The organism is Streptomyces sp. NPDC005576, from assembly GCF_042871745.1.
Lineage (GTDB): Bacteria > Actinomycetota > Actinomycetes > Streptomycetales > Streptomycetaceae > Streptomyces.
Map to the genome: position 1 here is coordinate 1 of NZ_JBIAJC010000005.1, position 112291 is coordinate 112291.

Sequence of the window (112291 nt, forward strand, 5' to 3'; positions counted from 1 at the left end):
CCCGTCTCACCGGGGCCCTCCGGGCGCTTCCCTTCGTTCTTGCGTTTCCGACTCTATCAGACACTTTCATGTCCGATTCCCGGTCGAAGCGGGTCAAGCGGTTTTCGCTTTCCAGTTCTTCGCTTTCGCGTTTCCCTTTCCGGCGGTACCAACCTTACCAGATTCTTTTTCGTTCCGTTTCCGGTCCGACATTGAATTCGGCGACCTGTTGGTGGTCTTTGCCTTTCGGCTGACTCGACTTTATCAGAGCGATTGGGGACGAATGAACGACCCGAACTCTGAATGAGGAGAATCAAGTGGCTCCGCGGGAATGAACATTCCCTGCAAGAGCGAGATATACATTAGTCGCTGAACCCTGACCTGTCCAGTCCGAGCCAACCCGTAAAATCTACCTCCCCACAAGCGCTGTGTCAACAGGTTTTGTGGGCGAAGAGGAGACTAGCAGCTCGACGAGGCCCGGCGCACATCCGCGGGGGCGTGGCGGTCACGCCGCGGTCGGCAGGGTGGCGCCACGTTGGGCGACCGCCACGTCGCCGGTGTCGCCGGCTCTGACCGCGCGACCGCCCAGAACCCTCACGTACAGCAGGAAGGCCAGCTCGGCGGCGACGCCGATGGTGATCCGGGCCCAGGTGGGGAGCCCGGAAGGCGTCACGAAACCCTCGATGAGTCCCGACACGAAGAGGACGAGGGCGAGGCCGAGGGCCATGCCGAGAGCGGCCCGCCCCTCCTCCGCGAGCGCGTCGCGACGGGAGCGGGAGCCGGGGTCGATGAGGGTCCAGCCGAGCTTGAGACCGGTTCCGGCAGCCACGAAGACCGCGGTGAGTTCAAGGAGGCCGTGCGGCAGGATCAGGCCGAGAAAGGTGTCCAGTCGGCCGGCGGACCACATCAGGCCCATGCCGACCCCGACGTTGAGCACGTTGGTGAAGAGGATCCAGATCACCGGCAGGCAGAAGAACGCGCCGAGGACCAGGCACATGGCGGCCGCCTGAGCGTTGTTCGTCCACACCTGGGCCGCGAAGGAGGCGGCGGGGTGGCTGGAGTAGTAGGTCTCGTACCCCCCGCCGGGCTTGGTGAGTTCGCGCAGGTCGTCGGGGGCACCGATGGTCGCCTGGATCTCCGGGTGCGTACCGATCCACCAGCCGATGACCGCGGCGAGCAGGGTGGAGAGCACCGCCGTGGGCACCCACCAGTGGCGGGAGCGGTAGACCGCGGCGGGGAATCCGGCGGTGAGGAAGCGCGTCACGTCCTGCCACGACGCCTTGCGGGTGCCGGTCACGGTGGACCGGGCTCGGGCCACGAGCTGGGTCAGCCGCCCCTCGATGCGCGGGTCCGGCGCCTGGGAGTGGATCAGGGAGAGGTGGGTGGCCGCCCTCTGGTAGAGCTCGACGAGCTCGTCCGCCTCGGAACCGGTGAGTCTGCGCCCCATCTTCAGGAGCATTTCCAGGCGATCCCACTCCGCGCGGTGCGCGGTGGCGAAGACATCGAGGTCCATGGTGGGTGACTGCTCCAGGCGAGGGGGCGTACGAGGTCCCGACAACGGCGGCGCGCCGACGATCAGCTTGGCAGACTGTCGCACAACGGGGCAGGAGTGGGCGACGAAAGGCAGCGGCGATGAGCGAACTCGTGACCGGGGACGCGGTGGTTCTGGAGCTCAGACCCGCACGGCTGCCGAGCAGGGCGCTGGCGCAGGCCATCGACACCGTGCTGCTCCTGACCGTCTTCCTGGTGCTCAGCCTCGTACTCGGTATCGCCGGCGTCACGCTCGACGAAGCGGCCCTCGCGGCCGTCTCCGTGGCGTCGTTCCTCCTGGTCCTGGTCGGCGGGCCCATCGCGGTGGAGACCCTGAGCCACGGGCGTTCCCTGGGGAAACTCGCCTGCGGTCTGCGGGTGGTGCGCGAGGACGGGGGGCCCATCGGGTTCCGGCACGCGCTGGTGCGCGGGGCGATGGGTGTCGTCGAGATCCTGTCGACCTTCGGTGGGGTGGCAGCGGTCGCTTCCCTGGTCTCCGCCAGGGGCCGACGGCTCGGTGACGTGTTCGCCGGGACGATCGTCGTACGGGAACGGGTGCCGAACGACCGTTCCCGGGCTCCGCAGCCGCCTCCGCCATGGCTCGGGAGCCGTTTCGCCCAGCTGGACCTGTCGGCGGTACCGGACGACTTCTGGCTCACCGCGCGGCAGTACCTGTCCCGCCTGCACCAGTTCGATCCCCTCGTGGGGTACGAGATGGGCCGGCGGCTCGCCGACGAGCTGGCGGCCAGGACGGCGTCGTCGCCTCCGCCGGGAGTCCCCCACGCCGCCTACATCGCCGCGGTGCTGCACGAGCGCCGGGTGCGCGAGGCGCGGCGCTTCGAGGCACGACGGACGCTGTCGGCCGGTCACGCGATGGGCCCGGCACCGCAAGCCGTACGGCGGGGGGCGGTGTGGGGAGTACCTGCACCGGCGGGCGGCGGGGCGGCGGTGTGGGGGGCGCCCACGCGCGCTCCGGGCGCGGGCCGGGCAACCGGGCCCGTGTCGCCCGTGCCACCCGTGTCGCCCGTGCCGTCCGCACTCGCGGGCCCGGGCGTCCCGGGCGGCGGGGAGACGTCGGCGGAGTCCGCGGGGCACACCGTCCCGACCGGGTTCGCGCCGCCGGCCTGAGCCGGCGTCCGGGCTACTCGGCCGGGTGCTCCTCCCGCGGCACGGGCTTGGGCGAGGGCGGTGATTCCAGCTCTTCCAGCTCGATGCCGGGGGCGGCGAGTACCACGTCGCCCGCGAGGTGCACCGTGTGGCGCTCCCCCGTGTTCAGGTCGCTGACCTGGTAGGTGTCCACCAGCAGGGGGCCGTTGTCAGTGGGGTGCGCTTCACTCTCCCTCAGTGCCCAGGACTGGTCGACGGTCAGGGGAGCGAGGACCGGATCCGTGAAGGTGACCAGACGGATGCGGGTCTCGGGGGATTCCGGGGTGAGGCGCAGGAGTCGCGTGACGGCGACGAGAAACGCGGGAGAGGTGCCGGAGAAGGCGTGGGCGCGGACGTTGCCCTCGGTCGCGTCGGTTCCGGTGGGGTCGGTCCGGACCCAGGTGACGCCTTCGAGGGCGGCGGCGCGGATCTGCCAGCCACCCGCGTGCAGTTCGAGGCGGATGGGCCGGCCGAGTCCGTCGAGCGCGAGGTCGGTGGAGCCGATGTCGTCGCCGGAGGGAGCGGTCCTCCGGGCGACGTAGCGCCAGCCGGAGGGCCCGGGGGCGCAGTGGAAGTGCTCTTCACCGAGGGGGGTGCGATCGTGCGGATCGTGGAGCGAATAACGGCCGCGGGGCATGGGGTCCTTCGGGCTGCGCGGGCGGGGTACGGGGCAGGCCCCCGGCACGGGGGTGCGGGGGCCTGCGCTCGTACGTGCTGAGACTGTTCCGGCCGCCGACGGCCGGGCTCCCCGGCTGCGGGGGGCGGGGCGTCGGCGGGGTGGATCAGTAGCGGTAGTGGTCGGACTTGTACGGGCCGTCGACCTCGACGCCGATGTAGGCGGCCTGCTCCGGGCGGAGCGTGGTGAGCTTGACGCCCAGCGCGGCCAGGTGGAGGCGGGCGACCTTCTCGTCGAGGTGCTTCGGGAGCACGTAGACGTCGGTCGGGTACTCCTCCGGCTTCGTGAACAGCTCGATCTGGGCCAGGGTCTGGTCCGCGAAGGAGTTGGACATGACGAAGGAGGGGTGACCGGTCGCGTTGCCGAGGTTCAGCAGGCGGCCCTCGGAGAGGACGATCAGGACCTTGCCGTCCGGGAAGGTCCAGGTGTGGACCTGCGGCTTGACCTCGTCCTTGATGATGCCGTCGATCTTGGCGAGGCCGGCCATGTCGATCTCGTTGTCGAAGTGGCCGATGTTGCCGACGATCGCCTGGTGCTTCATCCGGGACATGTCGGACGCCATGATGATGTCCTTGTTGCCCGTCGTGGTGACGAAGATGTCGGCCTGCTCGACGACATCGTCCAGGGTCGCGACCTGGTAGCCGTCCATGGCCGCCTGCAGCGCGCAGATCGGGTCGATCTCGGTGATGATCACGCGCGCGCCCTGGCCGCGCAGCGACTCGGCGCAGCCCTTGCCCACGTCGCCGTAGCCGCAGACGACTGCGGTCTTGCCGCCGATGAGGACGTCGGTGGCGCGGTTGATGCCGTCGATCAGCGAGTGGCGGCAGCCGTACTTGTTGTCGAACTTCGACTTGGTGACGGCGTCGTTGACGTTGATCGCCGGGAACAGGAGGGTGCCGTCGCGGTGCATCTCGTACAGGCGGTGGACGCCCGTGGTCGTCTCCTCGGTGACACCGCGGATCTCGGACGCGAGCTGGGTCCACTTCTGCGGGGACTCGCCGAGGGTGCGGTTGAGGAGCGTGAGGATGTGGGCGTACTCCTCGCTGTCCGCGGTGGACGGGTCCGGGGCCGCGCCGGCCTTCTCGAACTCGACGCCCTTGTGGACCAGGAGGGTGGCGTCACCGCCGTCGTCGAGGATCATGTTCGGGCCGCCGGTCGGGGTGTTCGGCCAGGTCAGGGCCTGCTCCGTGCACCACCAGTACTCCTCCAGCGTCTCGCCCTTCCAGGCGAAGACGGGGACGCCGGCCGGGGCCTCGGGGGTCCCGGTCGGGCCGACGGCGATGGCGGCGGCCGCGTGGTCCTGGGTGGAGAAGATGTTGCAGGAGGCCCAGCGGACGTCGGCGCCGAGGGCGACGAGGGTCTCGATGAGCACGGCGGTCTGCACGGTCATGTGCAGCGAGCCGGTGATGCGTGCGCCGGCCAGCGGCTGCGTGGCGGCGTACTCCTTGCGGATCGACATCAGGCCGGGCATCTCGTGCTCGGCGAGGGTGATCTCCTTGCGGCCGAATACCGCGAGGGAAAGGTCGGCGACCTTGAAGTCCTGGTTCTGGCTGACCGTCGTCATGGCGGGTCTGCTCCTCGTGAGGATCGAGGGTGGGCGGGCTGGCTGTGCGGCGCCGGGCACAGGAATGCCCGGGACTCGCAGCGCAGTCCGTCGGAGGCCCTCTCTCCCTCGGCCGGTCCGCTTCCGCGGGCCGATCGACCGCCATCAGCAGCGACGTCTGGTACGCGTACGAATCTACACCGAGCAGCGGTGAGCGCACCGGCCCCCGGGGAGGGGCGGTGCGCTCACGGGACGTACGGAAAGGGGGTCAGCGCCCCGGACCGGGGGTGTCCCCGTCCGCGGGGCCGGTCGGGCCTTCCGGGCCGCCGAGGCCGCCGGAGGGCTGCGCTGCGTCCTCGGTGTGCTCGGCCTCCTCGGCGTCCTCGGCCAGCGCGGACCGGCCGGGGTTGGTGCCGGTGGACGCGGCGTCCGCGCTGTAGATGTCGGGCTCCAGGTAGATCACGCGGGCGATCGGCACGGCGGCGCGGATGCGGGTCTCGGCGGCGTTGATCGCGTTGGCGACCTCGGTCGCGGTGTCGTCGTGCTGGACGGCGATCTTGGCGGCGACCAGTAGTTCCTCGGGACCGAGGTGGAGCGTGCGCATGTGGATGATGCCGGTGACCGTGTCACCGTCGACGACGGCGGCCTTGATCTTCTCGACCTGCTCGGGGCCCGCCGACTCGCCGAGGAGCAAGGACTTCGTCTCGGCGGCGAGCACCAGCGCGATGACGATGAGCAGGATGCCGATGCAGAGGGTGCCGATGCCGTCCCAGACGCCGTCGTCGGTCGCGAGCGAGATGCCGACGCCACCGAGGGCGAGGACCAGACCGATGAGGGCTCCGAAGTCCTCCAGGAGGACGACGGGAAGTTCGGGGGCCTTGGCGCGACGGACGAAGTCCGTCCAGCTCATCGTGCCGCGGGTCTGGTTGGACTCGGCGATCGCCGTCCGGAAGGAGAATCCCTCGGCGATGATCGCGAAGATCAGCACGCCCACCGGCCAGTACCAGGCCTCGATGGGGTGCGGGTGTTTGATCTTCTCGTAGCCCTCGTAGACCGCGAACATGCCACCGACCGAGAACAGGACGATGGAGACGAGGAAGGCGTAGATGTACCTCTCACGCCCGTAGCCGAAGGGGTGCTCGGGGGTGGCCTTGCGTTGCGCCTTCTTCCCTCCGAGCAGCAGGAGTCCCTGGTTGCCCGAGTCGGCCAGCGAGTGGACGCTCTCCGCGAGCATCGACGAGGAGCCACTGAAGAGGAACGCCACGAATTTTGCCACCGCGATGGCGAGGTTGGCGGAGAGTGCCGCCACGATCGCCTTGGTTCCGCCTGACGCGCTCATGGGTGCCTGGTGTCCCTTCCTCGGTGCTGCAAACGCGGATCGGTGCCGCGAACGCGGATCGGTGTGGCGCACGCGGATCGGTGTGGCGCACGCGGATCGCCGCGGTACGGCCGCACATTCTCGCAGGCCCCAGGACGGACGGTACGTCAGGCCACCACGGTGGCCCGGAAGAGCGTGCCGTTGCCCGACGCGTCGACCGTTTCGCCCGCCGGTACGAAGACCGAGCCGCCCGGAACGAGTTCCAGGTCGCCGGTCCTCAGCGCGCCCGCGGTGCAGAGCAGGATCTGCGGGGTGGCGGCCGTCAGGTCGACGGGGGCCGCGCCGGGCGAGAGGTCGAAGCGGGAGAGCCGGAACTCGTCGACCGGGGTCTCGTACGGTTCCTCGCCGGAGGGGGCCGCCTCGGGGCGCAGTACGCCCGGCTCGGTGGCTTCAAAGCGCACGACGCGCAGGAGTTCGGGTACGTCGATGTGCTTGGGGGTGAGACCGCAGCGCAGGACGTTGTCCGAGTTGGCCATGATCTCGACGCCGAGGCCGTCGAGGTAGGCGTGCGGGACGCCCGCGCCGAGGTAGAGCGCTTCGCCGGGCTGGAGCCGCACGTGGTTGAGCAGCATCGCGGCGATGACCCCGGCGTCGCCCGGGTAGTGGCGGGCGATCGCGGCGTACGGGGCGTGCGGGCCGCCCAGGCGTTCGGCGGCGGCAGCTGCCTCCCCGACGGTCGCGGCCATCTCCTCCGGGTCGGCGGTGAGGATCGCGGTGAGTACCTCGCGGAGGGCGGCCTCCTCGGGGTGGGCGCGCAGCAGGTCGGCGTACGGCTTGAGGGAGTCGACGCCGAGCGCCTCCAGCAGGGCGGCGGCCTCGTCGGGCCTCCGGAAGCCGCAGAGCCCTTCGAACGGGGTGAGGGCGCAGATCAGTTCGGGCTTGTGGTTGGCGTCCCGGTACGTGCGGTGGGGGGCGTCGAGCGGAATGCCGCGGGCCTCCTCGTCGGCGAAGCCGAGCCGGGCCTGCGCGAGGTCGGGGTGGACCTGGAGGGAGAGCGGGGCTCCGGCGGCGAGGAGCTTGAGGAGGAAGGGGAGGCGGGGGCCGAACTTCTCGAGGGTCGCGGCGCCGAGTTCGCGGGCCGGGTCGGCGGCGATGACCTGGTCGAGCGGGAGTTCGGTGCCGTCCCGGGTGAGCAGGGAGGGCGCTCCGGGGTGGGCTCCCATCCACATCTCGGCCTGCGGCTCCCCCGTGGGCGGGGTGCCGAGCAGCTCGGGGATGGCCGTGGTGGAGCCCCAGGCGTAGGGGCGCACGGTGTTGGAGAGCCGGTCCATGGGTGGTCCTCGGGCTTTCGTGAAGTGGCAAGGGGGAAGGGAGGGGCGGGCGGGACAGGAGGGACGAGCGTGGCCGGCGGACCGGGCCGGGTGTGGCCGGTACGGAACGGGCCGCGGCTGTACGAGGGGGCGGCTGAACCCGTCCGGTCCGCCCGGTCTCGCCGGTCGGGGCGGGGCGGGCGGTGCCGGCCGGAGCGGGACGGCGCTCGTGCCGGTGCGTCCGGCGGAATCTATGCCGCCTGACCCCGCCGGGCCGCCTGCGCCGCCCGGCGGGGTCAGGCGGGGTTGTCGGCGGCCGGCGGTTCGGATGCCAGCGAGAGGTAGACGGCGGCGAAGTCGGTGACGGCGAGGAGTTCGGCGAGCGCTTCGAGGTCACTGCCCTCGTCGGGCTCGAGTTCGCTGATGGCCGTGTCGTGGCCGAGGGCGAGTTCGCGGGCGGCCGGGGCCGCGGTCAGCCCACCGGTGGGCCGGTCCCGGAGGAGGACGACCCGGGCGCGCAGCGTTTCCCCCTCGTCGACCCGGTCGCGGAAGAAGTCCTCGGGGTCGGCTCCGGCCGCGAAGTCCCCGGCGAGCAGGGCGCCGTGCGAGGGCAGCGCCTCGGGGAGCGGCGCGGTGAGCGCGGGGCGGCCGGCGAGCTCGGCGAGGACGGCGGCGAACCGGCGGCCGACCGGGCCCGCCGCTTCGCCCTCGGTCCAGACCAGCGGCAGCGTGTCGGCGAGCTCGGCGGCGAGGGTCTTGGCCGGGTTGCCGTACGTGGCGATGGCGGGCCCGCAGCGTTCGGCGGTGCGGTCCAGCCGGTCCGCGACCTTGCGCAGGTCCTCCTCGGACGCCGTGAGCAGGCCGACCCGGTCGAGCAGGGCGAGGAGCGGGGTGAGCAGCGCCCAGAGGGTGCCGGGGCCCGCCGCCGAGGTCTCGGCGTCGTACTCGCCGTGGGGGGCCGCGGCCATGGGCACGAGGAGCCCGTGGGCTCCCTCGACGGCTTCGCGCAGCGGTGAGCGGGTGGGCGCGACGGCGACGACGGAGCAGCCGCGCCGGTAGGCCTGTTCGGCCAGGAGCGAGAGACCTGGTTCGGCACCGTCGGCGGTGGCGATGAGGAGCAGGTCGACCGGGCCGGCCCAGCCGGGCAGAGTCCAGCGCAGTGCTCCGCCGGCCGGGGCGACGCCGGTGGGGCGGATACGGGTGACCGGTGCGGCGGCTCCCGCGAGGGCGCCGATGATGTCGGCGACGCCCGCGGCGGCGGTGCCGGGCCCGGCGACGAGGACGGCGCGCGGCCTGCCCTCGGGGGTCAGCGCTCCGATGCCGGCCTCGGCCGTGTGCAGGGCCGCGGTACGGACGCGGGCGCCGGCCTCGGCGGCCCCGCGCAGGAGCCCTCGGCGGTCGGCCCTGGCCAGGGCGTCCGGGGCGTCGAGCAACGTCTCGTCGAGCATGGCGGTGGGCCTCCGGTCACCGTGCGGATCAGTGTGCGGCTGCCGGGCGCGGACGCGGACGGTCGCCGCCGGGGGGTCCGGAGGCGTCGGCGGCACGCGCCTGGCGTTCCGTCATGCGGGGCGGCGGGCCTCGTCCACGAGGAGCACCGGGATGCCGTCGCGGACCGGGTAGGCGAGACCGCAGTCGGCGCCGGTGCAGACCAGCTCGGGGCTGTCGTCCGCCGTCCGGTCGTCGAGCGGGGAGTGGCACGCCGGACAGGCGAGGATCTCCAGAAGGCCGGCTTCGAGCGCCATGGGGCGGGTCCCTTCGAACATGCGGTTGAGCTTCGCGCGGTTGGGGCGAGGCAAGCCTACCGCCGGGGTGCGGGGGACGCGGTCCGGCAGGACCGGGCCCCCCGCTGCGCGACGGCCGGGCGGGAAGGCACCGGGGCCGCGCGACGACCGGGTGGACTCACCGGCGCCGGTCGCAGCATCACCCGGCGGCGGGACGCGGATGTGGCCGGTTCCCGAACGGGCGGCGGCCGGCGGATGAACGGACCGGGCCAGTGGCGGGCGGGCCCGCTGGTGGGCGGGCCCGGCCCGTCGTACAGCCCTCAGGCCCGGATGAGGGCCAGGGCCTCGTCCCGTACCGCCGTCATCGTGGCCTCGTCGCGGGCTTCGGCGTTCAGGCGGAGCAGCGGTTCGGTGTTGGAGGCGCGGACATTGAACCACCAGTCGGTGGAGGCGACCGTGAGGCCGTCCAGTTCGTCGAGGGTCACGTCCTCGCGGTCGCCGTACGCGGCCCGGATGGCGGCGAGGCGGTCCGACTGGTCGGCGACGGTGGAGTTGATCTCGCCGGAGCCGGCGTACCGGTCGTACGAGGTGAGCAGCGCGGAGAGGGTGCCCGGCTGTCCGCCGAGGGCGGCGAGGACGTGGAGGGCGGCGAGCATCCCCGTATCGGCGTTCCAGAAGTCCCGGAAGTAGTAGTGCGCCGAGTGTTCGCCACCGAAGATCGCGCCGTGCTCGGCCATCTCGGCCTTGATGAAGGAGTGGCCCACGCGGGTGCGGACGGGGGTGCCGCCGTTCTCGCGGATGACCTCGGGGACGGACCACGAGGTGATCAGGTTGTGGATGACGGTGCCCTTGCCGCCGTTGCGGGCGAGTTCCCGTTCGGCGACGAGCGCGGTCACGGCGGACGGCGAGACGCCCTTGCCCCGTTCGTCCACGACGAAGCAGCGGTCGGCGTCGCCGTCGAAGGCGAGGCCGAGGTCGGCGCCCTCGGCGAGGACGCGGGCCCGGAGGCCCACGATGTTGGCCGGGTCGAGGGGATTGGCCTCGTGGTTGGGGAAGGTGCCGTCGAGTTCGAAGTACATCGGTACGACGTCGAGCGGGAGGCCCTCGAAGACCGTGGGCACGGTGTGGCCGCCCATGCCGTTGCCCGCGTCCACGACGACCTTGAGCGGCCTGATCGCGGTCAGGTCCACGAGTCCGAGGAGGTGGGCGGCGTACTCGGTGAGGGTGTCGCGTCCGGTGAGCGTGCCCCGGTCGGCGGCGGGAGCCGGCGCTCCCTGCTCGGACCACCGCTCCACGAGCGTGCGGATGTCGGCGAGGCCGGTGTCCTGGCCGACCGGGGCGGCTCCGGCCCGGCAGAGCTTGATGCCGTTGTACTGCGCCGGGTTGTGCGAGGCGGTGAACATCGCGCCGGGCACGTCGAGGGTTCCGGAGGCGTAGTACAGCTGGTCGGTGGAGCAGAGGCCGATCAGGGTGACGTCGGCGCCGCGGGCCCGCGCGCCACGGGCGAAGGCGTCGGCGAGACCGGGTGAGGACGGGCGCATGTCGTGACCGATGACGATCGCGTCCGCGTCGGTGACCTGGACGAACGCCGCGCCGAAGAGCTCGGCGAGCGACTCGTCCCACTGGTCGGGTACGACGCCGCGCACGTCGTACGCCTTCACGAGCTGCGACAGATCAGCAACCACGGCCGGTCCTCCTGGGGTCTGGGCTGAGCGCCCAAACTACCCGGCCCGCGGTACGCCGTTACGGGCCGCCCGCCGGTGGTACGGGGTGGCGGGCGGGCGCCGTCAGGAGTCGGGGGAACGCAGGACCCGCAGGTGGCCACGGCGCGCGACCTCGACGGGGTCGGCGGTACGCGGCCCCCGGCCTGGTCCGTCCGGGCCCCGGTCGTGCGGGCGGGCGGCCTCGCGGACGGCGTTGGCCAGTGCTTCGAGATCGTCGGCGCTGTGGCGGGTGGGGGCGGAGGAGTCGGTGAGCCGGACCACCTCCCAGCCCCGGGGCGCGGTGAGCCGCTCACTGTGTTCGGCGCAGAGGTCGTAACAGTGGGGCTCGGCGTAGGTGGCGAGCGGGCCGAGGACCGCAGTCGAGTCGGCATAGACGTACGTCAGTGTCGCGACGGCGGGACGGCCGCACGCGGTGCGCGAACAGCGACGTACAGGGCTCACGAGGTTGGACGGTACCGCACTCTTGAGCGGGCCGCGACGACCCTCCCCCGGCTCGGGCCACCGTGTCGTCCGTCGTTCCCGGTGGTGGCGGCTCTCCGTGGGGCCGCACCGGTCCTCCGTCCGCCGTAGAGCGGCTGGTCACAGAGGTTCCGCTTGTGCGTTCCGTGGGCATCCCGTGGTGAGGGGAAGGGCAGGGGGTGAGGATTCAGTGACCCCGAGTGGGGCTGAAAAGCGGCTCAACTTGGCCGGAAATTTAGGGTTGAAACGCGCCCCGGGGAAGGTGCGGACACGGCGCCGCACCAGGTGACCGGGCGTCGGTCCCGTCGCGCCCGGAGGGTTACGCTGCGTCGGTGATGGACAGTCCCGTACCTTCGCCCTCGCCCGACCCCCGGCCCCGGCGCCGCGACCGCCACGGCCGCGGCATGCGCGGGCCGGTGGCACCGCCGCAGGTGCCCCTGTCGGTGAGCCGCCCGGAGATGTTCAGCGATCTCGTGCAGGACTCGGTGGAGCGCCTGGAGCGGCGCTGGCCGCAGCTCGCCGAGGTGGACTTCATGGTGCTGGACGTGCCGTCGAAGGCCGAGGACACCGTGCCCCTGGGACGCGCGGTCTCGGCCGTCAAGGGGCAGCCCGCGCAGATCGTCGTCTACCGGCGCCCCGTCGAGATCCGGTCGAAGAGCCGGGACGAGCGGGCGCTGCTGGTGCACGAGGTCGTGGTGGAACAGGTCGCGGAGCTGCTGGGGCTCTCCCCGGAGTCGGTCGACCCCCGGTACGGGCAGGACTGACGGCCGTCCCGCAGTTCCTGGCGGGTGCGCCGGATTCCTGGCGGGCGCGCCGGCCGGCAGCCGCTCGGACCTGTGGGCCGCTCAGGTCCGCCGGGTCCGGTGGCCGGGCCCGTGAGGCGCCCGGCCACCGGTGCGGCCCTTGCCGTCAGTCGTCCAGCACCGTCAGGTCCTGGACCGCGGCCGGGACTTCGACCGTGCCGCGGTCGTCCGGCAGTGTCTGCACGGTGAACATCTGCACGCCGTCCTCCGGGAGGGCGAGCGTGCGGGCCGCGTAGACCGGGCCGCCGGACTCCGTCTCGACCGTCAGCGCGTACGAGCCCTTGAGCCCGGACGGTACGGGCGGGGTGAACGCCAGGGTCGTACCGCCCTTGACCGTGTACGACTTGACGGCCTGTTCGCCGCCCTCGCTGCCGGCCGAGGCGGTGACCTTCACCTGTGCGGTGGCGCCGGGCGCGACGAGCGACAGGGTCGAGCCCTTGGACCGGTTGTCGGCCACGCTCGCCCGCGCCCCGACCGGCCGGGTGGCCGGGATGTACGCGATCTCCCGGCCGGAGCCGGTCCCCCGCACCACGCGCAGCGCGGCCACGATCGGAGTGGACCGGTCGCCCTCGACGGGGGTCAGCCGGAGCGAGCCCGGCTCCTTGCGGGTGACGTTCTTCAGGTCGACGCTCGCGGTCATCCCCGACTTGATGTGCAGGGTGTCGTTGCCCGCCGGCGCGAAGGTCGCCGTCTTCCCCACCAATTGCACCTTGACGTCCGCGTCGTCTTCACCGGGCGCGAACGCGATCAGCTGGACCGAGGTGGCGTCGGCGGGGATGCCGGGCAGCACCACGGTCGGCGAGGGGTCGGCGGAGGCGGTCAGCCAGTCGCTCCCGCCGTCCTCCTCGGCACCCCGGATCACGGCTCCGACCCGGCCGCTGCGGGTGGTGACGTGGGCGGTGACGCCGTCGACGGCCTCGTCGGTCAGCGTGGAGAGCAGCATGGCCACGCCGGCATGCCCCGGAACGGCGATCCCGTCGCCGGCGTCCGCCTTGAGGTCGCCGTCCGGGCCGAAGAGCTGGATGTCGGCGACGGCCGCGCTGTCGTCCGGGTTGGTCAGGTGGATGTAGTCCTGCGACGCGGCGGCGGTGCTGACGCCGGGGAACCAGAACTCCGTGTCGGGCGCGGTGCAGCTGACGCCGAGCAGCCCGCGGGTGGAACCCGCGCCGACCGAGGTGGTCTGCTGCGCGCTCCAGCCCGGGGCGAGCGTGCCGGTGGCGGTGCCGACGAGCGCGGGCTCGTCCGCCCCGTCCGCCTCGGCCGTGACGGGCTTTCCGGCCTCCTTCAGCGCGAGGACCGGCTTCCCGGCCTTCTTCTTCGCCGCCGCCGCGGCCTTGGCGTCCTTGGGCTTGCCGTCGGTGGAGCCGTCGTCCGCGACGGGAAGGGTCGTCTTCAACTCGGCGGCCGACTCCCCGCTCGCCCCCTTCCCGGCCGGGGTGAACGAGGTGTACGTGGTCTCGGCCAGCTCGGAGTCGCTGGGCGCCGGGCAGAGCAGGCTGGACCGCTCGACGGGCAGCCGTGAGGCGGACGCGGACTTCGCCGGCGCGGTGTCGCCGGGCGCGTTCAGCGCGGCGAATCCGGTGACGGCGGCGAGGGCGACGGCGCCCGCGATGAGGGACAGGGGTGTGGACTTCACTCGGACTCGCCTCGCGATGCGTTACGGGTCTGCCACGGCGCCTGGTCCGGGGCGTTCGGGTCGACCTGCTCGTCGGTGTCGTGGACGCCGTACGGCTGCCCCGCGTACGGGTCGTACGGGGCCCGGGTCTCGTAACCCGGGTACTGCTCTTCCTGTTGCTGCTCTTGCCGCTGCTGCTGCCCGTAGCCGTACGGGTCGTAGACCTCGCCGTTCTGCGGGTAGGGGTCGGCCTGCTGGTACTGGTCGGCCGCCGGGTACTGGTCCGTGGTGTACGGGTCGGACCGGTACTGATCGGCGGGGTACTGCTGCTCCGCCGGGTACTGCTGCTCGGCCGGGTACTGATCGGCCTGGTACGGGGCGTACCCGGACTGCTGGTACTGCTGCCCGTCCCACTCGGCGTACTGCTGCTGGGGAACCGCCGCGTAGGTACCGTCCCCCTCCTCGGCCTGAGCGGCGTACGTGCCGTCGCCCCCGGCCTGAGCGGGGATGGTCACACCGTTCTCACCCTGGGCCGAGGGGTACGGCTCCGGCTCGGGCCGGCCCTCCTCGGGTGCGCCCGTGCCGAAGCCGGGGCCGGCCGGCGGGCCGTCGAGCGGGCCGTCCGCCGGCGGGCCGGATTCGGCTGCCGCGGCGGCCGCTTCCGCCTCGGCGGCGGCGCGGAGCCGGCGGGCCCGGCGTCCGTCGCCCTCGGCCGCGTCGGCCGCGACGGCGGCTTCGGCGTCCTCGGGGAGGTCGTCGTCGATCTCCCGGCGGCGGCCCGGGAGGGCCATGACCACGAGGACGACGGCGAGCCCGATCTGCACCCAGATCCACGCGGAGTGCGTGATCGGGGTGTCGTAGGTGAGGTCGAGCCGGCCGCCGGTCGCGGGGAGCTCGAAGCCCTGCGCCCAGCCGTCGACGGTCTTGCGGGTGAGCGGCTTCCCGTCCAGGGTGGCCAGCCAGCCGGGGTCGGCCGCGTCGGCGAGACGGAGCACCCGGCCGTCCTCGCCCGCCGGGATCTCGGTGTGGGACTCCTCGGCGGCCGAGGCCACCGCGATGCCCTCGCCGTCGCCGGAGGCCGGGACGATCATGACGCGGGCGACCTCCTGGTCGACCCGCCACAGGGCGCTGCCGTCCAGTTGGCTGAGGCGGCTGAGGCCGGGGGTCGCGTCGAGTACCCGGCCCATCTCGCGCGGGGCACCGTCGCGCACCAGGACGTACCGGACGGCGAAGCCGCTGAGCTGGTGGCCCTGGTCGGCGCCGGAGCCCGCGACCAGGTTGGCGACGATCTTGTCGAGGTGGCTGTCGCTGCCGGTCGCCGCGGTCAGTTCGGCGTCGCCGAGGCGGGCGCCCGAGCCGCGGACCAGGGTGTACGAGACCGAGCCGGTCGAGGTCCCGCCGAGCACCAGGGTGCGCGGCTGGTCCGCCGTACCGCTCTCCTCCGCGACGAACGCGGGGACCTGCACCGGGTCGCGGCGCTCCAGGGGTCCGGCGGCGCCCCCGGCCATCCAGGCGAGGGCGGCCAGCACCGGCGCGGCGGCGGCGGTCAGCGCGATCAGCGCGGCCACCGGCTGCCGCCAGCCGAAGCTGAGGGCGGCGACGCGGATGCGCGCCCCGTCGGCGCCCAGCAGGGCGGCGGCGATCAGCGCGGTGCCGTAGACGAGGGTCGCCGGACCGGCCCAGGTGGAGCCGTTGCTGATGCCCGCGAAGAGCAGGCCGACGAGCGCGGCCGCCCAGGAGGCGCGGATCGCGGTCTGCCGTTCGCCTCGGAGCAGCGCGGCGAGGGCCGCGAGGACGATGCCGAGGAGGAGGACGGAGCCGGTGCCCTTGGGGCCGCCGGGGCTGAGGGAGAGCAGGTCGACGGCGGACGCGGTGCCGTCGCCGAGGTCGAGGCCCGCCTCGCGGAGGAAGCCGGACGGTCGGCTCAACAGGCTCAGCGACCAGGGCGCGAGGACGAGCAGCGGGGTGCCGACGGTGGCGACGAACCGGAGGCCGTACGCGGCGAGGTCCCGGCGGCGCAGGGCGAGCACGCCCACGCCGAGGACGACGGCGAGCGGCCACACGATCGGGGTGAAGGCGGTGGTGAAGGTGAGCAGCAGGGTGAAGGCCCAGGTGGCCCGCCAACTGCCGCGGACCCGTCCGTCGCCGCGCAGGCCGTGGGCCGAGACGGCGGTACGGGCCATCAGCGGGAGCAGCACGGCGAGTACGGCGGTGCCCAGCCGGCCGGTGGCCAGCGCTCCGGTCACGGCCGGCAGGAAGGCGTACGCGATGCTCGCCCAGGCCCGCAGGAGGCGGGACTCGATGAGCGGCCGGGACGCGAAGTACGCGGTGAGTCCGGCGAGCGGCACCGAGCAGACGAGGAGCAGGGTCAGCGCGACCCCGGTGGAGCCGAAGAAGAGGGCCGAGACGGCGGCGAGGACGCCGAGGTAGGGCGGGGCCGCCTCGGTGGAGCCGGTGACGACGGGGTGCCAGCCGTCCGCGAACCGGCCCCAGAGGTCGGCGACGGAGTCGGGTGCGGGCAGCAGGGCACCGCCGGCCAGCGCGCCGCCGCCGAGCAGGCCCCGGCAGGCGAGCAGCGAGACGAGCAGCAGCAGGGCGAAGAGGACGGGGCCGGGTTTGCGGCCGATCCGCTTGAGCCGGGCGAACTGCTCGATCTCCAGGAAGTCGGCGTCGTCGCCGCCGGGTCCGGACTCGACGGCTCCGTGGCGCGAGCCGCCCGCGGCGTCGGCGTCGGAGCGGGAGCCGAAGTTGCCGGCGACCTGCTCGACGGTGGCGCGGACGGTGGCGCCGGGCGGCGGGAAGAGGGACCGGAGTTCCGCCGGGTGGACGGTGCCCTTCCCGCGGGCGCGGCGGGCGGCCATGATCCTGCCCGGCCGCAGCAGGGTGCCGACGAAGCCGGTGACCTCGTCGAGTGCCTGGCCGGGGACCTTGCCGACGAGGTAGGCGACGGTGCGCAGCAGGGTGCCGACGAGGAGCCGGAGCAGCACCCAGGGGAGCTTCTTGACCGGGCTGTTCGCGAGCATCGTGTAGACGGCACCGGCCTTGTCGACCCGGTGCGGGCCGACGACCGAACGTCCGGCGCAGTCGATGGGGCGGCGTTCGCGGGCGGATGCCTCGGCGTGCCGCAGCACGGCGTCGGGTGCGACGAGCACGCGGTGCCCGGCCATGTGGGCGCGCCAGCAGAGGTCCACGTCGTCGCGCATCAGGGGGAGTCTGCGGTCGAAGCCGCCGAGCTCCTCCCAGACGTCGCGCCGCACCAGCATGCCCGCGGACGAGACGGAGAGGACGGTACGGACCTGGTCGTGCTGGCCCTGGTCCTGTTCGCGCCGGTCGAGCGCGGTCCAGCGACGGCCGCTGTGGGCGATGGTGACGCCGACTTCGAGCAGCTGCCTGCGGTCGTACCAGCCGCGCAGCTTGGGGCCGACGATCGCGGCGTGCGGGTCGGTGTCGACGACGCGCAGCAGTTCGGCGAGGGCGTCGGGCTCGGGGGCGCAGTCGTCGTGGAGCAGCCAGAGCCACTGGACGGGTTCGCCGTAGGGGAGTTCCGGCAGGTCGTAGGCGTCGTCGCGCCAGGTCCTGGTGACGGGGTCCCAGCCGCTGGGGCGCTTGAGGTACGGCAGGTCGTCGGCGGTCAGGACGCCGGCGGTGCGTACCGCTTCCTCCACGGCGGAGCCGAAGCCGGTCCGGCGCGCGAGGTGCAGGACGCGGTCCCCGCCCAGCGCGTCGGTGACCAGCCGCGCGGAGTCGTCGGCGCTGCCGGTGTCGGCGGCGACGGCGTTCTGTACGGGGCGCTCCTGCCCGAGCAGCCCCGCGAGCGCGTCGGGCAGCCAGCGTGCGCCGTCGTGGGAGACGAGCACGGCGGTGACGACGTGCCGGGGGAACTCTGGGGCGGCGGACGCGCTCGGCGCCGCCGGGTGACTCTGCACGGACATCGAGGTACGGGCCCTCCGGCCGGTTCCGGGGGCGTTCCCCCGGTGAGGCTGCATCGGTGTACACGCGCGCCCCGGCGGGGCGTTGGCGCGTCTCGGACGGGGCCCCACACTAACGGTACGGATCGCGGGCGTTGGCGCCGAGCGGGTGAAGCCCGGCCGCACCGCGCGGGGCGGGAAGGCCGTGCGGCGGTGGCGGCGGAGGGCGTACGGCCCGGCGCGGATGTCCGTACTCCCCCGGCGGTAGGGGGGTTCAGGGGCCGCCGCGCGGGGTGCTGGCGGCGGTACCCGGCGCGGGTGCGGTCACACCGATGGCCCGTGGTCCGGGCCCTGGGGGAAGGGCCGGGGACGCGGGCCATCGGGCTGCTCCGGGCGTTCTGCGGGGGCCGCACGCGGGCGGGGCCGCACGCGAGGGAGACGCGAGGGAGACCGGGGAAGACGCGGCGGCCGCACGGGCGGTCGCCGTACCGGGCGGGCGCCGCACCCGGCCGTCGGCCGGGTGGCGCGCCGGTGCGGCGGAAGCGGCCGGGTGGAGGTGTCGTGAAGGTGCGGTTACGGGCGGCCGGGCTGCCGGAGTGACTTCGGGTCAGGTCCGCCGGTCGCGGGCCGTGCGGGCCCTGGGAGCGGTGCGTGCGGTGCCGGCCGTGGCGTCCGTACCGGTCAGATCGCGGCCTTCTTCAGGCGCCGCCGCTCCCGCTCGGAGAGTCCGCCCCAGATGCCGAACCGCTCGTCGTTCGACAGGGCGTACTCCAGGCATTCGGAACGGACTTCGCAGGCGAGGCAGACCTTCTTGGCCTCCCGGGTCGATCCGCCCTTCTCCGGGAAGAAGGACTCGGGATCGGTCTGGGCGCACAGTGCGCGCTCCTGCCAGCCGAGTTCCTCGTCCGCGTCCTCGACCAGCAGTTGCTGGAACAGCTCGGTCATGTGCGCCCCTCGTCTGTCTCTTGCGTCCCCGTGACGTGACCGTCACTCTCCGTGCGGCCGAACAACACGAGTGAAATTACAAGTGCGTAGCTCTGGGCCGGTCAAGCGAGCTTCTGCTGTTGGCCCTGGTATTCACTCTGCGGAACCAAACATACGCGGAAGGTTACCAAATCACCAAAAACCTGACATATGCCTAGGGCCCACCCGCTCCACCCTTCCCAACGAGTGAGACGAGCGGAGTTTGCGGGCCGGTTCGATTCGATCACCGAAGCGACCAAGATCACAGACGAGTCACGGACCGTCAGCGAGGTTTGAGTGCCCGGATGATGCGCCACCTGTCCTGCCTCATCGGTGCACAAACCTTTCTTCAGGGTCGGCGACCGGAAGGGATGAAACATTGCCGCCAAATGGGACGCCGAGTTGACAGCGCGGGGAACGAGCCGGTCTCCTTGGCACCATGCCAGCGACCGTCGCGATGTACGCCTCCCACCTCCGTGGGTTCCGCACCGCTGTCCAGGCCCGCTGTTGCTGTTCCAGCTGTCGCTGCTGTTGATGCCCCCGCGGCTCCGGCTCCGGCTCCGAACCGGCTCAGCGCTTCCGCTCTGATTCCGCGTCGTCCGGGCCGTCCGGTCCGTCCGGTTCACGCCTCCCTTCCGTACCCCTCGCGGGCTCGGTCGCGGCCGGACACCACGGGCCTCCAGCTCCCCGCTCCCGGGCACCCCGCGCAGGAAACCGCCGTACCGGCGCGTCCGCGCGTTCCTCCCGGTCACCACCGCCGAGCCCCACCCCCGCGCGCACCACCGATGCCGAGGACCACCGCATCCATGAACAACGACAGCGACCTGCAGATCGCCGGCGACCTGCTGGAGGTCCAGCACCTCCTCCTGCCGCCGAAGGAACACCCGACCACCGTGGCCGACTTCGCCGGCCTGGCCCGCTCCATCGCCGCCGACCGCGCCCAGTGGGCCCCGCTCGTCCAGTACGACGCCACCACGCGCTGGTACCACCGGCTGCGCACCGGCCCCGGTTACGAGGTCTGGCTGCTCAGCTGGGTCCCCGGCCAGGGCAGCGGACACCACGACCACGGCCGGTCGTCCGGTGTGCTGACCGTGCTGGAAGGCGAGTTGACCGAACACACCGAGCGCGGCACCCGGACCATCGCCGCGGACGGCCAGCACGTCTTCGCCCCCGGGTACGTCCACGAGGTGGTCAACGACTCCCTGACGCCCGCCGTCAGCCTGCACGTCTACTTCCCCGGTCTGACGGAGATGCCGATGCACACCGCGCGCTGCGCCCCGGCGACGACGCCGGACGTCGTACCGGCCTGAGGTCCGGGCCCGGGGTCCCGGCCCGCCGACGCCCCTCCCGGCCGCCGGTCACACCCGTCGCCCGCCACCACCCCACGGGCGAGCGGCCCGCGCCTGCCAGACTGGGGGCATGCGCATTGTGGTTCTGGCCGGCGGTATCGGTGGTGCTCGTTTCCTGCGTGGCCTCAAACAGGCCGCACCCGACGCGGAGATCACCGTCATCGGCAACACCGGCGACGACATCCATCTGTTCGGGCTGAAGATCTGCCCCGACCTCGACACCGTGATGTACACCCTCGGCGGTGGCATCAACGAGGAGCAGGGCTGGGGGCGGACCGACGAGAGCTTCCACCTCAAGGAGGAGCTCGCGGCCTACGGCGTGGGGCCGGACTGGTTCGGGCTGGGCGACCGCGACTTCGCGACCCATGTGGTCCGTACCCAGATGCTGGGCGCGGGCTTCCCGCTCAGCGCGGTCACCGAGGCCCTGTGCGCCCGTTGGCAGCCGGGGGTCCGGCTGCTGCCGATGTCCGACGACCGGGTCGAGACGCACGTGGCCGTGGAGATCGACGGCGAGAGCCGGGCCGTCCACTTCCAGGAGTACTGGGTGCGGCTGCGGGCGTCCGTTCCGGCGCGGGCGATCGTGCCGGTCGGCGCGGAGCAGTCCAAGCCCGCCCCCGGGGTGCTGGAGGCCGTCGCGGCGGCCGACGTCATCGTCTTCCCCCCGTCGAACCCGGTGGTGTCCATCGGCACCATCCTGGCGGTCCCCGGAATCCGGGAGGCCATCGCCGAGGCCGGAGTGCCGGTGGTCGGCCTCTCCCCCATCGTGGGCGACGCCCCCGTGCGCGGCATGGCCGACAAGGTGCTGGCCGCGGTGGGCGTGGAGTCGACCGCGGCCGCGGTGGCGGAGCACTACGGCTCCGGGCTGCTGGACGGCTGGCTGGTGGACACCGTGGACGCCGGTGCGGTGGACGCGGTGGAGGCGGCGGGTATCCGCTGCCGTGCGGTGCCGCTGATGATGACGGACGTGGACGCCACGGCCGAGATGGCCCGTCAGGCGCTGGCGCTGGCCGAGGACGTACGGCTGTGAGCGCGGCGGGACCGCGCGTCCCGGAGCCGGGGGACGCGGAAGCGGGTGCGGCGGAGGCCGTCGTGCCCTCGTACCGGGTGTGGGCGCTGCCCGGCCTGCCCGAGGTGCGGCCCGGGGACGACATCGCCAAGCTGATCTGCGCCGCCGAGCCGGGGCTGGCCGACGGTGACGTCCTGCTCGTCACCTCGAAGATCGTCTCCAAGGCCGAGGGCCGGATCATGGAGGCGACCGACCGCGAGGCGGCGATCGACGCGGAGACCGTGCGCCTGGTGGCCCGGCGCGGCTCCCTGCGCATCGTGGAGAACCGGCAGGGCCTGGTGATGGCCGCCGCCGGGGTGGACGCCTCGAACACCCCCGCCGGGACGGTGCTGCTGCTGCCCGAGGACCCGGACCGCTCGGCCCGGGAGATCCGGGACGCGCTGCGGGACACCCTGGGCGTGGAGGTCGGCGTCGTGGTCACGGACACCTTCGGGCGGCCGTGGCGGGCCGGGCTGACGGACGTGGCGATCGGCGCGGCCGGGGTGCGGGTCCTGGACGACCTGCGGGGCGGTACGGACGCGTACGGCAATCCGCTGAGCGCGACCGTGGTCGCCACCGCCGACGAACTGGCCGCCGCCGGTGACCTGGTGAAGGGCAAGGCCGCCGGGCTGCCGGTCGCGGTGGTGCGCGGGCTCGGGCACGTGGTCGGCGCGGACGACGCCTCGCGGGATCCTGCCGCACCGGCCGACACCGGGGCGCGGGCGCTGGTGCGGATCGCGGCCGACGACATGTTCCGGCTCGGTACGTCGGAGGCGGTACGCGAGGCGGTGACGCTGCGGCGCACCGTGCGGGAGTTCACCGACGAGCCGGTGGACCCGGGTGCGGTGCGGCGGGCGGTGGCCGCCGCGGTGACCGCTCCGGCGCCGCACCACACGACGCCCTGGCGGTTCGTGCTGCTGGAGTCCGCCGAGTCCCGGACCCGGCTGCTCGACGCGATGCGTGACGCCTGGATCGCCGACCTGCGGCGCGACGGGAAGAGCGAGGACTCGATCGCGAAGCGGGTGCGCCGGGGCGATGTGCTGCGCTCGGCGCCGTACCTGGCGGTGCCGTGCCTGGTGATGGACGGTTCGCACCATTACGGGGACGAGCGGCGGGACACCGCCGAGCGCGAGATGTTCGTGGTCGCGGCCGGGGCCGGGGTGCAGAACTTCCTGGTGGCGCTGGCGGGCGAGCAGCTCGGTTCGGCGTGGGTCTCCTCCACGATGTTCTGCCGGTCCGTGGTGCGCGAGGTGCTGGACCTGCCCGACTCCTGGGACCCGCTGGGCGCGGTGGCCGTCGGCCGCCCGGCGACGCCGCCGCGCGAACGGGCCGCCCGGGACGCGGAGGACTTCCTCACGGTGCGCTGAGGCGCGGCGGGGGCCCGCCGGGCGTTTTTCGCCGGTGCGGGCAGGCTGTCAGAGCGGTGCGATGTCGCCCGGGGTCATCCGGGGCGCGCGGCGCGGCGGGGTGCTGCCGGTCAGCAGGATCAGACGGGTCGCGCGGTGGCGCTGGCCCGCGTAGGGGGCGAGCAGCTCCAGCATCCGGGGGTCGTCGGCGTCCCGGTCGTCGGCGAGGGCGTGGCCGACGATGCCCGGCAGGTGGTAGTCGCCGGTGGTGACCGCGTCCGGGGCGCCGTTGGAGCGCTGGAGCGTCTCGGCGGAGGTCCAGGGACCGATGCCGGGGATCAGTTCCAGCCGGGCCTTCGCCTCGGGCAGCTCCATGCGGGCCGCCTCCTCCAGCCGGCGGGCCACCCGGACCGCGCGCATGACGGTGTCCGAGCGCTTGCCGTCGACACCGGCCCGGTGCCACTCCCAGGACGGGATCAGCGCCCAGGTGCGCGGATCGGGCATGACGTGGAGCCCGAGTCCGGCGGTGGGTCCGGGGGCCGGGGTGCCGTGCCGGCGGACCAGCAGCCGCCAGGCGCGGTAGGCCTCGGTGGTGGTGACCTTCTGCTCGAGGATCGACGGGATGAGGGACTCCATCACCAGTCCCGTCCGCAGCAGGCGGAGTCCGGGGCGGTGGTGCCGGGCGAGGGCGAGCAGCCGGTGGCGCGGTTCGAAGGCGTCCGGGTCGTCGGCGGCGCCGAGCAGTTCCGGGAGCTGGTCGAGGAGCCAGTCGGCACCGGGTCCCCAGGCGGTCGCCCCGACCCGGCCGCCGGGCACCGCACGGACGCGGAGCGTGCCGGGGCCCGCGGGGGTGCGGGTGGCCCGCCAGAAACTGCCGTCGTCGGTGGTGCGGAAGGTGGGATCGCCGGTCCCCCGCCGCAGCGGTCCGAGGACGAGCCGCAGGTCGAGCGGGCCCGGCGGGGCCCACTCCCGCATCCGCCCGAGCTCCGCCGACGCCGCCGGGGAACCGGCGACTACGCCCCCGCGCACGGCGGTCGGCGCCTGGGGGGGCAGGCCGGGGCGCGCGGTACGGGGGGCGAAGCGTCCTGCCACGGGTCGGCGTCCTCGGGTGGTTCGGCGGGTGGTCCGGCGGTGCGGGGGGCCCTTTCGAGGGTACGGCTCCGGGGGCGCCGGAGCCGTGCTCGGAGACGTACCTCACCGCTCCCGCCGGACGTGCCTCACTGGTCCGAGGAGAAGCGGACCGCCCCGTCCGGAAGGACGGCTTCGCACCAGACGCGGACGCCGTCGCGGAGCTCGTTGTCGGCGCCGACCCGGGCGCCGTCGCCGATGACCGCGCCGGTCAGCACCGTACGGCTGCCGATCCGCGCGCCGGCTCCGACGAGGGAGTCGGTGATGACCGCGCCCGGTTCGACCACCGCATCGGCGAGCACCGCCGAGCCGGTGATCCGGGCGCCCTCGCCGATCACCGCGCGCTCGCCGACGACCGTGCCGCCGCTGAGCTTGGCGTCCGGGGCGACCTGCGCGCCCGGCAGCACCAGGCGCTCGCCGCAGCGGCCGGGGACGGCCGGGGACGGCGCGCGGCCCAGGACGAGGTCGGCGGAGCCGCGCACGAACGCCTGCGGGGTGCCGAGGTCGAGCCAGTACGTGGAGTCGACCATGCCCTGGAGATGGGCGCCCGAGGCCAGCAGGCCGGGGAAGGTCTCGCGCTCCACGGAGACCGGCCGGTCGGCGGGGATGGTGTCGATGACCGAGCGGCGGAAGATGTACGCCCCCGCGTTGATCTGGTCGGTGACGATCTCCTCGGGCGTCTGCGGCTTCTCCAGGAAGGCGGTGACCCTGCCCGAGGCGTCGGTGGGGACGAGGCCGAACGCACGCGGGTCCTGGACCCGGGTGAGGTGCAGCGAGACGTCCGCGCCGGAGTCGGCGTGCGTGGTCACCAGGGCCCGGATGTCCAGGCCGGTGAGGATGTCGCCGTTGAAGATGAGCACCGGCTCGTCGGGGCCCGAGGTGAGCTTGTGGGCCACGTTGCGTATCGCGCCGCCGGTACCCAGCGGCTCGCGCTCGGTGACGTACTCGATGTGCAGGCCGAGGTCCGAGCCGTCACCGAAGTGCGGCTCGAAGACCTCGGCCAGGTAGGAGGTCGCCAGCACGATGTGCTCGACGCCGGCCGCCCGCGCGCGGGCCAGCTGATGGGTGAGGAAGGGGACACCCGCCGCCGGCACCATCGGCTTCGGTGTGCGGACCGTGAGCGGACGGAGCCGGGTTCCCTTCCCACCGACCAGGAGGATCGCTTCTCTTGCCTCTGTCACGGCGTCTGTTCTCTGCTTCCTGCCGGGGGCCGGGCCTGGTTCGGCTGGCCAGTGTATGCAGACCCGCCGGCCCGCCCCCGGTCAGCGCCCCTGGAGACGGGCGGAGGTGGTGCGGGTCGTGCCGAGCTTCTTGTAGAGACGTGCTCCGGGGCATTCGGTTGCGAATCCGTCGCGATGCCCGGAAATGACGTTCATCTTGACCGACGCCCCCTTCTTGAACTTGTTGCCCCCGCCGGAGACCAGGGTGGTGGTGCCCTTCGGGTTGGCGCCGAAGAGACCCAGCTTCCAGGCGGTGAGTTTGGCGATGGCGGTCACCGCCGCGGCGGGCGGGTTGGAGGTGGAGAAGGTGCCGAGGACCGCGATGCCCATGCTGTTGGTGTTGAAGCCGAGCGTGTGCGCGCCGAGGACCGCCCGGGTGACACCGCCCGCCCGGCCCTCGTAGATGTTCCCGCACTTGTCGACGGCGAAGTTGTAGCCGATGTCCCGCCAGCCGCTGCTCTTGACGTGGTAGCGGTAGATGCCGCGCAGGATGGAGGGCGCCTGGGAGCAGGTGTAGTTGTTCCCGGTGGCGCTGTGGTGGATGAACGCCGCCTTCACGGTCGTGGTGTACGCGAACTGACTCTCGCGCAGCTTCTCGTCCGCGCCCCAGCCCTTGCGGGTGATGATGCCGGGGCGGGGACCGATGTACGGCTTCGCCGCGGCGGCGGCCCCGGCCGCCCGGGGTGCGTCGGCGTCCGGCGCGGCGGGGAGGGCCAGCCCCTCCGCCCGCGCCTCGGCCAGCGTCTGCGCGAGGCTCAGCGCGGGCAGTACAGCGACGTCGGCGGTGTCTGTGGTGTCTGTGGTCTCGGTCGTACCGGTCGTACCGGTGCCGGCCGTGTCCGCCCTGTCGGCCGTCGTGGTGGCGGCGGGGGCGGGGTCCGCGCCGGGGTCGACGAGTTCGAGGCGCAGCCCCTTCGGGAGGGCCACCGGCTCGGCGGCGCGGCCGAACAGGTCGATGACCGAGGGCCGGACCCGTACCTCGACGGCGTCGGAGGCACCGACCCAGAGCGGGGCGGTCGCGCCGCGCACGGAGGCCGCGTCGCCCTCGGGGGTGCCGGGTTCCGCCGCGTGCTCGTCGTTGTGCGTCTCGACGGACTGCCAGCCGGACCAGCGGGCGGTCCCGGTGGCGCGGGTACGGACCTCGACCGTGCCGGGCAGTTCGGCCGCGGCGTCGTCCCAGACGACGCCGAGGAGGGAGAAGGGCTCGACCTCGCGGGGGGTGAGTCCCTGCGCCGCGGTGGCGGCGGTCTCCCCGGCGGCCCGGTTCTCCGTGAGCGGCACGAGCGGCAGGGACTGCGTCGAGCCGGGAGGGTCGGCGGTCGGGGCTGCCGAGGAGTGCGCCACGGGAAGCGCGGGCGTGGACGCGGCGAGCGAGAGGGTGAGTGCGGCCGCACAGGTGACGCCGATCGTTGCGGCGTGGAGAGTACGCATGTCATTGATCCTCAAATAGGCTGGTACGCCCGGCCACTCGACATAACCCGGGTGCCGCTGACGGCCCGTCTGCCGAACGGTGGCCCCGTGTGCCCGTTCACGGGCCGCCCGGGGCCGGTGCCGCGTACCCTTGCGCGGATGAACGCCAGCGACCGCACCCCCGCCGACCTGCTGCGATCCGCGCTCCTCACGGACCCGGCCCGCCCCCTGGTCACCTTCTACGACGACGCCACCGGCGAGCGCGTCGAACTTTCGGTCGCCACCTTCGCCAATTGGGTGGCCAAGACCGCCAATCTGCTCCAGGGCGACCTGGCCGCCGAACCGGGCGACCGGCTCGCCCTGCTCCTTCCCGCGCACTGGCAGACGGCCGTCTGGCTGCTCGCCTGTTCCTCGGTCGGCGTGGTCGTCGAGGTGGGCGGCGACCCGGCGGCGGCCGACCTCGTGGTGACCGGCCCGGAGACGCTGGAGCGCGCCCGTGCCTGCCGGGGCGAGCGCGTCGCCCTGGCGCTGCGCCCGCTGGGCGGCCGCTTCCCGGTCGCGCCCGAGGGCTTCGCGGACTACGCGGTCGAGGTGCCGGGCCAGGGCGACCGGTTCGTCCCCTTCCAGCCGGTGGACCCGGACGCCCCCGCGCTCGTCGTGGACGGGACGGAGCTGACGGGGGCGCAGCTCGTCGCCCGGGCGCGCGAGGAGGCCGCCGGCCTGGGGCTCGCTCCCGGTTCGCGGCTGCTGTCGGGTCGTTCGTACGACAGCTGGGAAGGGCTCGCCGCCGGGCTCTGGGCGCCGTTGGCGTCGGGCGGTTCGGTGGTGCTCTGCCGCCACCTCGGGCAGCTGGACGAGGACGGGCTGGCGAAGCGGGTGGAGAGCGAGCGGGTCACCCACCGCGCGGTCTGACCGGCCGGGGCCGGCGCCCGGCAGGCTCCGTCGGGCGCGGGCGAGGCGGCGGACCACCGCGGTATGAAAAGCGCTGCGAGGGTCACTCGTCCGGCCCCGCGCGGGCCCGGTCCCCCGGGGCTGGACGGCGGCGCGGGTACATCATCGGCGTACCGACCACCCGAGGATGGACGCAGCCGTGACCGACAGCGCTGGCACGCCGGCCGACCCCGACCCAGGCCCTACGCCAAGCCCCGGGGCAAGCCCCGAGCCGGGTCCCGACGCCGGGCCGGGTCGTGAGCCCGAGCCGGGTCCCGACCGCCCGGACGAGGACGGAGCCGGATCGCGGGACGGCGCAGGGGACGGGGCCGGCGGGCCGGACGGGGGCGGCGGGCCGGGGACCTGGGCGCGACGTTCCAGGGCCGGGCGCCCGGTCGGCCGCAAACGGCACTGGGCGCGCTGGACCGCGTTGGGCGCGGCGCTCGTCGTTCTGGTCGCGGCGGGCGCGGGGTGGTGGCTGTACCGGAAGCTGAACGGCAACATCCGGACGGACACCGCCGCGGAGGCCGAGCTGCGGGCGTACGAACGGGAACGCCCCACCGCACTCGTGACGGACGCCCAGAACATCCTGCTCATCGGCTCCGACAGCCGGGCCGGGGACAACCGGAAGTACGGCCGGGACGACGGCGGGCGGCAGCGCTCGGACACGGTGATCCTGCTCCATCTCGCGGCGGACCGGAAGAGCGCCACCGCCATGTCCGTGCCCCGGGACCTGATGGTGGAGATCCCCGGCTGCCACGGCTCCGGCGGCAAGGCGACCGGCGCGACGACAGCCCAGTTCAACTGGGCGTTCGAGATCGGCGGCACGGCCTGCACGGTCCGGACCGTGGAGCTGATGACGAAGATCCGCGTCGACCACCACATGGTGGTGGACTTCAGCGGGTTCAAGGACATGGTCGACGCGGTGGACGGCGTGCGGATCTGCGTCCGGGAGCCCATCGACGACCCCGCGGCGCATCTGAGGCTCGCCGCGGGGCAGCACACGCTCGACGGCGAGCAGGCGCTCGGATACGTCCGCGCGCGCAAGTCGCTCGGCGACGGCAGCGACACCGAGCGGATGGACAGGCAGCAACAGTTCCTCGCCGCTCTGGTGAACAAGGTGCAGAGCAATGGCGTCCTGCTCAATCCGGCCCGGCTCTACCCCGTGCTCGACGCGGCCACGAAGTCGTTGACGACCGACACCGGCCTGGACTCGCTGCGCGACCTCTACGGACTGGTCCGTGGAATGCGGAACGTGCCGACGGACAAGGTGCAGTTCCTGACCGTCCCGCGCCGGCCCTACCGCCAGAACGCAAATCGGGATGAATTGGTACAACCGGACGCCGATCAGCTTTTCGGGCAGCTGCGCGAAGATGCCCCGGTGACGGTCGTACCGGCCAAGAATTCGGGCAGCGGAGCCGCCCCCGGGGAAAGGGCCGACGCGACCACAGGCACGGCCGGGGCGACGCCGAATCCCACTTACTCGGGCACGAATGCTGCGGATGACCTGTGTAAGGGGTAAAGCAATTCCCAAACAGAATGGAACAATCGGCGCGGAATGAGTGGAATGCCCGGTTGTAGGGGGCGTGGAATGTGTCACGCCCGTCGCTGGAGCCCGGAAAGGACGGATAGTGTGACGCGATCCAGTGCTTCCGGCCTTCCGGCCGCGCACTTCTGGAACGCAGATCTGGAGCGCCTTTTCGGGGGAGGCGCCTCGCGTGGCACCGACGGAGGACCGAGGCGACCGTGGATGCGCAAAGCCGTGGACGGGCGGACGACATCGACCCCGCGGACCAGTGGGTACTGAACCCGCAGACCGGTCATTACGAACTGCGACTGAACAACTCCGAAGAGCATTCCCCGCGCGGGGACGACCGCCCTCGCATTCCGCGCAGCCGGAGCGAATCGGCGGCCGGAGAACCCCGTCAGGGGGGTCGCCGCCGGGCCCCCTCCGTGGAACCGGGCGAGGACGGACCGCCGCCCCGTCACGAGAGGGCGCCGGGTGGACGTGGCCGCCGGGCCGGCGACAGCAGACGGCCCGCGGAGGCGGAGGGCCCGGCGGGCCGCCGCAAACGCAAGGCGAAGAAGAGCGGCAAGAAGAAGGCGCTGCTCTGGACGTCCGGCGTGACGGCGTTCCTCGTCCTCGCGGGGGCGGGCGGCGCGTACGCCCTCTACCAGCACTTCAACGGGAACATAGGCACCGTCGACGTGGGCAGCGCCGGCAACAAGAACGTCACCAGCTCCGGCCCCATGAACATCCTGATCATCGGCACCGACAAGCGGACCGGCAAGGGCAACGAGGGCTACGGCGATGCCGGAAGCGCCGGCCACGCCGACACCAACATCCTCTTCCACGTCTCCGCGGACCGGACCAACGCGACCGCGCTCAGCATCCCGCGCGACCTGGTCATGGACATCCCCGACTGCGAGACGAAGCAGGACGACGGCACCACCAAGGTCATCCCCGGGACGCCGAACGACCGCTTCAACATCAGCCTCGGCCAGGAGGGCCGCGACCCCGGCTGCACCATGCGGACGGTGAAGGAGCTCACCGGTCTGCCGGTCGACCACTTCATGATGGTGGACTTCAACGCGGTCAAGGAGCTCTCCACGGCGGTCGGCGGCGTCACCGTCTGCATGGCCAAGAACATCGACGACCCCAAGTCGCACCTCAAGCTGCCGAAGGGTGAGTCGAAGGTGGAGGGTGAGCAGGCCCTGGCCCTGCTGCGCACCCGGCACAGCTTCGGCAACGAGAGCGACCTGGACCGCATCAAGGTCCAGCAGCAGTTCCTCGGCTCGATGATCCGCCAGATGAAGTCGGACGACACCCTGACGAGCCCGACGAAGCTCTTCAAGCTCGCCAACGCGGCCACCAAGGCACTGACGGTCGACTCGGGCATCGGATCGGTGGCGAAGCTGACGACCCTCGCCAAGGAGCTCTCCAAGGTGGACACGAAGAACATCACCTTCGTGACCGTCCCCGTCATAGACAACCCGGCCGAACCGAAGCCGGTCACCGTCGTCGTGCACCCGACCAAGGCCGAGCAGCTCTTCGCGATGATGCGGGACGACGTCTCCCTCACCGAGGTGGCGGCGGAGAAGAAGGCCGCCGCCGCCAAGAAGAAGAGTGCGGAACAGTCCGTGCTGGAGGGAACGAAAGCGGCCGCCGCCGACGTCAGGGTTGATGTGTACAACGGTGGTCGGATACCCGGTGCGGCCGGGGCGACCGTCAGCTGGCTCCAGCTCGAAAAGGGTGTGCTGAAGTCCACGAACAAGGCCAACGCACCGGAGAAGACCGACAAGACGACGCTCGCGTACGCGCCCAACCAGGCGGACCAGGCCCGCGCGCTCGCCGACATCATGGGGCTGCCCGCATCGGCCCTGAAGCAGGGCACGACGGATGCCGAGGGGCTGGAAGCGATGACGCTGACGCTCGGCGCCGATTTCAAGGGAGCCGGGGTGCCCGTCACCGCACCCACCACGGCACCCACCGACATTCAGAGGGCCAGCGCCGACAAGGCGGTGTGCAGCGAGTGAAACCCGTTCGCCACGCCACCGCGAGAGTCTGAGCAGCAGGGGGGTCCCGTTGGGACGGAAGAGCACGCCCGGGGAGGGGACGCGACCGCGCGTCCGACAGGCTGATCAACTCGGCTGGGACGACAGTCTCTACGCCGACCGGAAGACAGCCGACCGAGAGACAGCAAACGGAGAGACCGCAGACGGGAAGACAGCCGACGGAGAGACAGGCGGCGGGGAGCCGGCGCACCGGGAGCCGGCGCACGGTACGGGGAACGGCGGGAAGCCGGAGTCCGGCGGGAGCGGGGGCGACGTCCCGGGTCCGCGGAGGTCCGGCGAGGGCCGCGGCGACGACCGTCCGTCCCCGCGGACGCCGAGGAAGAAGCGGCGCGTCCTGCGGTGGACCGCCTCGGTGCTCTCCCTGCTCATACTCGGCACCGGCGCGGCCGGTTACGTCTACTACCAGCACCTGAACCACAACATCAAGAAGGAGGATCTGACCCTCGGCGACAAGAAGATGGTCGAGCACAAGGCCAATGCCGCCGGTCAGACCCCCTTGAACATCCTGCTCATCGGCTCCGACGCGCGTAACACCGCCGAGAACCAGAAGCTGGGCGGCGCGAAGGAGACCTTCAACTCCGCGCCGCTCGCGGACGTACAGATGCTGCTCCACGTCTCGGCGGACCGGAGCAACCTCTCGGTGGTCAGCATGCCGCGCGACACCATGCTGAAGATGCCCAAGTGCACGGACCCGGACACGGGCAAGGTCTACCCCGCCTCCACCGGCGTGGTCATGACCAACACCAGCCTGGGGCGCGGCGGTCCGGGGTGCACGGTGGCCGCCTGGTACGAGCTGACCGGCATCACCATCGACCACTTCATGATGATCGACTTCTCCGGCGTGGTGTCGATGGCCGACGCCGTCGGTGGAGTGCCCGTCTGTGTCGACGCCAACATCTACTCGCACAACAGCAACGGTTCGGGCTCCGGCCTCAAGCTGGAGGAGGGCACCACTCCGATCATGGGGAAGCAGGCCCTCCAGTGGCTGCGTACGCGCTACGGCTTCGAGGACAACACCGACCTCGGCCGCGCGGAGGCTCAGCACCAGTACCTGAACTCGATGGTCCGTGAGCTCCGCAAGGGCACGAAACTCACGGACCCCGGGAAGCTGATGGACCTCGCCGAGGCGGCGACCAACGCGCTCACGGTCGACGACGGGATCGACACGGTGAAGAAGCTGTACGACCTCGCCGCCGACCTCAAGCGGGTCCCGACCGACCGCATCACCATGACGACCATGCCGAACGTCTACGGCACGGGGAATCTCGAAGGCCGGGTCTTCCCGAAGCCGGGCGACGCCGAGCAGGTCTTCCGGATGGTGCGTGACGACATCCCGCTCGACGGCAAGGGATCCAAGCGCACCGACGCGTCGGCGTCGCCCACGGCGTCCGCCACGGCGTCGGCCACCCCGTCGGACCCCTCCGCACCGGTCGACGAGATCGCGGTGACCGTACGCAACGGCACCGCGACCGACCATGCGGGGCCGACCTCCGGCCGTGCCGGGGAGGTGCGGGACCTGCTGGTGGACGCGGGCTTCGTCCGGGCGACCAAGGACTCCTCCGACATCAGCCCGGCGGCGCGCACGAGCGTCCTCTACCCGACCGCTGAGCTGGCGGGGGACGCCCAGGCGGTCGCCAAGGCGCTCGGCATCCCGGCGTCGCTGGTGAAGAAGTCCACCGAGGTCTCGGGGATCTCGCTGGCGGTGGGGGCCGACTGGCGCGAGAACGGCAGTTACCCCGCGGCCGGGGAGAACGACGAGATCCCGGAGTCGGCGCACGCCCTCAACGGCGAGGAGTCCGCCTGCATGCACGTGAACCCGGACTACACCTGGTAGGCGAGGAGCGCACGTACGAGGGAGGGGCTCCACCGTTGCGGTGGAGCCCCTCCCTCGTACGTGGTGCCGGCGACTGGGGTACCCGGTGTCCCGGGTGGCCGGCCGGTGTCTCAGACGGTCTGCCCGCTCAGCGACGGGCGGCGGCCGGCGATGACGCGCTTGGCCAGTGAGCGCGGGCTGGTGAGGAATCCGTACCCCCACGACATGTGCATCGTGGCGAGGGCGACCGGGATCTGTGCGCGGGCCTTCAGCGACAGCCCCTTGCCCGCGGGCAGCGAACCGACGGTGATGGCGACCGCGTAGGCGGCGGGGACGAGGAAGGCCCAGGGGGTGACCGCCGCGCCGACGACGATGCCCGCCGCGATGGCGCAGACGGCGGTCGGCGGGGCGAGGTAGCGCAGGTTGATCGAGCCGGCGTGGTAGCGGGCGACCACGTGCCGCCAGCGGCCATAGTCCTTGTACTGCTTGGCGAGCGCCCGCACGGACGGGCGGGGGCGGTACTGGACCTTCAGTTCCGGGGAGAACCAGATCAGGCCGCCGGCCTCGCGGATGCGGAAGTTCAGCTCCCAGTCCTGGGCCCGGATGAACTCGACGTTGTACCCCTCGGCCTTCTCCAGCGCCTCGCGGCGGAACACGCCGAGGTAGACGGTCTCGGCGGGGCCGGCCTGGCCGCCGGTGTGGAACGCGGCGTTGCCGACGCCGATCCGCGAGGTCATCGCCGCGGCGACGGCGTCCTCCCAGGCGTTCTCGCCCTCGGCGTGCATGATGCCGCCGACGTTCTGCGCGCCGGTCTCCTCCAGGAGGCGGACGGCGGTGGCGATGTAGTCCGGGGAGAGCATGCCGTGCCCGTCGACCCGCACCACGATCGGATGGCGGGACGCCGCGATGGCGGCGTTGAGGGCGGCGGGCGTACGGCCCGTGGGGTTCGGGACGGTGTGGACGCGGGAATCCTCACGCACCAGTTCGGCGGCGATCTCGTCGGTGCGGTCCTTGGACGGGCCGAGCGCGATCACCACCTCCATCTCACCGGCGTACTCCTGTTCCAGGATGTGCCGGACCGAGTTCCTCAGGTGCCGCTCCTCGTCGAGCACCGGCATGATCACTGAGACGGCGGGGTACTGCGCGGCAGACATGTGGTCCTCGGGGTGTCCTCGGGGGCGCCGGGCTCCGGGTCGTACCACGGGAGACGGCGGTTGATCGACAGGTGGTGCGGGCCGCCACGTTACCGCTTACGGGGGACACCGGCGCGTCCCGCCGGGTCGCAGCCCGGAAAGGAGATCGTATGGACTTACCGTACGGACGGTCCCCCCACGCCTCGGAACGCCCGGAGGTCCTCCCTCGTGACCACGCCGCCCCGGCCGCCCCGTCCACCGCACCCCCGGCGCACCCCGCCGCGACGCGGTCCGGCGCAGTCCGCGAGGCCGCTGAGATCGCGCAGACAGGACGAGCGGCCCCGCTGGGGAATGCGGGTGGCGACCGGGCTGTCGGTCCTCGTGCTGGGCGCGGGCGGCATCGGCCACGCGGTCGTCACCCAGCTGGAGACCGGCATCGACCGCGTGGACCCCTTCCGGGACATGAAGAACCGGCCGTCCGGGAGCCGCGGCATGAACCTGCTGCTCGTCGGCACGGACGGCCGCGACCACATCACGGCGGCGGAGAAGAAGAGGTTCCGGCTCGGCGGCGCCCCCTGTCACTGCACCGACACCCTCATGCTGGTGCACCTGTCCGAGGACCGGCGGCGCGCGAGCGTGGTCAGCCTGCCGCGCGACAGTTACGCCGTGATCCCGGCGCACACGGACCGGACGACCGGGAAGCGGCACGCCTCCCACCCCGTGAAGCTGAACGCCGCCTATGCGGAGGGCGGCCCCACACTGACCGTGCGCACCGTGGAGCAGCTGACCGGGATCAAGATCGACCACTACCTGGAGGCGGACTTCACCAGCTTCATGAAGACGGTGGACGCGCTGGGCGGCGTGGACATCTGTACGGTACGGCCGCTGAAGGACACGTACACCGGGCTGGACCTGCCGGCCGGGACGCACCGGCTGGGCGGTGGCGGGGCCCTCCAGTACGTCCGCTCCCGGCACATCGACGGGGCGGCCGACCTGGGGCGGATGGAGCGGCAGCAGAAGTTCGTCGCGGCGGTGATCGAGCGGGCGACCAGCAAGGGGGTGCTGCTCAACCCGGTGAAGTTCCAGCAGGTCGTCTCGGCGATGCTGGGGTCGGTGCGGGCCGACGAGGGGTTCGGCACCGAGCAGATGCTGGAGCTGGGCTCGGCGATGCGCGGTTTCACGGCGGCCTCGTCGGAGTTCGCCTCCGTCCCGGTGGGCGACCCGAGTTTCCCGGTCAAGGGGATCGGATCGACCGTGAAGTGGGACACCGCGCGGGCGAACGCGCTCTTCCGGACCCTGCGCGAGGACAAGCCGCTCACCTCGTCCCGGCCGGCCGCCACCCCCGTGGAGTCGAAGGCGACGGTGGTGGACGTGGCTCCCCAGCAGATCCGGGTCCAGGTCTACAACGGCACCCCGCACGCCGGTCTGGGCACGAAGCTGGACGCGGCCCTGCGCGCCACGGGGTTCAACACCACCGCGGCACCCCTCGACGGCACGGTCCGCGATCTCGCGCGGACCCTGATCACCTACGACCCGCGCTGGGACCGTTCGGCGCGGTCGCTGGCCGCGGCGCTGCCCGGCAGCGAGCTGCGGGCGGTTCCCGGACAGGGCGCCACGCTGCGGGTGACGGCCGGCGCGGACTGGACGGCGGTGCTTCCGGTGCGGGCGGAGACCGTGCCCCGGGGCACGTTCCACGCCGTCACGGGCGACGAGGTCGTCTGCCCCTGAGTGCCCGGGTGAGGAGCCTGCCGGGTGGGGACGGGCCGGGTGGCCCTCGTCCGGGTCAGCCTTCGTCGATGCCCTCGGCGGCGCGCTTCTCGCGCAGCTCCTTGATCGCGCGGCGCCGGGCCAGCCGGTGCGTACGGCGGATCTGGGCCTCCTGGTGGCGCCGCTTGTCGCGCTCGGTGCCGGGGATCACCGGCGGTACGGGGCGGGGGCGGCCGTCCGCGTCGACGGCGGCGAAGACGAGGTAGGCGCTGCCGACCTGCTGGGCGGGGGTCGACTCGTTCCACCGCTCGGCCATCACGCGCACTCCGACCTCCATCGAGGAGCGGCCGGTCCAGTTCACCTGGGCGCGTACGTGCACGAGGTCGCCGACCCGGACCGGCTCCAGAAAGACCATCTCGTCCATCGATGCGGTCACGGCCGGTCCGCCCGAGTGCCGGCCGGCCACCGCCCCGGCCGCGTCGTCCACCAGCTTCATGATCACACCACCGTGCACCGTGCCCAGGAGGTTGGTGTCGCTGCCCGTCATGATGTGGCTGAGGGTGGTGCGGGACGCCTCGGTCGGCTTACCGGGCAGCTCGCCGAGGTCACCCAGGGGGCGATTGGCCTGTTCTGTCATGTGAACCACTGTATGCGGCCACTGCGTGACCGAATTTGCATCAGCTTCGCAACAGCCGTGAACCGTTTCTTCTCACACCCTGTAATACATGTGCCTCGGCGCGGCAGACTGGTGCCCATGAGTGACAGGCCCGGATGGACCGACGACAGCGACCGCTACGGCCGGGGCAGTGCTGCCCCCGAGCCCGAGGGTGCGCGCTCCATGCGCCGTGTCCAGCGGCGCCCCGCCCCGCCGAGGGCTCCCCAGGTACCGCCGCAGGCACCCGGCCAGGGACAGGGGCGTCAGGGATACGGCGCCCCCGAGGCCCCCGAGTACGCCCCGTACGGCGCGGGCGGCCAGGCGGCGTCCGAATACGACAGCGGTTACAACACCGGCCAGGTCTACGGGTCGCCCCAGGGACCGGGGCAGGGTCACGGCCAGGGACACGGGCCGGGCGGCGGACGCGGCGGCGACGGCGGTTACGTCCAGGGCCGGCCCGCGCCGGACTGGCGGCGCCGGATCAAGCTCGGCGCGCTGACCCTGGTCGTCGTCGTACTGGCGGTCTCCGTCTCCACGTACTTCTGGGCGGACTCCAAGCTCAAGCGCGACGTCGACCTCTCCAAGGTGATCGACCGCCCGGCCGAGGGCGACGGCACCAACTACCTGATCGTCGGGTCGGACAGCCGCGAGGGCATGTCGGCCGAGGACAAGAAGAAGCTGCACACCGGCTCCGCCGAGGGCAAGCGCACCGACTCGATGATGATCCTGCACAACGGGTCGAACGGGCCGACGCTGGTCTCGCTGCCCCGTGACTCGAACGTGGAGATCCCCTCGTTCGTGGGGTCCGAGTCGGGCAAGAAGTACGCGGGCACCGGCCGGACGGTGAAGCTGAACGCCGCCTACGCCGAGGACGGCCCGGAGCTGCTGGTGCGGACCGTCGAGTACAACACCGGTCTGCACATCGACCACTACGTCGAGATCGGCTTCGGCGGCTTCGCCGGCATCGTGGACGCGATCGGCGGCGTCGAGCTCGACATCCCGAAGGCATTCAAGGACAAGAACTCCGGCGCCGACTTCCAGGCGGGCAAGCAGACGCTCAACGGTGAGCAGTCCCTCGCCTTCGTGCGTACCCGGTACGCGTTCGCGGGCAGCGACCTGGACCGTACGAAGAACCAGCAGAAGTTCCTCGCGGCCCTCGCGAGCCAGACGGCGACCCCGTCCACACTGATCAACCCGTTCAAGCTGTACCCGGTGCTGGGAGCGGGACTGGACACCCTCGTGGTGGACAAGGACATGTCGCTCTGGTCGCTGGCCCGGATGTTCTTCGCGATGAAGGGCGTCACCGGCGGCGAGGGCACGTCGATGAACATCCCGCTCTCCGGGCAGAGCACCAGCGGGGGCAACCTCATCTGGGACAAGGCGAAGGTCAAGCAGCTCGTGGAGGAGCTGAAGAACGACGACAAGGTCACGGTCACGGGCAGCTGACGGCCCGCACCGCACCGCACCCGCGTGAGCCGGGACCCCCGTTCGGGGTTCCGGCTCACCCGCGTTCACCGTACGGCTCAGTCGAAGCCGAAGCCGCGGGGCAACGGCTCCTGGTGGAAGAGCCGGGCGGGGACGGCGGCGGCCAGGGCCCCGTACCCCGTCGGGTTCAGATGCAGGTGGTCGCCGTCGTCGTACGCGGGCAGGATCGCGCGCGGGTTCTCCGGGTCGCGGGCCGCCCGGTCGAAGTCCACGACGCCGTCGAACCGGCCGCTGGTGCGGATCCAGGCGTTGACCTTCTGGCGGGCCTGCTCGCGGAAGCCGTCCGGGTCGTCGTAGCCGGTGTTGCCGCCGAAGGGTGTCAGGGTCGCCCCGTAGACCCGGATGCCCTGGGTGTGCGCCCGGACGACGATCTGGTCGTAGGCGGCGACGAGGTCGTCCGCCGTCTGCTTCTGGGCGGCCTCCGTCGCCCCGGCCGTACCGATGTCGTTGACGCCCTCGAAGACGAGGGCCCACTCGACGCCGCTCTGCGCCAGGACGTCACGGTCCACCCGGGAGAGGGCGTTGGGACCGAGGCCGTCGTCGAGTACCCGGTTGCCGCCGGCCGCCTGGTTGAGGATCGCGGTACCGGCCGTGTCCGGGCGCGACCGGAGCCGGTCGAGCAACTGGTCGGGCCAGCGGTTGTTCGCATCGGTCGTGGAGCCCCGGCCGTCGGTCAGCGAGTCGCCCACCAGGACGGCCGCCGCGGTGGTGCCCGGGGACCAGACCTCGACGCCGCTGAGGAAGTACCAGTGGGCGGCCGAGGTGGCACCGGCCAGATCCTGGTCCCGCACGTGGTCGCCGGCGAGCAGGTACGAGGTGGTCCGCGAGCCGGGGTGCGAGGTGATGCTCTCCGACGCCTGCCCGTCCGCCAGGTACACGGTCACCGTGAGGTTCGTCCCGGCCGCCACGTCGAAGTCCAGCGGGTCCGAGACGATCTGTGAGCCCACGGGGACGGACGCCGAGGCCCTCCCCCCGAACGTCACCCCCCGCGAGGTCGCCGGCCGGATCGCACGGGCTCCGGCCCGGCCCTCGGCCGGCAGCGCCACCGACACCGAGGTGAGCGGCAGCGCTGCACCCCCGAACGCGTTGGAGAACCGCAGCCGCACCTGCTTCCCGCCGACCGACACGTGGACGGTCTGCCGCAGGGTGGTGTCGTCGAGGACCTTGCCGGCCCGGGTGAAGGGGGCGGGCGGCATGTTGGAGGGCTCGGTCAGCTGGGGCATGGACGTCCAGGTGTTCACCCAGTGCGTCCCCGCCTGCCGTGCGTGCGCGGTGGCGCTCCGCCCGTTCCCCGCACCCCCGGCCGCCGCCCCACCCGCATCCGCGGCTCCGGCGGCTCCCACGGCGGTGCCCGTCGCCAGGGTGGCCGCGAGCGCCACCGTCACGGCCAGACCGGTCTTCGAAAATTTTCGAGCCATGGACAGCTTCCCCTCGGACGGAGCGATCCCTGGGCGATCCCCCGGTGATCCCTAGCGCGCTTCGGCGGCGACGGTAGGCGGGGTGTTTCCGGGGTGTCAATGACTCGCACACGATCCGATACAACGCGCCAAGTCGGCGAAATTTTCGAGGAGTTGGCCAGTCGGGGGACCCGCCCAAACCTTGTAACCCGTCAGCGCACGCCCGGCTCACGGCAGGTTTCGCGCCGGCGGATGCGCTCACTCAATCCCCAGCATTCCTACCCGATCACTTGCCGGTCCCCCTGGTCAGACCGCTGCAGCGTCGGGCAGTCGTCCTGCAGGACCTCAGGGGCCCTCTTGACGCACTGCGGTACAGGGATGACGCTCGTGCAAGTTGGCGTAAGCCGCTCGAACCCGGAGGCAGTCATGGCACTACGGTTCATCGGGATAGATCCAGACACCGGGCAGCAGGGCTCCCCCACCGTGTGGGTGGACGAGGAGAAGGGGGAGCTGGTGCTCCAGGGCTGGAAGCCGGACGAGGAGTTAGAGGCGGAGTGCGCGGCGTTCGAGGCCCCCGGGCACGCTCCGGGCATCCCGCCGCACGAAGCCGTCATTCGGATTCCGGCCCGTATGGTGCCGATGCTCAGGGGGGCGTGCGATGTCGCAGATCGAGCCGGGCTTTGACGAGCTGTTGGCCGCAGCCAAGCACTCGGCGGTGCACCTGGAACTGCGCGACTGGTACGGCGTCGGGGATGAGGCTGAGGACTTCGAGGCATGGAAGAGCACGGGTCGGCGGGACACCGACCCGGCGTCCGCCTACTGGACACCGTGGGTCGATCTGATTCGGAGCACGGTTGCCCGGGGGGTGACCGTTCGCCGCGCCCGCGTGGTGTCGGAACCCGTCACGGATTACATCCGGTACGAGCACGCCGGCACCGTGGTCAACCTTCACGCCGGAGAGCAGGTCCGCTGGCTGCCGCGGCGGCAGGCTTCGGCCATCGCGCTTCCGGGAAACGACTGCTGGGTGTTCGACGGAGAGGTCGTGCTCTTCAACCACTTTTCCGGTGAAGGGAACTGGTGCGAGCCCGGCTGGGAGGTTCGCTCCGAACCCCCCGTGGCACGGCTGGCCTCGGCCGCGTTCGAAGCAGTCTGGAAGCGCGGCATCCCGCACGAAAAGTACACGGTCTGACCTGCGGAGAATGAAGAGCCCACTCATGTCTGCGTCCCCCTCGTCCAGCGCCCAGGCCGCCCGTGAAGCCATCGCCGCCCGCCTCGGGGGCCTACGCAAAGACGCGGAGCTGACCGGGCATGAGTTGGCTCTTCGGTGCGGTTGGAGCCCCGCGAAGTCGTCCCGCATCGAGCGGGCCAAGACCCCCGCTTCGGCCGCCGACATCCGCGCCTGGTGCGAAGCGTGTGGAGCAGAGGGGCAGACGGACGACCTGATCGCGGCGAACCGCCAAGCCGACCAGATGTACGTCCACTGGCAGAAGCTGCATCGGCACGGCATGCGCCGGGCGCAGGAAGAGGTTGTCCCTCTCTACGAGCAGACCCGCCACTTCCGCGTGTACTGCTCGAACGTGGTACCGGGCATCCTCCAGACCGAGGCATACGCGGCAGCTCTGCTATCGACCATTGCCGCCTTTCAGGGCACCCCTGACGACTCGCAGAGGGCGGCGGCGTCCCGAATCGAACGCTCACGCGTCCTCCATGAGGGCGACCACCGCTTCGCTCTGCTGTTGGAGGAGACGGTGCTCCGCTATCGCGTCGGAGACGCTCCCGCCATGGCTGGACAGCTCGGCTACCTGCTGGCCGTCATGGCGCTTCCGAACGTGAGTCTCGGGGTGATCCCTTTCACCGCCCAGCGGCTTGTCTGGCCCCTTGAAGCCTTCTATCTCTTCGACGCCCGCCAGGCGAGTGTGGAGCTGCTCACGGCCGCGGTGAACGTCACGGCACCCAGCGAGGTTGCCACGTACGCCAAGGCGTTCTCCGAGTTGGCCAAGCTCGCCGTCTATGGTGCCCCCGCCCGGGCTCTGATCTCTGACGCGATCACCTCTCTCGAGTAGTTGGCGTGCAAGCTGGTGCAAGGCCGTGGCCGACTCCATTCCTCGTTTCCTAGGGTCATTCCATCGACCTCGGAAACCGTTGAGAGAGGGAGTCTCCCTGTGACGACCATGCTGGAATCCCCCGTCGCCTTACGGCACGGGCGGGACCTCGTCAGTCCCGAACTGTTCGAGAAGGTGTCGGAGTTCTGCGCGGAGGAGTACGGACACGAGCTGTCCGCCGCACGCCGCATCGTGGACCAGGCCCTTGCCTTCCTCAAGGTGATGGGCGACACCCGAGCGTTCGACATGACCCCGTCCTACACCGTTGACCCCGGCTGGCACTCGTTCGTGCTCCACACTCAGGCGTACGCCACCTGGTGCGAGGAACAGTTCGGGTTCTTCCTCGGACACGAGCCCAAGGTCACCGCCCGCACCCGCCCGCTGATCGGTTCCGTGGTGGACCGCGTCAGGGCCGCCGGGTTCCACGTGGACGACCGCCTGTGGGGCGCGGCGAAGGACTGCAACCCGCCCGCGTGCTGTGGTGACGGCGACGGCTGCTGATCCCACTCTCGATCGACCGAAGCGGTCCGGGCGCGCTTGAGGCGTCCGGGCCGCCACAGCCAGGGGTTCAAGGATGAGCAGTGATGACGAGGGCCTGACCGGTCGAGGCCGGGTCACGGTGTTCGGGATGTTCAGCACGGTCGTCGGATGTGCCACGCACCACCTTGACGAACGACGTATCGGGGACGTGGCCGTGATCGGCCCTCTGACCCCCGGTGTCGAGTGGCCACGGCTGTGGCAGATGGCCCGTTCCTGTTGCAGGCCCGCGGCCAAGGACGCCGAACTCGCGCAGTGGATTCTGATCCAGGCGACTCGGGCGTTCGTCTGCGGCAGCGACCGTATCGCCCACTTCCCCGACCGGGGCTGGAAGCTGGAGCCCGGTGGGAAGCGCGCCGTCTTCGAAGCCACCTGTGCCAACCGGGATCAGCTGTGGACCGGAAATCTGACCGTGGAGAGGCTCAGCCCTGCCCAGGTGGCCGAGCGCCCTTCGCTCTACCGGGCATAGCTCACCGGACCTCTCCGACTCGCCCCGGTCCTGCGAGAGGCCCCCGGCGTGGCTTGGGTGCCGGGGGCCTCTGTCGACTGCGGGGAATCCTGTTACGGCAGGTTCCTCGCCATGACGATCCGCTGGACCTGATTCGTACCTTCATAAATCTGGGTGATCTTGGCATCGCGCATCATGCGCTCGACCGGGTAGTCACGGGTGTAGCCGTAGCCGCCGAGGAGCTGGACGGCGTCGGTGGTGACCTCCATGGCGACGTCGGAGGCGAAGCACTTGGCGGCGGCGCCGAAGAAGGTCAGGTCGCTGTCGAGGCGCTGGGACTTGGCGGCGGCGCTGTAGGTGAGCTGGCGGGCGGCTTCCAGCTTCATCGCCATGTCGGCGAGCATGAACTGGATGCCCTGGAAGTCCGCGATCGGCTTGCCGAACTGCTTGCGCTCCTGGACGTAGCCCTTGGCGTAGTCGAGGGCGCCCTGGGCGATGCCGAGCGCCTGGGCCGCGATGGTGATGCGGGTGTGGTCCAGGGTCTTCATCGCGGTGGCGAAGCCGGTGCCCTCCTCGCCGATCATGCGGTCGGCGGGAATGCGGACGTTGTCGAAGTAGATCTCGCGGGTCGGGGAGCCCTTGATGCCGAGCTTCTTCTCCGGGGCGCCGAAGGAGACACCCTCGTCGGACTTCTCGACGACGAACGCGGAGATGCCCTTGGAGCGCTTGGTCGGGTCGGTGACGGCCATGACCGTGTAGTACTCGGAGACGCCCGCGTTGGTGATCCAGCGCTTCACGCCGTTGAGGACCCAGAAGTCGCCGTCGCGGACGGCCTTGGTCTTCATGCCGGCCGCGTCGGAGCCCGCGTCCGGCTCGGAGAGCGCGTACGAGAACATCGCGTCGCCCTTGGCGAGCGGGCCCAGGTACTTCTTCTTCAGCGCCTCGGAGCCGGAGAGGATCACCGGGAGGGAACCGAGCTTGTTGACGGCCGGGATGAGGGAGGAGGACGCGCAGGCGCGCGCCACCTCCTCGATCACGATGACCGTGGCGAGCGCGTCGGCGCCGGCGCCGCCGTACTCCTCCGGTACGTGGACCGCGTGCAGGTCGGCGGCGACGAGGGCGTCCAGCGCCTCCTGCGGGAAGCGGCCCTCCTCGTCCACGGCCGCGGCGAAGGGCGCGATCTTCGCCTCGGCGAGCGACCGGATGGTGTCGCGGAGCATCTCGTGCTCCTCGGCCGGACGGTAAAGGTCGAAATCGGTCGAACCCGCCAAGACGCTCACTCCCCAAGGATGCTAACTACCGTTCAGTAACCCAATTTTAGTCCCGGCTGCGCGCAGCGGCCTACGTAAGGAGCGCGTGAGCTTGACGACAGCGCCCCGACGGCAGGGCGGGGCGGCGGTCGGGCGGCGGTCGCGGCGATGCCCATACCCGCTGCAAGCGGGGCAGAACGGTCGGAAACGGCGGCCGGACGGCCCCGACACGGCCACGACTATGCTCGGCGAGGCACGTCCGTCCGTTTCATCCAGGAGCACCCATGGCCCTCAGGATCACTGTGATCGGCACCGGCTACCTCGGCGCCACCCATGCCGCGGCCATGGCGGAGCTGGGGTTCGAAGTGCTCGGGCTCGACGTGGTGCCGGAGAAGATCGAACTGCTCCAGGCGGGCCGGGTGCCGATGTACGAGCCCGGTCTGGAGGAGATCCTGCAGAAGCACGTGGCCGGGATTCCGGGTTCCACGGGCCGGCTGCGCTTCACCACCTCCTGGGAGGAGGTCGGCGCCTTCGGCGACGTGCACTTCGTCTGCGTGAACACCCCGCAGAAGCACGGCGAGTACGCCTGCGACATGAGTTACGTGGACAGCGCCTTCGCCTCGCTCGCCCCGCACCTGACGCGCCCGGCGCTGGTGGTCGGCAAGTCGACCGTGCCGGTCGGTTCGGCGGCCCGGCTGGCGAAGCTGCTGGCGGAGCTGGCGCCGGTGGGCACGGACGTGGAGCTGGCCTGGAACCCGGAGTTCCTGCGCGAGGGCTTCGCCGTGAAGGACACCCTGCACCCGGACCGGATCGTCGTCGGGGTGGAGAGCGAGCTCTCCGAGAAGCTGCTGCGCGAGGTGTACGCCGTTCCGGTCGCGGAGGGCTCCCCCTTCGTGGTCACCGACTTCCCCACCGCCGAACTGGTGAAGACCTCGGCGAACTCCTTCCTCGCCACCAAGATCTCGTTCATCAACGCGATGGCCGAGGTCTGCGAGGCGGCCGACGGTGACGTGGTGAAGCTGGCGGAGGCGATCGGGTACGACGAGCGGATCGGCTCGAAGTTCCTGCGCGCCGGCATCGGCTTCGGTGGCGGGTGCCTGCCCAAGGACATCCGCGCCTTCATGGCGCGCGCCGGTGAGCTGGGCGCCGACCAGGCGCTGACGTTCCTGCGCGAGGTGGACTCGATCAACATGCGCCGCCGGGGCCACATGGTGGAGCTGGCCCGGGAGGCCGTGGGCGGCAGCTCGTTCCTCGGCACCCGGGTGGCGGTGCTGGGCGCGACCTTCAAGCCCGACTCGGACGACGTGCGCGACTCCCCCGCGCTGAACGTGGCCGGTCAGATCCACCTCCAGGGCGGGCAGGTCACCGTCTTCGACCCGAAGGGCATGAACAACGCCCGCCGCCTCTTCCCGACCCTCGGATACGCGGAGACCGCGCTGGACGCCGTGCGCGGCGCGGACGTGGTGCTGCACCTGACGGAGTGGCGGGAGTTCCGTGAGCTGGACCCGGCGGCGCTGGGCGAGGTCGCCGCGCGACGCATCGTGCTGGACGGCCGCAACGCGCTGGACAGCGCGGTGTGGCGCGCGGCCGGCTGGACGTACCGGGCGATGGGCCGCCCGACCGCCTGACCGCCGGCGCAGCTCCGTACGTACGCCGGGAGGCCGCCCCGGAAACAACCGGGTGCGGCCTCCCGGCGTACGTACGGGCCTGTGTCTCTGCGGGCCCGTACGGAACGGGTCAGGCCCGGGGCTTGGCGTCCAGCTGCTCGATGGTGGCGTGGGACGGGCTCCGGCGGAACTGGAGGTCGCGGGCGACTGCCTCGGCGTCGCGCAGCACGCGCACCGCGTTCCGCCAGGTGAGCTTGGCGAGGTCGGCCTCGGACCAGTTGCGGCGCAGCAGCTCCGCGATCAGGTTCGGGTAGCCGGAGACGTCTTCCAGGCCCCGGGGGAGGAACGGCGTGCCGTCGTAGTCGCCGCCGATGCCGATGTGGTCGACGCCGGCCACCTCGCGCATGTGGTCGAGGTGGTCCGCGATGGTGGCGACCGTGGCGTACGGGCGCGGGTTGGCCTCCTCGAAGTCCTCGTGGATGCGCATGGCCTGCGGGGAGGTGTCGAGGTGGTGCAGCCCGTGTTCGCGCATGTTCCGGTCGGCGGCCAGCGTCCACTCGACGGCGGCCGGCAGCACGAACTTGGGTACGAAGGTGACCATCGCGACCCCGCCGTTGTCGCGGAGCGAGAGGAGCACGTCGTCGGGGACGTTGCGCGGGTGGTCGCAGACGGCTCGGGCCGAGGAGTGCGAGAAGACCACGGGCGCCTCGCTGGTGGCGATGGCGTCGCGCATCGTGCCGGGTGACACGTGCGAGAGGTCGACGAGCATGCCGCAACGATTCATCTCGCGGACGACCTCGCGGCCGAACTCGGAGAGTCCGCCGAGGCGCTCGACGTCGGTCGCCGAGTCCGCCCAGTCGATGTTGTCGTTGTGCGTCAGCGTCATGTAGCGGACGCCGAGGGTGTGCAGGGCACGGAGGGTGGCCAGCGAGTTGTTGATGGAGTGGCCGCCCTCGGCCCCCATCAGGGAGGCGATACGGCCCTCGGTGCGGGCCGCCTCCATGTCGTCGGCGGTCAGCGCCCGGCGCAGGTGCGCGGGGTAGCGCGTCTGCATCTCACCGACGATGTCGATCTGTTCCAGGGTGGCACTGACGGCGGCGTCGCCGCTGAAGTCGGAGCGCACGAACACCGACCAGAACTGCGCGCCGACGCCTCCGGAGCGGAGGCGGGGCAGGTCGGTGTGGAGGTGGCCGGTCTGGTCCTGGGCGATGTCACGGGCGTTCAGGTCGTAGCCGGCCTGTTCGCGCAGGGCCCATGGAAGGTCGTTGTGACCGTCGACGACGGGGTGGACGGCGAGGAGGTCCCGGGCCCGCCGCAGGTGGTCCGCGTGAGCCGTGGTTTCCGTCTGGTTCATGGGCGGGGAGCCTACTTCCCGAAACCGAAGGAGTCGGCGCCCTCGACCTTGGCCCGCAGTCGCCGGCCCTTCTCGGTGGCCTGTTCGTTGAGCTCGCCGAGGAAGGCGGTCATCCGGTCGCGGAGTGCTTCGTCGCCGGTGGCGAGGATGCGGGCGGCGAGGAGTCCGGCGTTGCGTGCGCCGCCGACGGAGACGGTGGCGACAGGGACGCCGGCGGGCATCTGCACGATGGAGAGCAGGCTGTCCATGCCGTCCAGGTACTTCAGCGGTACGGGGACGCCGATGACGGGCAGCGGGGTGACGGAGGCCAGCATGCCGGGCAGGTGGGCGGCGCCGCCCGCGCCCGCGACGATCGCCTTCAGGCCGCGGCCGGCCGCCTGCTCGCCGTACGCGATCATCTCGCGGGGCATCCGGTGGGCGGAGACGACGTCCACCTCGTACGCGATGCCGAATTCGTCCAGGGCCTGGGCGGCGGCCTCCATCACGGGCCAGTCGGAGTCGGACCCCATGACGATGCCGACCACGGGTGCGGTGCGCGGGTCTGTCATTCGGTGATCGTCCCTCGGAGGTAGTCGGCCGCGTGCCGGGCGCGCTCCCGCACGTCCGTCAGATCGTCGCCGTAGGTGTTGACGTGTCCGACCTTGCGGCCGGGCTTCACGTCCTTGCCGTACATGTGGATCTTGAGCTGCGGGTCCCGGGCCATGCAGTGCAGGTACCCCTGGTACATGTCGGGGTAGTCGCCGCCCAGGACGTTGCACATGACCGTCCAGGGGGCGCGCGGGCGCGGGTCGCCGAGCGGCAGGTCGAGCACGGCGCGGACGTGGTTGGCGAACTGCGAGGTGATCGCGCCGTCCTGGGTCCAGTGCCCGGAGTTGTGCGGGCGCATGGCGAGTTCGTTGACGAGGATGCCGGGAGTCCCGTCGGCGCCGCGGACCTCGAAGAGCTCGACGGCGAGGTGGCCGACGACGCCGAGTTCGGCGCCGATCCGCAGCGCGAGCTGCTGGGCCTCGCCGGCGAGCTTCTCGTCGAGGTCGGGGGCCGGGGCGATGACGGTGTCGCAGACGCCGTCGACCTGGACGGATTCCACGACGGGGTAGGCGACGGCCTGGCCGTGCGGGGAGCGGACGATGTTCGCCGCGAGCTCCCGCACGAAGTCGACCTTCTCCTCGGCGAGGACCGGGACTCCGGCGCGGAAGGGCTCGGCGGCGTCCGCCTCGGAGCGCACCACCCAGACGCCCTTGCCGTCGTAGCCGCCGCGGACCGTCTTGAGGATCACCGGGTAGCCGTCGCCCTCGCCCGCGAAGGCGGTGACGTCGGCGGGGTCCGCGACGATGCGGTGGCGGGGGCAGGGAACGCCCAGCTCGGTGAGCCGGGCCCGCATCACGCCCTTGTCCTGGGCGTGCCGCAGAGCGTCGGGGCCGGGGCGGACGGCGATGCCGTCGGCCTCCAGGGCCCGCAGGTGCTCGACGGGCACGTGCTCGTGGTCGAAAGTGATCACGTCGCAGCCGCGCGCGAAGGCGCGGAGGGTGTCCAGGTCGCGATAGTCGCCGACGACGACCTCGTTCACCACCTGGGCGGCGGAGTCCTGCGGGGTGTCACTGAGCAGCTTGAATGTCAGGCCGAGGGGGATGCCCGCCTCGTGGGTCATGCGGGCGAGCTGACCGCCGCCGACCATGCCGACTACCGGGAACGTCACCACCCCAGGGTATCCGCCGTCCCGGTACCCCCCGACTCTGGCCCGGAAGGGCTCCCCGCCCCCCGCGGCGACCGGGGCTGTCCCGCAGGCCGTGACCTCGGCCCATGGGCGTCACACGGCCGGGCTGGTTAGCATGTGCGCGTTGACCAAACCGACCGGACGGGGCTGAACGATCATCATGAGCGAACGGGGCGCACTGCGAACCCGGCTTGATCGGCTGGCCCGCGAGGTCGCCAAGTTCGGCGTGGTCGGCGCGCTGGGACTGGTGGTCAACATCGCCGTCTCCAACCTGATCTGGCGCACCACGGACATTCCGACGGTGCGGGCCGGACTGATGGCCACCTGTGTGGCCATCCTCTTCAACTACGTCGGGTTCCGTCACTGGACCTACCGGGACCGCGACAAGAGCGGCCGGACCCGCGAGCTGACGCTGTTCCTGCTGTTCAGCGCGGTGGGAGCGGTGATCGAGACGGGCGTGCTGTACGCGGCGACGTACGGCTTCGGCTGGGACACCCCGGTGCAGAGCAATGTCGCCAAGGTCGTGGGCATCGGGATCGCCACGCTCTTCCGCTTCTGGTCGTACCGCAGCTGGGTCTTCAAGAGCCTCCCCGCGGAGGAGGCCGTGGTGGTCGCGGAGAGTCTTCCCGGCCGACGACAGCCGTCGGAGCCGGTGGCACCGGACACCGTACGGAACTGAGGGCCCTGGGGCACTGCCCGGTCCCGCCCGCCCTGCCCGGTCCCGCTCTCAGCGGACCGGGCGTTCCTGTTCCTGAGGAGGGCGGGCGACGCTGCCGAGGAAGAGGGCGAAGACGGGCGGCTGCTGCTGGAGCAGTTCGAGCCTGCCGCCGTCGGCCTCGGCGAGGTCGCGGGCGACCGCGAGACCGATGCCGGTGGAGTTCCGCCCGCTGATGGAGCGTTCGAAGATCCGGGCCCCCAGGTCGGCGGGGACGCCCGCGCCCTCGTCGGTGACCTCCACGACGACCTGATTGCCGGTGATGCGGGTGCGGAGGGCGACCGTGCCGCCGCCGTGCATCAGGGCGTTCTCGATCAGGGCGGCGAGCACCTGGGCGACGGCTCCGGGGGTGCCGACCGCGCGCAGGCCGTGCCGGCCGGAGCGCACGACGGCGCGGCCCTCGCCGCGGTAGGCGGGGCGCCACTCCTCGATCTGCTGCTTGATGACCTCGTCCAGGTCGAAGACGACGGCGGAGCCGGTGCGTGGGTCCCGGGCGTTGGTCAGCAGCCGCTGCACGACGTCGGTGAGGCGCTCGACCTGGGTGAGGGCGATGTTCGCCTCCTCCTTCACCGTGTCCGGGTCGTCGGTGACGGAGATTTCCTCGATGCGCATGGAGAGCGCGGTGAGCGGGGTGCGGAGCTGGTGGGAGGCGTCGGCGGCGAGCCGCCGCTCGGCCGTCAGCATCCGGGCGATCCGCTCGGCGGAGGCGTCGAGCACGTCGGCGACCCGGTCCAGCTCGGGCACCCCGTACCGCTTGTGGCGGGGGCGCGGGTCACCGGAGCCGAGGCGTTCGGCGGTCTCGGCGAGGTCGGTGAGCGGGGAGGTGAGCCGGTTGGCCTGGCGAACGGCGAGGAGGACCGCCGAGATGATCGCGAGGAGGGCCACCGCACCGATGATCAGCAGGGTGCGGCCTACCTCGCGGGTGACGGCGGACCGTGACTCCTCGACGGTGACCCGCTCACCCTCCTCGCCCTCCACGACGGAGGTGATGGCGTTGCCGCCGGGGCGCGTACCGACCTCGATCGGCGCGCGGCCGGGGAGCTCGACACGGGCGTACCGGTCGCCGACGACCTGCTCGTCGAGGACGGTGGCGGTGATCCGCTCCTCGCCCAGCAGTCGGCTCTCCACCACGCTGATCAGCCGCAGCGCCTCGGAGTCCACGCTCTCCTGGGCGCTGTTGCTGATGGTGCGGCTCTCCACGAGGACGAGGGAGATGCCGAAGACGGCGATCACCACGAGCACCACGGCGAGCGTGGAGTTGATCAGTCGGCGGCGCATGAGGTGCTTCTGCCCGTCAGCTCTGGTCGGGGTCGACGTGTTCCGGTGTCCGTCAGGTTCGGGTCCGCCGGCCGGGCCGGACGGTCGTCAGCTCTTCTCGAAGCGGAAGCCGACGCCGCGGACGGTCGCGATGTAGCGGGGGTTCGCGGCGTCGTCGCCGAGCTTCTTGCGGAGCCAGGAGATGTGCATGTCCAGGGTCTTCGTCGACGACCACCAAGTGGTGTCCCAGACCTCGCGCATCAGCTGGTCGCGGGTGACGACCCGGCCGGCGTCCCGGACCAGCACCCGGAGCAGGTCGAACTCCTTGGCGGTGAGCTGGAGCTCCTCGTCGCCCATCCAGGCGCGGTGCGACTCGACGTCGATCCGTACGCCGTGGGTGGCGGGCTGCGGGGCGGGCTCGGCGGCACCGCGCCGGAGCAGGGCGCGGACGCGGGCGAGGAGTTCGGCGAGCCGGAAGGGCTTGGTGACGTAGTCGTCGGCGCCGGCGTCCAACCCGACCACCGTGTCGACCTCGTCCGCGCGGGCGGTCAGCACCAGGATGGGCACGGCGTGGCCGTCGGCGCGCAGTCGGCGGGCGACCTCCAGGCCGTCCATGCCGGGCAGTCCCAGATCGAGGACGACGAGGTCCACGCCGCCCTGGAGTCCGGCGTCGAGCGCGGTCGGGCCGTCCTGACGGACCTCGACCTCGTAACCCTCCCGACGCAGGGCGCGGGCCAGCGGCTCCGAGATGGATGCGTCGTCCTCTGCGAGCAGTACACGGGTCATGGGGTGATGGTAGTCCGCGCGGGACGCCCCGAGTGAGGCCCTGCGAAACGCCTGCGGACCCAGGGTTCATCCACGTAAAGACCTTCGAATGATCGACTACGGTTCCACTTCTACCTGTGATCGATGTCTCATACTCTTCCATATGGTGCAAGGTCGTGTCGTATGGTGTTGCGACGCCTGTTGCACTAATGGGGACCTTTGGGCAGCGTTTCGCGCCAGAGGTCCCTTTCATGTGCGGGCTGGTTCCCGCCAGTCTTGTCACGAGTGAATGACCTGTGGGCCGGGCCCGGAGCGCGAGGACGCGCACCGGGCGTGGATCCCGATGCGGTCGGTCCCCCGTCTCCGTACCTCCTTCAGAGGCCGGAAGGCGGAGCGAGTCCCCTGTCAGGCGAGGGGCAGGGCCCTGAGCGCGCCGGTGCCGGCCACCCCCCACCGGGCGCGTCCCGCTGTCACGGCGACGGCGCGTCCCCCCATCAGCAAGGATCGACCATGGCGTCCAGCCTGACGAAGGAAACCGCCGGCCAGACCGGCGGGGCGACCTTCTTCGGCCACCCCCGCGGCCTGGCCACGCTCTTCATGACCGAGATGTGGGAGCGGTTTTCCTACTACGGCATGAGGGCCCTGCTCCCCCTCTACCTGATCGCTCCCAACGGGCTGCACATGAACCCGGCCACGGCGACGGCGATCTACTCGGTCTACCTGTCGCTCGTCTACCTGCTCGCCATGCCCGGCGGCTGGTTCGGCGACCGGGTCTGGGGTCCGCGCAAGACCGTGGCCATCGCCGGTGCGGTGATCATGGTCGGCCACCTCGTGCTGGCCCTGCCCTCCGAGGGGACGTTCTTCCTCGGCCTCGGTCTCGTGGCCGTCGGTTCGGGTCTGCTGAAGTCCAACATCTCGACGATGGTCGGCCACCTCTACGACGGCCCGGACGACCCGCGCCGCGACGGTGGCTTCACGATCTTCTACATGGGAATCAACGTGGGCGCCTTCGTCGCCCCGCTGGCCATCGGCACCGTCGGCGAGAACGTCAACTGGCACCTCGGCTTCGCCCTGGCCGCCCTCGGCATGGCGCTCGGCGTCGTCCAGTTCATGCTGGGCAGCCGCCACCTGGACGCGCGCAGCTTCGAGACCCCGAAGCCGCTCTCGGCCGTCGAGCGCGCCACCACGCTGCGCAAGTCGATGATCTGGCTGGCCGTCGCCGCCGTCTTCTACATCGTCACGGTCGTCACCGGCGTCTACACGCTGAACTGGCTGCTGGTCCCGATCACGGTGGCCGGTCTGGTCATCCCGGTGATGGTCCTGGTCCGCATCAAGCGCGACAAGGACCTGAGCGACACCGAGCAGTCGAAGATGTCCGGGTACATATGGTTCTTCGTCGCCGCCGCGCTCTTCTGGATGATCTACGACCAGGGCGGCTCGACGATGGCGATCTTCGCCGAGTCGTCGGCGAAGAACACCGTGTTCGGCTGGGAGTTCCCGGTCTCCTGGTACCAGTCGGTCAACCCGGTCCTGATCATGGCCCTGGCCCCGGTCTTCGCCGCCTTCTGGATGGCGCTGAACCGCCGCGGCAAGGAGCCGAGCACGATCGTGAAGTTCAGCTCCGGCCTGGTGCTGGTCGGTGCGTCGTTCTTCCTCTTCCTGGCGCCGCTGGTCATCGCCACCGACGGCCACAAGGCCGCCGCGATGTGGCTGGTCGCGATCTACTTCGTGCAGACCGTCGGTGAGCTGACGCTCTCCCCGGTCGGCCTCTCGGTCACCACGAAGATGGCTCCCGCCAAGTACGCCAGCCAGATGATGGGTGTCTGGTTCCTCGCGGTCACCGCGGGCGACTGCACCACCAGCCTGCTCTCCATCGCGGGCGTGGATCTCAACGGCACCGGGATCGTCACCCTCCAGGCCGCGCTCGCGGTGCTCGCGGGTGGTGCGATCTTCATGTACCGCGGCAAGGTGAAGGCCCTCATGGGCGACGTGCGCTGACGCGTCCCGCCTACTGCGGACCCCACCACCAACGACGACGGACGGTCGCCGCACCGAGTGATCGGTGCGGCGGCCCTCCGTCGTCGTTCTTGGTGTCGCGTCTGCCGCCGGAAACAGCTGTCCCCTGCCCGCGCTACTCGGGTGCGGCCAGCTCCGCCCAGACGGTCTTGCCGGGTACGTCGGGGACGCGCAGCACGCCCCAGTCCAGGCAGAGCCGCTGCACGATGAACATGCCGTGGCCGCCGGGCCGACCGGCCTGGTGCGGAGTGCGGGGGGCGGGCTGTCCGGCGCCGTTGTCCGCCACCTCGATCCGGAGCACCTTGGAGGTGGCTCCCAGCCGGAGCTCCTCGGGCCCGCCTGCGTGCAGGCAGGCGTTGGTGACCAGCTCGGAGACGACCAGCAGGACGTCCTCGGCGGCGGCGCGGCGCTCCGCGCCCTCGGCGGGCAGCCAGCCCCATTCGTTCAGGGCCTGGCGTGCGAAGTCACGGGCCATCGGAACGATGCCGGTGGCCTCCCGCAGGGAGAGGGTGCGCCACTGCCGGTCGGCCGGGACGTGTGCGGACGTGTCCGCTCCGTCCGGCTCGCGGCCGAGGCCGCCCGGCGGATGCTGCCGGGTGGTGCTCATCAGCGCTTCACCTCACCGATTCACCGTGTCGCCATCGAACAGATACAGGTCAGATTCTTGGATGCGGGCCTCCGCGGGTCCGCCGGAATTTCTCCTGCCCGGCGGAACCTCGACGACACCCGCTCCGGCCAGCGGATCGCGTGACCATGGTGACGCGAAGGACGGCCGGGGGCGCCGGGAGAGGGCCACCTCAGGTACCCAGCGCATCTTGGAGCGTGGCATGGACGGTGAAGACCGCCTCGGCGCCGGTGATCTCGAAGACCCTGGCGACCACGGGCCGCATGCCGGCCAGATGGACCTCCCCGCCGGCCTCCTCCGCCCTGAGCCGCGCGCCGAGCAGGACGTTCAGTCCTGTGGAGTCGCAGAACTCGAGCCCGGAGCAGTCGACGATCAGGCGCACCCGGCCCTGCTCGACGGCGCTCTCCAGAGGTTCACGCAGCAGATCGGCGGTGTGGTGATCAAGCTCACCCACCGGCGTCACGATCTCGCTGCCGCCCTCCGTCCGGGTCTCGACCTGAAGTCTTCCCCGGTTCGTACTGCCGACCGTCCCGCGGTCCATGCCGTCCCTCTTCACCGTTGGTCAGTGGGGCCTTGTGCGGCGTGCCAGCCGCCCACATTCCTGTGGTCGCGCAACTGCCGCGACCTGCGCGAAACATTACGCGTTCCGTCCGTCCCGCGGTAGCGGGAGATCTCAACAAACCGGACATAACGCCTAATTGAAGCTTGTCACTCGCGCCGCCGAGCAGGTAAGGGTAGAGGGACACCCGCTTCATCCACCCCTTACCGGCTTCGGAGGCGCCGCTTCACCGCAGCAGCACCGAACGGCTTCGGCAGTCCTGTGCCGAGGCACTGGAAGGAGAACCATGTCACCCCGGCTCGACGGTTCGCGTACCCACGACGCGGCGTCGGCATGTCCTCAGGGACCGACCAATTCCGACTTCCCTGCCAGCGGGGTCGTACCCGGCCCGCGCAGCAGCTCCGACGGCGACGCCGCCGGAGGCGCCACCTCCGCCGCCCCCACCGGCGAGATGGCCCCCACCGGCGAAGGGGACCCCATCGGCGACGGCCTCGAAGGTCTCGAAGGACTTCCCGAGATCCCCTCCCCCGCGACCGTCGGAGCGCTCGACGCCCGCGCGCTGTCGAAGACGCTCTTCGAGCGGCTCGACACCCTGGAGGAGGGCACACATGCCCACGCGTACGTACGCAACACCCTGGTCGAGCTGAACCTCGCCCTCGTCCGGTTCGCCGCCTCGCGGTTCCGTACCCGCAGCGAACCGATGGAGGACATCGTCCAGGTCGGCACCATCGGGCTGATCAAGGCGATCGACCGGTTCGAGCTGAGCCGGGGCGTCGAGTTCCCGACCTTCGCGATGCCCACGATCATCGGCGAGATCAAGCGTTTCTTCCGCGACACCAGCTGGGCCGTGCGCGTGCCGCGCCGCCTCCAGGAGCTGCGGATCGACCTGGCCAAGGCGGGCGACGAACTGTCGCAGCGGCTGGACCGGGCGCCGACCACGGGCGAACTCGCCGAGCACCTCGGACTGACCCGCGAAGAGGTCGCGGAGGGCCTGACCGCGAGCAACGCCTACAGCGCCGGTTCGCTGGACGCCCAGCACGACGACCACGAGAGCGAGGGGTCCCTGGCGGACCGCCTCGGTTACGTGGACCACGGGCTGGAGGGGATCGAGTACATCGAGTCCCTCAAGCCCCTGATCGCCTCGCTGCCGGCACGCGACCGGCTGATCCTCTCGCTGCGCTTCGTCACCAACCTCACCCAGTCGGAGATCGGCGAGGAGCTGGGCATCTCGCAGATGCACGTCTCCCGCCTGCTCTCGCGGACGCTGGACCGGCTCCGTGAGGGGCTGACCGTCCAGGAGTGACCTGACGGGGTGCGCGGGTGGCCGTCCGGAGTCTCCGGGCGGCCACCCGCGCGTCCGGTCGCGCTTCCCGGGGCCCGTGACGCGCGGGCCGGCTCGCGACGCGCGGGCCGCGCGCGTCCCGGCCGTACGTCGCCCGGCCGCCCGCTCACACCACCCGATCCCGGCCGTACGTCGCCCGGTCGCCCGCTCACACCACCCGGACACCGCGCCGCCAGACGCCGGCCGCCAGCGGGACGCCCGGCCGGTAGGCGAGGTGGACGTGGCTGGGCGCGTCCAGCATCAGGAGGTCGGCGCGGGCGCCCGGGGCGACCCGGCCGACGTCCGTACGGCGCAGGGCGGCGGCCCCGCCCGCGGTGGCGGACCGGACCGCCTCGTCGGGGGTCATGCCCATGTCCCGTACGGCGAGGGCGATGCAGAACGCCATCGAGGAGGTGAAGGACGAGCCCGGGTTGCAGTCGGTGGAGAGGGCGACGGTGACGCCCGCGTCGAGCAGCCGCCGGGCGTCGGGCCATGCGGCGCGGGTGGAGAACTCCGCCCCGGGCAGCAGGGTGGCGACGGTGTTGCCGGCGGCGAGGGCGTCGACGTCCGCGTCCGTGAGGTGGGTGCAGTGGTCGGCCGAGGCGGCGTCCAGTTCCACCGCCAGCCGCACGCCCGGTCCGTGCCCGAGCTGGTTGGCGTGCACCCGGGGCAGCAGGCCCTTCGCCTTCCCGGCGGTGAGGACCGCGCGGGCCTGGTCCCCGTCGAAGGCGCCCCGCTCGCAGAAGACGTCGATCCAGCGGGCGTACGGCGCGCAGGCGTCGAGCATCGGGCCGGTGACCAGCGCGACGTAACCGGCCGGGTCGTCCTCGTACTCCGGGGGCACCACGTGGGCGCCGAGGAAGGTGAGCTCGTCGGTGAGGCCGGCGGCCAGGCGCAGGGCGCGGACCTCGTCCGCGACGGTGAGGCCGTAGCCGGACTTGGTCTCGAAGGTGGTGGTGCCCTGGCGGAGCGCCTCGTCGAGATGGCGCACGAGCCCCGCGGCGAGCTGCTCGTCGGTGGCGGCGCGGGTGGCGGCGACGGTGGTGCGGACGCCCCCGGCCGAGTACGGGCGCCCGGACATCCGGGCGTTGAACTCCTCCGTGCGGTCGCCGGCGAAGAGCAGGTGGGAGTGGGAGTCCACGAACCCCGGGAGCACGGCCCGGCCGCCCGCGTCGACGGCGCGGTCGGCGGCGGGGGCGCGGGAGGCTTCGCCGGTCCACGCGATGCGGTCGCCGTCGATGACGACGGCCGCGTCCCGGATCAGGCCCAGCGGGCTGCCGTCCCCCTGGGAGGGGTCGTTGGTGACCAGGCCGGAGATGTGGGTGAGGACGGTGCTCGTCATCGGGGGTTGCTCCTGTCGCTCTGCGGGCGGCGGCCGTGGTGGTCGTGCTGGTGCGTGTGTCGCCCGTGCGCGGGGCGGCCGTACGGGCACGGCCCGCGGGTTTCAGTCGCGCAGGGCGGCGACGGCGTCGGCGAGCGCCCGGGGCACGTCATCGATCAGGGTGTGCCGGCCGTCGCGCACGAGGTGACGCCCCGCCACCACCGTGTGGCGCACGTCCGCGGCGGTCGCGGCGAAGACGGCGGTCTCGGCGGCCAGCCGGTCCACCGGTCCGGCGGTCCTGACGGAGTCCAGGGCGACGGTCGTCAGGTCGGCCGGGGCTCCGGCGACGATGCTGCCGCCCTCCGGCCTGCCGAGGGCCGCGTGCCCGGTCGCGGAGGCCGCGCGGAGCAGGGCGGCGGCCGTCCAGTGGCCCCGGATGTTCGTCCGCAGCCGTTCGTTCAGCTCCATCGCGCGCGCCTCCTCGAAGAGGTCGATCACGGCGTGGCTGTCGCTGCCGAGGGAGACCGGGGAGCCCGCGCGGTGCAGGGCGACGGCGGGGCCGATGCCGTCGGCGAGGTCCCTCTCGGTGGTGGGGCACATGCAGGTGCCGGTGCCGGAGGAGCCGATCAGCTCGATGTCCCCGTCGGTGAGGTGGGTGTGGTGGATGCCGGTGGTGCGGGGGCCGAGGACACCGTGGTCGGCCAGCAGCCCGGCCGGGGTCCGCCCGTGGGCGGCGAGGCATGCCTGGTTCTCCGCCGTCTGCTCGGAGAGGTGGACGTGGAGCGGGGCCGCGCGGTCGGCGGCCCACTGGGCGACCGTCTCCAGCTGGTCGGCCGGAACGGCCCGTACGGAGTGGATCGCGGCGCCGATCAGGGCGTGGTCGCCGCCCCGGAGCGCGGAGGCGCGTTCGGCCCAGGCGTCCGCGGTGGTGTCGGAGAAGCGGAGCTGGTGGCGGTCGGGTTCCTTGCCGAAGCCGGCCGCGAGGTAGGCGGTGTCGAGCAGGGTGATGCGGATGCCGGCCTCGTCGGCGGCGGCGATCAGCGCCTCGCCCATCGCGTTCGGGTTGGCATAGGGGGTGCCGCCGGGGCCGTGGTGCAGGTAGTGGAACTCGCCGACCGCGGTGATGCCGGCGAGGGCCATCTCGGCGTAGGTGGCGCGGGCGAGGGCGTGGTAGGTGTCCGGGGTGAGCTGGGCGGAGATCCGGTACATCCGCTCCCGCCAGGTCCAGAAGGTCCCGGAGCCGACCTGCGTGGTGGAGCGCAGGGCCCGGTGGAAGGCGTGCGAGTGGGTGTTCGCCAGCCCCGGCAGGGTGAGTCCGCGCAGTGCGGTCGCCCCGGGCGGCGGGGTCGCCACGCCGGTGCGGACGGCGGTGATCCGGCCGTCCGTGACGTCGAGGGCGACTCCGGGTTCGACGTGCGTGCCGAGCCAGGCGTGGGAGAGCCAGTACTCCGTCGTCACCTGCATGCGAGGCCCTCCAGTACGTCGGCGAGTGCGGCGACCCCGGCCGCCCGGTCCTGCTCGGTGGCGTGTTCGGCGGGCGAGTGGGAGACGCCGGTGGGGTTCCGTACGAACAGCATGGCGGTCGGTACGGAAGCGGACAAAATACCCGCGTCGTGTCCCGCCCCCGTGGCGAGGACGGGTACGGGCCTGCCCCGGTCCTCCGCGCGGGCGGCGCCGAGGATGCGGGCGAGTTCGTCGCGCAGGGCGTGCTGGAACTCGACCACGGGCGTGAACGACTCCCGTACGACGTCGAGCGCGACGCCCGCCCGTCCGGCGTACTCCCGGGCGGCCCGTTCGACGGCGGCGGTGACGGCGTCGAGGGTGCCGGCGTCGGCGGCGCGCGAGTCGAGCCAGCCCCGGACGAGGGACGGCACGGCGTTGACGCCGTTGGGCTCGACGGCGACCTTGCCGAAGGTGGCCAGGGCTCCGGCGAGGCCGGCCTCCCGGCGGGCGGCGAGGACCGTCTCGGCGTACGGCAGCATCGGGTCCCGGCGGTCGGCGAGGAGCGTGGTCCCCGCGTGGTTGGCCTCGCCCCTGAAGTCGTACCGCCAGCGGCCGTGCGGCCAGATGGCGGAGGCGATCCCGACGGGGTCGCCGGTACGGTCCAGGGACCGCCCCTGCTCGACGTGGAGCTCGACGAACGCGCCGATGCGGGCGAGGCGTTCGGGGTCCGGCCCGATCGCGTCGGGGTCGTACCCGGCGGCCTCCATCGCGCGGGGCAGGGTGGTGCCCCCGGCGTCGACGAGCCGGTGCGCCTCCTCGCGGGTGAGCCGGCCGGCCGTCAGCCGGGAGCCGACGCAGGCGAGCCCGAAGCGGGCGCCCTCCTCGTCCCCGAAGTTGACGATGCCCAGCGGCTTGGTGAACTCCGCCCCCCTGCGCCGGAGTTCGTCGAGCGCGGCGAAGGCGGAGACGATCCCGAGGGGGCCGTCGAAGGCGCCGCCGTCCGGTACGGAGTCCAGGTGCGAGCCGGTGACGACGGCGTCCCCCTCCCCGGGGTCGCCGAGCCAGGCCCACTGGTTGCCGTTGCGGTCGGTCTCGTGGACGAGCCCGCGCGCCTCGGCCTGCTCCCGGAACCACGCCCGGCAGTCGGCGTCCGCTCCGGTCCAGGCGTAGCGGCGGTAGCCGCCGGAGGCGGGGTGCCGGCCGAGGGGCGCGAGGTCGCGCCACATCTCCCGGAAGGACGCCTCACCGTCGCGGCCCTCGTCGTTCCGGCCGGTCATCGGCCGTCGCCGTCGGTGTCGGCCGTCTCCCCGTCGCCCTCCCGCATGGGAACGCGGACGCCCCGCTCCTCCGCGACCCGTTCGGCGCCCTCGTACCCGGCGTCGACATGGCGGATGACGCCCATGCCCGGGTCGTTGGTGAGGACCCGGCGGATCTTCTCGCCGGCCAGCGGGGTGCCGTCCGCGACGGTGACCTGTCCGGCGTGGAGGGAGCGGCCCATGCCGACGCCGCCGCCGTGGTGGATGGAGACCCAGGACGCCCCGGAGGCGACGTTGACCATGGCGTTGAGCAGCGGCCAGTCGGCGATGGCGTCCGAGCCGTCGAGCATGGCCTCGGTCTCCCGGTACGGGGAGGCCACCGACCCGCAGTCGAGGTGGTCGCGGCCGATGACGAGCGGGGCGGCGAGTTCCCCGCTCGCGACCATGTCGTTGAAGCGTTCCCCCGCCCGGTCGCGTTCGCCGTAGCCGAGCCAGCAGATCCGGGCGGGCAGGCCCTGGAAGTGGACGCGTTCACCGGCGAGTTCGATCCAGCGGCGGAGCGACTCGTTCTCCGGGAAGAGGTCGAGCATCGCCCGGTCGGTGCGGTGGATGTCGGCGGCCTCCCCGGAGAGCGCCGCCCAGCGGAACGGACCCTTGCCCTCGCAGAAGAGCGGCCGGATGTAGGCGGGGACGAAGCCGGGGAAGTCGAAGGCCCGGTCGTACCCGGCGAGACGGGCCTCGCCCCGGATCGAGTTGCCGTAGTCGAAGACCTCGGCCCCGGCGTCCATGAAGCCGACCATCGCCTCCACGTGCCGGGCCATCGACTCGCGGGCCCTGCGGGTGAAGTCGGCGGGCTCCTCGGAGGCGTACCCGGCCATCCGGTCGAAGTCGACGCCGACCGGCAGGTACGCCAGCGGGTCGTGGGCGCTCGTCTGGTCGGTGACGATGTCGATGGGTGCCCCGGCGGCGAGCAGCTCGGGCAGGATCTCGGCCGCGTTGCCGAGGAGCCCGATCGAGAGCGGCCTGCGGGCGTCGCGGGCCTCGGTGGCGAGTGCGAGGGCGTGCGCCACGCCGTCCGCCCGTACGTCGAGGTAGCGGTGCTCGATCCGGCGCTCGATGGCGCGCGGGTCGCAGTCCACGCAGATCGCGACGCCGTCGTTCATGGTGACGGCGAGCGGCTGGGCGCCGCCCATGCCACCGAGTCCGGCGGTGAGGGTGATGGTCCCGGCGAGCGTGCCGCCGAACCTCTTGGCGGCGACCGCGGCGAAGGTCTCGTAGGTGCCCTGCAGGATGCCCTGGGTGCCGATGTAGATCCAGGAGCCCGCGGTCATCTGGCCGTACATGGTGAGGCCGAGCGCCTCCAGGCGGCGGAACTCCTCCCAGTTCGCCCAGTCGCCCACCAGGTTGGAGTTGGCGAGCAGCACGCGCGGCGCCCACTCGTGGGTCTGCATCACTCCGACGGGACGGCCGGACTGGACGAGCATCGTCTCGTCCTGCTTGAGGGTGCGCAGGGTCCGGACCATGGCGTCGTAACTGCGCCAGTCGCGTGCCGCCTTGCCGGTGCCGCCGTAGACGACCAGCTTGTCGGGGTGCTCGGCGACCTCGGGGTCCAGGTTGTTCTGGAGCATGCGCAGGGCTGCCTCCTGCTGCCAGCCCAGGGTGCTCAGTTCGGTGCCGCGCGCGGCCCTGACGGGGCGGGGTCCTGACATGGTGCGCCTCCTTGCTCCCGGCGTGCGTTCCGGCCGGCCCAGTGGGTTCTCCCGAGGGGCCTGCCATGAATCGTCTATTCACATCCTGATGCGCTGAATAGTTCTAGTCAACGGTGGAGTGACGACACGGCGGCGGACGCGGCGACGGACAGGGCGACGGCTGCGGCGAGGAGCGGTTGCGGACGCGTGAGGGGGCACCGGAGCGACCGGAAAAGCTGACACGTGACACGTGAAGGGCGGCCGGACGAGCGATCGGACGGGCCCTGCACCGTTCCAGCCAATCGGCTGTTTTCGGACAGCAACATCTTTGAGTCCCTGCACTCTCTGAACACAAAGAGGCCGATACCACCGAGAACCGGAGCGGATCGATCAATCATCCGCACGGACTTCCGTCCGTAACCATCCCTTTGTCAGACTTCTCCCTTACGCCTTCTCCTCAATTCCCTTACACCGCCCTCCGCATGTACCACTGGAAAATGCCAAACGACCCGCACGGGCCCGGCCACCGTGCGTAGCCTCAGGCTCACAGCTCCGTACACCATTGCCTGGAGGGGAAGCCGCGGTGCCGGGAATCGACGAGTGCCTGCTCGAAGTCATGAGGCTGCCCGGAGCCCGGGGCGCCGCGGTCGTCGACTGGACGAGCGGCCTCGCCCTCGGCACCATCGGTGACTCGCCCAACGGCGACCACGAGGCCACCGCCGCGGAGACCGCCGAGGTGGCCCGGATGGCGGCCGAGCAACCCGCTTTCACCCTCAGCCCGTACACCGACGGACGGACGGACGGGAACGGCCGCACCGGACTCCCGGTGGAGGACGTCATCATCACGACGCACACCGGCTACCACGTGATCCGTTTCGTGGAGACGGTCTTCGACAGCAGCGTCTTCCTCCATCTGTGGCTGGACCGGACCGACGGCAACCTCGCCCTGGCCCGGATACGCCTGGGCGAGCTGGCCGAGCGGCTGGTCCTGGCATGAGCACCAGGACGACGCTCCCCGAGGTTGACCAGGCGGCCGTCCTCTCCCCGATGCTCCAGCGGCTCGCCGCCGAACGGGCCACCGGCGCCCTGATGCGCGACCGCGGCACCCTCTACCTCGCCGACGGGGAGGTGGTGCACGCGGAGAGCCCGTCCACCCCCGGCATCGACGTCCTGCTCACCACCGGCGGGGCCCTGCGCCACGAACGCTGGTGGGACGCGGTCGCCCAGGCAGGGGCCGGCCGACGGGTCGGCCGCTATCTGGTCGACAGCGGTCATGTTCCGGGCGGAGCGCTGGAGTTGTGCCACCTGGGCGCGCTCTTCGACGCTGCCTTCTTCGTCCTCGCCCCCACGCGTACGCCGACCAGGTTCCGGTACGGCGTGTCCCACTGGATCGGGCCCGTCCGGCCCGTGGCCGTGGGTGCCGTCGAGCGCGAGACGCTCCGGCGCCGGGAGCTGCTGGACCGGATCTGGCCGGACGCCCTGACCGACAGCTCCCCCCTCGTACGCGCCACGCACCCCGTGGACACCCCGGTGCCCTCGCGCCAGCGTCACGTCCTGGAGCTGGTCGACGGTGTGCGGACGGCCTCCGACATCGCCCAGGTCCTGGGGCGTTCGGCCTTCCACACCCTGGTCGACCTGCGCAGGCTCGCCGCCGCCGGACTCGTCGAGCCCGTCCGCGCACCGGTGCTGCCGGGGGCGGCCGTGCCCGGCCGGGTCGTGCTCCCCGATGTCACGTCCGATCCGGACGTCGCCCTGCTGCGCCGGCTGCGAGATGCGTTGGAGGCCCTGTGATACGCGCGCTCAGACAGCGTGCCGGGAGGAGACAACCGATGGTGCCCGAGGCTGAACTGCAGGACGTCCTCGACGAACTCCAGCGGCTGCGGGCCCGGGTGCCCCTCATCGGCGGTGCGCTGGCCGCCAGCACCGACGGTCTGGTGCTGGCCCACGACACCCCGGGCGTGGAGGCCGAAGGGGTCGCAGCCCTGACGGCCGCCGCGCTCGGCGTCGCGGTCAGGATGACCGAGGCGACCGGCCGCGCCGGCTTCCGCGAACTCCTGGTCCGGGGCGAGTCCGGTTACATCGCGACGTACGCCGCGGGCTCGTCCGCCGTACTGACACTGCTCGCCGAGGACCGCATCAACGTCGGCCGCCTCCACCTCGAAGGCCGCAGGGCGAGCGCCCGGGTCGGGGAACTCGTCGATTCAGTCCTGGACCGGGTCGAGCGGACCCCGCCCCCGCCACCTGCCCGGCCCCCGACGACCCGCGCGCTGCCACAGCGCCCCGTGTAGGGCCTGTACGGGGTTGTCGCGCGTTCCGGCAACGCCGCGAGCGTGCGTGCCCAGCCCCGCGACGCCGCGAGCCAACCCCGTACAGGCCCTGAGGACGGCGGGACCGGGCCGGGCCGCCCCCACACTCCACAGCCAGGAACAGAACCATCACACCGAAGAGGATCCGGTCGTCCCGACCGGTCAGGGAAAGGAAACGAGCACTCATGGCCAACACCGAAACCGCTCTCAAGGAAGCGATGACGTCCATCGAGGGAACCCTCGGTGTCGCTCTCGTCGACTACACCAGCGGCATGGCGCTGGGCACTCTCGGCGGCGGCAAGGACTTCAACCTCGAAGTCGCGGCCGCCGGCAACACCGATGTCGTCCGCGCCAAACTGCGCACCATGGAGCACCTGGGTCTCAAGGAGGAGATCGAGGACATCCTGATCACCCTGAGCGGCCAGTACCACCTGATCCGGCTGCTCAAGACCCGTGGCAACAACGGGCTCTTCCTCTACCTGGTCCTGGACTCCAACCGCGCCAACCTCGCGATGGCCCGCCACCAGCTGAAGCGGATCGAGGCCGACCTGGAGGTCTGACGCCCGCCGGCTCCGGCCCGGACGCACCGATGCCGCCGGTCCCCCTCACGTTCGCGCGTACGGGACCGGCGGCATCCGCGTGTTCCGTACGGGTCACACGGCGACCCGGCGCGCACCGCCCGCCCGCGCGTCGCCCGCCACCGGCCCGGTCGTCCGGTACGCCTTCACCTGCTTGCCGGCGGGCCTGCCGCGCTTCACCCACTCCGTCCGCACCCAGTAGAGGACGTCCTGGCGCTGTTCGAGACGCCCGATGCGGGATGCCCGCACCAGCAGCCCCGCGCCCGCCCCGGCCAGCACCATCCCGCCGGCCCCCGGCAGCAGGAAGCCGACACCCAGGGCGACCAGGAACGCGCCGAGCAGCCACCACCGGTGTGCCCGCCTCCAGTTCCGTACGGTCACGGCCCGGTCCTGGAGCACATCGGTGCGCCCCGCCCGGGCGGCGCCCTCGGCCAGCTCCGCGTACCGCCCGACCCGGACCGTCGCCACCAGGGCGAGCGTGACCACGAAGAGCGCCGCGCCCGCGAGCAACCCGATCCGGCGGCCCGTCCCGGCGGGGACGAGCGCCCCCACGAGGACCACCAGCAGCCCCGGCCACCACAGGGGTGCGGCCCCCGCCCGCACTATCACGGCCACCCTCGCCAACGACTGCGCTCCGCGCCCCATCTCCGTACCCCTCTCCGCGCCTGCACCGGCGTCCCGGCCGGTTCCTCTGGGCGCGGAGATTAGTGGGTCTGTCTGAGTCCCGTCCGAGAAACGTGAGAAACGGGACAGGCGAGCGGCCCGGGAGGATCGCACGGTGAGCGGGACCCGGGAGAACCCGCGGACGGGGCGGGACGCGGCCCGGCCCCTCACTCCACGAACAGCCCCCGCGCCGCCGCCCGCGCGTCGAAGGACTCCAGCCGGGCCTGCGCGTCCGGCAGGCCGTCGCACATGGCCTCCAGCAGGACCCGGCCGAGCAGCATCGGGGCGCAGGCGGTGTCGAAGGCGAGGCCGGTGCCGACGGGGGCCGGGATGAGCAGGTCGCTGAGTGCGGCGACCGGGGCGAAGGCCGAGTCGGCGACGGTCACCGTGGTGAGCCCCTGGTCGCGGGCGTGGCCGAGGGCGTCCAGCGTCTCCCTCGGGTGGCGGGGCAGCGCGAAACAGAGGAGCACCTCGGCGCCGGCCCGGCGGGCGGTGTCGATGCGGTCGTGCAGCATCGAGCCGCCCTCGTCGAGCACCCGGACGTCGGGGTGGACCTTCGCGGCGAAGTAGCCGAACCCCCGGGCCTGCGAGGACGCGGCGCGCAGGCCGAGCACCGGCAGCGGGCGCGACGCGGCCAGCAGCCGTCCGGCACGCTCCACCGGCTCCGGGTCGGTGAGCAGCTCGGAGAGGTGGCGCAGGTTCTCGATCTCGGCGAGGACGGCCTGCTGGTAGGCGTTGTACGCGTAACGGTCCTCGGCGCCGGCCTCCCGGTCGGCGTCGGCGGGTCCGGTCTCCCGCAGGTGCCTGCGGAGCGAGGGGTACCCGTCGAAGCCGAGCGCGACGGCGAACCGGGTGACGGAGGGCTGGCTGACCCCGGCCAGTTCGGCGAGTTCGACGCTGGAGAGGAAGGGGGCGTCGGCGGCCCGGCGTACCAGGGAGTGGGCGATCCGGCGCTGGGTCGGGGTGAGCCGCCGCCCTTCGAAGAGCCGCTGCAACCCTGCCGTGGGGGTGGGTCCGCTCCCGCCCATGCTCTGCCTCCGCACATCCGTCCCCGTCGCGGCGCGTGCCCGCCGCGATCCGCCGCCGTCCCGTCCATTCAGCCAGCAAGCGGAGTGCATGTCCATATACAGAGGAGCGGGGGACGGGGTGCGGGGAGGCGGCCCGCCCCCGGCGTACGTACGCCAGGAGCGCGCAGAGCTGGCGCAAACCCGCCACGGGCCGCGGTGTGAGCGGCGGCGCCGGACTGGCGGAGAGCCGGAAAGCGCCGGCGGCCGGCCGGTGGACCCGGCCGGCCGTCGGCGGAAGCATGCGCGGGGACCGCCGCACCCCCGGTTGCCCGGGGGGCGGGACGACGGCGGTCCCCGCGAGGGACGCGGTCCGGGTCAGGGCCGGGCGCTCGCGTCCGGGCGACTTTGGAGGTCCGGGAGCCGCTCCGTAGTCCATGTCGCCGTATCGGGTGCCGGCGGGTTTCCCTGCCGACACCCATCAATCTGCCCCACCCGTGTTAAGCGGGTGCTGCGTGGACGTGACGCGCTCGTACCAGTTCTGCGACGGACACCGCGCGGGGCGGTCCGTCAGGCGGTGACGCCGCTCTCCTTCGCCAGGAAGGAGAGGAGATCCTGCCTGCTCACGACACCCTTGGGCTTCCCCTCGACCAGCACGATCGCGGCGTCGCCCGCCCCGGAGCCGCTGAGCACGGCCATCAGGTCCTCGACCGGTTCACCCGAACCGACCTGCGGCAGCGGCGCCGACATGTGCTTCTCCAGCGGGTCGGTGAGCGAGGCGCGCTTGGTGAAGAGGGCGTCCAGCAGTTCCCGCTCGACGACGGAGCCGACGATCTCGGCGGCCATCACGTCGGGGTGTCCGGCGCCGGGCTTCACGATCGGCATCTGGGAGACGCCGTACTCGCGCAGTACCTCGATGGCCTGGCCGACCGTCTCGTCCGGGTGCATGTGGACGAGCGAGGGCATCGGACCCTCCTTGTGGGCGAGGACCGCGTCCACGCGGGCGGAGGGGCCGGTGTCCTCCAGGAAGCCGTAGTCGGCCATCCACTCGTCGTTGAAGATCTTGCTGAGGTAACCGCGTCCGCTGTCCGGCAGCAGGACGACCACCACGTCGTCCGGACCGAGCCGCCGGGCGACCTCCAGCGCGGCGACGACCGCCATGCCGCAGGAGCCGCCGACGAGCAGCCCCTCCTCCTTGGCGAGGCGGCGGGTCATCTGGAAGGAGTCCTTGTCCGAGACGGCGATGATCTCGTCCGTGACGGTCCGGTCGTAGGCGGACGGCCAGAAGTCCTCGCCGACCCCTTCCACGAGGTACGGGCGCCCGGAGCCGCCCGAGTAGACCGAGCCCTCCGGGTCCGCGCCGACGACGGTGACCGCGCCCTCGCTGATCTCCTTCAGGTAGCGGCCGGTCCCGGTGATGGTGCCACCGGTGCCGACGCCCGCGACGAAGTGGGTGATCCGCCCCTCCGTCTGCTCCCACAGCTCGGGACCGGTGGTCTCGTAGTGGGAGCGCGGGTTGTTCGGGTTGGAGTACTGGTCGGGCTTCCAGGCACCGGGGGTCTCACGGACCAGCCGGTCGGAGACGTTGTAGTACGAGTCCGGGTGCGAGGGATCGACGGCCGTCGGGCAGACGACGACCTCGGCGCCGTACGCGCGCATCACGTTGATCTTGTCCGTGGACACCTTGTCCGGACAGACGAAGACGCACTTGTATCCCTTCTGCTGCGCGACGATCGCGAGGCCGACGCCGGTGTTGCCGCTCGTCGGCTCGACGATGGTGCCGCCGGGCCGCAGCTCGCCGCTCCGCTCGGCCGCCTCGATCATGCGCAGCGCGATGCGGTCCTTCACCGAACCGCCGGGGTTGAAGTATTCGACCTTGGCCAGGACGGTCGCCTGGATGCCCGCCGAGACGCTCCGCAGTCTGACCAGCGGGGTGTTGCCGACAAGACTGATCATCGAATCGTGGAATTTCACCGTGTACTCCGGGATCTCCGAGATGGTCCGGCCCAGAGTATGCGTACGGGCGCCACATTGGGCGAAGCGATTGGGCGCAGCCCCCCGCGGGGCAGGTAGGTACGTGTACGGCTGAGTGGCGAGAGGGAGGTGGACCGCAGGGTGTCGACGGCAAGAGTGGCACGGCGGATCGCGGCTGGCGCCGCGTTCGGCGGCGGCAGCATCGGGCTCATCGGGGCGGCGACGGTCGGCCTCGTACTGGCGGAGGTGCAGCTCGCGAAGCGGCTGGTGGGCGGCGGTACCGCCCCGGTTCCACCGAGCGCGGACGGACGGTACGGCGTTGCCTTCGCCGGGCCCGCCGAGCCGCTCCGGCTGGCTCTGCTCGGTGACTCCACGGCGGCCGGGCAGGGGGTGCGGCGGGCCGGCGAGACGCCGGGGGCGCTGCTCGCCTCGGGGCTGGCGGCGGTCGCCGAGCGGCCGGTGGACATGCGCAACGTGGCCCTCCCGGGGGCCAGGTCGGACGATCTGGAGCGGCAGGTGGCCCTGTTGCTGGCCGATCCGTCGCGCCGTCCGGACGTCTGTGTGATCATGATCGGCGCGAACGACGTCACCCACCGGATGCCCGCCACGCAGTCGGTGCGCTGTCTGACGACCGCCGTGCGCAGGCTGCGGACGGCAGGTGCGGAGGTGGTGGTGGCGACCTGTCCGGACCTCGGCACGATCGAGCCGGTCTACCAGCCGTTGCGGTACCTGGCCCGCCGGGTCAGCCGGCAGCTGGCGGCGGCCCAGACGATCGGCGCGGTGGAGCAGGGCGGGCGCACGGTCTCGCTGGGCGATCTGCTCGGGCCGGAGTTCGAGGCCAACCCGCGTGAGCTCTTCGGCCCGGACAACTACCACCCCTCGGCCGAGGGGTACGCCACGGCGGCGATGGCGGTGCTGCCGACGCTCTGCGCGGTGCTGGGGCTCTGGCCGGAGACCGACCATCTGGACGGCTCGCGGCGCGAGGACATCCTGCCGGTGGCGAAGGCGGCCTCGCAGGCGGCCCGGGAGGCCGGTACGGAGGTCACGGGGGCGCGCGCGCCCTGGGCCCTGCTCAAGCACCGCAGGCGGCGGCGTCTGCCCGCCCACACCGAACCCCACCCGCACCCGCACCCGGCCGACCACGCCCCGGACCATGCCCCGAAGCACCCGCCGGAACCCGTGACAGAGCCCGTGACAGAACCCGTCACGGATCCCGCGACAGAACCCGCGACGGATCCCCCGGAGGGACACGCACCGGAGCAGGCGGCCGACCGCACCGACCACACCGCCGACCAGGCCGGCGACCGGCCGGAGCGAGCGCCGGACGGGCAGCCGCCCGGCGGGGCCGGCCCGGCTCCCGGCACCGGCACGGGCGCCCCTGGGGCGGGGGCCGACGCACGCGCCCGCGCGGCCCGGCGGCGACCCTAGGAAGTCCGGGAAGTACCCCGCGCGCGAGCTGAGCAAGCGCTTAGAAAAGAGGTCCGCATCACACGGCCAGGCCGGTGACCCGAGCCCGACGCGCGGGTAACTTCCAGACAGTGACGCGGAACGGTCCGGCGGGTCCGCCGCCCGGCGGTGGCCCCGGCCGGTCCGCCCGCCCGGCCGTCCGGTCGCGTCCCGCCCGGTCACAGCCGTACGCCGTACCGTCGTTGAGCCTTTCCCTCCCCATGGAGCCGCGTGATGCCCGAAGCCGTGATCGTCTCTGCCGCCCGTTCGCCCATCGGCCGCGCCTTCAAGGGGTCGCTCAAGGACCTGCGCGCCGACGACCTGACCGCCACCATCATCCAGACCGCCCTGGCGAAGGTCCCCCAGCTGGACCCGAGGGACATCGACGACCTGATGCTCGGCTGCGGCCTTCCCGGCGGCGAGCAGGGCAACAACCTGGGCCGCGTCGTCGCCGTGCAGATGGGGATGGACCACCTGCCGGGCTGTACGGTCACCCGCTACTGCTCCTCCTCGCTCCAGACCAGCCGCATGGCGCTGCACGCCATCAAGGCCGGCGAGGGCGACGTCTTCATCTCGGCCGGTGTCGAGATGGTCTCCCGCTTCGCCAAGGGGAACTCCGACAGCCTGCCGGACACCCGCAACCCGCTCTTCGCCGAGGCCGAGGCGCGTACCGCCGCCCGCGCCGAGGAGACCGGCTCCCACTGGCACGACCCGCGGGAGGACGGGCTGATCCCGGACGCCTACATCTCGATGGGGCAGACCGCCGAGAACCTCGCCCGGCTCAAGGGCATCAGCCGCGCGGAGATGGACGAGTTCGGCGTACGGTCCCAGAACCTCGCCGAGGAAGCCCTGAAGAACGGTTTCTGGGAGCGCGAGATCACCCCCGTCACCACTCCGGACGGCACCGTCGTCTCCAAGGACGACGGCCCGCGCGCGGGCGTCACGCTGGAGGGCGTCTCCGGGCTGAAGCCGGTGTTCCGACCCGACGGCCTGGTCACCGCGGGCAACTGCTGCCCGCTCAACGACGGCGCCGCCGCCCTCGTGATCATGTCCGACACCAAGGCGCGCGAACTGGGCCTGACCCCGCTCGCCCGGATCGTCTCCACCGGCGTGTCCGGCCTCTCCCCCGAGATCATGGGATACGGACCGGTCGAGGCCAGCAAGCAGGCGCTGAAGCGCGCCGGTCTCACCGTGGACGACATCGACCTCGCCGAGCTCAACGAGGCCTTCGCCGCCCAGGTCATCCCCTCCTACCGGGACCTCGGCCTGCCGCTGGAGAAGGTCAACGTCAACGGCGGCGCCATCGCGGTCGGCCACCCCTTCGGCATGACGGGCGCCCGCATCACCGGGACCCTGATCAACAGCCTCCAGTTCCACGACAAGCAGTTCGGGCTGGAGACCATGTGCGTCGGCGGCGGCCAGGGCATGGCGATGGTCATCGAGCGCCTCAGCTGAGCCGGGCGGGACCGGGCTGAGGCGGGCCGGCGGAGACCCGTCCGAGCGGTCCCGAGCGGCGACCGGAGCCGGGCGGGGGGAATCATCCCTCCGCCCGGCTCTTCGCGTGGGCCCCGCCGCCTTCCGGTGTCTTCTGAGGTCTTCCGGTGTCTTCCGGTGTGTTCCAAAGGGGTTGCGCTGCCTCGGCGAGGCGTCGGCGAACCCCGTCGAGCCCGCACCGTGACCGAATCTCCCCCAGGATGTGATGTGCGTCCCCGGGGCTCACTGTTTCCGCAGGTCAGAGAGGGTCGGGTGGAAACGTCGGGACCAAAGCCCTGTCCAGTTCGTGACGTATTGCACTGACAGCCAGCGGAGTGACAGGCCAAGCTGATGTAGGAAGTCGGGGGTATCGATAGAGACCGGGAGTATGTCAGTGAGCGCCATGTCGTTTGCCTTGTTGCTGACCACCGCCGCCGCCACGGCCGTGGGCGCCGCTGCTGTACACACCGCTCGCGGACTGCACCGGCAGGTCGCCGGGCTGCGCGAGGAGCTCGCCCGGGACAGGGAGCACTCCCGCACGGTCCCGGCGCAGAGCCGTACCGGCGCCGCCCCCGACGAGATACGCGCGGCCGTGTCGGAGGCCCTCGCCGAGGAGCGGGAGCGCGAACTGGCCGAGGCGCGCGCCTTCTGGGCGGCGCAGGAGGCCCGCGACGCGGCGGACGCCCCGTCGCTGCTGGGCGGGCTGACCGGCCTGGGCGAGGACGCCCCGTACTTCCTTCCCCGTCAGGCGGACTTCGCCGGCCTGGAGGCGCTGGCCTTCCCGTTCGCCGAGGAGATGGACGGCGCCGAAGAGACGGCGTTCGCCGTCTTTCCGGCCGCTCCCGTCCACCCCGACGACGTGGTCGTGACCGATGCGACGCAGGAGTTCGCCGAGACGGCGGATCCGGCCGAGCTCCGCGACACTGCGCTCCCCCGCGAGACGGCCGGTCCGGGCGAGGAGTCCGGAGCCGCGGAGTTCGCGGACGACTCTCCGGAGCTGGCCGCCGCCCGCCGCCGCCACCCGTCCCACCCGGACTTCGTCCCGGTGCGCACGCCGGTGATCACGGACCACGAGCGCACGGTGAACCGTCTGGAGGAGCTGGCCCTCACGGGGACCGAGCTGACGGACGTACGCCCCGGCCCGCTCGGCACCCTGGACGTGTACGTCTTCGCCGACGGCACCACGCTCTGCATGACCCCGGGGCACCGGGAGACGGCGGAACGTCTCGCGGACTCCCTGCGCGCGGGCGAGCAGCCGGTGCTGCTGGGCGGCTCGGGTGTCTCGGGCGCCTACGCCCTGACCTTCTCCTGCGGCGCGGACAACGTATACATCCTCGCGGACCGCGTCATCGCCTCGTTCTGACTCCCCGGCGGACGGGGCGCTCCGGACGTCCGACGGCCCGTGCGCCCGGCGGCCCGTGCACCCGGCGATCCGGGCGATTCCCGCTCTACGCGAACGCTTCCGCCGCCGCCTCCGTCACGTACCGCACGGCCTCGTCCAGTTCCCCGGACGGGGCCGTTTCCAGTGCCAGGGCCAGATCGTGGCCGGCGACGGCCACCTGGTCCCCGACGGCAAACATCCCGCCGTCGGGCATGGCGTACGGGTCCCGTCCCGGCCGCTCCAGGCGCTGCGCGCGGGCGCTCAGCTCCCGCGCCACCGCCAGCGCCCGCTCGGCGGTGCCCTGCTGGAGGCGGCTCTGCGGGGCGGCCCGCAGCCGGTCGGCGAAACGGTCCACGACCGTGATCAAGGGCGTTGTATCAAGCACTCCGCGACCCTAACGCGGACGGCCCGCAGGCAGTGCCTGCGGGCCGTCGGAGCGGAACCGGTGACGCGGTGGTGCGGGCGCCAGGTGGCCGGGGGTGCCGGTCGGGGTCAGTCGTCGCCGCTGAGGATCGCGACCAGACGCAGGATCTCCAGGTAGATCCACACCAGGGTCACGGTGAGGCCGAAGGCGGCCGTCCACGCCTCCTCGCGCGGGGCACCGTAGGTGATGCCGTCCTCGACCACCTTGAAGTCCAGGGCGAGGATGCAGGCGCCGATCACGACGGCGACGAGGCCGAAGACGACGCCCAGCGCACCGCTGCGGAACCCGAGGCCGTCGCCCCCGCCGAAGACGGCGAAGAGCAGGTTGACGGCCATGAGCAGCATGAAGCCGATCGCGGCGGCCATGACGAAGCCGTAGAAGCGGCGGGTCACCCGGATGAGGCGGGTCCGGTAGGCGATCAGCACACCGCCGAAGACGGCCATGGTGCCGAGTACCGCCTGCATCGCCGCACCGGGGCTGACGTAGGCGTCGACGACGTTGCTGACGACGCCGAGGAAGATGCCCTCGAACGCGGCGTAGGTCAGGATCAGCGCCGGGGACGGCTTGCGCTTGAACGAGTTGACCAGCGACAGGACGAAGCCGACGAGCGCGGCGCCGATGGCGATGCCGTACGACTTGCCGAGGTTGGCCTGGTCGATGGGCAGGAGCCACCAGCTGAGCACGGCGCCGACGACGACCGTGCCGAGCGTCATCGCGGTACGGCTGACGACGTCGTCGATGGTCATCGCGCCGGAGCGGACTCCGGGCGGTGCCTGCTGCGCGTAGGGGTTGGTGGCGTACGGATTGGCGGTGCCCTGCGCGTAAGGGTTCTCACCCGTGACGGTGGCCCCGGCCTGCGGCGTCGCGTACCCCGCGGTGCCGTTGTCGCGGCTGAACCCCCGTCGCGAGAAGACCGGGTTGCTGCTCCTCATCTCACTCCTCCATGGCCACACAGCGTGGCCTTGCGACAAGAGTAATAGGTAGGCAAAGGATGCACCTCGTGCCGGGGGAGGATCTTTACGGCGTCGGACCGCCTGACGGTCCCCCGCCCCGGTTCGCCCCCTCCGCCTCTTCGTCCGGCGCGTGCCGGGCGCCCCCGGCCAACCTGCCCGGAAAGCGGCGGGACAAGCCCCTACGGGCAGGTCGCGGGGGCACCGGGTCCCGGAGGCCCGGACGGGGGCCGTACGTCAACCGGCCGCGCGTCCCGTGCGCGTGCGGCGGTGGGACGGGTGCGCGGGACGGGAGCGGTACCACTAACGTGCCGCGCATGACGACTGCACTGATTACCGGCGCGACCGCGGGCATCGGCGCCGCTTTCGCGCGGCGGCTCGCCGGACAGGGGCACAACCTCGTGCTGGTGGCCCGCGACACCGAGCGACTGCGGGACCAGGCCACCGAACTGCACGACCGGCACGGCATCGAGGCCACGGTGCTCACCGCCGACCTGTCCACGGACTCCGGGATCGCGGCGGTCGAAGCACGGCTCCGCGACCGCGACCACCCGGTCGAACTCCTCGTCAACAACGCGGGGTTCGGCAACAAGGGGCGCTATCTGGAGGTGCCGCTCGCCGACGAGCTGACGATGCTGAAGGTCCACTGCGAGGCCGTGCTGCGGCTGACCTCGGCGGCGGCGGCCGGGATGCGCGAGCGCGGCCGGGGCGGGATCGTCAACGTCGCCTCGGTCGCGGCGTTCGTCCCCCGCGGTACGTACGGGGCGTCGAAGGCGTGGGTCGTCCAGTTCACCCAGGGCGCGGCGAAGGACCTGGCGGGGTCCGGGGTCCGGCTGATGGCGCTCTGCCCGGGCTTCGTACGGACGGAGTTCCACCAGCGGGCCGGAATGGGCACCGGGAACATCCCGGGCTGGATGTGGCTGGACGCCGACAAGCTGGTGACCGCAACCCTCGCCGACCTGGCGCGCGGCAGGACGGTGTCGGTGCCGGACGCGCGGTACAAGGCGCTGATGGGGCTGGTGAAGGTGGCCCCGCGCAATCTGCTGGGGGAGATGACGTCACGGACGGGGCGCAAGTACGGCCCGAAGTGAGGCGCGCGGCCGTCCAGGGACCCGGGGGGAGCGCCTCCGCCCGGAGAACGCCCCGGACGCGACGAGTCCCGGTGCCCCCGCGACGGGGGCACCGGGACTCGTACCGCTCGTACCGCTCAGGGGCCCTGGGGCCCGTGAGCGAACGAACCAGTACTAGTGGGAGTGACCGTGGCCGTGACCGGCCTCGGCCTCTTCCTCGGCCGGCTTCTCGACGACCAGGGTCTCGGTCGTGAGCAGCAGCGACGCGATGGACGCGGCGTTCTCCAGGGCGGAGCGGGTGACCTTGACCGGGTCGATGACGCCGGCCTTGATCAGGTCGCCGTACTCGCCGGTGGCGGCGTTGAAGCCCTGGCCCTTCTCGAGCTCGGAGACCTTCGCGGTGATGACGTAACCCTCGAGGCCGGCGTTCTCGGCGATCCAGCGCAGCGGCTCGACGGCGGCACGGCGGACGACCGCGACACCGGTGGCCTCGTCGCCGGTCTTGCCGAGGTTGCCCTCCAGGACCTTGACGGCGTGGACGAGGGAAGAGCCACCACCGGAGACGATGCCCTCCTCGACCGCGGCGCGGGTCGCGGAGATGGCGTCCTCCAGACGGTGCTTCTTCTCCTTGAGCTCGACCTCGGTGGCGGCACCGACGCGGATCACGCACACGCCGCCGGCCAGCTTCGCGAGGCGCTCCTGGAGCTTCTCGCGGTCCCAGTCGGAGTCCGTGTTCTCGATCTCGGCCTTGATCTGGTTGACGCGGCCCTTGACGTCGGCGCCGTCGCCGCCACCGTCGACGATGGTCGTGTCGTCCTTGGAGACGGTCACGCGGCGGGCGGTGCCCAGCACGTCCAGACCGGCCTGGTCGAGCTTGAGGCCGACCTCCTCGGCGATGACGGTCGCACCCGTGAGGGTGGCGATGTCGCCGAGCATGGCCTTGCGGCGGTCACCGAAGCCCGGGGCCTTCACCGCGACGGCGTTGAAGGTGCCACGGATCTTGTTGACGACGAGGGTGGAGAGCGCCTCGCCCTCGACGTCCTCGGCGATGATCAGCAGGGGCTTGGAGCCGCCGGCCTGGATGACCTTCTCCAGCAGAGGGAGCAGCTCCTGGATCGAGCCGATCTTGCCCTGGTGGATCAGGATGTACGGGTCGTCGAGGACGGCCTCCATACGCTCCTGGTCGGTCACCATGTACGGGGACAGGTAGCCCTTGTCGAAGGCCATGCCCTCGGTGAACTCAAGGTCCAGGCCGAAGGTGTTGGACTCCTCGACGGTGATGACACCGTCCTTGCCGACCTTGTCCATCGCGTCCGCGATGAGCTCGCCGACCTGCGGGTCCTGCGCGGAGAGCGCGGCCACGGCGGCGATGTCGGACTTGTCCTCGATCGGACGGGCGGTCGCGAGGAGCTCCTCGGACACGGCCTTGACCGCGGCGTCGATGCCCTTCTTCAGGGAGGCCGGGGAGGCTCCCGCGGCGACGTTGCGCAGACCCTCGCGGACGAGAGCCTGGGCGAGCACGGTGGCGGTGGTGGTGCCGTCACCGGCGACGTCGTTCGTCTTGGTGGCGACCTCCTTCACCAGCTGCGCACCGAGGTTCTCGAACGGGTCGTCGAGCTCCACCTCACGCGCGATGGTGACACCGTCGTTGGTGATGGTGGGAGCGCCGAACTTCTTGTCGATGACGACGTTGCGGCCCTTGGGGCCGATCGTCACCTTGACCGTGTCGGCAAGCTTGTTGACGCCGCGCTCAAGGGCGCGACGGGCGTCCTCGTCGAACTTCAGAATCTTCGCCATGGGCTGTTTTTCCCTCTCGAACGAACTGCGCCCCTCGCCACCCGGCTAGTTATTTCGCAGGGGGCCAGGGGCGCAGAACACACAGCAAATGTGGGTGAGTTACTTCTCGATGATCGCGAGGACGTCGCGCGCCGAGAGGACGAGGTACTCCTCGCCGTTGTACTTCACCTCGGTGCCGCCGTACTTGCTGTACAGAACGACATCGCCGGTCTTGACGTCGAGCGGAAGGCGCTCGCCGTTCTCGAAGCGGCCCGGGCCCACGGCCAGGACGACGCCCTCCTGGGGCTTCTCCTTGGCGGTGTCGGGAATGACCAGGCCGGAAGCCGTGGTCTGCTCAGCGTCGAGCGGCTGGACCACAATGCGGTCCTCGAGCGGCTTGATCGCAACCTTGGAGCTGGTGGTCGACACGATCCGGTCTCCCCCTTCGGAGATCTCACGGGGTTTAACAGTCTGGGTCGGCGACCGGGCCGGATCCGTCGTCGCGGGTGCCGGACCTGCCCTGTCGCTCGTACTGCTGGCACTCTCCAGGGGGGAGTGCCAGCACCGAGACTATGACCGGGATTAGCACTCGGTCAAGCGGAGTGCCAATTGAGTACCCGTGCGTGGCGTCGCCCGCACGCCGGGACGGTCCACCCGGGGACGCGATCCGGGTGCTGCGCAGGGGTATCGCAGGGGTGTGACAGGGGTGTGGCACAGGGGCGTTGCCCGCGGGTGCCTCGCAGAGGTGCAGGCGTGACGGCATGTCGGCCCGGCCCTGCCCCGGAGTCGCGGGGGCGGCGCGGGGGCGGCAGGCATCCTTCCGCATGGACGGTGCGGTGACTGTGCGGCGACGGTGCCGTACGGATCGGACGCCCGGGGACCGGAGGCCCGGGTCAGACGTAGTCCTCCAGCCTGGCGACCGCGTAGCCCTTGCCCGTGATGACCTTCATGACGGTGCGGACCATGTCGGCCATGGTCCCCTTCCACTGTTCGCGCCCCTGGAAGTGGGTGAGGATGATGTCGCCGGGGTGCAGATCACGGTCCCACTCCCGCCAGTCCATGTGGTCGGGGAACGCCTCCTCCGCCCACAGCGGCACGGCCCTGATCCCGCAGGACTTGGCGATGACGAGGGTGTCGCGGTTGTAGTTGCCGTACGGCGGCCGGAAGAGCACCGGCCGCTTGCCGAAGTGCTTCTCCATCCTGTCCTGCTGTCCGCAGATCTCCTTCTTCTGCTGGGCGTAGGAGAGACCGGGCAGATAGGGGTGGGTGAGGGTGTGGTTGTTGAGGGAGACCCCCCGCTTCTGCATCGCGGCGAAGTAGCCGTAGTCCTCACTCGCGAGGAAGTCGCTGAGGAAGGCGCTGTACGGGATCTTCAGCTCGTCCATCATCCGCAGCAGCTCGGGGTCCTTCTCCGCGCCGTCGTCGATGGTGAGGAAGACGATCCGCTCCTTGGTGGGGACGGTCGTGAACACCTGCGGCAGCTCGTCGCCGTCGTCCACCTCGAACCCCGCGCGGCTGGTGATCCGCGGCTTCTCGGCGGGCGGCGCGGGGGCGACCAGGGGCACGGCCGCCAGCCCCCACTTCCTGGCGACGGCGACCCGTTGCGCCTGGCGCCGCTTCAGATGCTCCGCGTACGCGAGGAGGGCGCCGACCGGGGCGGCCTGCGGAGCGGGTCCGGCCGCCGCCCTGCTGTCGCCCCCGGCGGCGCCCTGGTGCGCGTGGTGATCCGGCGCCGGGGGGTCCTGGCCGCATCCGCAGGCGAGAGCGGCGCCCAGCAGGGCCACCAGGACGACCACGCCGGATCTGTACGGGTTCTTTGTTCTTTTTTCCTTTTGTCGTACTAGTTGCATGGCGCCGCATCCTGCCAGCCCGCCCCCGGCGCCCCGATCCGACACCGCCGGGCGTCCGGCCGCATCCCCCGCCTGGCGCACAGCCGGGCGGGCGGGCGGTCGGCCGGGGGACGGCCGCGGCCGTCCGCTGGCCCACAATGGGACGGGTGAACGCACCTCTCCCCGCCGGTGACGGCCCCGCCGACCCGCTCGCCTCCTTCGCCGCCCTGCGTACGCCCGAAGGCGCCGCCCTCCTGGACGAGTTGCGGGACCACGACCCGGCGCGCGAACTGGCCACCGCCACCCGGCTGCGCCGCGACCACGCGCCCGGCCTGGTCTCGGCCGCCCTCGGGCAGGCCCGGCTGCGGCAGCGGGCGGTCGCGAAGTTCGGCGCCGAGGACGCGTACCGGATGTACTTCACGCCCAACGGCGTCGAGCAGGCCACCCGCACCTCCGTCGCCACGTACCGCGCCGGACGGTTCGCCGCGCTCGGCGGGGTACGGCGGGTGGCGGACCTGTGCTGCGGCATCGGCGGCGACGCGATCGCGCTGGCCCGCGCCGGCATCGAGGTGCTGGCCGTCGACCGCGACCCGCTCACCGCGGAGGTGGCCCGCGCCAACGCGGAGGTCCTCGGACTGTCCGGGCTGATCGAGGTCCGGTGCGCCGATGTCACCGACATCGACACCTCCCCGTACGACGCCGTCTTCGTGGACCCGGCCCGGCGCGGCGGGCGCGGCCGGATCTTCGACCCCGAGGCGTATTCGCCGCCGCTCTCCTGGGCGACCGCCGCCGCGCTGAAGGCCCCGCGCGCGGCGCTGAAGATCGCGCCGGGCGTCCCGCACGAGGCGATCGGCCCGGAGGCCGAGGCCGAGTGGATCTCGGACGGCGGGGACGTCAAGGAGGCGGTGCTCTGGTACGGCGAGGGCTTCGAGCCCGGCACCTACCGGGCGACCCTGCTGCCGTCCGGCGCCACCCTCGCCACCCGCTCCCCGCTGCCGGCCCCGCCGGTCGGGCCGGTCGGCCGCTACCTCTACGAGCCGGACGGCGCGGTGATCCGGGCCAGTCTGGTCGCCGACATCGTGGCCCGGTGCGACGGGCGGCTGATCGACGAGACCATCGCCTACGTCACCAGCGACCAGCCGTACGCCTCCCCGTACACCTCCGCGTACGAGATCACCGACCAGCTCCCCTTCCACATGAAGCGGCTGAAGGCCCTGCTACGGGAGCGGGAGGTGGGGGTGCTGACGGTGAAGAAGCGCGGTTCGGCGGTGGAGCCGGAGGAGGTGCGGCGCCGGATGAAGCTCGCGGGGCCGAACTCCGCGACGGTCCTGCTGACCCGGGTCGCCGGCGCCCCGACCATGCTGATCGGCCGTCCGGTCCGGCCGGAGGCATGACGGTCCGGCCGGACCGGCCGGTCCGGCCGGACCGTTCCGGTCAGCCCGCCCCGCCCGCCGCCGCCGTCCGCCGTCCCGGCACCTCCGCCGGGGCGGCGAGCACCCGCAGCGCCCAACGCCGGTGGGAGACCGCCGTGACCGCGCCGATCAGTCCGGTGATCCACACCATGAGGCCGGCGCCCATCCCGAGCACCACCGAGCCGTAGGTGTCCTCGCCCGGCGTGGCCGACGCCGGGACGGCCACGCAGGTGAACAGGCCGACGGCGCACAGGGCGTAGGAGAGCAGCAGCCAGGTGAGGCCGAGTCCAGGCATCCGCAGCAGCCGGTCCCGCTCCGCGTCCCGGTCGAGCGCGCCCCAACCGGCCAGCAGGGCCCGGACCTTGCGGGCGCGTGCGCCGTCGATCACGAGGAACACGGCCGCCGTGGCGAGCGTGCCGAGGCCGACGACGAGCAGGACGACCCCCGGCAGGTCACTGATCGGGTCCAGGGACTCCTCGAAGACGGTCACGGCCGAACCGATGAACGCCCAACCCAGCGCGGCGAGTCCGCCCCAGGTGAGGAGGAGGGCGAGCCGTCTGCCGCCGACGTGCCGTCCCACCAGCTCGCCGAGGACCGCGGCCCGGTCGGCGAGCAGGGAGGTGCGGTCGGGCCAGGAGCGGATCTCCACGGGCGGCGGGGGAGGCGGCAGCACGGCGCTGGAAGGCATGGGGCCGACTCTAGGCCGTGTGGGTGGTGCGGAACTTCGTACCGCCCGTGGGCCGCCACAGCCGCACGGCGCCCTCAGGCGTTGAGCAGCGTCTCCACGTCGAGTTTGCCCATGCCCATCATCGCCTTCATGGCACGGTCGGCGCGGTCCCGGTCGGGGCCGCCGAGGATCTCGGGGAGCGCGCGCGGCACGATCTGCCAGGAGAGGCCGTACTTGTCCTTGAGCCAGCCGCACCGGCTCTCCTCGCCGCCCTCGGTGAGCGCGTCCCACAGCCGGTCCACCTCGGCCTGGTCCGCGCAGTCCACGGAGAGCGAGAGCGCCTCGGTGAAGTGGAACGCGGGACCGCCGTTGAGACCCTGGTACTCCTGGCCGGCCAGCCGGAAGCGGACGGTCATCACGGTGCCGGTCTCGGCGGGTCCGGAGTCGGAGTAGTAGGAGGTCTCCAGGACGCGCGAGTCGCCGCCGAACACGGAGACGTAGAAGTCGGCGGCCTCGCCGGCCCGGCCGTCGAACCAGAGACAGGGGGTGATCTTCTGCATGGTCTTCTCCTCGTTGGGTCCCGAGCCCCGAGGCCCGCCCCGCCTGCCGTGCGCGGCCCCGGCCAGGCGGCCGGTTCGGGATGCTGCACGGTAGACCTGCCGGACGCCCGGAACTCATCGGACACGCGGGACCCCGACCCCCCGGGAGCGAGCGGCTCAGCCCTGGAGCGCGGGCTTGAGCACGTCCCGGCACCACTGGCGGAAGCTGGTGGGCGCCGCCTCGGCGGCCAGGGCCTCGGGTTCGTAGATGCCGGCGTCCTGGGCGAGCACCATGTCGACGAGTCCCTGCGCCCAGCTGTCGCTCATTCCGTACCCGAGCATCGTCGCCCGGAAGTCGGGGAGCGGGGTCCGGTGGAAGGCGACCGGTGTTCCGAGGACCTCCGACAGGGTGGCCGCCATGTCCTGCGGGGTCAGGGCGTCGGGGCTCAGCACGGGCACGTCGCCCCGGCCGCTCCACGCGGGCGCGAGCAGCAGGTCGGCCGCGGTGGCCGCGATGTCCGCGGTGGCGACCACGCGCAGCGGGCGGTCGGCCGCGTTGGGCAGGTGGAAGCCGCCCTGCCCGATCGCCTCGGCCTGCATGAGCAGGTTCTCCATGAAGAAGGGCATGCGCAGCGACCGGTAGGCCACCCCGGTGCCCTCGATCAGGGCGTCCATGGCGAAGGCGGACGAGAGGTTGCCGGCGTGCTCCCCGAAGGCGCGCCCCAGGCTGGAGACACCGACGACCCGGCGCACACCGTGCCGCTCGATCGCTTCGCAGGCGGGACGGGTGAAGTCCACGTAATGGCCGGTGACGTCCTCGGCACGCGGGTTCGGCGGGACGAGCCAGAACACCGTGTCGGCGCCCTCGAACGCCTTGGTCACGGTGGCGGGATCGGCGTGCGAGCCCTCCACCACCTCGGCGCGCTCGCGCACCTCGGGGTCGAGTGCCGAGGGGTCCCGCGCGATCACGCGGACCGGCTCTTCGCCGCCGCTCACGAGCCTGGCGAGGAGCCGGCGTCCGATGTGGCCGGTGGGGGCGGTGACGACGATCATGTGGCGCTCCGGTCGGTCTCGGTTCGGGCGGTGCTGTCGGTACGTGTGGTGCTGTCGTGTCGGTTGGTGCTGTCGGTTCGGGCGGTGCTGTCGGCTCGAGTGATGCGGTCGAGCCATTCCCGCAGGAGGGCGCGTTCGGTGTCGGTCAGGGCCGTGGTCCGGGAGAGCACGGCTCGCAGGGCGACGGCGGCGGTGACGGGCCCGGCGTCCTCGGGCGAGAGGGGGGCGTCGGTGGTGATCGCCGCGATCACCCCTTCCCGCGCTGCGGACGTCAGGGACGGGTGGCGCTCCGCCTCGGTGCGGGAGAGGAGCTCCAGTGCGACACCGCGTCCGCTCGCGTGCACCAACTGGATCGCCAGGGCCTCTTCGACCCGCAGCCGGCCGGCTGCGGCGATCTGCCGGATGGCGTGCTCCAGGATCTTGTCCGCGATCTCGGCCGCCTCTACGCGCACGCCGGGGCGCGGTTCGCCGTAGATGAGGGAGTACAGGGCCGGGTTGTGCAGGGCGAAGGAGATGTTCATCTCCCAGCCGGCGCGCAGGTGGTCCACGGGGTCACCGCCGGGATCCAGTGCCGACTTGGCCGGGATGTGCGCGGCGAAACCGTGGGCGGCCACGGCGTCGAGCAGCCCCTGCTTGTCCCCGAACAACCGGTAGATGGTCGGCGCCTGGACGCCGGCCGCGGTGGCCACGGCCCGGGTCGACACGGCCTCGCGGCCCTGTTCGTTCAGGAGCGTGAGCGCGGCCGCGATGATGCGGTCGCGAGAGCTCTCCCCCACGGAGGGGTGATCGGATGGCATATAACGACGATAACACCGAGACGCTATCGTCGCTAACGGTGCCGCGTCATCGGCGATAACACCCTTGCGTCCCGGCGCGTACGCCCGGGAGAGAACGGGCCGCCGGGACGCATCGGGCGGCCGTCAGGAGTCGACCGGCCCCAGCGACTCGAAGCGCCAGCGGTGCACCGCGCGGGTGATCAGCCGGTCGTCCGGCTCGGGGAGTTCCGGCAGCTCGTCGCCGTACTCCCCCGGCCACCAGGTGATCACCAGGACCCGGTCCTGCGGGGCGCGCAGGAGTTCGGTGCGCAGCGGGGTGCGGGCGAGTTCGCCGGCGCGGGCGCGGGCCCACTCCAGCAGTTCCGCGCCCTGTCCGTCGGCGGCGCGGGCCTCCCACATCAGGGCGACGGTCATGAGTACAGGTTGTCCTTGCTGACCTCGTGCACATGGTCGTGGTCGTGGGTGTGGTCGTGCGCGGGACCGTGCTGGGCGCCGGGTACGTGCGGGTCGGTCACCGGGAGCGAGGAGTCGGCGGAGAGCTCCCAGTCGGAGGCGGGCCGGTTGCGGGCGACCATCTCGGCGCCGAGCGCGGCGACCATCGCGCCGTTGTCGGTGCAGAGTCCGGGGCGGGGCACCCGGAGCCGGATTCCGGCCCGCTCGCAGCGTTCCTGGGCGAGCGCGCGCAGGCGGGAGTTGGCCGCGACGCCGCCGCCGATCATCAGGTGGTCGACGCCCTCGTCCTTGCAGGCGCGGACGGCCTTGCGGGTGAGCACGTCCACCACGGCTTCCTGGAAGGACGCCGCCACGTCGCGCACCGGCACCTCCTCGCCGGCCGCGCGCTTCGCCTCGATCCAGCGTGCGACCGAGGTCTTGAGCCCGGAGAAGGAGAAGTCGTACGCGGGGTCGCGGGAGCCGGAGAGGCCGCGCGGGAAGGCGATGGCCTTCGGGTTCCCCTCGCGGGCCAGCCGGTCGATGACGGGGCCGCCGGGGAAGCCGAGGTCCAGCACACGGGCGATCTTGTCGAATGCCTCGCCCGCCGCGTCGTCGATGGTGGCACCCAGGGGCCGTACGTCGCTGGTGATGTCGGGGGCGAGGAGCAGCGAGGAGTGGCCGCCGCTGACCAGCAGGGCCATGGTCGGCTCGGGCAGCGGGCCGTGCTCCAGCTGGTCGACGCAGATGTGCGAGGCGAGGTGGTTCACGCCGTAGAGCGGCTTCCTCAGCGCGTACGCGTACGCCTTGGCGGCCGAGACGCCGACGAGCAGCGCTCCGGCGAGACCCGGACCCGCGGTGACGGCGATGCCGTCGAGGTCGCGGGCGCTGACCCCGGCTTCCTTCAGGGCGCGCTCGATGGTGGGGACCATCGCCTCCAGGTGGGCACGGGAGGCGATCTCCGGAACGACACCGCCGAAGCGGGCGTGCGTGTCCACGCTGGACGCGACGGCGTCCGCGAGGAGCGTGGTGCCGCGCACGATGCCGACGCCGGTCTCGTCGCAGGAGGTCTCGATGCCGAGTACGAGCGGTTCGTCAGCCATTGCCATCAGCCATTCTCTGTTCCTTGTACGTGGAGGCGCATGACGAGTGCGTCGATGTTGCCCGGCTGGTAGTAGCCGCGCCGGAAGCCGATCGGTTCAAAGCCGAAGCGTTCGTAGAGCCTCTGGGCGCGGGTGTTGTCGACCCGGACTTCGAGCAGCACGGTGGCGCACTCGAAGGCGGTGGCGTGCCTCAGCAGGTCGGTGAGGAGTTCCGAGCCGAGGCCGCCGCCCCAGTGGGCGCGGGTGACACCGATGGTCTGGACGTCGGCGAGGTCCCCGGCGGCGGCGAGCCCGGCGTAGCCGACGATCCGGCCGGTGGCCGGTTCCTCGGCGACGACGTAGCGGCGGGTGGCGTGCGGGCCCCGGGCGTGGGCGAGCTCGGACCAGAACATCCCGGCCGACCAGGCGTCGTCGGGGAAGAGCTCGTGTTCCAGCTCCAGCACCGGCTCGATGTCCCACCAGCGCATCTCGCGCAGTTCGGCGGTCGGGACGGTCACGTCGGTCACGTCGGGGTGACCACCTTGTAGTTCTTCGGGACCTGCGCGTCGGGCCTGCGGAGGTAGAGCGGCTGCGGGTCGAGCAGCTTCTCCCCGGCGGCGAGGCGTTCTGCGGCGAGCGCGGCGAGCGCCCCGGCCGAGACGTGCTCGGGGCCGCGGGCGTCCGGGAAGGAGTCCGGGTAGAGCACCGCTCCGGCCCCGACGACGGGCAGCCCGGCCAGTTCCCCGGCGATGTCGGCGGGCCGGTCGACGGACGGGCCACCGGTCCGGGTGCGGGGGTCGGTGTAGCGCGCCCAGTAGACCTCCTTGCGGCGGGCGTCCGTGGCGACCGCGAAGGGTCCGGTGATCCCGGCCTCCTCGGCGGCGTACGCGAGTCCGTCCAGGGTGCACACGCCGTGCACGGGGACGGAGAGCGCGGAGGCGAAGGTCGCGGCGGTCACCAGGCCGACGCGCAGCCCGGTGTAGGGGCCGGGGCCGACGCCCACGACGATGCCGGTGACGGCGTCGAGGGTGGTCCCGGCCTCGGCGAGGACGCGGTCGACGGTGGGGAGCAGCAGCTCCCCGTGGCGCCGGGCGTCCACCTGGCCGGACTCCGCGACGACGGAGGTGCCGTCGTGGAGGGCGACGGTGACGGCGGGGGTGGCGGTATCCATGGCGAGCAAGAGCACGCGAACAGCCTACGGCTCCCGCCACCGGAGGCGTCGCGCCCGTACGTCGTCCCGGTGGTCCCCGGGGCTGCTGCTACCGTCACCCGGGATACACGAGTACGACGTAAACCTTGTACGACATGCGACAAGTGGCATGCGGCGGACCGTATGCGAAAGGGGAGCTCAGGTGGCTAGGGGCAGCTCGGGAATCGTGGCCGGGCTCACTGCGGTGGCCGTCGCCGTGGTCGCATTCCTCGCTTACCAGGCGTCGGCGAACGCCCCCGATTCGGTGGTGGACGTCTCGACGAGCGCCTCCGCGCCCGCGTCCACGAAGAAGCCCGCGGCGGAGAAGCCCACGCCCACCGTCGACCCGCTCGCGGTGCCGGCCGGCTCCGGGACCGGCCTGCGGGTCGTGTACGCGCTGAAGCAGAAGCGGGTGTGGCTGGTGGGCGAGGACGGCACGTCCTCCGGGACGTTCCCGGTGGTGCCGACGAGCAGCGTCAGCCCCCCGCCGGGTTCGTACGCGGTCTACTCCCGCACCGGCGCGGTGAACGGCTCGGACGGGGTGCCGATCGAGCACGTCGTGCGGTTCACCCAGGTGGGCGACGCGGTGGTGGGCTTCAGCGCGGCGCAGGACGGCTCGCTGCCGACCCCGGACCCGACGCTGAAGACCGGCGGAGTGCGGATGACGCGGAAGAACGCCGACCAGATGTGGTCGTTCGCCACGGTCGGGGTGAAGGTCGTCGTCGTCCCGTAGGCGTCAGAAAGTCCGAGGATCAGGCCGCTTCGCGCTGCGCGGGCGGCCTGATTCCGTGCACCGGGGCCGCGGTCGCGTCACTCCGGTCGCCCCGGGCGACCGGATCGGCAGGATCGCTCTCGTCCTCCGGGGGCGCCGCCGGAGCCCCGGACGGCGGGGTCGACACGGCGCTGGCCGCCGCGCACGACGCGAGCAGATCCTTCATCGGCACCCCGGAGGGGGACGGGTACCGGACGTCTCGCTCGGGCGTCGGCATGGATGCCTCCTGGCTCCACTGGAGGAGTAGTTAGGTATACCTAACCAGTTCGCCAACCCATACCACCACGGGCGGCCCGGTCTCCGCAACATTTTACCGACGCCTTGTCGGAAACCACCCGGGAATGTGTCTGCCGGCCGCCCTGCGCCCGCCGGACCGCCCCCGCCGCACACGCCCTCGCCGTAATCACCGCGCATCCGGCCACCGAGCACACGCCTGCGGGGCGCCTCCCCGGAGGAAGGCGCCCCGCAGGACGGACAGACGGACGGGACGGACGGGACGGACGAAAGCAGGACGGACACAGCCGGCTCAGGCCGGGTGCCCGCCGATCCGGGTCCGCAGGTCCGCCCAGCGCGCGCCGATCCCCGCGAGGGTCACCTCGCGCCGCTCGTCGTCGGTGTCGCCGGTGGCGCGGTCGATGACCACGTGGAGCCGGTCGTCGGAGAGCTCCTCCACCTTGCCGTCGCCCCACTCCACGACCACCACCGACTCGGGCAGCGACACGTCGAGGTCCAGATCCTCCATCTCGTCCAGCCCGCCGCCCAGGCGGTAGGCGTCGACGTGGACCAGGGCGGGGCCGTCGCCCAGCGGCGGGTGGACCCGGGCGATCACGAAGGTGGGGGACGTGACGGCGCCCCGTACCCCCAGCCCCTCGCCGAGGCCCCGGGTCAGGGTCGTCTTTCCGGCGCCGAGCTCGCCGGTGAGCATCACCAGGTCGCCGGGGGCCAGCAGCCGGGCCAGGTCGCGGCCCAGCTCCGTCATCTGTTCGGGTGACTCGACGGCGATGCGTACGGTGACGGCGTCCGGGGCCGCCGCGGTCTCAGCGGCCGGGCCGTTGTGCGGTGCTTCCATGTCCGCCCACGTTAGTCGGAGCGGGTACGGCTCCGATCCGCACCAGCAGGTCCGCGAGCCGGTCGGTCACCGTCTCGGGGTGTTCCAGCATCACCAGGTGGCCCGCGTCCGGCACGATGACGAGCTCCGCCTCGGGCAGCACGTCGGCGATGGCCTCGCTGTGCGAGCTGGGGGTCACCAAGTCCTTGTCGCCCGCGAGGATCAGCACGGGCATGTCCCGGAAGACGGGGAGCGCGGCGCTCTTGTCGTGCTCCGTGAACGCCGGGTAGAACTCGGCGACGACGTCGATGGGGGTCGCCTCGATGAGCCGCTCGGCGAACCGGGCGACCGCCGGGTCCACGTCCCGGGAGCCGAACGAGTACCGCTTGATGAGGCTCGCGAAGAGGTCGGCGGTCGCCCGGCGCCCCCGTTCCACCAGCTCCGTCTGGGTACCGAGCGCCCGCAGCACCCCGGGCAGCACCCGGCGCACCGCGTTGACGCCCGCGACCGGCAGTCCGAAGTTGACCTCGCCGAGCCGGCCGCTCGACGTGCCCACGAACGCGGCGGCGGCGACCCGGTCGCGGATCAGCGCCGGGTACTGGTCGGCGAGCGCCATCATCGTCATGCCGCCCATCGAGTGCCCCACCAGCACCAGCCGCCCCTCGGGGGCCGTCGCGTCGATGACCGCCTTCAGGTCCCGGCCGAGCTGATCGATGGTGACCGGCACCCCGTCGGCCTGGGCCCGGCCGCGCGCGGACCGGCCGTGGCTCCGCTGGTCCCAGTGGACCGTGCGGACCAGCCCGCGCAGCGCCGCCCGCTGGAAGTGCCAGGAGTCCTGGGAGAGGCAGTAGCCGTGGCTGAAGACGACGGTGACGGGCCCGGGTGACTTGCGGCCGAAGAGGCGGCGCTTGCGCGGACCGGTGCCGGCCGCCCCGGCGGACGTCGGCGGTTCGACCTCGTCGATCTCGTAGTACAGCGCGGTGCCGTCGTCGGCGACCGCGTGGCCGGGGGTGCCGCGGAGCGCGCCGTACGGCCCGGAGGCGTCCAGCGCGAGGCGCGCCTTCCTCCGCATGCCCCGGCCGACCGTGAGCCGTTCGACGGCGACCCCGGCCGCCGCGCCCGCGGCGAGCACTCCTATGGCGGCCCCGGCGACCGAGGCCCTGCGCCATCCGGCCGCCGCCGCGGCGGCGGTCGCCGCCACCACCTCCCCCGCGCTGCTGTCGCTCACCGTGCCCGCTCCTCGTCCGTGGTCGGTGGTCGTGGTTCTCGGTGGTCGTCGGTGGTGCTTCCGCTACGCGCCGACGTGTACCCGCGGAACGCGCGTACCGATCCTGGTGACGATCTCGTACGCGATGGTGTCGGCCGCCACCGCCCAGTCCTCGGCGGTCGGCTCGCCCCGGTCGCCCGGCCCGAAGAGCACCGCCTCGGCCCCCGGCTCGGTGCGGTCGCCCTCCAGGTCCACGACGAACTGGTCCATCGCGACCCGCCCGGCGACGGTCCGCACCCGGCCCGCGACCAGGACGGGGCCGCGCCCCGACGCGTGGCGCGGGATGCCGTCGGCGTACCCGAGCGGCACCAGGGCGAGCGTGGTCTCGGACGGGGTCGTGTAGTGGTGGCCGTAGCTGATGCCGTGCCCGGCGGGGACCTGCTTGACCAGGGCGACGGAGGCGGAGAGCGTCATCACCGGGCGCAGCCCGAAGTCGGCGGGGGTGCCCAGCTCGGGGCTGGGCGAGATGCCGTAGAGGGCGATCCCGGTGCGGACCAGGTCGAAGTGCGACTCCGGCACGGTCAGGGTGGCCGGGGAGTTGGCGATGTGCCGGACCTCGGGCTCCACGCCGGCCTTCTCCGCGTACGCCACCATGTCGCGGAAGACCGAGAGCTGGGCGGCGATCGAGGGGTGGCCGGGTTCGTCGGCGCAGGCGAAGTGGGACCAGAGGCCGGTGACGGTCACGGCCCCCGTCTCCTCGGCGGCGCGGGCCTCGGCGACCAGCTCGGGCCAGTCGGCGGGCTGGCAGCCGTTGCGGCCGAGTCCGGTGTCGGCCTTCAGGTGGACACGGGCCGTCCGGCCGGCCTCTCCGGCAGCGGTGACGACCTCGCGCAGCGCCCACAGGCCGCTGACGGAGACGTCGATGTCGGCTTCGATCGCCTCGCGCCAGGGGCCGCCCGGGGTCCATAGCCAGCACATGACCCGGCCGCCGAGCCCGGCTTCGCGCAGGGCCAGGGCCTCCTGCGGGGTGGCGGTGCCGAGCCAGGTCGCGCCGGCTTCGAGCGCGGCCCGCGCACAGGGCTCGGCGCCGTGGCCGTAGGCGTCGGACTTCACCACGGCCATGAGCTGGGCTCCGCCCGCCCGCGCGCGCAGTTCGCGCACGTTGGCGCGGAGTGCGGCGAGGTCGATCTCGGCCCGGGCTCTCAAGGACGCTTTCTCGTTCATCGCGGCCAGTCTCTCAGGTCGGTACCCGTCCCAGGACGGCACCCGGGAGCCCGGCCCGGGGGCGGTCGGGTGTGCGGGGCGCGGGCGTCGACGGCGTCAGTCGCTGCCCGCGCGGTGGGTGCGCGCGTGCTCCAGGTACTCGACCAGGACGGGCACATGACTGGCGTCGATGTCCTTGACGGCGGTCACCAGGGTCACCGGGGTGTCGCCGTCCAGCAGGCCGAGCAGGAGGGTGACCGCCTCGGTGTGCGCGGAGTCGTCGAGTTCGGTGCGGTAGCGGTCCACGAACTCGTCGTACCGGGCGCCCGAACGGTCCTGGTGGTACCAGCCGCGCAGTTCGTCGGAGGGGGTGACGTCCTTCAGCCACCGGTCGACGGCGGCCCGCTCCTTGGACACCCCGCGCGGCCAGAGCCGGTCGACGAGCACCCGGGTGCCGTCCGCGCGCGGCTCGGGCGGGTCGTAGACCCTGCGTACCCGCACCGGACCGCTGCCCCTGCCGCCGCCGCTCCCGCTCCCGCTTCCGCTCCCAGCCATGCGCGCCGCCTCCCGCTCCGTACCGGCTGCCGCTTCCAGGGTGGTCCCGGCGGGCGGGACCCGCACGCTCAGCCCCGGCGTACGTCGCGCCAGGCGGCCGGGATGCCCTCGGCGATGTCCTGGGCGGAGACGGGCGCCCCGTCCGCACCGTGCCGTCCGGCGAGCCCGTGCAGGTGGGCGCCGACCGAGGCCGCGTCGCGCGGGGCGAGGCCGGCCGCGAGCAGCGAGCCGATCAGTCCGGAGAGCACGTCCCCGCTGCCCGCCGTGGCGAGCCACGCGGTGCCGGTCGGGTTGACGCGTACGGGGGTGTCGCGGGCCTCCGCGATCAGCGTGGTGGACCCCTTGAGCAGGACCGTGGCGCGGTAGCGGGCGGCCAGCTCGCGTACGGCGGCGAGCCGGCCCGCCTCCACCTCCGCGCGCTCCACGCCGAGCAGCGCGGCGGCCTCCCCGGCGTGCGGGGTGAGGACGGTGGCCGCCGAGCGGGAGCGCACGGTGGCGCCGTCCATCAGCCGCAGCCCGTCCGCGTCGATCAGCACGGGCACGTCCGTGGCGAGCACGTCCTCGACCGCGGCGGTGGCCGCCCGGCCGTCCCCGAGCCCGGGTCCGACCACCCAGGACTGCACCCGGCCCGCCTGCGAGGGCCGCCCCTCGTGCACCAGGGTCTCGGGGAACCGGGCGATCACCGTCTCCCCGCCGGGACCGGCGTACCGCACCGCTCCGGCGCCGCCGCGCAGTGCCCCGGCGACGGCGAGGACCGCGGCGCCGGGGTACCGCTCCGAACCGGCGACCACGCCGACGACGCCCCGGCCGTACTTGTCGCTCTCCGCGCCGGGCACCGGCAGCAGGGCGGCCACGTCCGAGAAGTGGAGCGCCTCCAGGTCCGGGGGCTCCGGAAGTTCCGGGCCGAGGCCGATGTCGACCAGCCGCAGCGCGCCGGCCCGTTCGGCGCCGGGGTCGACGAGCAGCCCGGGCTTGTACGTACCGAAGGTGACGGTGGCGTCGGCGCGGACCGCCGTGCCGTGCACCTCGCCGCTGTCCGCCTCGATCCCGCTGGGCAGGTCCACGGCGAGGACCGGCGCCCCGTGCCCCTCGGTGACCGCCTTCACCAGCGCGGCCGCCTCCGGGCGCAGTCCGCCCCGGCCGCCGATGCCGGTGATCGCGTCCACCACGAGGTCGACGACGCCCGCCTCCTCGGGGCGGTCCAGCACCCGCCCGCCGGCCGCCCGCAGCGCGGCGAGCCCGCCCTCGTGGGCCTGGCCCGGGGTGACCAGCAGGGCGCTGACGCCGGCACCGCGCCGGGCGAGGCGGGCGCCCGCGTGGAGTGCGTCTCCGCCGTTGGCGCCGCTGCCGACGAGGAGCAGCACCCGGGACCCGTACACCCGGCCGTTGCGGCGCAGCAGGTCCCCGCAGGCCACGGCGAGCCCGGCGGCGGCCCGCTGCATCAGGGTGCCCTCGGGCAGCCGCGCCATGAGGGCCTGCTCGGCGGCCCGTACGGTCTCCACGCTGTAAGCGGTACGCATCGGTCAGCCCTTCACACTTCGAGAACGAGCGGGGAGTGGTCGGCGGGTCGGCGGGTCGGCGGGTCGGCGGGTCGGGGTGATGATCGTCGTCCGGCGGGTCGGCTCACACGTACCCGTGCGCCCGCCCGCACACGCCCCGGCCTCAACCTTCCGCGATCACCATGGCCGACGCCACCCCCGCGTCATGGCTGAGCGAGACGTGCCAGGTGCGGACGCCGAGGGCCTCGGCGCGGGCGGCGACGGTGCCGGTGACCCGGAGCCGGGGCTGCCCGCTGTCCTCCACCCAGACCTCGCAGTCGGTCCAGAGGAGGCCACCGGGCGCCCCGAGGGCCTTGGCGACGGCCTCCTTCGCGGCGAACCGGGCGGCGAGCGAGGCGATCCCCCGCCGCTCGCCGCCGGGCAGCAGCCGTTCCCGTTCGAGGAAGAGCCGCTCGGCCATCTGGGGCGTGCGTTCCAGCGCGGCGTCGAACCGCGCGATCTCGGCGACATCGATCCCGACCCCGATGATCACGGGCCCACCCTCGTTCTCGTTCCTATTCCACGGTCACGGACTTCGCCAGGTTGCGCGGCTGGTCCACCTCGTTGCCCCGGGCCGTCGCGAGTTCGCAGGCGAAGACCTGCAACGGGACCGTGGCGACCAGTGGCTGAAGCAGCGTAGGCGTCGGGGGAATCGTAATGAGGTGATCGGCGTAGGGGGCGACACTCTCGTCACCCTCCTCCGCGACGACGATGGTCCGGGCGCCCCGGGCGCGGATCTCCTGGATGTTGGAGACGATCTTGTCGTGCAGCACCGACCGCCCGCGCGGGGACGGGGCCACCACGACGACCGGCAGGTCCTCCTCCACGAGCGCGATCGGCCCGTGCTTCAACTCGCCCGCGGCGAAGCCCTCCGCGTGCATGTACGCGAGCTCCTTCAGCTTCAACGCCCCTTCCAGCGCCACCGGGTGGCCGACGTGCCGGCCGAGGAAGAGCACGGTGTTCTTGTGGGCGAGCGAGCGGGCCAGCTCCCGTACCGGCTCCATGGTGGCCAGGAGGCGTTCGACGGCGGCGGGGACCTCGGAGAGCTGGCGGACGACGGCACGGATCTCGTCGCCGAACTTCGTCCCGCGCACCTGGGCGAGGTAGAGCGCGACGAGGTAGCAGGCGACGAGCTGGGTGAGGAACGCCTTGGTGGAGGCGACCGCGACCTCCGGCCCGGCGTGGGTGTAGAGCACGGCGTCGGACTCGCGCGGGATGGTCGAACCGTTGGTGTTGCAGATGGCCAGCACGTGCGCGCCCTGCTCCCGCGCGTGACGGAGCGCCATGAGGGTGTCCATCGTCTCGCCGGACTGCGAGATCGCGACGACCAGGGTGTTCGGCGAGAGGATCGGGTCGCGGTAGCGGAACTCGCTGGCCAGCTCGGTCTCGCAGGGCAGCCGGGTCCAGTGCTCGATGGCGTACTTGGCGATCAGCCCCGCGTGGTAGGCGGTCCCGCAGGCCACGATGACGACCTTGTCGATCTCCCGGAGCACGCTCGGCGTCAGGCGCACCTCGTCGAGCGTCAGCGCGCCCTCGCCGTCGATCCGGCCCAGCAGGGTGTCGGCGATCGCGCGGGGCTGCTCGGCGATCTCCTTGAGCATGAAGGAGGCGTACCCGCCCTTCTCGGCGGCGGAGGCGTCCCAGTCGACGTGGTAGCTCCGCACCTCCGCGGGCGTGCCGTCGAAGCCGGTGACGGTGACCCGGTCGGCACGCACCTCCACCACCTGGTCCTGGCCCAGTTCGACGGCGTCCCGGGTGTGTGCGATGAACGCGGCGACGTCCGAGGCGAGGAACGCCTCACCCGCCCCGACCCCCACCACCAGCGGGGAGTTGCGCCGCGCGCCCACGACGGTGTCCGGCTCGTCCGCGTGCACGGCGACGAGGGTGAAGGCACCCTCCAGCCGCCGGCAGACCCGCCGCATCGACTCGGCCAGATCGCTGCCTGCCGAGAACTCCTCCGCCAGCAGGTGGGCCACCACCTCGGTGTCGGTGTCCGAGGTGAGGTCGTGCCCACGCCGGGTCAACTCGGTGCGGAGGGTGGCGAAGTTCTCGATGATCCCGTTGTGCACGACCGCGACCCGGCCCGCGTTGTCCAGGTGCGGATGCGCGTTGGCGTCGGTGGGCGCCCCGTGCGTCGCCCACCGGGTGTGCCCGATCCCGGTGAACCCGGCCGGGAGCGGGCGGTCCTTCAGCTCCTTCTCCAGGTTGACCAGCTTCCCCGCCTTCCGGGCACTGGCCAGCCCCCCGTCCGCCAGTACGGCGACCCCGGCGGAGTCGTACCCCCGGTACTCCAGCCGCCTCAGCCCCGCGACCACGACGTCCTGCGCCGACTGCGATCCGACATAACCCACGATTCCACACATGTCGGCACGATAAGGCGCGGAGGGCGGCAAGGGCGGGGTTACGGAAGGGGTGGGCGTGGGGGCGCGGGAGTGCGGGGCGCGGGGCGGTACGTCACGGGCCGGTACGTCACGGGCGCCCCTCCTCCGGCGCGTCTCCCCTCACCGTGCCGCGGCGAGCCACGTCGGGCCCGGGGCGAGCACGAGGCTTTCGAGGCTTTCCCGATTCGACCGGCTACGACATGTGCGTGAGGGCTGCCCCGCCGCAGCGGTCAGAGAGTGGCGACGCGCAGGACCAGCAGGGCGACGGAGGCCACGGTGAGAACCGCCGCCGGAGGTGCGCCCTTGTGGTCACCGACGCGGAGATGGGAGGCGACCGCCCCGGCGAAGTACAGCGTCAGGCCGATCGCGGCGGCTATTCCGACGGGCCCCCACCACAGCCCGGCAATCGCACCGGCCGCGCCCGCTACCTGAGCACCGATCAGGAAATTCATCATGCTCTGCGGCACTTCGAGGGTGGCCATCTGCTCGGTGATGTGCCGCGTCCGCAGAGACTTGGCGCCGGCCGATATCAGGAGGATCGCCGACAGGATCACGGTGACGACGACAAGGGAGACGAACACGGCTGGACCTCATTCACGGGAGATACGTTCACGGGAGATACGGAAAGGGCGTGCGCACCTCGAAAACGATAGGAGGCCGACAGGTACCTCCAGGTAACCTTCGGGGCATGAGCCCGCGCCCCGTCATCGGTTTCCTCGCCGACTGCCCCGCTCTCCTCGCCATGGAGATCATCGCCAGTAAGTGGTCCATGGTCATGCTCTTCGCCCTGACCGATGGCCCGTTGCGCCACCGTGAGCTCGTCGAGCTGAGCGGTGGCATCTCGCGCAAGGTACTGACCCAGACGCTGCGCCGGCTCCAGGCCAACGGGCTCGTCGAGCGGCACGCGTACGCCGAGGCGCCTCCCCGCGTGGAGTACAGCCTGACGGATCTCGGGCGGACCCTGGAGGAGCCCATCAGGATGCTCACCGCATGGGCGCGGGAGAACGGCGAGGCGGTCGTCGCCTTCCGGGAAGCGGCGGAGGCGCCCCCGACCAGTCGGCCGATCCCGACCACCACGGTGGCCCGGATCACCGGGGCGGACCGGACGAGCCCCGTGAAGGCTCCTGTGTGACGGGGATCCGGTAGCCGGGGGGTGACCGCCCCGCGCAACCCCCACCTCGCGTGAGGGACCCCACCCCCCGCTCCGTTCAAACTCCCGTAACAATGAGTACGTGATCACACCGCCGCTCCGTGGCACCCAGCGTCGTACCGAACACGGTCCGACGCCCTACGTCGACCTCTCGCGCGCCGAGTGGAGTGCCCTACGCGACAAGACCCCGCTGCCGCTGACCGCCGAGGAGGTGGAGCGGCTGCGCGGGCTCGGTGACGTCATCGACCTCGACGAGGTGCGCGAGGTCTACCTCCCGCTCTCGCGGCTGCTCAACCTCTACGTCCAGGCCACCTCGGGCCTGCGCGGCGCCCTGAACACCTTCCTGGGGGACGCGGGGAACGGCCACGGAGCGCAGCGCGGTACCCCGTTCGTCATAGGGGTCGCGGGGAGTGTGGCGGTGGGCAAGTCGACCAGTGCCAGGCTGCTCCAGGCGCTGCTGGCGCGGTGGCCGGAGCATCCCCGGGTGGAGCTGGTGACCACGGACGGGTTCCTGCTGCCGATGGAGGAGCTGCGGACGCGCGGGCTGACCTCGCGGAAGGGGTTTCCGGAGTCGTACGACCGGCGGGCGCTGACCCGCTTCGTCGCGGACATCAAGTCGGGGAAGGACGAGGTCACCGCCCCCGTCTACTCCCACCTGATCTACGACATCGTGCCGGGCGAGCGCCTCACCGTGCGGCGCCCGGACATCCTGATCGTGGAGGGTCTCAACGTCCTCCAGCCCGCGCTGCCCGGCAAGGACGGCCGGACCAGGGTCGGGCTCGCGGACTACTTCGACTTCAGCGTCTACGTGGACGCGCGCGCCGAGGACATCGAGAGCTGGTACCTCAACCGGTTCCGGCAGCTCCGCGAGACGGCGTTCCAGAACCCGTCCTCGTACTTCACGAAGTACACCCAGGTCTCCGAGGAGGAGGCCATGGAGTACGCGCGCAACACCTGGCGGACCATCAACAAGCCGAACCTGCTGGAGAACGTGGCGCCCACCCGCAGCCGCGCGACGCTGGTGCTGCGCAAGGGCCCGGACCACAAGGTCCAGCGGCTCTCCCTGCGCAAGCTCTGAGGGCCGTCCCCCCCCTCGGGAACAGCCGCGGGACGGACCGCCGGAGCCGTCCGTCCCGCAGTGGCGGCGGTGGGGGCTCAGCCCAGCGCGGACTTCACCACGTCGGCCAGCCGGCCCGCGATGGCCTGGGCCTGGCCGAAGTCGGCGGCCTCCACCATGACGCGTACCAGCGGCTCGGTGCCCGACTTGCGGAGCAGGACCCGGCCGGTGGCGCCGAGTTCGCGCTCGGCCTCGGCGACGGCGGCGGCCAGTTCTGCGGAGGTGGAGACGCGGGACTTGTCGACGTCCGGGACGTTGACGAGGACCTGCGGCAGGCGCTGCATGACGCCCGCCAGCTCGGCGAGGGTGCGTCCGGTGGCGGCGACGCGGGCGGCCAGCATCAGACCGGTCAGGGTGCCGTCACCAGTCGTGGCGTGGTCCAGCACGATGACGTGCCCGGACTGCTCGCCGCCGAGGGCGTACCCCTCGGCCTTCATGGCCTCAAGGACGTACCGGTCGCCGACCGCGGTCTGGACGAGCTCGATGCCCTCGCGCTCCATGGCCATCTTGAAGCCGAGGTTGGACATGACCGTGCCGACGACGGTGTTGCCGCGCAGCTGTCCCGCGTCGCGCATCGCGAGGGCGAGGACGGCGAGGATCTGGTCGCCGTCGATCTCGTTGCCCTGGGCGTCGACGGCGAGGCAGCGGTCGGCGTCGCCGTCGTGCGCGATGCCGAAGTCGGCGCCGTGGTCGACCACGGCGGCCTGGAGGAGGCCGAGGTGGGTGGAGCCGCAACCGTCGTTGATGTTGAGGCCGTCGGGGTCGGCACCGATGGTGACGACCTCCGCTCCGGCCCGGGCGAACGCCTCCGGGGAGACGTAGGCGGCGGCACCGTGCGCCTCGTCGAGCACCACCTTGAGGCCGTCGAGCCGGTTCGGCAGGACGCCGATGAGGTGGGCGACGTACCGCTCGAAACCCTCGGTGTAATCGGTGACGCGGCCCACGCCGGAGCCGGTGGGGCGGGCCCAGGGCGCGCCGGTGCGGTGCTGGTCGTAGACGGTCTCGATGCGGTCCTCCAGCTCGTCGGCGAGCTTGTGGCCGCCGCGTGCGAAGAACTTGATCCCGTTGTCCGGCATGGCGTTGTGGCTGGCGGAGAGCATCACGCCGATGTCGGCGCCGAGCACACCGGTGAGGTACGCCACGGCCGGCGTGGGCAGCACACCGACCCGCAGGACGTCGACGCCCGCGCTGGCGAGGCCGGCCACCACGGCGGCTTCGAGGAACTCTCCGGAGGCCCGGGGATCACGGCCGACCACGGCCGTGGGACGGTGCCCCTCGAAGGTGCCCGCCTCGGCGAGTACGTGCGCCGCCGCGACCGACAGACCGAGCGCCAGCTCGGCCGTGAGATCCGCGTTGGCGACCCCGCGCACGCCGTCCGTACCGAAGAGTCGTCCCACTGGTGTCCTCCGAAATGCTCCGACAACCGCAAAAGCACAACAATCAACAACGGGCAAAGGGGCGCAGACCGCACACATCACAGACCCGAGGGATGCGCTACCCAACGGGGCCCGAATGCGCCGATGAACGTCTTATGCCGTTATACGCCCGTGAGAGGCGATAAACGAACGCCCCGACAGCACGGTGTGTGCCGCCGGGGCGAACGTGTGAAGCAGACGAGCAGGCGGGATTTAGCGCTTGCTGTACTGCGGAGCCTTACGGGCCTTCTTGAGACCGGCCTTCTTGCGCTCGACCGCACGGTCGTCGCGGGAGAGGAAGCCGGCCTTCTTCAGCGTGGCGCGGTTGTTGTCCACGTCCGCCTCGTTCAGCGCGCGGGCCACACCGAGACGCAGCGCGCCGGCCTGACCCGAGACGCCGCCACCCGAGATGCGGGCGATGACGTCGTAGCGGTTGTCGAGCTCGAGCACCTTGAAGGGCTCGTTGACTTCCTGCTGGTGCACCTTGTTGGGGAAGTAGTCCTCAAGGGTGCGACCGTTGATCTTCCACTTGCCGGTGCCCGGAACGATCCGGACGCGGGCGATGGCGTTCTTGCGACGGCCAAGGCCGGCGGCGGGCTGCGGGTCGCCGAAGCGGCCGGCGAGCGACTCGGAGGTGTACTCACCCTCGACGGGGACCTCGGACTCGAAGGTGGTCACCTCGGCGAAGGTCTCCTCGCCCTCGGTGCCCTCGACGGTCTCAACAGTGGTCTCGGCCACGATTCTCCTCAGATCTTTCTTATGGTCTTAGGGGGAGGCCGGAACTACTGCGCGACCTGGGTGATCTCGTACGGGACCGGCTGCTGCGCAGCGTGCGGGTGCTGGTCACCCGCGTACACCTTGAGCTTCGACAGCATCTGCCGGCCCAGGGTGTTCTTGGGGATCATGCCCTTGATGGCCTTCTCGACGGCCTTCTCCGGGTTCTTGGAGAGCAGCTCGTCGTAGCGGACCGAGCGGAGACCACCCGGGAAGCCCGAGTGGCGGTACGCCATCTTCTGGGTCTTCTTGTTGCCGGACAGGTGAACCTTGTCGGCGTTGATGATGATGACGAAGTCGCCCATGTCCATGTGGGGGGCGTAAATCGCCTTGTGCTTGCCTCGGAGGAGGTTCGCAGCCGTGGTGGCCAGACGACCCAGGACGATGTCCTGAGCGTCGATGACGTGCCACTGGCGCGTCACATCTCCGGGCTTGGGGCTGTACGTACGCACGGTCGTAGCCTTCGCTTCTTCAGTGAGTGGAGTCCTGACAAGGCCACCCGGACGATCACACCAGCCTTGGCGGCGCTGCGGGGACGCAACCCGAGTGCCTGCCGCTGGTCATCGGCCCGGTGGACCGGCGTAAGGGCCCCTCGCGTGAGAACGACCAAGCCAATACGCATAACAAACCCGAAGACTACCCGGGGCCCCCCGCACGGGTCAAAATGGCCCTCCCCCGGCCCCGCCGAACCCCGTGATTCCGGGGCGGACCGGGCTCCGGCCGCCCCGTGGGACACGCCGACGACGGCCGTCCGGATGCCCCGGACGGAGGTCCCGGACGGAGACCGCCGAGCGTGTCGGGCGCGCGGACGCCCTCAGCGGGCCCGCTCGACGCGTCGTTCGTCCCAGACCGGCTCGGTCGTCTCGCGCACCACACCGTCCGAGCCGAAGACGAGGTAGCGGTCGAAGGACTTCGCGAACCAGCGGTCGTGGGTGACGGCCATCACGGTCCCGTCGTACGCCTCCAGGCCCTCCTGGAGCGCCTCGGCGGACTCCAGGTCCAGGTTGTCGGTGGGCTCGTCCAGCAGCAGGGCTGTGGTGCCCGCCAGCTCCAGCAGCAGGATCTGGAAACGGGCCTGCTGGCCGCCGGAGAGCTTCTCGAAGGGCTGGTCGCCCTGGCGCTCCAGCTCGTACCGGCGCAGCACGCCCATCGCGGCGCCCCGGTCCTTGGCCTGCTCGCTCCAGAGGATCTCCACCAGGGTCTTGCCGCGGAGTTCCGGGTGGGCGTGGGTCTGGGCGAAGTGGCCGGCGACCACGCGGGCGCCGAGCTTCCACTCCCCGGTGTGCGGGACCGGCTCCCCGGCGAGCAGCCGCAGGAAGTGCGACTTGCCGGAGCCGTTGGAACCGAGGACGGCGACCCGCTCCCCGTAGAAGATCTCCAGGTCGAAGGGTTTCATGAGCCCGGTCAGCTCCAGCCGCGTACAGGTCACCGCGCGCACGCCGGTGCGTCCGCCGCGCAGCCGCATCCGGATGTCCTGCTCGCGGGGCGGCTCGGGCGGCGGCCCGGCGTCCTCGAACTTCTTGAAGCGCGTCTGCATGGCGTGGTACCGGTTGGCCATGTCGGGGCTGATGGCCGCCTGCTGCCGCATCCGCAGCACGAGGGCGCGCAGCCTGGCGTGCTCCTCCTGCCAGCGGCGCAGCAGCTCCTCGAAGCGGGCGAACCGGTCCTTGCGGGCCTGGTGGTAGGTGTCGAAGCCGCCACCGTGCACCCAGACGTCGCTGCCGGCCGCGCCGGGCTCGACGCTGACGATCTTCTCGGCGGCCCGGGAGAGCAGCTCCCGGTCGTGGGATACGAAGAGGACCGTCTTGCGGGTCTCCTTGAGCTTCCCCTCCAGCCAGCGCTTGCCGGGGACGTCGAGGTAGTTGTCCGGCTCGTCGAGGAGGAGCACCTCGTCGGGTCCGCGCAGCAGCGCTTCGAGGACCAGGCGCTTCTGCTCGCCGCCGCTGAGGGTGCGTGCCTCGCGGTATTGCGCCTTGTCGTACGGGACACCGAGCGCGGCCATGGTGCACATGTCCCAGAGGGTCTCCGCCTCGTAGCCGCGCACCTCCGCCCAGTCGCTGAGGGCCTGCGCGTACTTCATCTGCGCGGCCTCGTCGTCGACGGTGAGGATCAGTTCCTCGGCGGCGTCCACGGCCTGCGCGGCGGCCCGGATCTGCGGGTGCGCCACGGACACCAGCAGGTCACGGACGGTCTGCCCGTCGCGTACGGAGCCGACGAACTGGCCCATCACACCGAGGCCGCCGCTCACCGACACCGTGCCGCCGTGCGGCTGGAGCTCGCCGGAGAGCAGGCGCAGCAGTGTCGTCTTGCCGGCTCCGTTGGCGCCGACGAGGGCCACCACGGCACCGTCCGCGACCCGGAACGAAGCGTCGCCGAGCAGCACCCGCCCGTCCGGTAGGTAGTACTCCAGATGGCCCGCTTCGAGATGTCCCATACCCGCATTGTCGGGTGCGGGGGCTCCGTGACCCAAACGGATTCCCGGGGAGGCCCGGGACCCGGTCCGTGACCGGGCCGGTGCCGGGCCCGGCAATGTCTGCGACGCGGCAATGCTTGCCGGGCGCGGCATTAGGATGCGCCCCATGAGCTTTGGGCATGGGGGGCCCTCCTGGGGGCCCGGGGGCAGTGGGACTCCGGACTGGGCGGCACTGGCCGAGGAGTCCGCGGCGAAGAGCCGGCGCCGGAAGTGGCTGCTGATCGGGGGCGGCGTGCTGGCCACGGCGGCCGTCGCGGCGATCGTGGCGACCGCGGTCGTGTCGACGGGCAAGGGTGATCCGGAGGCCGGTCCGAGCGCGAGCGCGCTGCCGGGTCCGGCGGATCTGCCGCCGGAGTCCGCGGAACCGGCCCCCTCCTTCTCCTCGGTGGCTCCCGCTCCCCCGCCGGACCCGATGGACTTCATCTCGGACGAGGGGAAGGACAAGCTGCCGATCACGGTGGACGGCTTCTTCCCGGGGAAGAAGCTCACCTCCGGCGACCGCGTCCACCTCAAGGGCCCGACGGCCCGCACCACGCAGTGCGCCGCGGGCACCCAGGGCGCACTGGGCGCGGTCCTCGCCCGGAACGGCTGCGACCAGCTGATCCGCGCCACCTACACCAGGGACGGCGTCGCCGTCACGGTCGGGGTCGCGGTCTTCGGCACCGACGCGCAGGCGAAGAAGGCCGTCGAGGAGTCGGCGGGCGGGGTCGCCTCGCTCAGCGGCGGCGGTGTGCCGACCTTCTGCCGGGCCGGCGTGGTCTGCCGCCGCACGGCGAACTCGTACGGCCGGTACGCGTACTTCTCGGTGAGCGGCTTCACCGACGGGAGGAACGTCACCAAGGACGACAAGGCCGTGTACACGGCCGGCGACGACCTGACCAACTTCACCTTCCACCAGATCCGGCACCGGGGCGAGGCGCAGGCCTCCGCGGCGGCTGCGGCGGCCCCCACCGCCTGACCCGGCCGATCCACCCGGTTCGCCCGAACTGTCCGGCCGACGCTCCCCGTACGACCTGGCTGTCCGTCAACTTCCTTGCCCCACGCACCCACCCGCGCCGCGGCCACCTCCACGGCCTCCTTGTATAGGGTTCGGTTCATCCGCCCGGTACGCGGGGCGGCGACGAGTCTGGGGTGGGCTGTGACGGTCAAGGTGACGGTGGTTGTCCCGACGTACAACTCGGGGAGCCACATCGAACCGCTGGTCCGCTCGATGCTGGACCAGACGCTGTCGCCCGACGAGTTCGAGGTCCTCTTCGTCGACGACGGCTCCACCGACGACACCCCGGCCCGGCTGGCCGAACTGGCCGCCACGCACGCCCACTTACGTACCACCTCCATCCCCAACTCGGGGTGGCCCGGCAGGCCGCGGAACATCGGCGTCGAGCAGGCGCGCGGAGAGTACGTCCAGTTCGTGGACCACGACGATCTGATGGCCCCCGAGGCGCTGGAGCGCCTGTACGCGATGGCGGCCCGCAACGGCTCGGACATCGTCATCGGTAAGGTCGCCAGCAACTTCACCAGCCGGGGCGTGCCGTACGGCCTGATGAGCACCACCCGCGAGAAGTGCACCGTGCGGACCGCCCCGCTGATCGACAGCCTCACCCCGCACAAGATGTTCCGGACGGCGTTCCTGCGGGAGCACGGCATCGTGCACCCCGAGGGTCCGTGGATCCTGGAGGACCAGCTCTTCATGGTCCGCTCGTATCTCAAGGCCGAGGTCGTCTCGGTGCTGGGCGACTACGTCTGCTACACGTACTGGGCACGCGACGACGCGGCGAACGCCGGTACCCGGGCGATGGACCCGCGCCGGTACTACGCCAACCTCCGCGAGATCATGGGCACGGTGGCCGACGGCACCGACCCCGGCCCGGACCGCGACCGGTTGCTGCGGCGCTTCTACCGGGGCGAGATGCTCGGCCGGCTCGGTGTTCCGGCGCGCGGCGCGGTCATCGACCCGCGGTTCGACGGCGACCCCTTCGAGGCGGTCCGGGAGCTGGCCGACACCTTCGTCACGGACGGGGTGCACGCCTCCCTCGCCGCCAACCAGCGGGTCCGCTCGGATCTGCTGCGGCGGAACAGGCCCGCCGAGCTGACCGAGTACACCCTCCGGCAGACCGATCTGACCGCGCGCACCACGGTCGGCGCGGCCCGGTGGGACCGCGACCGGCTGAAGGTCGCGTTCACCGCCCGCTTCGCGGAGGGCGAGGACGGGCCGGGGCTGTTGCTGGCCCGCCGGGGCGACCGGTACGTGCTCGCGCCGGCCCTCACCGACGGGGTCCTCGACGAGCCGGTCGACGTGACCGGGGAGCTGAAGTCGTTCCGGGTCGACGTCCTGCTCCGGCACACCGGGACCGCGCATCTGTGGCCGGCGCCCTCCACCACCTCGCTCACCCTGGAGGAGGAGACCGGCGCGGACGGCGGTGTGCTGGTGCGGCCCGTGCTGCGGGGCACCGCCTCGCTCGACCCGGTGCGCGGCGCGGGTGGCAGCCCGCTCGCCGCCGGCACCTGGGAGGTGCGCGTCCGGGTGATGGGCGCCGGATTCGACCGTACGGTGCCGCTCGGCAACGCCGGTGCCGACGAGTCCGCGCTGCCCGCCGGCGAGGTCCTGGCCGGGCACCGCACCGGGCCCGTCCTCGCCGCGGACGCCCTGGGTACGGGCACCGGGCTGGCTCTCACCGTCACCCCCACCACCGACGCCCCGCGCCCCCGGCCGCCGAAGGTAAGCGTCGTCGTACCGACCGCAGGGGCCACCCCGGAGGCGCTCCACGAGACCCTCGCCTCGCTGACCGCGCAGAGCCTCCCGCAGGAGGAGTTCGAGACGGTCCTCGTCGGGGACGGGGACGGAGAGGTGCGCCCGGCGGCCGGTGCCGAGCCCCGCAACGCCGGGATCGACGCCGCGAGGGGCGACTACGTCCTCTTCATGGAGCCGGGCGATCGCCTCGCCCCGGGGGCGCTGGAGCGGATGTACGCGTACGGCATGGCCAACGACACCGACATCGTGGTCGGGAAGTACGCGGGCAAGGACCGGTCGCTGCCCAAGGAGCTGTTCGTCCGCGACCGGCCGCGCGCCGTCCTCGCCAAGGACCCGCTGGCCGACAGCCTCACGGTCAACAAGCTGTACGACCGCGCCTTCCTGCTCCGGCACGCGCTGCGATTCTCCGCCGGGGACCGCCCGCTCGCGGACCACGCCTTGGCGGCGGAGGCGTATCTGCGTGCCGTCCACGTCTCGGTGCTGGGCGGTCACGTCTGCTACCACTACGGTCCGAAGCGGACCGCCCCGGCGCCCGCCCCCGCCGACTTCTACGCGTCGGTAGCCGATCTGATGAAGGCCACCGACGCCCTCTCCGAGCCGGGGCCCGCCCGCGACCGGCTGCACCGCCGCTGGCTCCGCGTCGAGGTGCTGGACCGCATCGGCGGCAAGGCTTTCTGGGACATGGAGGAGGACGACCGGCTCGCCCTGGTCAGGGACATCCGGACCGCGCTGGCGGGCCGGGCGTCGGCGGGGGCGGTGGCCGGGCTGCCGCTGGCCCGGCGCGTCACCGTCGGCCTCATCGAGGACGACCGGCCCGAGGACGTGGTCCGGCTCGCCCGCTGGGACCGTTCCCTCGCCTGCGAGCCCTCCCTGACCGGCTTCGAGCGCCTGGAGGACGGGGTCTTGCGGGTGTCGTTCACCGGCACCCCGCGTGCGGCCGACGGCCCGGTGGGCGTGGTCACCGGCGAAGACGGCCGCCACACCCTGGCCCCGGCCGGACTGCCGCAGACCGTGCTGGACCGGTTCGCCGGGGAGTCGCTGACAGGCGGCGCGGTGCCGGAGAAGGCCACTGTCACGCTGGTCCTGCGGGAGCGCGACACCGGTGCCGAGTACCGCCTGGCCACGACGTCCGAGGTGCACCGCACGATCGACGGCGGCCTCACCGTCGCCGGTACGGCCGAGCTGGACCCTGCCTCGGCCGCCGGCGGCTCCGCGCTCGACGACGGCCCGTGGGACCTCTACGTCCGGCTCACCGCGCTCGGCTGGACGAAGACCGCCCGGCTGGGCCGGGCCCGCACGGCCGAGGTCTCCGAGGAGCTCGCCGCGGGCCCGCACCCCGCCGACCCGGCCCGCACCATCACCCCGTACTGGACCCGGCCGCACCGCGACCTCTCGCTCCGGGTGGAGACCCCGGCCCCGGTGCCGGCCCCCCGCAAGCAGGGGCTGCTGCGGAGGGCCGCCAAGGCCCTCAAGGGGAAGTAGGCACTCCCGGCGCGCGGGTGACGCCGCCTCAGCAGCAGCCGAAGCCGTCCGGGTCCACGCTCCCGTCGGGCAACGAGCGGACGTTACGTGCCTCCTTGGCCCGGGCGGCCAGCAACTCGTCAGCCGGGTACGCCACTTCCTCCAGGGTGAGCCCGTGCGGCTTCACCACGTGGACGCCGGGGTCCCGCACCCGGGCCGCCAGCACCTCGGCGGGCCAGGGGGCGGGGCGCCGGCCGTCACCCACGAACAGGGCGGCGCCGATCAGCGCGCGCACCATGTTGTGGCAGAAGGCGTCCGCCTGCACGGTCGCGGTGAGGACGCCCGATCCCTCGTCACGTGTCCACTGGAGCTTCTGCAGCGTGCGAATGGTGGTGGCCCCCTCGCGCTTCTTGCAGTACGCGGCGAAGTCGTGCTCGCCGACCATCGGTGCCGCCGCCTCGTTCATCGCGTCGACGTCCAACGGCCGGTCGTGCCAGAGCACATGGCCACGCGTCAGCGGGTCCACCCCGCCGGGCCGGTCGGCCACCCGGTAGGCGTACCGCCGGTGCATCGCCGAGAAGCGGGCGTTGAACCCCGCCGGGGCCTCGGCGGCCCGCCAGATCCGTACGTCCAGCGGAAGCCGCCCCGCCATCCGGCGCAGCAGCTTCTCCCGGTGTTCCTCCCACACCTCGGCCGGCAGATCGACGTGCGCGACCTGCCCCCGGGCGTGCACCCCGGCGTCCGTACGCCCCGCCACCGTCAGGTCGTACGTCCGCGTGGAGCGGGTCACCGTACGCAGTGCGTCCTCGATCTCCCCCTGCACCGTCCGCCGGGACGTCTGCTTCGCCCAGCCGGAGAAGTCCTTGCCGTCGTAGGACAGGTCCAGCCGTACGCGTACCGCACCGGCCTCTGGCTCGTCGCTCACCCGCGCATCCTCTCAATCCCCATCGGAAACGGAACGGGCCCGCACCGCCCCGAAGGGTGATGCGGGCCCGCCAGTGGTCTCAGAACGATCAGGCGTCCTTGGACTCCGTGTCGGCCTCGGCCGGCTTGGCGTCCTCGGCCGGCTTGGCGTCCTCGGCCGGCTTGGCGTCCTCGGCCGGCTTGGTGTCCTCGACGGCCTCGGTCTTGGCCGCGTCTTCCTTGACCGCACGCTTGGTGGCGGCCTCGGCCTCGCCGGTGGCCTGCTGGGCCACGGTCAGGGCCTCGACGAGCTCGATGACCGCCATCGGGGCGTTGTCGCCACGACGGTTGCCGATCTTGGTGATACGGGTGTAACCACCGGGGCGGTTCTCGTACCGGGGGGCGATCTCGGTGAAGAGCGTGTGGACGATGCTCTTGTCCGTGATCGTCTGGAGCACCAGGCGACGGTTGTGGATGTCGCCCTTCTTCGCCTTCGTGACGAGACGCTCGGCGACGGGGCGCAGACGACGGGCCTTGGCCTCGGTCGTCGTGATGCGGCCGTGCTCGAACAGCGACTTCGCGAGGTTCGCGAGCAGCAGACGCTCGTGCGCGGCGCTGCCGCCCAGACGTGCACCCTTGGCGGGACGCGGCATGGTGTTTCTCCTTGTGTGCTGCACCGGCCGTATCAGGTACCGGTGTCAGTTCCCGTGAAGCGGTCGCTCCGCGGAAGTCCATGGGACGAGGACCCGGGGGTCCTCACGGACGGGCCACGACATCAGCCCGTCCGGCGATCGAGGACCACGTCCTCACGGACCGGCCATGACAGCCCGTCCGGCGATCGAGGACAGAACCCTCACCCCGGTCCGGGGCGCCCGGTCAAAAACCCGCGCGCCCCGGCCGGAGGCGTTCTAGTACTGCTCGGTCTCGACGAAGCCCGCGTCCGCGTCGTCGTCGGCGCCGAAGGCGTCGGCGGCGGCGGTCGGGTCGAATCCGGGCGGGCTGTCCTTGAGGGCCAGGCCCATGCCGGCCAGCTTCGCCTTGACCTCGTCGATCGACTTCGCACCAAAGTTGCGGATGTCGAGCAGGTCGGCCTCGGAACGCGCCACGAGCTCACCCACGGAGTGGATGCCCTCGCGCTTGAGGCAGTTGTACGAGCGGACCGTGAGCTCCAGCTCTTCGATCGGCAGCGCCAGATCGGCGGCGAGCGCGGCGTCCGTGGGCGACGGGCCCATGTCGATGCCCTCGGCGTCGATGTTGAGCTCGCGCGCCAGACCGAACAGCTCGACCAGGGTCTTACCGGCCGACGCCATGGCGTCACGGGGACGCATGGCCTGCTTGGTCTCGACGTCGACGATCAGCTTGTCGAAGTCGGTGCGCTGCTCGACACGGGTCGCCTCGACCTTGTACGTGACCTTGAGCACCGGCGAGTAGATGGAGTCGACCGGGATACGGCCGATCTCCTGGCCCGCCTGCTTGTTCTGGACGGCGGAGACGTAGCCGCGACCGCGCTCGACGGTCAGCTCCATCTCCAGCTTGCCCTTGCCGTTCAGCGTGGCAAGGACGAGGTCCGGGTTGTGGACCTCGACGCCGGCCGGCGGCGCGATGTCGGCAGCGGTGACCAGGCCGGGACCCTGCTTGCGCAGGTACATCACGACCGGCTCGTCGTGCTCCGAGGAGACGACCAGCTGCTTGATGTTGAGGATGAGGTCGGTCACGTCCTCCTTGACGCCCGGCACGGTGGTGAACTCGTGCAGGACTCCGTCGATCCGGATGCTGGTGACAGCGGCACCGGGGATCGAGGAGAGGAGGGTACGGCGCAGGGAGTTGCCGAGGGTGTAACCGAAACCGGGCTCCAGCGGCTCGATGACGAACCGGGAGCGGAACTCGTCGACGACCTCTTCGGTCAGCGACGGGCGCTGGGCGATCAGCATGCTGATGTCCTTCAGTCGTGGGCACCCACTATTTGATGCCCGACAGATACAACAAGGGTACGGGCGGTACGCCCCAGAAGGGAGGTACCGCCCGGTCCCACAGGTGTGCGCGAACACAGACGGCCGTCACCGGCCGTCATGCGTCAGACGCGGCGACGCTTCGGCGGACGGCAGCCGTTGTGCGGCGTCGGGGTGACGTCCTGGATCGAACCGACCTCCAGGCCCGTGGCCTGGAGGGAGCGGATCGCGGTCTCGCGGCCGGAGCCCGGACCCTTGACGAAGACGTCAACCTTGCGCATGCCGTGCTCCTGCGCGCGGCGGGCGGCCGACTCGGCGGCCATCTGCGCGGCGAAGGGGGTGGACTTGCGCGAGCCCTTGAAGCCGACGTGGCCGGCGGAGGCCCAGGAGATCACGTTGCCCGAGGGGTCCGTGATCGAGACGATGGTGTTGTTGAACGTGCTCTTGATGTGGGCGTGCCCGTGAGCGACGTTCTTCTTTTCCTTGCGACGCACCTTCTTGGCTGCGCCCTGACGACCCTTGGGGGGCATGTCTTACTCCAGATGGAGAGGGGAGGTGATCGGTCCTACAGCGAAGACCGCTGATTGCTGCTCGGCCGGAGACCCGGACCGCGCAGTACGTCCGCTGAGGACTACTTCTTGCCCGGCTTCTTCTTACCGGCGATGGCGCGACGCGGGCCCTTGCGGGTACGCGCGTTCGTGCTGGTGCGCTGACCGTGCACCGGCAGGCCACGACGGTGGCGAATGCCCTGGTAGCAGCCGATCTCGATCTTGCGGCGGATGTCGCCCTGGATCTCGCGGCGGAGGTCACCCTCGGTGCGCAGGTTGGCATCGACGAACTCGCGGATCTTGACGAGGTCCTCTTCGGCCAGGTCGCGAACGCGGGTGTTCGGGTCGACGCCGGTCGCGGCGAGGATCTCCTTGGACCGGGTGCGCCCGATGCCGAAGACGTAGGTGAGGGCAACCTCCACGCGCTTTTCGCGCGGGATGTCAACACCTGAAACGCGTGCCATTCAATGGCTCCAGTTGTCATATCGGGGGTCTTCCACAGTGCCGCTCCCGACCGCCGACCGCTCGAACGAGACGGTGGTACGCCCGGGTCCCCGGCCCCCGCCGGAGGTGTCGTCAGCCGTGGCTTGGACGGGCACTGCGTATGTACGAATTACGTGCGTCGCGCGAAGAACTGCGAGATGCAGGGGGTCGTGCGTCAGCCCTGGCGCTGCTTGTGGCGCAGGTTTTCGCAGATGACCATGACCCGGCCGTGACGGCGGATCACCTTGCACTTGTCGCAGATCTTCTTGACGCTCGGCTTGACCTTCATGGGATGTCAGGTTCTCCGGGTCAGTGCCATCACCACGCCGAAGCGGGATGGGGGCAAGATCTACTTGTACCGGTAGACGATCCGGCCACGCGTCAGGTCGTACGGAGAGAGCTCCACCACGACCCGGTCATCGGGGAGGATACGGATGTAGTGCATCCGCATCTTGCCGCTGATGTGCGCGAGGACTTTGTGACCGTTCTGGAGTTCCACCCGGAACATCGCGTTCGGGAGGGACTCGATCACGGTGCCCTCGATTTCGATGGCACCTTGCTTCTTGGCCACGCTTCGCCCTTCGAATCGGCTACCTTGATCGACTCCCGCTCTGCCGTGTGCGGACACACGGATGCACGAGAGCCGACGAGTCAGTCTACGTCAGCGGACCCCAAAAGACGAATCCGTCAAGTTTGCCCACCGCCGGTGATCCTTATGCCCCAGTGGGCCACGCAGTGTCCGGCGGAGGGGACCGCGGCTCAGGCCAGCGGGTCCGGCGCGGCCTCGATGCCGTACTGCGCGAGCTTCTCCCGGCCGCCGTCCGGGGCGGTCAGCACGAGCGGGCCCGCCTCCGTGAGCGCGATGGAGTGCTCCCAGTGGGAGGACCAGCTGCCGTCGGTGGTGAGCACGGTCCAGTCGTCGCTGAGCACCTTCGTCTGCGCGGTGCCGAGCGAGACCATCGGCTCGATCGCCAGGCAGACGCCGGGGACCAGCTTGATGCCCTTGCCCCGCTTGCGCGAGACGTAGTTCAGCAGGTGCGGGTCCATGTGCATCTCGGTGCCGATGCCGTGGCCGCCGTAGTCCTCGATGATCCCGTACTTGCCGGTGGCCGGGCGGGGCTGGCGGCGGATGTAGCCCTCGATCGCCCTGGAGATGTCGAGGAGGCGGTTGTTCACCTTCATCGCGGCGATGCCGGCCCACATCGACTCCTCGGTCACCCGGGAGAGCTCGAACAGCTCCGGAGCGTGTCCGGTGCCGACGAAGGCGGTGTACGCGGCGTCGCCGTGCCAGCCGTCCACGATCGCGCCGCAGTCGATGGAGATGATGTCGCCGTCCTTGAGGACGGTCTTCTCGTCCGGGATGCCGTGGACCACCACGTCGTTGACCGAGGTGCAGATGGTCGCGGGGAACCCGCCGTACCCGAGGAAGTTCGACTTCGCCCCGTGGTCGGCGATCACCTTGCGCGCGACCTGGTCCAGGTCGTGGGTGGAAGCGCCCGGCACGGCGGCCTCGCGGGTGGCGGCGTGAATGGCGGCGACCACCAGGCCCGCCTCACGCATCTTGGCGATCTGCTCCGGGGTCTTGATCTGCACCATTGCTGGGCGCCTCTCTGCATCTGCGTCACGGGAAGACGGGCGTCACTGGAGGACGGGCGTCTCGGGAAGACGGGGGGTAGCCGTAGATCCACGATACGGCGACAAACAGCCGGCCGCGGCGCCCTGGGGCACCGCGGCCGGCTGTGGAAGTTACTGCGTGGGTGGTGCTCAGCCCTCGTCGGACTTGAGCGCCGCCATGGCCCGCTCGGTCACCTCGGTGACCTTGCCGAGGGCGGGGATGGTCACGACCAGTCCCTGCTCGCGGTAGTAGTCGATGATCGGCTCGGTCTGCGAGTGGTAGACCTCGAGACGCGTGCGGACCGTCTCCTCGCTGTCGTCGTCCCGCTGGTACAGCTCGCCGCCGCAGGCGTCGCAGACGCCCTCGGTCTTCGGCTGGTTGTACGCGATGTGGAAGACGTGCGAACTGTCGTTGCGGCAGATGCGGCGACCCGCGATCCGCTTCACGACCTCGTCCTCGGGGACCTCAAGGTCGAGTACCGCGTCGAGGGCGAGGCCCTCGCTCTTGAGCATCTCGTCCAGCGCCTCGGCCTGGCCGACGTTGCGCGGGAAGCCATCGAGCAGGAAGCCGTTGACCGCGTCCGGCTGGAACATGCGGTCCTTGGCCATCCCGATGGTCACCTCGTCCGGCACCAGCTGCCCCGCGTCCATGAAGGCGCGGGCCTGCTTGCCAAGGTCGGTGCCCTGGCTGATGTTGGCGCGGAAGAGGTCGCCCGTGGAGATGTGCGGAATCGACAGGTTCTTGGCAAGGTACGCGGCCTGCGTTCCCTTGCCGGCACCAGGAGGCCCGACGAGGACGATTCGCATCAGCGGAGGAACCCTTCGTAATTGCGCTGCTGGAGCTGACTCTCGATCTGCTTCACGGTTTCCAGACCCACACCCACGATGATGAGGATGCTCGTCCCGCCGAACGGGAAGTTCTGGTTCGCACCGCCGAAGCCTGCCAACGCCACTGTCGGCACCAGAGCGATCAGACCCAAGTACAGCGAGCCCGGCCAAGTGATCCTGTTGAGCACGTAGCTCAGATACTCGGCTGTAGGTCGACCTGCCCGGATACCCGGGATGAACCCACCATACTTCTTCATGTTGTCGGCTACTTCTTCGGGGTTGAACGAGATCGCCACGTAGAAGAACGCGAAGAAGACGATCAGGAGGAAGTAGGACGCGATGTAGTACGGGTGGTCGCCCTTGACGAAGTGGTCCTTGATCCAGTTCGCCCAGCCCGCGTTGGAGTTGGAGAACTGGACGATCAGAGCCGGGATGTAGAGCAGCGACGAGGCGAAGATGACGGGGATGACGCCCGCCTGGTTCACCTTGAGCGGGATGTACGTGGACGTACCGCCGTAGGAACGGCGCCCGATCATGCGCTTCGCGTACTGGACCGGGATGCGGCGCTGCGCCTGCTCGACGAAGACGACGAGGCCGACCATCACCATGCCGATGATGATGACCGTGCCGAACTCGATCCAGCCGTCGGCGAGCTTGCCGCTCTCCTTGATGGCCCACAGGGCGCTCGGGAAGCTGGCGGCGATCGAGATGAACATCAGGATCGACATGCCGTTGCCGATGCCGCGGTCCGTGATCAGCTCACCGAGCCACATGACGCAGGCGGTGCCGGCGGTCATCGTGACGACCATGACGATCGTGGTGAAGATCGACGAGTTGGGGACGATCTGGTCGCCCACCGAGCAGCTGCTGAAGAGCGCGCCGCTGCGGGCGGTGGCCACGAGGCCGGTGCCCTGGAGGATGGCCAGCGCGACCGTGAGGTAACGCGTGTACTGGGTGATCTTGGTCGTCCCGGACTGTCCCTCCTTCTTGAGGGCCTCCAGTCGGGGGATGACCACGGTCAGCAGCTGAAGAATGATGCTGGCCGTGATGTACGGCATGATGCCGAGCGCGAAGATCGTGATCTGCAGCAGTGCACCACCGCTGAACATGTTGACCAGACCGAAGAGGCTGTTGTTGCCCTTGCTGGCCTGGTCGATACAGGTCTGGACGTTCTCGTAACTCACTCCCGGTACGGGGATGTGGGCCCCGAGCCGATAGAGAACGATGATGCC

The 112291-nt window shown here is 71.9% G+C and carries 102 protein-coding genes and 1 pseudogene (1 of these 103 cut by a window edge); 34 read left to right on the forward strand and 69 right to left on the reverse strand.

What is annotated here, in order from left to right:
* Window positions 1–484: 484 nt before the first annotated feature.
* Entirely contained in the window at window positions 485–1492 is a 1008-nt protein-coding gene (locus tag ACFYPN_RS10030; RefSeq protein ID WP_389297629.1) for a stage II sporulation protein M, read from the reverse strand.
* A 119-nt stretch (window positions 1493–1611) separates the two neighbouring features.
* On the opposite strand from ACFYPN_RS10030, the gene ACFYPN_RS10035 reads away from it, so the two are divergent.
* Window positions 1612–2637 carry an RDD family protein gene (locus ACFYPN_RS10035; protein WP_358756069.1) on the forward strand — a complete coding sequence of 342 codons (1026 nt, stop codon included), beginning with the start codon at window positions 1612–1614 and terminating at the stop codon, window positions 2635–2637.
* A gap of 13 nt (window positions 2638–2650) precedes the next feature.
* On the opposite strand, the gene ACFYPN_RS10040 is transcribed toward ACFYPN_RS10035, so the two are convergent.
* From ACFYPN_RS10040 to ACFYPN_RS10075, 8 genes are all read right to left on the reverse strand, one after another.
* The gene (locus tag ACFYPN_RS10040) at window positions 2651–3292 is read right to left on the reverse strand and encodes a hypothetical protein (protein WP_358756067.1); all 642 of its coding nucleotides are present in this window, start codon (window positions 3290–3292) and stop codon (window positions 2651–2653) included.
* Window positions 3293–3437: 145 nt separating this feature from the next.
* Complete coding sequence (gene ahcY, locus ACFYPN_RS10045) at window positions 3438–4895, reverse strand: adenosylhomocysteinase (protein ID WP_358756065.1); 1458 nt, start codon at window positions 4893–4895, stop codon at window positions 3438–3440.
* Between the two features lie 247 nt (window positions 4896–5142).
* A complete protein-coding gene (locus ACFYPN_RS10050) occupies window positions 5143–6213 on the reverse strand; it encodes a cation diffusion facilitator family transporter (protein ID WP_358756063.1) in 1071 nt (356 codons plus the stop codon).
* Between the two features lie 146 nt (window positions 6214–6359).
* Window positions 6360–7523 (reverse strand): mannose-6-phosphate isomerase, class I, encoded by a 1164-nt coding sequence (manA, locus tag ACFYPN_RS10055; protein WP_358756061.1) that lies wholly within the window; start codon window positions 7521–7523, stop codon window positions 6360–6362.
* A 275-nt stretch (window positions 7524–7798) separates the two neighbouring features.
* Window positions 7799–8950 carry an SIS domain-containing protein gene (locus ACFYPN_RS10060; RefSeq protein WP_358756060.1) on the reverse strand — a complete coding sequence of 384 codons (1152 nt, stop codon included), beginning with the start codon at window positions 8948–8950 and terminating at the stop codon, window positions 7799–7801.
* A 111-nt stretch (window positions 8951–9061) separates the two neighbouring features.
* The gene (locus ACFYPN_RS10065) at window positions 9062–9244 is read right to left on the reverse strand and encodes a Trm112 family protein (protein WP_266710528.1); all 183 of its coding nucleotides are present in this window, start codon (window positions 9242–9244) and stop codon (window positions 9062–9064) included.
* 299 nt (window positions 9245–9543) lie between these two features.
* A complete protein-coding gene (locus tag ACFYPN_RS10070) occupies window positions 9544–10908 on the reverse strand; it encodes a phosphomannomutase/phosphoglucomutase (protein ID WP_358756058.1) in 1365 nt (454 codons plus the stop codon).
* A 102-nt stretch (window positions 10909–11010) separates the two neighbouring features.
* A complete protein-coding gene (locus ACFYPN_RS10075) occupies window positions 11011–11388 on the reverse strand; it encodes a DUF3499 domain-containing protein (RefSeq protein WP_358756056.1) in 378 nt (125 codons plus the stop codon).
* Window positions 11389–11741: 353 nt separating this feature from the next.
* Here ACFYPN_RS10075 and ACFYPN_RS10080 point away from each other — a divergent pair, with 353 nt between their 5' ends.
* Entirely contained in the window at window positions 11742–12170 is a 429-nt protein-coding gene (locus ACFYPN_RS10080) for a metallopeptidase family protein (protein ID WP_358756054.1), read from the forward strand.
* A gap of 145 nt (window positions 12171–12315) precedes the next feature.
* Here the strand turns inward: ACFYPN_RS10080 and ACFYPN_RS10085 are convergent, their stop codons facing one another.
* The 3 genes from ACFYPN_RS10085 to ACFYPN_RS10095 form a co-directional block, all read right to left on the reverse strand.
* Window positions 12316–13845: a DUF5719 family protein gene (locus ACFYPN_RS10085; RefSeq protein ID WP_358756052.1), complete on the reverse strand. Its 1530-nt coding sequence runs from the start codon at window positions 13843–13845 to the stop codon at window positions 12316–12318.
* Window positions 13842–17756, reverse strand: coding sequence for a glycosyltransferase (locus ACFYPN_RS10090; protein ID WP_389297633.1), 3915 nt, complete (start codon window positions 17754–17756; stop codon window positions 13842–13844). Before ACFYPN_RS10090 ends, ACFYPN_RS10085 begins: the two co-directional genes overlap by 4 nt.
* A gap of 657 nt (window positions 17757–18413) precedes the next feature.
* Window positions 18414–18677, reverse strand: coding sequence for a WhiB family transcriptional regulator (locus tag ACFYPN_RS10095; RefSeq protein ID WP_003968728.1), 264 nt, complete (start codon window positions 18675–18677; stop codon window positions 18414–18416).
* Between the two features lie 824 nt (window positions 18678–19501).
* Here ACFYPN_RS10095 and ACFYPN_RS10100 point away from each other — a divergent pair.
* The 3 genes from ACFYPN_RS10100 (at window position 19502) to ACFYPN_RS10110 (ending at window position 22456) form a co-directional block, all read left to right on the forward strand.
* Window positions 19502–20005, forward strand: coding sequence for a cysteine dioxygenase family protein (locus ACFYPN_RS10100; RefSeq protein ID WP_358756048.1), 504 nt, complete (start codon window positions 19502–19504; stop codon window positions 20003–20005).
* A 109-nt stretch (window positions 20006–20114) separates the two neighbouring features.
* Window positions 20115–21071 carry a 2-phospho-L-lactate transferase gene (gene cofD / locus ACFYPN_RS10105; RefSeq protein ID WP_389297636.1) on the forward strand — a complete coding sequence of 319 codons (957 nt, stop codon included), beginning with the start codon at window positions 20115–20117 and terminating at the stop codon, window positions 21069–21071.
* Between the two features lie 62 nt (window positions 21072–21133).
* Window positions 21134–22456, forward strand: coding sequence for a coenzyme F420-0:L-glutamate ligase (locus ACFYPN_RS10110; protein WP_358756111.1), 1323 nt, complete (start codon window positions 21134–21136; stop codon window positions 22454–22456).
* Window positions 22457–22504: 48 nt separating this feature from the next.
* Here the strand turns inward: ACFYPN_RS10110 and ACFYPN_RS10115 are convergent, their stop codons facing one another.
* The 3 genes from ACFYPN_RS10115 to ACFYPN_RS10125 all read right to left on the reverse strand — a co-directional run bounded on the left by ACFYPN_RS10115 (window position 22505) and on the right by ACFYPN_RS10125 (window position 26214).
* Window positions 22505–23527 (reverse strand): DNA-3-methyladenine glycosylase family protein, encoded by a 1023-nt coding sequence (locus ACFYPN_RS10115; RefSeq protein WP_389297638.1) that lies wholly within the window; start codon window positions 23525–23527, stop codon window positions 22505–22507.
* Window positions 23528–23652: 125 nt separating this feature from the next.
* Window positions 23653–24744 (reverse strand): NDP-sugar synthase, encoded by a 1092-nt coding sequence (locus ACFYPN_RS10120; RefSeq protein WP_358756042.1) that lies wholly within the window; start codon window positions 24742–24744, stop codon window positions 23653–23655.
* A gap of 81 nt (window positions 24745–24825) precedes the next feature.
* Window positions 24826–26214: a peptidoglycan recognition protein gene (locus tag ACFYPN_RS10125; RefSeq protein WP_389297640.1), complete on the reverse strand. Its 1389-nt coding sequence runs from the start codon at window positions 26212–26214 to the stop codon at window positions 24826–24828.
* A gap of 138 nt (window positions 26215–26352) precedes the next feature.
* On the opposite strand from ACFYPN_RS10125, the gene ACFYPN_RS10130 reads away from it, so the two are divergent.
* From ACFYPN_RS10130 to ACFYPN_RS10145, 4 genes are all read left to right on the forward strand, one after another.
* Window positions 26353–27105, forward strand: coding sequence for a TIGR03089 family protein (locus ACFYPN_RS10130; protein WP_389297642.1), 753 nt, complete (start codon window positions 26353–26355; stop codon window positions 27103–27105).
* 448 nt (window positions 27106–27553) lie between these two features.
* Window positions 27554–28645 carry an LCP family protein gene (locus ACFYPN_RS10135; protein ID WP_389297644.1) on the forward strand — a complete coding sequence of 364 codons (1092 nt, stop codon included), beginning with the start codon at window positions 27554–27556 and terminating at the stop codon, window positions 28643–28645.
* Between the two features lie 224 nt (window positions 28646–28869).
* Complete coding sequence (locus ACFYPN_RS10140; RefSeq protein WP_358756034.1) at window positions 28870–30660, forward strand: LCP family protein; 1791 nt, start codon at window positions 28870–28872, stop codon at window positions 30658–30660.
* Window positions 30661–30709: 49 nt separating this feature from the next.
* Window positions 30710–32533 (forward strand): LCP family protein, encoded by a 1824-nt coding sequence (locus ACFYPN_RS10145; protein ID WP_358756032.1) that lies wholly within the window; start codon window positions 30710–30712, stop codon window positions 32531–32533.
* A gap of 110 nt (window positions 32534–32643) precedes the next feature.
* On the opposite strand, the gene ACFYPN_RS10150 is transcribed toward ACFYPN_RS10145, so the two are convergent.
* The gene (locus ACFYPN_RS10150) at window positions 32644–33666 is read right to left on the reverse strand and encodes a glycosyltransferase family 2 protein (RefSeq protein ID WP_358756030.1); all 1023 of its coding nucleotides are present in this window, start codon (window positions 33664–33666) and stop codon (window positions 32644–32646) included.
* Between the two features lie 330 nt (window positions 33667–33996).
* Between ACFYPN_RS10150 and ACFYPN_RS10155 the strand changes: the two genes are divergently transcribed.
* On the forward strand, window positions 33997–35373 hold the full coding sequence (locus ACFYPN_RS10155) for an LCP family protein (protein ID WP_358756029.1): 1377 nt from the start codon (window positions 33997–33999) through the stop codon (window positions 35371–35373).
* 55 nt (window positions 35374–35428) lie between these two features.
* On the opposite strand, the gene ACFYPN_RS10160 is transcribed toward ACFYPN_RS10155, so the two are convergent.
* Window positions 35429–35989: an acyl-CoA thioesterase gene (locus ACFYPN_RS10160; RefSeq protein ID WP_358756028.1), complete on the reverse strand. Its 561-nt coding sequence runs from the start codon at window positions 35987–35989 to the stop codon at window positions 35429–35431.
* 117 nt (window positions 35990–36106) lie between these two features.
* On the opposite strand from ACFYPN_RS10160, the gene ACFYPN_RS10165 reads away from it, so the two are divergent.
* The gene (locus tag ACFYPN_RS10165; RefSeq protein ID WP_358756026.1) at window positions 36107–37453 is read left to right on the forward strand and encodes an LCP family protein; all 1347 of its coding nucleotides are present in this window, start codon (window positions 36107–36109) and stop codon (window positions 37451–37453) included.
* Between the two features lie 77 nt (window positions 37454–37530).
* Here the strand turns inward: ACFYPN_RS10165 and ACFYPN_RS10170 are convergent, their stop codons facing one another.
* On the reverse strand, window positions 37531–38910 hold the full coding sequence (locus ACFYPN_RS10170; protein WP_358756024.1) for an SGNH/GDSL hydrolase family protein: 1380 nt from the start codon (window positions 38908–38910) through the stop codon (window positions 37531–37533).
* A 405-nt stretch (window positions 38911–39315) separates the two neighbouring features.
* On the opposite strand from ACFYPN_RS10170, the gene ACFYPN_RS10175 reads away from it, so the two are divergent.
* The 5 genes from ACFYPN_RS10175 to ACFYPN_RS10195 all read left to right on the forward strand — a co-directional run bounded on the left by ACFYPN_RS10175 (window position 39316) and on the right by ACFYPN_RS10195 (window position 41997).
* On the forward strand, window positions 39316–39573 hold the full coding sequence (locus ACFYPN_RS10175; protein WP_358756022.1) for a hypothetical protein: 258 nt from the start codon (window positions 39316–39318) through the stop codon (window positions 39571–39573).
* On the forward strand, window positions 39548–40078 hold the full coding sequence (locus tag ACFYPN_RS10180; RefSeq protein ID WP_358756020.1) for a DUF6879 family protein: 531 nt from the start codon (window positions 39548–39550) through the stop codon (window positions 40076–40078). The genes ACFYPN_RS10175 and ACFYPN_RS10180 overlap by 26 nt, the downstream gene beginning before the upstream one ends.
* Window positions 40079–40103: 25 nt before the next feature.
* Complete coding sequence (locus ACFYPN_RS10185; RefSeq protein ID WP_358756018.1) at window positions 40104–40952, forward strand: helix-turn-helix transcriptional regulator; 849 nt, start codon at window positions 40104–40106, stop codon at window positions 40950–40952.
* Window positions 40953–41060: 108 nt separating this feature from the next.
* A complete protein-coding gene (locus ACFYPN_RS10190) occupies window positions 41061–41492 on the forward strand; it encodes a hypothetical protein (RefSeq protein ID WP_358756109.1) in 432 nt (143 codons plus the stop codon).
* 73 nt (window positions 41493–41565) lie between these two features.
* A complete protein-coding gene (locus ACFYPN_RS10195) occupies window positions 41566–41997 on the forward strand; it encodes a hypothetical protein (protein WP_358756016.1) in 432 nt (143 codons plus the stop codon).
* A gap of 92 nt (window positions 41998–42089) precedes the next feature.
* On the opposite strand, the gene ACFYPN_RS10200 is transcribed toward ACFYPN_RS10195, so the two are convergent.
* Window positions 42090–43247: an acyl-CoA dehydrogenase gene (locus tag ACFYPN_RS10200; protein WP_358756107.1), complete on the reverse strand. Its 1158-nt coding sequence runs from the start codon at window positions 43245–43247 to the stop codon at window positions 42090–42092.
* Window positions 43248–43510: 263 nt separating this feature from the next.
* Here ACFYPN_RS10200 and ACFYPN_RS10205 point away from each other — a divergent pair, with 263 nt between their 5' ends.
* Window positions 43511–44854: a UDP-glucose/GDP-mannose dehydrogenase family protein gene (locus tag ACFYPN_RS10205; protein ID WP_358756014.1), complete on the forward strand. Its 1344-nt coding sequence runs from the start codon at window positions 43511–43513 to the stop codon at window positions 44852–44854.
* A gap of 109 nt (window positions 44855–44963) precedes the next feature.
* On the opposite strand, the gene ACFYPN_RS10210 is transcribed toward ACFYPN_RS10205, so the two are convergent.
* Genes ACFYPN_RS10210 through ACFYPN_RS10220 form a run of 3 tightly spaced genes read right to left on the reverse strand, consistent with a single transcriptional unit; the run spans window position 44964 to window position 47862 of the window.
* Window positions 44964–46187, reverse strand: a complete 1224-nt coding sequence (locus tag ACFYPN_RS10210) for a dipeptidase (protein WP_358756012.1) — start codon at window positions 46185–46187, stop codon at window positions 44964–44966.
* Between the two features lie 11 nt (window positions 46188–46198).
* On the reverse strand, window positions 46199–46735 hold the full coding sequence (gene purE / locus ACFYPN_RS10215; RefSeq protein WP_358756010.1) for a 5-(carboxyamino)imidazole ribonucleotide mutase: 537 nt from the start codon (window positions 46733–46735) through the stop codon (window positions 46199–46201).
* Window positions 46732–47862: a 5-(carboxyamino)imidazole ribonucleotide synthase gene (locus ACFYPN_RS10220; RefSeq protein ID WP_358756105.1), complete on the reverse strand. Its 1131-nt coding sequence runs from the start codon at window positions 47860–47862 to the stop codon at window positions 46732–46734. The genes purE and ACFYPN_RS10220 overlap by 4 nt, the downstream gene beginning before the upstream one ends.
* Window positions 47863–48061: 199 nt before the next feature.
* Between ACFYPN_RS10220 and ACFYPN_RS10225 the strand changes: the two genes are divergently transcribed.
* Window positions 48062–48580: a GtrA family protein gene (locus ACFYPN_RS10225; protein ID WP_358756008.1), complete on the forward strand. Its 519-nt coding sequence runs from the start codon at window positions 48062–48064 to the stop codon at window positions 48578–48580.
* Between the two features lie 48 nt (window positions 48581–48628).
* Here the strand turns inward: ACFYPN_RS10225 and ACFYPN_RS10230 are convergent, their stop codons facing one another.
* A complete protein-coding gene (locus tag ACFYPN_RS10230; protein WP_358756006.1) occupies window positions 48629–49894 on the reverse strand; it encodes an ATP-binding protein in 1266 nt (421 codons plus the stop codon).
* Window positions 49895–49981: 87 nt separating this feature from the next.
* Window positions 49982–50659: a response regulator transcription factor gene (locus ACFYPN_RS10235; protein ID WP_327176135.1), complete on the reverse strand. Its 678-nt coding sequence runs from the start codon at window positions 50657–50659 to the stop codon at window positions 49982–49984.
* A 489-nt stretch (window positions 50660–51148) separates the two neighbouring features.
* Here ACFYPN_RS10235 and ACFYPN_RS10240 point away from each other — a divergent pair, with 489 nt between their 5' ends.
* Window positions 51149–52636, forward strand: a complete 1488-nt coding sequence (locus ACFYPN_RS10240; RefSeq protein ID WP_358756004.1) for an oligopeptide:H+ symporter — start codon at window positions 51149–51151, stop codon at window positions 52634–52636.
* Between the two features lie 133 nt (window positions 52637–52769).
* Here the strand turns inward: ACFYPN_RS10240 and ACFYPN_RS10245 are convergent, their stop codons facing one another.
* Window positions 52770–53261: an ATP-binding protein gene (locus ACFYPN_RS10245; protein WP_358756002.1), complete on the reverse strand. Its 492-nt coding sequence runs from the start codon at window positions 53259–53261 to the stop codon at window positions 52770–52772.
* A gap of 190 nt (window positions 53262–53451) precedes the next feature.
* Window positions 53452–53820 (reverse strand): STAS domain-containing protein, encoded by a 369-nt coding sequence (locus ACFYPN_RS10250; protein ID WP_358756000.1) that lies wholly within the window; start codon window positions 53818–53820, stop codon window positions 53452–53454.
* Window positions 53821–54124: 304 nt separating this feature from the next.
* Here ACFYPN_RS10250 and ACFYPN_RS10255 point away from each other — a divergent pair, with 304 nt between their 5' ends.
* Complete coding sequence (locus tag ACFYPN_RS10255; RefSeq protein WP_358755998.1) at window positions 54125–55141, forward strand: RNA polymerase sigma factor SigF; 1017 nt, start codon at window positions 54125–54127, stop codon at window positions 55139–55141.
* A gap of 187 nt (window positions 55142–55328) precedes the next feature.
* Here the strand turns inward: ACFYPN_RS10255 and hutI are convergent, their stop codons facing one another.
* From hutI to hutU, 4 genes are all read right to left on the reverse strand, one after another.
* The gene (gene hutI, locus ACFYPN_RS10260) at window positions 55329–56501 is read right to left on the reverse strand and encodes an imidazolonepropionase (RefSeq protein ID WP_389297650.1); all 1173 of its coding nucleotides are present in this window, start codon (window positions 56499–56501) and stop codon (window positions 55329–55331) included.
* A 102-nt stretch (window positions 56502–56603) separates the two neighbouring features.
* Window positions 56604–57944: a formimidoylglutamate deiminase gene (locus tag ACFYPN_RS10265; RefSeq protein ID WP_358755995.1), complete on the reverse strand. Its 1341-nt coding sequence runs from the start codon at window positions 57942–57944 to the stop codon at window positions 56604–56606.
* Complete coding sequence (locus ACFYPN_RS10270; protein WP_389297652.1) at window positions 57935–59200, reverse strand: allantoate amidohydrolase; 1266 nt, start codon at window positions 59198–59200, stop codon at window positions 57935–57937. The genes ACFYPN_RS10265 and ACFYPN_RS10270 overlap by 10 nt, the downstream gene beginning before the upstream one ends.
* The gene (gene hutU, locus ACFYPN_RS10275) at window positions 59197–60888 is read right to left on the reverse strand and encodes a urocanate hydratase (protein WP_389297654.1); all 1692 of its coding nucleotides are present in this window, start codon (window positions 60886–60888) and stop codon (window positions 59197–59199) included. Before hutU ends, ACFYPN_RS10270 begins: the two co-directional genes overlap by 4 nt.
* Before the next feature lie 562 nt (window positions 60889–61450).
* On the opposite strand from hutU, the gene ACFYPN_RS10280 reads away from it, so the two are divergent.
* The 4 genes from ACFYPN_RS10280 (at window position 61451) to ACFYPN_RS10295 (ending at window position 63733) form a co-directional block, all read left to right on the forward strand.
* Window positions 61451–61864: a hypothetical protein gene (locus ACFYPN_RS10280; RefSeq protein WP_358755989.1), complete on the forward strand. Its 414-nt coding sequence runs from the start codon at window positions 61451–61453 to the stop codon at window positions 61862–61864.
* On the forward strand, window positions 61861–62658 hold the full coding sequence (locus tag ACFYPN_RS10285) for a transcriptional regulator (protein ID WP_389297656.1): 798 nt from the start codon (window positions 61861–61863) through the stop codon (window positions 62656–62658). The genes ACFYPN_RS10280 and ACFYPN_RS10285 overlap by 4 nt, the downstream gene beginning before the upstream one ends.
* A gap of 38 nt (window positions 62659–62696) precedes the next feature.
* Entirely contained in the window at window positions 62697–63155 is a 459-nt protein-coding gene (locus ACFYPN_RS10290; RefSeq protein WP_389297658.1) for a roadblock/LC7 domain-containing protein, read from the forward strand.
* Window positions 63156–63358: 203 nt separating this feature from the next.
* Window positions 63359–63733: a hypothetical protein gene (locus tag ACFYPN_RS10295; protein WP_358755983.1), complete on the forward strand. Its 375-nt coding sequence runs from the start codon at window positions 63359–63361 to the stop codon at window positions 63731–63733.
* Between the two features lie 93 nt (window positions 63734–63826).
* Here ACFYPN_RS10295 and ACFYPN_RS10300 read toward each other — a convergent pair whose 3' ends face one another.
* The 3 genes from ACFYPN_RS10300 to ACFYPN_RS10310 form a co-directional block, all read right to left on the reverse strand.
* On the reverse strand, window positions 63827–64396 hold the full coding sequence (locus ACFYPN_RS10300) for a hypothetical protein (RefSeq protein ID WP_389297661.1): 570 nt from the start codon (window positions 64394–64396) through the stop codon (window positions 63827–63829).
* A gap of 185 nt (window positions 64397–64581) precedes the next feature.
* Entirely contained in the window at window positions 64582–65409 is an 828-nt protein-coding gene (locus tag ACFYPN_RS10305) for a MurR/RpiR family transcriptional regulator (RefSeq protein WP_358756103.1), read from the reverse strand.
* A 579-nt stretch (window positions 65410–65988) separates the two neighbouring features.
* Window positions 65989–67392, reverse strand: coding sequence for a cystathionine beta-synthase (locus tag ACFYPN_RS10310; RefSeq protein WP_358755979.1), 1404 nt, complete (start codon window positions 67390–67392; stop codon window positions 65989–65991).
* A 156-nt stretch (window positions 67393–67548) separates the two neighbouring features.
* Between ACFYPN_RS10310 and ACFYPN_RS10315 the strand changes: the two are divergent.
* The 3 genes and pseudogenes from ACFYPN_RS10315 to ACFYPN_RS10325 all read left to right on the forward strand — a co-directional run.
* Window positions 67549–68550 (forward strand): annotated as a pseudogene (locus ACFYPN_RS10315) (SGNH/GDSL hydrolase family protein); the annotation flags it as partial.
* A gap of 522 nt (window positions 68551–69072) precedes the next feature.
* Window positions 69073–70293, forward strand: coding sequence for an acetyl-CoA C-acetyltransferase (locus tag ACFYPN_RS10320; RefSeq protein WP_389297663.1), 1221 nt, complete (start codon window positions 69073–69075; stop codon window positions 70291–70293).
* 421 nt (window positions 70294–70714) lie between these two features.
* Window positions 70715–71674: a hypothetical protein gene (locus ACFYPN_RS10325; RefSeq protein ID WP_389297665.1), complete on the forward strand. Its 960-nt coding sequence runs from the start codon at window positions 70715–70717 to the stop codon at window positions 71672–71674.
* Window positions 71675–71759: 85 nt separating this feature from the next.
* On the opposite strand, the gene ACFYPN_RS10330 is transcribed toward ACFYPN_RS10325, so the two are convergent.
* Together ACFYPN_RS10330 and ACFYPN_RS10335 are read right to left on the reverse strand one after the other, a co-directional pair.
* Window positions 71760–72077 (reverse strand): hypothetical protein, encoded by a 318-nt coding sequence (locus ACFYPN_RS10330; protein ID WP_358755973.1) that lies wholly within the window; start codon window positions 72075–72077, stop codon window positions 71760–71762.
* A 107-nt stretch (window positions 72078–72184) separates the two neighbouring features.
* Window positions 72185–73048: a Bax inhibitor-1/YccA family protein gene (locus ACFYPN_RS10335; protein WP_389297667.1), complete on the reverse strand. Its 864-nt coding sequence runs from the start codon at window positions 73046–73048 to the stop codon at window positions 72185–72187.
* Between the two features lie 335 nt (window positions 73049–73383).
* Here ACFYPN_RS10335 and ACFYPN_RS10340 point away from each other — a divergent pair, with 335 nt between their 5' ends.
* Window positions 73384–74157 carry an SDR family NAD(P)-dependent oxidoreductase gene (locus ACFYPN_RS10340; protein ID WP_389297669.1) on the forward strand — a complete coding sequence of 258 codons (774 nt, stop codon included), beginning with the start codon at window positions 73384–73386 and terminating at the stop codon, window positions 74155–74157.
* A 153-nt stretch (window positions 74158–74310) separates the two neighbouring features.
* Here ACFYPN_RS10340 and groL read toward each other — a convergent pair whose 3' ends face one another.
* The 3 genes from groL to ACFYPN_RS10355 form a co-directional block, all read right to left on the reverse strand.
* Window positions 74311–75933, reverse strand: coding sequence for a chaperonin GroEL (gene groL, locus ACFYPN_RS10345; RefSeq protein ID WP_358755967.1), 1623 nt, complete (start codon window positions 75931–75933; stop codon window positions 74311–74313).
* 99 nt (window positions 75934–76032) lie between these two features.
* Window positions 76033–76341, reverse strand: coding sequence for a co-chaperone GroES (groES, locus tag ACFYPN_RS10350; RefSeq protein ID WP_028439209.1), 309 nt, complete (start codon window positions 76339–76341; stop codon window positions 76033–76035).
* A 464-nt stretch (window positions 76342–76805) separates the two neighbouring features.
* A complete protein-coding gene (locus ACFYPN_RS10355; protein WP_389297672.1) occupies window positions 76806–77762 on the reverse strand; it encodes a polysaccharide deacetylase family protein in 957 nt (318 codons plus the stop codon).
* A gap of 137 nt (window positions 77763–77899) precedes the next feature.
* Between ACFYPN_RS10355 and ACFYPN_RS10360 the strand changes: the two genes are divergently transcribed.
* Window positions 77900–79135: a methyltransferase domain-containing protein gene (locus ACFYPN_RS10360; RefSeq protein ID WP_389297673.1), complete on the forward strand. Its 1236-nt coding sequence runs from the start codon at window positions 77900–77902 to the stop codon at window positions 79133–79135.
* Window positions 79136–79175: 40 nt separating this feature from the next.
* Here the strand turns inward: ACFYPN_RS10360 and ACFYPN_RS10365 are convergent, their stop codons facing one another.
* The 8 genes from ACFYPN_RS10365 to tsaB form a co-directional block, all read right to left on the reverse strand.
* Window positions 79176–79841, reverse strand: a complete 666-nt coding sequence (locus ACFYPN_RS10365; protein WP_358755961.1) for a hypothetical protein — start codon at window positions 79839–79841, stop codon at window positions 79176–79178.
* A 74-nt stretch (window positions 79842–79915) separates the two neighbouring features.
* On the reverse strand, window positions 79916–80380 hold the full coding sequence (locus ACFYPN_RS10370) for a VOC family protein (protein WP_358755959.1): 465 nt from the start codon (window positions 80378–80380) through the stop codon (window positions 79916–79918).
* A 156-nt stretch (window positions 80381–80536) separates the two neighbouring features.
* Window positions 80537–81412 (reverse strand): NAD(P)H-binding protein, encoded by an 876-nt coding sequence (locus ACFYPN_RS10375; protein WP_358755957.1) that lies wholly within the window; start codon window positions 81410–81412, stop codon window positions 80537–80539.
* The gene (locus ACFYPN_RS10380; RefSeq protein ID WP_389297676.1) at window positions 81409–82209 is read right to left on the reverse strand and encodes a TetR/AcrR family transcriptional regulator; all 801 of its coding nucleotides are present in this window, start codon (window positions 82207–82209) and stop codon (window positions 81409–81411) included. Before ACFYPN_RS10380 ends, ACFYPN_RS10375 begins: the two co-directional genes overlap by 4 nt.
* Window positions 82210–82332: 123 nt before the next feature.
* Complete coding sequence (locus tag ACFYPN_RS10385; protein WP_389297677.1) at window positions 82333–82602, reverse strand: hypothetical protein; 270 nt, start codon at window positions 82600–82602, stop codon at window positions 82333–82335.
* Entirely contained in the window at window positions 82599–83720 is a 1122-nt protein-coding gene (tsaD, locus tag ACFYPN_RS10390) for a tRNA (adenosine(37)-N6)-threonylcarbamoyltransferase complex transferase subunit TsaD (RefSeq protein ID WP_358756101.1), read from the reverse strand. Before tsaD ends, ACFYPN_RS10385 begins: the two co-directional genes overlap by 4 nt.
* A 5-nt stretch (window positions 83721–83725) precedes the next feature.
* Window positions 83726–84217, reverse strand: a complete 492-nt coding sequence (rimI, locus tag ACFYPN_RS10395) for a ribosomal protein S18-alanine N-acetyltransferase (RefSeq protein WP_358756099.1) — start codon at window positions 84215–84217, stop codon at window positions 83726–83728.
* 5 nt (window positions 84218–84222) lie between these two features.
* Window positions 84223–84870 (reverse strand): tRNA (adenosine(37)-N6)-threonylcarbamoyltransferase complex dimerization subunit type 1 TsaB, encoded by a 648-nt coding sequence (gene tsaB / locus ACFYPN_RS10400; protein WP_358756097.1) that lies wholly within the window; start codon window positions 84868–84870, stop codon window positions 84223–84225.
* A 148-nt stretch (window positions 84871–85018) separates the two neighbouring features.
* Here tsaB and ACFYPN_RS10405 point away from each other — a divergent pair, with 148 nt between their 5' ends.
* Entirely contained in the window at window positions 85019–85621 is a 603-nt protein-coding gene (locus tag ACFYPN_RS10405; RefSeq protein ID WP_389297679.1) for a hypothetical protein, read from the forward strand.
* A gap of 19 nt (window positions 85622–85640) precedes the next feature.
* Here the strand turns inward: ACFYPN_RS10405 and ACFYPN_RS10410 are convergent, their stop codons facing one another.
* From ACFYPN_RS10410 to ACFYPN_RS10450, 9 genes are all read right to left on the reverse strand, one after another.
* Window positions 85641–85877 (reverse strand): hypothetical protein, encoded by a 237-nt coding sequence (locus ACFYPN_RS10410; RefSeq protein ID WP_358755949.1) that lies wholly within the window; start codon window positions 85875–85877, stop codon window positions 85641–85643.
* A gap of 309 nt (window positions 85878–86186) precedes the next feature.
* Complete coding sequence (gene tsaE / locus ACFYPN_RS10415; protein ID WP_389297681.1) at window positions 86187–86729, reverse strand: tRNA (adenosine(37)-N6)-threonylcarbamoyltransferase complex ATPase subunit type 1 TsaE; 543 nt, start codon at window positions 86727–86729, stop codon at window positions 86187–86189.
* Entirely contained in the window at window positions 86698–87936 is a 1239-nt protein-coding gene (locus tag ACFYPN_RS10420; protein WP_358755945.1) for an alpha/beta hydrolase, read from the reverse strand. Before ACFYPN_RS10420 ends, tsaE begins: the two co-directional genes overlap by 32 nt.
* Before the next feature lie 63 nt (window positions 87937–87999).
* Window positions 88000–89139 (reverse strand): alanine racemase, encoded by a 1140-nt coding sequence (gene alr, locus ACFYPN_RS10425; protein WP_389297684.1) that lies wholly within the window; start codon window positions 89137–89139, stop codon window positions 88000–88002.
* 96 nt (window positions 89140–89235) lie between these two features.
* Window positions 89236–89673 carry a DUF488 domain-containing protein gene (locus tag ACFYPN_RS10430; RefSeq protein WP_389297686.1) on the reverse strand — a complete coding sequence of 146 codons (438 nt, stop codon included), beginning with the start codon at window positions 89671–89673 and terminating at the stop codon, window positions 89236–89238.
* A 68-nt stretch (window positions 89674–89741) separates the two neighbouring features.
* A complete protein-coding gene (locus tag ACFYPN_RS10435; RefSeq protein WP_389297688.1) occupies window positions 89742–91193 on the reverse strand; it encodes an NAD(P)H-hydrate dehydratase in 1452 nt (483 codons plus the stop codon).
* Between the two features lie 142 nt (window positions 91194–91335).
* Entirely contained in the window at window positions 91336–91704 is a 369-nt protein-coding gene (locus ACFYPN_RS10440) for a holo-ACP synthase (protein WP_358755937.1), read from the reverse strand.
* 22 nt (window positions 91705–91726) lie between these two features.
* Window positions 91727–93574: a glutamine--fructose-6-phosphate transaminase (isomerizing) gene (gene glmS, locus ACFYPN_RS10445; protein WP_358755935.1), complete on the reverse strand. Its 1848-nt coding sequence runs from the start codon at window positions 93572–93574 to the stop codon at window positions 91727–91729.
* Window positions 93575–93822: 248 nt separating this feature from the next.
* On the reverse strand, window positions 93823–94173 hold the full coding sequence (locus ACFYPN_RS10450) for a DoxX family protein (RefSeq protein ID WP_358755933.1): 351 nt from the start codon (window positions 94171–94173) through the stop codon (window positions 93823–93825).
* A 107-nt stretch (window positions 94174–94280) separates the two neighbouring features.
* Here ACFYPN_RS10450 and ACFYPN_RS10455 point away from each other — a divergent pair, with 107 nt between their 5' ends.
* Window positions 94281–94724, forward strand: coding sequence for a helix-turn-helix domain-containing protein (locus ACFYPN_RS10455; RefSeq protein ID WP_358755931.1), 444 nt, complete (start codon window positions 94281–94283; stop codon window positions 94722–94724).
* A 100-nt stretch (window positions 94725–94824) separates the two neighbouring features.
* Window positions 94825–95820 (forward strand): type I pantothenate kinase, encoded by a 996-nt coding sequence (coaA, locus tag ACFYPN_RS10460; RefSeq protein WP_358755929.1) that lies wholly within the window; start codon window positions 94825–94827, stop codon window positions 95818–95820.
* A 77-nt stretch (window positions 95821–95897) separates the two neighbouring features.
* On the opposite strand, the gene glmM is transcribed toward coaA, so the two are convergent.
* From glmM to ACFYPN_RS10480, 4 genes are all read right to left on the reverse strand, one after another.
* Window positions 95898–97256, reverse strand: a complete 1359-nt coding sequence (gene glmM, locus ACFYPN_RS10465; protein WP_358755927.1) for a phosphoglucosamine mutase — start codon at window positions 97254–97256, stop codon at window positions 95898–95900.
* A gap of 231 nt (window positions 97257–97487) precedes the next feature.
* Window positions 97488–98012 carry a 30S ribosomal protein S9 gene (gene rpsI, locus ACFYPN_RS10470; RefSeq protein WP_266705178.1) on the reverse strand — a complete coding sequence of 175 codons (525 nt, stop codon included), beginning with the start codon at window positions 98010–98012 and terminating at the stop codon, window positions 97488–97490.
* A gap of 44 nt (window positions 98013–98056) precedes the next feature.
* Window positions 98057–98500, reverse strand: coding sequence for a 50S ribosomal protein L13 (gene rplM, locus ACFYPN_RS10475; protein ID WP_275493842.1), 444 nt, complete (start codon window positions 98498–98500; stop codon window positions 98057–98059).
* Window positions 98501–98862: 362 nt separating this feature from the next.
* Window positions 98863–100482: an ATP-binding cassette domain-containing protein gene (locus ACFYPN_RS10480; protein ID WP_358755924.1), complete on the reverse strand. Its 1620-nt coding sequence runs from the start codon at window positions 100480–100482 to the stop codon at window positions 98863–98865.
* 145 nt (window positions 100483–100627) lie between these two features.
* On the opposite strand from ACFYPN_RS10480, the gene ACFYPN_RS10485 reads away from it, so the two are divergent.
* Together ACFYPN_RS10485 and ACFYPN_RS10490 are read left to right on the forward strand one after the other, a co-directional pair.
* Window positions 100628–101479, forward strand: coding sequence for a hypothetical protein (locus ACFYPN_RS10485; RefSeq protein WP_389297692.1), 852 nt, complete (start codon window positions 100628–100630; stop codon window positions 101477–101479).
* A 198-nt stretch (window positions 101480–101677) separates the two neighbouring features.
* Window positions 101678–104755: a glycosyltransferase family 2 protein gene (locus tag ACFYPN_RS10490; RefSeq protein WP_389297694.1), complete on the forward strand. Its 3078-nt coding sequence runs from the start codon at window positions 101678–101680 to the stop codon at window positions 104753–104755.
* A 28-nt stretch (window positions 104756–104783) separates the two neighbouring features.
* Here the strand turns inward: ACFYPN_RS10490 and truA are convergent, their stop codons facing one another.
* The 10 genes from truA to secY all read right to left on the reverse strand — a co-directional run.
* Window positions 104784–105659: a tRNA pseudouridine(38-40) synthase TruA gene (truA, locus tag ACFYPN_RS10495; protein WP_389297696.1), complete on the reverse strand. Its 876-nt coding sequence runs from the start codon at window positions 105657–105659 to the stop codon at window positions 104784–104786.
* A gap of 88 nt (window positions 105660–105747) precedes the next feature.
* On the reverse strand, window positions 105748–106290 hold the full coding sequence (rplQ, locus tag ACFYPN_RS10500) for a 50S ribosomal protein L17 (protein ID WP_389297698.1): 543 nt from the start codon (window positions 106288–106290) through the stop codon (window positions 105748–105750).
* A 255-nt stretch (window positions 106291–106545) separates the two neighbouring features.
* Window positions 106546–107568 carry a DNA-directed RNA polymerase subunit alpha gene (locus tag ACFYPN_RS10505; RefSeq protein ID WP_024755423.1) on the reverse strand — a complete coding sequence of 341 codons (1023 nt, stop codon included), beginning with the start codon at window positions 107566–107568 and terminating at the stop codon, window positions 106546–106548.
* Between the two features lie 143 nt (window positions 107569–107711).
* The gene (gene rpsK, locus ACFYPN_RS10510) at window positions 107712–108116 is read right to left on the reverse strand and encodes a 30S ribosomal protein S11 (protein ID WP_003956432.1); all 405 of its coding nucleotides are present in this window, start codon (window positions 108114–108116) and stop codon (window positions 107712–107714) included.
* A gap of 101 nt (window positions 108117–108217) precedes the next feature.
* Window positions 108218–108598 (reverse strand): 30S ribosomal protein S13, encoded by a 381-nt coding sequence (gene rpsM, locus ACFYPN_RS10515; RefSeq protein WP_275493836.1) that lies wholly within the window; start codon window positions 108596–108598, stop codon window positions 108218–108220.
* Between the two features lie 194 nt (window positions 108599–108792).
* Window positions 108793–108906 carry a 50S ribosomal protein L36 gene (gene rpmJ, locus ACFYPN_RS10520; protein WP_009740505.1) on the reverse strand — a complete coding sequence of 38 codons (114 nt, stop codon included), beginning with the start codon at window positions 108904–108906 and terminating at the stop codon, window positions 108793–108795.
* A 60-nt stretch (window positions 108907–108966) separates the two neighbouring features.
* Entirely contained in the window at window positions 108967–109188 is a 222-nt protein-coding gene (gene infA, locus ACFYPN_RS10525; protein WP_014047798.1) for a translation initiation factor IF-1, read from the reverse strand.
* 188 nt (window positions 109189–109376) lie between these two features.
* Window positions 109377–110213 carry a type I methionyl aminopeptidase gene (map, locus tag ACFYPN_RS10530; RefSeq protein WP_389297700.1) on the reverse strand — a complete coding sequence of 279 codons (837 nt, stop codon included), beginning with the start codon at window positions 110211–110213 and terminating at the stop codon, window positions 109377–109379.
* Window positions 110214–110381: 168 nt separating this feature from the next.
* Window positions 110382–111038: an adenylate kinase gene (locus ACFYPN_RS10535; RefSeq protein WP_358755908.1), complete on the reverse strand. Its 657-nt coding sequence runs from the start codon at window positions 111036–111038 to the stop codon at window positions 110382–110384.
* On the reverse strand, window positions 111038–112291 hold the 3' portion of the coding sequence (gene secY, locus ACFYPN_RS10540) for a preprotein translocase subunit SecY (protein WP_358755906.1). 66 nt of this gene lie beyond the right edge of the window; only the last 1254 of its 1320 coding nucleotides appear in the window; the start codon falls outside the window, past its right edge; its stop codon occupies window positions 111038–111040. The genes ACFYPN_RS10535 and secY overlap by 1 nt, the downstream gene beginning before the upstream one ends.

Excerpts from the sequence above, each read along its gene's own strand:
- ACFYPN_RS10030 (WP_389297629.1), bottom strand. The coding sequence starts at position 1,492 with ATGGACCTCGATGTCTTCGCCACCGCGCACCGCGCGGAGTGGGATCGC.
- ACFYPN_RS10035 (WP_358756069.1), top strand. The coding sequence starts at position 1,612 with ATGAGCGAACTCGTGACCGGGGACGCGGTGGTTCTGGAGCTCAGACCC.
- ACFYPN_RS10040 (WP_358756067.1), bottom strand. The coding sequence starts at position 3,292 with ATGCCCCGCGGCCGTTATTCGCTCCACGATCCGCACGATCGCACCCCC.
- ahcY (WP_358756065.1), bottom strand. The coding sequence starts at position 4,895 with ATGACGACGGTCAGCCAGAACCAGGACTTCAAGGTCGCCGACCTTTCC.
- ACFYPN_RS10050 (WP_358756063.1), bottom strand. The coding sequence starts at position 6,213 with ATGAGCGCGTCAGGCGGAACCAAGGCGATCGTGGCGGCACTCTCCGCC.
- manA (WP_358756061.1), bottom strand. The coding sequence starts at position 7,523 with ATGGACCGGCTCTCCAACACCGTGCGCCCCTACGCCTGGGGCTCCACC.
- ACFYPN_RS10060 (WP_358756060.1), bottom strand. The coding sequence starts at position 8,950 with ATGCTCGACGAGACGTTGCTCGACGCCCCGGACGCCCTGGCCAGGGCC.
- ACFYPN_RS10065 (WP_266710528.1), bottom strand. The coding sequence starts at position 9,244 with ATGGCGCTCGAAGCCGGCCTTCTGGAGATCCTCGCCTGTCCGGCGTGC.
- ACFYPN_RS10080 (WP_358756054.1), top strand. The coding sequence starts at position 11,742 with ATGGACAGTCCCGTACCTTCGCCCTCGCCCGACCCCCGGCCCCGGCGC.
- ACFYPN_RS10090 (WP_389297633.1), bottom strand. The coding sequence starts at position 17,756 with ATGTCCGTGCAGAGTCACCCGGCGGCGCCGAGCGCGTCCGCCGCCCCA.
- ACFYPN_RS10095 (WP_003968728.1), bottom strand. The coding sequence starts at position 18,677 with ATGACCGAGCTGTTCCAGCAACTGCTGGTCGAGGACGCGGACGAGGAA.
- ACFYPN_RS10100 (WP_358756048.1), top strand. The coding sequence starts at position 19,502 with ATGAACAACGACAGCGACCTGCAGATCGCCGGCGACCTGCTGGAGGTC.
- cofD (WP_389297636.1), top strand. The coding sequence starts at position 20,115 with ATGCGCATTGTGGTTCTGGCCGGCGGTATCGGTGGTGCTCGTTTCCTG.
- ACFYPN_RS10125 (WP_389297640.1), bottom strand. The coding sequence starts at position 26,214 with ATGCGTACTCTCCACGCCGCAACGATCGGCGTCACCTGTGCGGCCGCA.
- ACFYPN_RS10130 (WP_389297642.1), top strand. The coding sequence starts at position 26,353 with ATGAACGCCAGCGACCGCACCCCCGCCGACCTGCTGCGATCCGCGCTC.
- ACFYPN_RS10150 (WP_358756030.1), bottom strand. The coding sequence starts at position 33,666 with ATGTCTGCCGCGCAGTACCCCGCCGTCTCAGTGATCATGCCGGTGCTC.
- ACFYPN_RS10155 (WP_358756029.1), top strand. The coding sequence starts at position 33,997 with ATGCGGGTGGCGACCGGGCTGTCGGTCCTCGTGCTGGGCGCGGGCGGC.
- ACFYPN_RS10160 (WP_358756028.1), bottom strand. The coding sequence starts at position 35,989 with ATGACAGAACAGGCCAATCGCCCCCTGGGTGACCTCGGCGAGCTGCCC.
- ACFYPN_RS10165 (WP_358756026.1), top strand. The coding sequence starts at position 36,107 with ATGAGTGACAGGCCCGGATGGACCGACGACAGCGACCGCTACGGCCGG.
- ACFYPN_RS10170 (WP_358756024.1), bottom strand. The coding sequence starts at position 38,910 with ATGGCTCGAAAATTTTCGAAGACCGGTCTGGCCGTGACGGTGGCGCTC.
- ACFYPN_RS10175 (WP_358756022.1), top strand. The coding sequence starts at position 39,316 with ATGGCACTACGGTTCATCGGGATAGATCCAGACACCGGGCAGCAGGGC.
- ACFYPN_RS10180 (WP_358756020.1), top strand. The coding sequence starts at position 39,548 with ATGTCGCAGATCGAGCCGGGCTTTGACGAGCTGTTGGCCGCAGCCAAG.
- ACFYPN_RS10185 (WP_358756018.1), top strand. The coding sequence starts at position 40,104 with ATGTCTGCGTCCCCCTCGTCCAGCGCCCAGGCCGCCCGTGAAGCCATC.
- ACFYPN_RS10190 (WP_358756109.1), top strand. The coding sequence starts at position 41,061 with ATGCTGGAATCCCCCGTCGCCTTACGGCACGGGCGGGACCTCGTCAGT.
- ACFYPN_RS10195 (WP_358756016.1), top strand. The coding sequence starts at position 41,566 with ATGAGCAGTGATGACGAGGGCCTGACCGGTCGAGGCCGGGTCACGGTG.
- ACFYPN_RS10205 (WP_358756014.1), top strand. The coding sequence starts at position 43,511 with ATGGCCCTCAGGATCACTGTGATCGGCACCGGCTACCTCGGCGCCACC.
- ACFYPN_RS10210 (WP_358756012.1), bottom strand. The coding sequence starts at position 46,187 with ATGAACCAGACGGAAACCACGGCTCACGCGGACCACCTGCGGCGGGCC.
- purE (WP_358756010.1), bottom strand. The coding sequence starts at position 46,735 with ATGACAGACCCGCGCACCGCACCCGTGGTCGGCATCGTCATGGGGTCC.
- ACFYPN_RS10220 (WP_358756105.1), bottom strand. The coding sequence starts at position 47,862 with ATGGTCGGCGGCGGTCAGCTCGCCCGCATGACCCACGAGGCGGGCATC.
- ACFYPN_RS10225 (WP_358756008.1), top strand. The coding sequence starts at position 48,062 with ATGAGCGAACGGGGCGCACTGCGAACCCGGCTTGATCGGCTGGCCCGC.
- ACFYPN_RS10230 (WP_358756006.1), bottom strand. The coding sequence starts at position 49,894 with ATGCGCCGCCGACTGATCAACTCCACGCTCGCCGTGGTGCTCGTGGTG.
- ACFYPN_RS10235 (WP_327176135.1), bottom strand. The coding sequence starts at position 50,659 with ATGACCCGTGTACTGCTCGCAGAGGACGACGCATCCATCTCGGAGCCG.
- ACFYPN_RS10240 (WP_358756004.1), top strand. The coding sequence starts at position 51,149 with ATGGCGTCCAGCCTGACGAAGGAAACCGCCGGCCAGACCGGCGGGGCG.
- ACFYPN_RS10245 (WP_358756002.1), bottom strand. The coding sequence starts at position 53,261 with ATGAGCACCACCCGGCAGCATCCGCCGGGCGGCCTCGGCCGCGAGCCG.
- ACFYPN_RS10250 (WP_358756000.1), bottom strand. The coding sequence starts at position 53,820 with ATGGACCGCGGGACGGTCGGCAGTACGAACCGGGGAAGACTTCAGGTC.
- ACFYPN_RS10255 (WP_358755998.1), top strand. The coding sequence starts at position 54,125 with ATGTCACCCCGGCTCGACGGTTCGCGTACCCACGACGCGGCGTCGGCA.
- hutI (WP_389297650.1), bottom strand. The coding sequence starts at position 56,501 with ATGACGAGCACCGTCCTCACCCACATCTCCGGCCTGGTCACCAACGAC.
- ACFYPN_RS10265 (WP_358755995.1), bottom strand. The coding sequence starts at position 57,944 with ATGCAGGTGACGACGGAGTACTGGCTCTCCCACGCCTGGCTCGGCACG.
- ACFYPN_RS10270 (WP_389297652.1), bottom strand. The coding sequence starts at position 59,200 with ATGACCGGCCGGAACGACGAGGGCCGCGACGGTGAGGCGTCCTTCCGG.
- hutU (WP_389297654.1), bottom strand. The coding sequence starts at position 60,888 with ATGTCAGGACCCCGCCCCGTCAGGGCCGCGCGCGGCACCGAACTGAGC.
- ACFYPN_RS10285 (WP_389297656.1), top strand. The coding sequence starts at position 61,861 with ATGAGCACCAGGACGACGCTCCCCGAGGTTGACCAGGCGGCCGTCCTC.
- ACFYPN_RS10290 (WP_389297658.1), top strand. The coding sequence starts at position 62,697 with ATGGTGCCCGAGGCTGAACTGCAGGACGTCCTCGACGAACTCCAGCGG.
- ACFYPN_RS10295 (WP_358755983.1), top strand. The coding sequence starts at position 63,359 with ATGGCCAACACCGAAACCGCTCTCAAGGAAGCGATGACGTCCATCGAG.
- ACFYPN_RS10300 (WP_389297661.1), bottom strand. The coding sequence starts at position 64,396 with ATGGGGCGCGGAGCGCAGTCGTTGGCGAGGGTGGCCGTGATAGTGCGG.
- ACFYPN_RS10320 (WP_389297663.1), top strand. The coding sequence starts at position 69,073 with ATGCCCGAAGCCGTGATCGTCTCTGCCGCCCGTTCGCCCATCGGCCGC.
- ACFYPN_RS10325 (WP_389297665.1), top strand. The coding sequence starts at position 70,715 with ATGTCGTTTGCCTTGTTGCTGACCACCGCCGCCGCCACGGCCGTGGGC.
- ACFYPN_RS10335 (WP_389297667.1), bottom strand. The coding sequence starts at position 73,048 with ATGAGGAGCAGCAACCCGGTCTTCTCGCGACGGGGGTTCAGCCGCGAC.
- ACFYPN_RS10340 (WP_389297669.1), top strand. The coding sequence starts at position 73,384 with ATGACGACTGCACTGATTACCGGCGCGACCGCGGGCATCGGCGCCGCT.
- groL (WP_358755967.1), bottom strand. The coding sequence starts at position 75,933 with ATGGCGAAGATTCTGAAGTTCGACGAGGACGCCCGTCGCGCCCTTGAG.
- ACFYPN_RS10355 (WP_389297672.1), bottom strand. The coding sequence starts at position 77,762 with ATGCAACTAGTACGACAAAAGGAAAAAAGAACAAAGAACCCGTACAGA.
- ACFYPN_RS10360 (WP_389297673.1), top strand. The coding sequence starts at position 77,900 with ATGGGACGGGTGAACGCACCTCTCCCCGCCGGTGACGGCCCCGCCGAC.
- ACFYPN_RS10365 (WP_358755961.1), bottom strand. The coding sequence starts at position 79,841 with ATGCCTTCCAGCGCCGTGCTGCCGCCTCCCCCGCCGCCCGTGGAGATC.
- ACFYPN_RS10370 (WP_358755959.1), bottom strand. The coding sequence starts at position 80,380 with ATGCAGAAGATCACCCCCTGTCTCTGGTTCGACGGCCGGGCCGGCGAG.
- ACFYPN_RS10375 (WP_358755957.1), bottom strand. The coding sequence starts at position 81,412 with ATGATCGTCGTCACCGCCCCCACCGGCCACATCGGACGCCGGCTCCTC.
- ACFYPN_RS10380 (WP_389297676.1), bottom strand. The coding sequence starts at position 82,209 with ATGCCATCCGATCACCCCTCCGTGGGGGAGAGCTCTCGCGACCGCATC.
- ACFYPN_RS10385 (WP_389297677.1), bottom strand. The coding sequence starts at position 82,602 with ATGACCGTCGCCCTGATGTGGGAGGCCCGCGCCGCCGACGGACAGGGC.
- tsaD (WP_358756101.1), bottom strand. The coding sequence starts at position 83,720 with ATGGCTGACGAACCGCTCGTACTCGGCATCGAGACCTCCTGCGACGAG.
- tsaB (WP_358756097.1), bottom strand. The coding sequence starts at position 84,870 with ATGGATACCGCCACCCCCGCCGTCACCGTCGCCCTCCACGACGGCACC.
- ACFYPN_RS10405 (WP_389297679.1), top strand. The coding sequence starts at position 85,019 with ATGCGGCGGACCGTATGCGAAAGGGGAGCTCAGGTGGCTAGGGGCAGC.
- ACFYPN_RS10410 (WP_358755949.1), bottom strand. The coding sequence starts at position 85,877 with ATGCCGACGCCCGAGCGAGACGTCCGGTACCCGTCCCCCTCCGGGGTG.
- tsaE (WP_389297681.1), bottom strand. The coding sequence starts at position 86,729 with ATGGAAGCACCGCACAACGGCCCGGCCGCTGAGACCGCGGCGGCCCCG.
- alr (WP_389297684.1), bottom strand. The coding sequence starts at position 89,139 with ATGAACGAGAAAGCGTCCTTGAGAGCCCGGGCCGAGATCGACCTCGCC.
- ACFYPN_RS10430 (WP_389297686.1), bottom strand. The coding sequence starts at position 89,673 with ATGGCTGGGAGCGGAAGCGGGAGCGGGAGCGGCGGCGGCAGGGGCAGC.
- ACFYPN_RS10435 (WP_389297688.1), bottom strand. The coding sequence starts at position 91,193 with ATGCGTACCGCTTACAGCGTGGAGACCGTACGGGCCGCCGAGCAGGCC.
- glmS (WP_358755935.1), bottom strand. The coding sequence starts at position 93,574 with ATGTGTGGAATCGTGGGTTATGTCGGATCGCAGTCGGCGCAGGACGTC.
- ACFYPN_RS10455 (WP_358755931.1), top strand. The coding sequence starts at position 94,281 with ATGAGCCCGCGCCCCGTCATCGGTTTCCTCGCCGACTGCCCCGCTCTC.
- ACFYPN_RS10480 (WP_358755924.1), bottom strand. The coding sequence starts at position 100,482 with ATGGGACATCTCGAAGCGGGCCATCTGGAGTACTACCTACCGGACGGG.
- ACFYPN_RS10485 (WP_389297692.1), top strand. The coding sequence starts at position 100,628 with ATGAGCTTTGGGCATGGGGGGCCCTCCTGGGGGCCCGGGGGCAGTGGG.
- rplQ (WP_389297698.1), bottom strand. The coding sequence starts at position 106,290 with ATGCCGCGTCCCGCCAAGGGTGCACGTCTGGGCGGCAGCGCCGCGCAC.
- ACFYPN_RS10505 (WP_024755423.1), bottom strand. The coding sequence starts at position 107,568 with ATGCTGATCGCCCAGCGCCCGTCGCTGACCGAAGAGGTCGTCGACGAG.
- rpsK (WP_003956432.1), bottom strand. The coding sequence starts at position 108,116 with ATGCCCCCCAAGGGTCGTCAGGGCGCAGCCAAGAAGGTGCGTCGCAAG.
- rpsM (WP_275493836.1), bottom strand. The coding sequence starts at position 108,598 with ATGGCACGCGTTTCAGGTGTTGACATCCCGCGCGAAAAGCGCGTGGAG.
- rpmJ (WP_009740505.1), bottom strand. The coding sequence starts at position 108,906 with ATGAAGGTCAAGCCGAGCGTCAAGAAGATCTGCGACAAGTGCAAGGTG.
- map (WP_389297700.1), bottom strand. The coding sequence starts at position 110,213 with ATGGTGCAGATCAAGACCCCGGAGCAGATCGCCAAGATGCGTGAGGCG.
- ACFYPN_RS10535 (WP_358755908.1), bottom strand. The coding sequence starts at position 111,038 with ATGCGAATCGTCCTCGTCGGGCCTCCTGGTGCCGGCAAGGGAACGCAG.